The sequence below is a fragment of the Sphaerochaeta sp. PS genome, assembly GCF_032144095.1.
Lineage (GTDB): Bacteria > Spirochaetota > Spirochaetia > Sphaerochaetales > Sphaerochaetaceae > Sphaerochaeta.
Genome location: NZ_JAVSNJ010000001.1, coordinates 398,945 through 513,301, shown reverse-complemented (window position 1 = coordinate 513,301; position 114,357 = coordinate 398,945). Strand labels below are relative to the sequence as shown.

At 53.2% G+C, this 114,357-nt stretch carries 104 protein-coding genes, 3 tRNA genes and 2 pseudogenes (2 of these 109 only partly in view); 38 read left to right on the top strand and 71 right to left on the bottom strand.

Annotation, left to right across the window (positions count from 1 at the left end; translation table 11 throughout):
- The 3 genes from gcvPA to ROJ03_RS02450 form a co-directional block, all read right to left on the bottom strand.
- Positions 1 to 177: the beginning of an aminomethyl-transferring glycine dehydrogenase subunit GcvPA gene (gene gcvPA / locus ROJ03_RS02460; protein WP_313725400.1), read on the bottom strand. 1,179 nt of this gene lie to the left of the window's left edge; 177 of the gene's 1,356 nt are visible here — the first part of the coding sequence; its start codon is at positions 175 to 177; its stop codon lies beyond the left edge, outside the window.
- A gap of 63 nt (positions 178 to 240) precedes the next feature.
- A complete protein-coding gene (gcvH, locus tag ROJ03_RS02455) occupies positions 241 to 624 on the bottom strand; it encodes a glycine cleavage system protein GcvH (RefSeq protein WP_313725399.1) in 384 nt (127 codons plus the stop codon).
- Between the two features lie 37 nt (positions 625 to 661).
- Complete coding sequence (locus tag ROJ03_RS02450; protein WP_313725398.1) at positions 662 to 2,185, bottom strand: glycine hydroxymethyltransferase; 1,524 nt, start codon at positions 2,183 to 2,185, stop codon at positions 662 to 664.
- Positions 2,186 to 2,417: 232 nt separating this feature from the next.
- Here ROJ03_RS02450 and ROJ03_RS02445 point away from each other — a divergent pair, with 232 nt between their 5' ends.
- The gene (locus tag ROJ03_RS02445; RefSeq protein WP_313725397.1) at positions 2,418 to 3,800 is read left to right on the top strand and encodes a sodium-dependent transporter; all 1,383 of its coding nucleotides are present in this window, start codon (positions 2,418 to 2,420) and stop codon (positions 3,798 to 3,800) included.
- A gap of 70 nt (positions 3,801 to 3,870) precedes the next feature.
- A complete protein-coding gene (gene infA, locus ROJ03_RS02440; RefSeq protein WP_013607767.1) occupies positions 3,871 to 4,089 on the top strand; it encodes a translation initiation factor IF-1 in 219 nt (72 codons plus the stop codon).
- A 72-nt stretch (positions 4,090 to 4,161) separates the two neighbouring features.
- On the opposite strand, the gene ROJ03_RS02435 is transcribed toward infA, so the two are convergent.
- The 7 genes from ROJ03_RS02435 to ROJ03_RS02405 form a co-directional block, all read right to left on the bottom strand.
- Entirely contained in the window at positions 4,162 to 5,136 is a 975-nt protein-coding gene (locus ROJ03_RS02435) for a Smr/MutS family protein (protein ID WP_313725396.1), read from the bottom strand.
- Positions 5,137 to 5,781, bottom strand: a complete 645-nt coding sequence (locus ROJ03_RS02430) for a CBS domain-containing protein (protein ID WP_313725395.1) — start codon at positions 5,779 to 5,781, stop codon at positions 5,137 to 5,139.
- 61 nt (positions 5,782 to 5,842) lie between these two features.
- Entirely contained in the window at positions 5,843 to 6,598 is a 756-nt protein-coding gene (locus tag ROJ03_RS02425) for an ABC transporter ATP-binding protein (RefSeq protein ID WP_313725394.1), read from the bottom strand.
- Positions 6,595 to 7,374, bottom strand: a complete 780-nt coding sequence (locus ROJ03_RS02420) for an ABC transporter ATP-binding protein (RefSeq protein WP_313725393.1) — start codon at positions 7,372 to 7,374, stop codon at positions 6,595 to 6,597. The genes ROJ03_RS02425 and ROJ03_RS02420 overlap by 4 nt, the downstream gene beginning before the upstream one ends.
- Complete coding sequence (locus ROJ03_RS02415) at positions 7,371 to 8,285, bottom strand: branched-chain amino acid ABC transporter permease (RefSeq protein WP_313725392.1); 915 nt, start codon at positions 8,283 to 8,285, stop codon at positions 7,371 to 7,373. The genes ROJ03_RS02420 and ROJ03_RS02415 overlap by 4 nt, the downstream gene beginning before the upstream one ends.
- Position 8,286: 1 nt before the next feature.
- A complete protein-coding gene (locus tag ROJ03_RS02410; RefSeq protein ID WP_409530486.1) occupies positions 8,287 to 9,249 on the bottom strand; it encodes a branched-chain amino acid ABC transporter permease in 963 nt (320 codons plus the stop codon).
- A 60-nt stretch (positions 9,250 to 9,309) separates the two neighbouring features.
- Positions 9,310 to 10,491: an ABC transporter substrate-binding protein gene (locus ROJ03_RS02405; protein ID WP_313725391.1), complete on the bottom strand. Its 1,182-nt coding sequence runs from the start codon at positions 10,489 to 10,491 to the stop codon at positions 9,310 to 9,312.
- A 204-nt stretch (positions 10,492 to 10,695) separates the two neighbouring features.
- On the opposite strand from ROJ03_RS02405, the gene mscL reads away from it, so the two are divergent.
- Positions 10,696 to 11,148: a large-conductance mechanosensitive channel protein MscL gene (gene mscL, locus ROJ03_RS02400; RefSeq protein ID WP_313725390.1), complete on the top strand. Its 453-nt coding sequence runs from the start codon at positions 10,696 to 10,698 to the stop codon at positions 11,146 to 11,148.
- A 64-nt stretch (positions 11,149 to 11,212) separates the two neighbouring features.
- Positions 11,213 to 11,286: transfer RNA gene (locus tag ROJ03_RS02395), tRNA-Arg, on the top strand.
- A gap of 63 nt (positions 11,287 to 11,349) precedes the next feature.
- On the opposite strand, the gene ROJ03_RS02390 is transcribed toward ROJ03_RS02395, so the two are convergent.
- The 4 genes from ROJ03_RS02390 to ROJ03_RS02375 form a co-directional block, all read right to left on the bottom strand.
- Positions 11,350 to 13,455, bottom strand: coding sequence for a GIY-YIG nuclease family protein (locus ROJ03_RS02390; RefSeq protein ID WP_313725389.1), 2,106 nt, complete (start codon positions 13,453 to 13,455; stop codon positions 11,350 to 11,352).
- A gap of 293 nt (positions 13,456 to 13,748) precedes the next feature.
- On the bottom strand, positions 13,749 to 14,864 hold the full coding sequence (locus ROJ03_RS02385; RefSeq protein WP_313725388.1) for a hypothetical protein: 1,116 nt from the start codon (positions 14,862 to 14,864) through the stop codon (positions 13,749 to 13,751).
- A 5-nt stretch (positions 14,865 to 14,869) separates the two neighbouring features.
- Positions 14,870 to 17,425: a type I DNA topoisomerase gene (gene topA, locus ROJ03_RS02380; protein ID WP_313725387.1), complete on the bottom strand. Its 2,556-nt coding sequence runs from the start codon at positions 17,423 to 17,425 to the stop codon at positions 14,870 to 14,872.
- 75 nt (positions 17,426 to 17,500) lie between these two features.
- Positions 17,501 to 18,340 (bottom strand): hypothetical protein, encoded by an 840-nt coding sequence (locus tag ROJ03_RS02375; protein ID WP_313725386.1) that lies wholly within the window; start codon positions 18,338 to 18,340, stop codon positions 17,501 to 17,503.
- Here ROJ03_RS02375 and ROJ03_RS02370 point away from each other — a divergent pair.
- Complete coding sequence (locus tag ROJ03_RS02370; RefSeq protein ID WP_313725385.1) at positions 18,318 to 20,057, top strand: B12-binding domain-containing radical SAM protein; 1,740 nt, start codon at positions 18,318 to 18,320, stop codon at positions 20,055 to 20,057. The genes ROJ03_RS02375 and ROJ03_RS02370 overlap by 23 nt on opposite strands.
- Positions 20,058 to 20,121: 64 nt before the next feature.
- The gene (locus ROJ03_RS02365; protein ID WP_313725384.1) at positions 20,122 to 20,844 is read left to right on the top strand and encodes a hypothetical protein; all 723 of its coding nucleotides are present in this window, start codon (positions 20,122 to 20,124) and stop codon (positions 20,842 to 20,844) included.
- 152 nt (positions 20,845 to 20,996) lie between these two features.
- Here the strand turns inward: ROJ03_RS02365 and ychF are convergent, their stop codons facing one another.
- Entirely contained in the window at positions 20,997 to 22,103 is a 1,107-nt protein-coding gene (gene ychF, locus ROJ03_RS02360; RefSeq protein WP_313725383.1) for a redox-regulated ATPase YchF, read from the bottom strand.
- Between the two features lie 89 nt (positions 22,104 to 22,192).
- On the opposite strand from ychF, the gene hflX reads away from it, so the two are divergent.
- From hflX to ROJ03_RS02345, 3 genes are all read left to right on the top strand, one after another.
- Positions 22,193 to 23,521: a GTPase HflX gene (gene hflX, locus ROJ03_RS02355; protein ID WP_313725382.1), complete on the top strand. Its 1,329-nt coding sequence runs from the start codon at positions 22,193 to 22,195 to the stop codon at positions 23,519 to 23,521.
- A gap of 212 nt (positions 23,522 to 23,733) precedes the next feature.
- A complete protein-coding gene (locus ROJ03_RS02350) occupies positions 23,734 to 24,414 on the top strand; it encodes a SatD family protein (RefSeq protein WP_313725381.1) in 681 nt (226 codons plus the stop codon).
- Positions 24,407 to 25,135: a DUF3307 domain-containing protein gene (locus ROJ03_RS02345; RefSeq protein WP_313725380.1), complete on the top strand. Its 729-nt coding sequence runs from the start codon at positions 24,407 to 24,409 to the stop codon at positions 25,133 to 25,135. Before ROJ03_RS02350 ends, ROJ03_RS02345 begins: the two co-directional genes overlap by 8 nt.
- 96 nt (positions 25,136 to 25,231) lie before the next feature.
- Here ROJ03_RS02345 and ROJ03_RS02340 read toward each other — a convergent pair whose 3' ends face one another.
- Positions 25,232 to 25,705 (bottom strand): hypothetical protein, encoded by a 474-nt coding sequence (locus ROJ03_RS02340; RefSeq protein ID WP_313725379.1) that lies wholly within the window; start codon positions 25,703 to 25,705, stop codon positions 25,232 to 25,234.
- A gap of 234 nt (positions 25,706 to 25,939) precedes the next feature.
- Positions 25,940 to 26,440, bottom strand: coding sequence for a hypothetical protein (locus tag ROJ03_RS02335; protein ID WP_313725378.1), 501 nt, complete (start codon positions 26,438 to 26,440; stop codon positions 25,940 to 25,942).
- Positions 26,441 to 26,630: 190 nt separating this feature from the next.
- Between ROJ03_RS02335 and ROJ03_RS02330 the strand changes: the two genes are divergently transcribed.
- Positions 26,631 to 28,223 carry an OPT/YSL family transporter gene (locus ROJ03_RS02330; protein ID WP_313725377.1) on the top strand — a complete coding sequence of 531 codons (1,593 nt, stop codon included), beginning with the start codon at positions 26,631 to 26,633 and terminating at the stop codon, positions 28,221 to 28,223.
- Between the two features lie 13 nt (positions 28,224 to 28,236).
- A complete protein-coding gene (rlmN, locus tag ROJ03_RS02325; RefSeq protein ID WP_313725376.1) occupies positions 28,237 to 29,319 on the top strand; it encodes a 23S rRNA (adenine(2503)-C(2))-methyltransferase RlmN in 1,083 nt (360 codons plus the stop codon).
- A gap of 123 nt (positions 29,320 to 29,442) precedes the next feature.
- Here rlmN and ROJ03_RS02320 read toward each other — a convergent pair whose 3' ends face one another.
- From ROJ03_RS02320 to ROJ03_RS02275, 10 genes are all read right to left on the bottom strand, one after another.
- Positions 29,443 to 29,817, bottom strand: coding sequence for an iron chaperone (locus ROJ03_RS02320; protein WP_313725375.1), 375 nt, complete (start codon positions 29,815 to 29,817; stop codon positions 29,443 to 29,445).
- 20 nt (positions 29,818 to 29,837) lie between these two features.
- The gene (locus ROJ03_RS02315; RefSeq protein WP_313725374.1) at positions 29,838 to 30,224 is read right to left on the bottom strand and encodes an iron chaperone; all 387 of its coding nucleotides are present in this window, start codon (positions 30,222 to 30,224) and stop codon (positions 29,838 to 29,840) included.
- Between the two features lie 61 nt (positions 30,225 to 30,285).
- Positions 30,286 to 31,446, bottom strand: a complete 1,161-nt coding sequence (locus tag ROJ03_RS02310; RefSeq protein ID WP_313725373.1) for an MFS transporter — start codon at positions 31,444 to 31,446, stop codon at positions 30,286 to 30,288.
- Positions 31,447 to 31,628: 182 nt separating this feature from the next.
- Complete coding sequence (locus tag ROJ03_RS02305) at positions 31,629 to 33,422, bottom strand: alanine--tRNA ligase (protein ID WP_313725372.1); 1,794 nt, start codon at positions 33,420 to 33,422, stop codon at positions 31,629 to 31,631.
- 52 nt (positions 33,423 to 33,474) lie between these two features.
- Positions 33,475 to 34,419, bottom strand: coding sequence for a DNA-processing protein DprA (locus ROJ03_RS02300; protein ID WP_313725371.1), 945 nt, complete (start codon positions 34,417 to 34,419; stop codon positions 33,475 to 33,477).
- Between the two features lie 118 nt (positions 34,420 to 34,537).
- Complete coding sequence (locus ROJ03_RS02295; RefSeq protein ID WP_313725370.1) at positions 34,538 to 35,725, bottom strand: flavodoxin domain-containing protein; 1,188 nt, start codon at positions 35,723 to 35,725, stop codon at positions 34,538 to 34,540.
- Positions 35,722 to 36,408: a DUF542 domain-containing protein gene (locus ROJ03_RS02290; RefSeq protein ID WP_313725369.1), complete on the bottom strand. Its 687-nt coding sequence runs from the start codon at positions 36,406 to 36,408 to the stop codon at positions 35,722 to 35,724. The genes ROJ03_RS02295 and ROJ03_RS02290 overlap by 4 nt, the downstream gene beginning before the upstream one ends.
- A gap of 76 nt (positions 36,409 to 36,484) precedes the next feature.
- Positions 36,485 to 37,183 (bottom strand): Crp/Fnr family transcriptional regulator, encoded by a 699-nt coding sequence (locus tag ROJ03_RS02285; RefSeq protein WP_313725368.1) that lies wholly within the window; start codon positions 37,181 to 37,183, stop codon positions 36,485 to 36,487.
- A complete protein-coding gene (locus ROJ03_RS02280; protein WP_313725367.1) occupies positions 37,183 to 37,533 on the bottom strand; it encodes a hypothetical protein in 351 nt (116 codons plus the stop codon). The genes ROJ03_RS02285 and ROJ03_RS02280 overlap by 1 nt, the downstream gene beginning before the upstream one ends.
- 184 nt (positions 37,534 to 37,717) lie before the next feature.
- Positions 37,718 to 37,790: transfer RNA gene (locus ROJ03_RS02275), tRNA-Phe, on the bottom strand.
- Between the two features lie 117 nt (positions 37,791 to 37,907).
- On the opposite strand from ROJ03_RS02275, the gene ROJ03_RS02270 reads away from it, so the two are divergent.
- Genes ROJ03_RS02270 through ROJ03_RS02260 form a run of 3 tightly spaced genes read left to right on the top strand, consistent with a single transcriptional unit; the run spans position 37,908 to position 39,948 of the window.
- Entirely contained in the window at positions 37,908 to 38,669 is a 762-nt protein-coding gene (locus ROJ03_RS02270; RefSeq protein ID WP_313725366.1) for an ABC transporter ATP-binding protein, read from the top strand.
- Positions 38,654 to 39,367, top strand: a complete 714-nt coding sequence (locus tag ROJ03_RS02265; RefSeq protein WP_313725365.1) for an energy-coupling factor transporter transmembrane component T — start codon at positions 38,654 to 38,656, stop codon at positions 39,365 to 39,367. The genes ROJ03_RS02270 and ROJ03_RS02265 overlap by 16 nt, the downstream gene beginning before the upstream one ends.
- Positions 39,368 to 39,375: 8 nt before the next feature.
- A complete protein-coding gene (locus ROJ03_RS02260; RefSeq protein ID WP_313725364.1) occupies positions 39,376 to 39,948 on the top strand; it encodes a 5-formyltetrahydrofolate cyclo-ligase in 573 nt (190 codons plus the stop codon).
- On the opposite strand, the gene ROJ03_RS02255 is transcribed toward ROJ03_RS02260, so the two are convergent.
- From ROJ03_RS02255 to ROJ03_RS02245, 3 genes are all read right to left on the bottom strand, one after another.
- Positions 39,936 to 40,430, bottom strand: coding sequence for a PTS sugar transporter subunit IIA (locus ROJ03_RS02255; RefSeq protein WP_313725363.1), 495 nt, complete (start codon positions 40,428 to 40,430; stop codon positions 39,936 to 39,938). The genes ROJ03_RS02260 and ROJ03_RS02255 overlap by 13 nt on opposite strands.
- Positions 40,431 to 40,513: 83 nt before the next feature.
- Entirely contained in the window at positions 40,514 to 42,001 is a 1,488-nt protein-coding gene (gene gltA / locus ROJ03_RS02250; RefSeq protein ID WP_313725362.1) for an NADPH-dependent glutamate synthase, read from the bottom strand.
- A gap of 3 nt (positions 42,002 to 42,004) precedes the next feature.
- Positions 42,005 to 42,853, bottom strand: coding sequence for a sulfide/dihydroorotate dehydrogenase-like FAD/NAD-binding protein (locus tag ROJ03_RS02245; protein WP_313725361.1), 849 nt, complete (start codon positions 42,851 to 42,853; stop codon positions 42,005 to 42,007).
- A 242-nt stretch (positions 42,854 to 43,095) separates the two neighbouring features.
- Here ROJ03_RS02245 and ROJ03_RS02240 point away from each other — a divergent pair, with 242 nt between their 5' ends.
- Entirely contained in the window at positions 43,096 to 43,440 is a 345-nt protein-coding gene (locus ROJ03_RS02240) for a cupin domain-containing protein (RefSeq protein WP_313725360.1), read from the top strand.
- Between the two features lie 77 nt (positions 43,441 to 43,517).
- Here the strand turns inward: ROJ03_RS02240 and ROJ03_RS02235 are convergent, their stop codons facing one another.
- From ROJ03_RS02235 to ROJ03_RS02180, 12 genes are all read right to left on the bottom strand, one after another.
- A complete protein-coding gene (locus ROJ03_RS02235; RefSeq protein ID WP_313725359.1) occupies positions 43,518 to 43,949 on the bottom strand; it encodes an Hsp20/alpha crystallin family protein in 432 nt (143 codons plus the stop codon).
- A gap of 400 nt (positions 43,950 to 44,349) precedes the next feature.
- Complete coding sequence (locus ROJ03_RS02230; RefSeq protein ID WP_313725358.1) at positions 44,350 to 44,688, bottom strand: DsrE family protein; 339 nt, start codon at positions 44,686 to 44,688, stop codon at positions 44,350 to 44,352.
- Positions 44,689 to 44,795: 107 nt separating this feature from the next.
- Positions 44,796 to 48,467, bottom strand: a complete 3,672-nt coding sequence (locus tag ROJ03_RS02225; RefSeq protein WP_313725357.1) for a phosphoribosylformylglycinamidine synthase — start codon at positions 48,465 to 48,467, stop codon at positions 44,796 to 44,798.
- Positions 48,468 to 48,477: 10 nt separating this feature from the next.
- Positions 48,478 to 49,740 (bottom strand): phosphoribosylamine--glycine ligase, encoded by a 1,263-nt coding sequence (gene purD, locus ROJ03_RS02220; protein ID WP_313725356.1) that lies wholly within the window; start codon positions 49,738 to 49,740, stop codon positions 48,478 to 48,480.
- Positions 49,741 to 49,743: 3 nt separating this feature from the next.
- Positions 49,744 to 50,922, bottom strand: coding sequence for a phosphoribosylaminoimidazolecarboxamide formyltransferase (locus ROJ03_RS02215; RefSeq protein ID WP_313725355.1), 1,179 nt, complete (start codon positions 50,920 to 50,922; stop codon positions 49,744 to 49,746).
- Positions 50,923 to 50,924: 2 nt separating this feature from the next.
- Entirely contained in the window at positions 50,925 to 52,199 is a 1,275-nt protein-coding gene (gene purN, locus ROJ03_RS02210; protein ID WP_313725354.1) for a phosphoribosylglycinamide formyltransferase, read from the bottom strand.
- Complete coding sequence (gene purM / locus ROJ03_RS02205) at positions 52,196 to 53,230, bottom strand: phosphoribosylformylglycinamidine cyclo-ligase (RefSeq protein WP_313725353.1); 1,035 nt, start codon at positions 53,228 to 53,230, stop codon at positions 52,196 to 52,198. Before purM ends, purN begins: the two co-directional genes overlap by 4 nt.
- A gap of 13 nt (positions 53,231 to 53,243) precedes the next feature.
- The gene (gene purF, locus ROJ03_RS02200) at positions 53,244 to 54,671 is read right to left on the bottom strand and encodes an amidophosphoribosyltransferase (protein WP_313725352.1); all 1,428 of its coding nucleotides are present in this window, start codon (positions 54,669 to 54,671) and stop codon (positions 53,244 to 53,246) included.
- Entirely contained in the window at positions 54,671 to 55,384 is a 714-nt protein-coding gene (gene purC, locus ROJ03_RS02195) for a phosphoribosylaminoimidazolesuccinocarboxamide synthase (RefSeq protein WP_313725351.1), read from the bottom strand. Before purC ends, purF begins: the two co-directional genes overlap by 1 nt.
- 27 nt (positions 55,385 to 55,411) lie before the next feature.
- Positions 55,412 to 55,903: a 5-(carboxyamino)imidazole ribonucleotide mutase gene (gene purE / locus ROJ03_RS02190; RefSeq protein ID WP_313725350.1), complete on the bottom strand. Its 492-nt coding sequence runs from the start codon at positions 55,901 to 55,903 to the stop codon at positions 55,412 to 55,414.
- Between the two features lie 178 nt (positions 55,904 to 56,081).
- Positions 56,082 to 56,492 (bottom strand): C-GCAxxG-C-C family protein, encoded by a 411-nt coding sequence (locus ROJ03_RS02185; protein WP_313725349.1) that lies wholly within the window; start codon positions 56,490 to 56,492, stop codon positions 56,082 to 56,084.
- A gap of 14 nt (positions 56,493 to 56,506) precedes the next feature.
- Positions 56,507 to 58,117 (bottom strand): ABC-F family ATP-binding cassette domain-containing protein, encoded by a 1,611-nt coding sequence (locus ROJ03_RS02180; RefSeq protein WP_313725348.1) that lies wholly within the window; start codon positions 58,115 to 58,117, stop codon positions 56,507 to 56,509.
- 98 nt (positions 58,118 to 58,215) lie between these two features.
- Here ROJ03_RS02180 and ROJ03_RS02175 point away from each other — a divergent pair, with 98 nt between their 5' ends.
- The gene (locus ROJ03_RS02175; RefSeq protein ID WP_313725347.1) at positions 58,216 to 58,419 is read left to right on the top strand and encodes a YwbE family protein; all 204 of its coding nucleotides are present in this window, start codon (positions 58,216 to 58,218) and stop codon (positions 58,417 to 58,419) included.
- Here ROJ03_RS02175 and amrS read toward each other — a convergent pair.
- From amrS to amrB, 3 genes are read right to left on the bottom strand one after another with little or no spacing between them, the layout of a single operon-like run.
- Positions 58,401 to 59,360, bottom strand: a complete 960-nt coding sequence (gene amrS / locus ROJ03_RS02170) for an AmmeMemoRadiSam system radical SAM enzyme (protein WP_313725346.1) — start codon at positions 59,358 to 59,360, stop codon at positions 58,401 to 58,403. The two genes, ROJ03_RS02175 and amrS, sit on opposite strands and share 19 nt — an antisense overlap.
- Positions 59,357 to 59,929, bottom strand: a complete 573-nt coding sequence (gene amrA, locus ROJ03_RS02165) for an AmmeMemoRadiSam system protein A (protein ID WP_313725345.1) — start codon at positions 59,927 to 59,929, stop codon at positions 59,357 to 59,359. Before amrA ends, amrS begins: the two co-directional genes overlap by 4 nt.
- 2 nt (positions 59,930 to 59,931) lie before the next feature.
- A complete protein-coding gene (gene amrB, locus ROJ03_RS02160; protein WP_313725344.1) occupies positions 59,932 to 60,822 on the bottom strand; it encodes an AmmeMemoRadiSam system protein B in 891 nt (296 codons plus the stop codon).
- 161 nt (positions 60,823 to 60,983) lie between these two features.
- Between amrB and ROJ03_RS02155 the strand changes: the two genes are divergently transcribed.
- Positions 60,984 to 62,474 (top strand): hypothetical protein, encoded by a 1,491-nt coding sequence (locus tag ROJ03_RS02155; RefSeq protein WP_313725343.1) that lies wholly within the window; start codon positions 60,984 to 60,986, stop codon positions 62,472 to 62,474.
- Between the two features lie 43 nt (positions 62,475 to 62,517).
- Positions 62,518 to 63,810, top strand: coding sequence for an NAD(P)H-dependent oxidoreductase (locus tag ROJ03_RS02150; RefSeq protein WP_313725342.1), 1,293 nt, complete (start codon positions 62,518 to 62,520; stop codon positions 63,808 to 63,810).
- 145 nt (positions 63,811 to 63,955) lie between these two features.
- Here the strand turns inward: ROJ03_RS02150 and ROJ03_RS02145 are convergent.
- Positions 63,956 to 64,028: transfer RNA gene (locus ROJ03_RS02145), tRNA-Met, on the bottom strand.
- A gap of 264 nt (positions 64,029 to 64,292) precedes the next feature.
- On the opposite strand from ROJ03_RS02145, the gene trkA reads away from it, so the two are divergent.
- The 7 genes from trkA (at position 64,293) to trpB (ending at position 72,537) form a co-directional block, all read left to right on the top strand.
- Positions 64,293 to 65,636 carry a Trk system potassium transporter TrkA gene (gene trkA, locus ROJ03_RS02140; RefSeq protein WP_313725414.1) on the top strand — a complete coding sequence of 448 codons (1,344 nt, stop codon included), beginning with the start codon at positions 64,293 to 64,295 and terminating at the stop codon, positions 65,634 to 65,636.
- Positions 65,637 to 65,641: 5 nt separating this feature from the next.
- Complete coding sequence (locus ROJ03_RS02135; protein ID WP_313725341.1) at positions 65,642 to 67,099, top strand: potassium transporter TrkG; 1,458 nt, start codon at positions 65,642 to 65,644, stop codon at positions 67,097 to 67,099.
- Between the two features lie 71 nt (positions 67,100 to 67,170).
- Positions 67,171 to 68,547 (top strand): GntP family permease, encoded by a 1,377-nt coding sequence (locus tag ROJ03_RS02130; RefSeq protein WP_313725340.1) that lies wholly within the window; start codon positions 67,171 to 67,173, stop codon positions 68,545 to 68,547.
- A gap of 125 nt (positions 68,548 to 68,672) precedes the next feature.
- Positions 68,673 to 69,806 carry a glycerate kinase gene (locus ROJ03_RS02125; protein WP_313725339.1) on the top strand — a complete coding sequence of 378 codons (1,134 nt, stop codon included), beginning with the start codon at positions 68,673 to 68,675 and terminating at the stop codon, positions 69,804 to 69,806.
- Entirely contained in the window at positions 69,803 to 70,492 is a 690-nt protein-coding gene (locus tag ROJ03_RS02120) for a DNA alkylation repair protein (RefSeq protein WP_313725338.1), read from the top strand. Before ROJ03_RS02125 ends, ROJ03_RS02120 begins: the two co-directional genes overlap by 4 nt.
- Positions 70,493 to 70,759: 267 nt before the next feature.
- Positions 70,760 to 71,074 carry a thioredoxin gene (gene trxA / locus ROJ03_RS02115; RefSeq protein ID WP_313725337.1) on the top strand — a complete coding sequence of 105 codons (315 nt, stop codon included), beginning with the start codon at positions 70,760 to 70,762 and terminating at the stop codon, positions 71,072 to 71,074.
- A 179-nt stretch (positions 71,075 to 71,253) separates the two neighbouring features.
- Positions 71,254 to 72,537, top strand: a complete 1,284-nt coding sequence (gene trpB / locus ROJ03_RS02110; RefSeq protein ID WP_313725336.1) for a tryptophan synthase subunit beta — start codon at positions 71,254 to 71,256, stop codon at positions 72,535 to 72,537.
- 136 nt (positions 72,538 to 72,673) lie between these two features.
- On the opposite strand, the gene ROJ03_RS02105 is transcribed toward trpB, so the two are convergent.
- Entirely contained in the window at positions 72,674 to 73,768 is a 1,095-nt protein-coding gene (locus tag ROJ03_RS02105; RefSeq protein WP_313725335.1) for an HTH domain-containing protein, read from the bottom strand.
- Positions 73,769 to 74,229: 461 nt separating this feature from the next.
- On the opposite strand from ROJ03_RS02105, the gene ROJ03_RS02100 reads away from it, so the two are divergent.
- On the top strand, positions 74,230 to 74,850 hold the full coding sequence (locus ROJ03_RS02100) for a DUF2202 domain-containing protein (RefSeq protein WP_313725334.1): 621 nt from the start codon (positions 74,230 to 74,232) through the stop codon (positions 74,848 to 74,850).
- A gap of 72 nt (positions 74,851 to 74,922) precedes the next feature.
- Here ROJ03_RS02100 and ROJ03_RS02095 read toward each other — a convergent pair whose 3' ends face one another.
- The 7 genes from ROJ03_RS02095 to rimO form a co-directional block, all read right to left on the bottom strand.
- Positions 74,923 to 75,585, bottom strand: coding sequence for a phosphatase PAP2 family protein (locus ROJ03_RS02095; protein ID WP_313725333.1), 663 nt, complete (start codon positions 75,583 to 75,585; stop codon positions 74,923 to 74,925).
- Between the two features lie 44 nt (positions 75,586 to 75,629).
- Positions 75,630 to 76,226, bottom strand: coding sequence for a regulatory protein RecX (locus ROJ03_RS02090; RefSeq protein ID WP_313725332.1), 597 nt, complete (start codon positions 76,224 to 76,226; stop codon positions 75,630 to 75,632).
- 3 nt (positions 76,227 to 76,229) lie between these two features.
- A complete protein-coding gene (gene rpsI, locus ROJ03_RS02085) occupies positions 76,230 to 76,646 on the bottom strand; it encodes a 30S ribosomal protein S9 (RefSeq protein ID WP_313725331.1) in 417 nt (138 codons plus the stop codon).
- A 14-nt stretch (positions 76,647 to 76,660) separates the two neighbouring features.
- Positions 76,661 to 77,089 (bottom strand): 50S ribosomal protein L13, encoded by a 429-nt coding sequence (rplM, locus tag ROJ03_RS02080; RefSeq protein ID WP_313725330.1) that lies wholly within the window; start codon positions 77,087 to 77,089, stop codon positions 76,661 to 76,663.
- Between the two features lie 130 nt (positions 77,090 to 77,219).
- Positions 77,220 to 77,897 (bottom strand): glutamate-1-semialdehyde aminotransferase, encoded by a 678-nt coding sequence (locus tag ROJ03_RS02075; RefSeq protein ID WP_313725329.1) that lies wholly within the window; start codon positions 77,895 to 77,897, stop codon positions 77,220 to 77,222.
- Positions 77,898 to 78,060: 163 nt separating this feature from the next.
- Complete coding sequence (locus ROJ03_RS02070; RefSeq protein WP_313725328.1) at positions 78,061 to 80,337, bottom strand: UvrD-helicase domain-containing protein; 2,277 nt, start codon at positions 80,335 to 80,337, stop codon at positions 78,061 to 78,063.
- Positions 80,330 to 81,676, bottom strand: coding sequence for a 30S ribosomal protein S12 methylthiotransferase RimO (gene rimO, locus ROJ03_RS02065; RefSeq protein WP_313725327.1), 1,347 nt, complete (start codon positions 81,674 to 81,676; stop codon positions 80,330 to 80,332). Before rimO ends, ROJ03_RS02070 begins: the two co-directional genes overlap by 8 nt.
- A gap of 304 nt (positions 81,677 to 81,980) precedes the next feature.
- Here rimO and oppB point away from each other — a divergent pair, with 304 nt between their 5' ends.
- From oppB to ROJ03_RS02040, 5 genes and pseudogenes are all read left to right on the top strand, one after another.
- Entirely contained in the window at positions 81,981 to 82,910 is a 930-nt protein-coding gene (gene oppB / locus ROJ03_RS02060; RefSeq protein ID WP_313725326.1) for an oligopeptide ABC transporter permease OppB, read from the top strand.
- An 11-nt stretch (positions 82,911 to 82,921) separates the two neighbouring features.
- A pseudogene (locus tag ROJ03_RS02055) lies at positions 82,922 to 83,134 on the top strand (ABC transporter permease); the annotation flags it as partial.
- 669 nt (positions 83,135 to 83,803) lie between these two features.
- Positions 83,804 to 84,526, top strand: a pseudogene (locus ROJ03_RS02050) (ABC transporter permease); the annotation flags it as partial.
- An 11-nt stretch (positions 84,527 to 84,537) separates the two neighbouring features.
- Positions 84,538 to 85,584 carry an ABC transporter ATP-binding protein gene (locus ROJ03_RS02045; protein WP_313725325.1) on the top strand — a complete coding sequence of 349 codons (1,047 nt, stop codon included), beginning with the start codon at positions 84,538 to 84,540 and terminating at the stop codon, positions 85,582 to 85,584.
- Positions 85,584 to 86,669, top strand: coding sequence for an oligopeptide/dipeptide ABC transporter ATP-binding protein (locus tag ROJ03_RS02040; RefSeq protein ID WP_313725324.1), 1,086 nt, complete (start codon positions 85,584 to 85,586; stop codon positions 86,667 to 86,669). Before ROJ03_RS02045 ends, ROJ03_RS02040 begins: the two co-directional genes overlap by 1 nt.
- Positions 86,670 to 86,744: 75 nt before the next feature.
- On the opposite strand, the gene ROJ03_RS02035 is transcribed toward ROJ03_RS02040, so the two are convergent.
- On the bottom strand, positions 86,745 to 87,302 hold the full coding sequence (locus tag ROJ03_RS02035) for a hypothetical protein (protein WP_313725323.1): 558 nt from the start codon (positions 87,300 to 87,302) through the stop codon (positions 86,745 to 86,747).
- A 230-nt stretch (positions 87,303 to 87,532) separates the two neighbouring features.
- Here ROJ03_RS02035 and ROJ03_RS02030 point away from each other — a divergent pair, with 230 nt between their 5' ends.
- The 4 genes from ROJ03_RS02030 (at position 87,533) to ROJ03_RS02015 (ending at position 92,413) form a co-directional block, all read left to right on the top strand.
- A complete protein-coding gene (locus ROJ03_RS02030; RefSeq protein ID WP_313725322.1) occupies positions 87,533 to 89,242 on the top strand; it encodes a peptide ABC transporter substrate-binding protein in 1,710 nt (569 codons plus the stop codon).
- Positions 89,243 to 89,352: 110 nt separating this feature from the next.
- Positions 89,353 to 90,375 (top strand): GntG family PLP-dependent aldolase, encoded by a 1,023-nt coding sequence (locus ROJ03_RS02025; RefSeq protein ID WP_313725321.1) that lies wholly within the window; start codon positions 89,353 to 89,355, stop codon positions 90,373 to 90,375.
- Positions 90,375 to 91,160: an EFR1 family ferrodoxin gene (locus ROJ03_RS02020; protein ID WP_313725320.1), complete on the top strand. Its 786-nt coding sequence runs from the start codon at positions 90,375 to 90,377 to the stop codon at positions 91,158 to 91,160. The genes ROJ03_RS02025 and ROJ03_RS02020 overlap by 1 nt, the downstream gene beginning before the upstream one ends.
- The gene (locus ROJ03_RS02015) at positions 91,160 to 92,413 is read left to right on the top strand and encodes an aminotransferase class I/II-fold pyridoxal phosphate-dependent enzyme (RefSeq protein ID WP_313725319.1); all 1,254 of its coding nucleotides are present in this window, start codon (positions 91,160 to 91,162) and stop codon (positions 92,411 to 92,413) included. The genes ROJ03_RS02020 and ROJ03_RS02015 overlap by 1 nt, the downstream gene beginning before the upstream one ends.
- On the opposite strand, the gene ROJ03_RS02010 is transcribed toward ROJ03_RS02015, so the two are convergent.
- Positions 92,401 to 93,408, bottom strand: coding sequence for an SGNH/GDSL hydrolase family protein (locus tag ROJ03_RS02010; protein WP_313725318.1), 1,008 nt, complete (start codon positions 93,406 to 93,408; stop codon positions 92,401 to 92,403). The genes ROJ03_RS02015 and ROJ03_RS02010 overlap by 13 nt on opposite strands.
- 2 nt (positions 93,409 to 93,410) lie before the next feature.
- Positions 93,411 to 94,088, bottom strand: coding sequence for a fructose-6-phosphate aldolase (locus tag ROJ03_RS02005; protein WP_313725317.1), 678 nt, complete (start codon positions 94,086 to 94,088; stop codon positions 93,411 to 93,413).
- A gap of 389 nt (positions 94,089 to 94,477) precedes the next feature.
- Here ROJ03_RS02005 and ROJ03_RS02000 point away from each other — a divergent pair, with 389 nt between their 5' ends.
- A complete protein-coding gene (locus ROJ03_RS02000; protein WP_313725316.1) occupies positions 94,478 to 94,837 on the top strand; it encodes an Ig-like domain-containing protein in 360 nt (119 codons plus the stop codon).
- A 34-nt stretch (positions 94,838 to 94,871) separates the two neighbouring features.
- Here ROJ03_RS02000 and ROJ03_RS01995 read toward each other — a convergent pair whose 3' ends face one another.
- Positions 94,872 to 96,011: a DNA-binding transcriptional regulator gene (locus tag ROJ03_RS01995; RefSeq protein WP_313725315.1), complete on the bottom strand. Its 1,140-nt coding sequence runs from the start codon at positions 96,009 to 96,011 to the stop codon at positions 94,872 to 94,874.
- A gap of 109 nt (positions 96,012 to 96,120) precedes the next feature.
- Here ROJ03_RS01995 and ROJ03_RS01990 point away from each other — a divergent pair, with 109 nt between their 5' ends.
- Complete coding sequence (locus ROJ03_RS01990; RefSeq protein ID WP_313725314.1) at positions 96,121 to 97,122, top strand: aldo/keto reductase; 1,002 nt, start codon at positions 96,121 to 96,123, stop codon at positions 97,120 to 97,122.
- A gap of 18 nt (positions 97,123 to 97,140) precedes the next feature.
- The gene (locus ROJ03_RS01985) at positions 97,141 to 98,205 is read left to right on the top strand and encodes a zinc-binding dehydrogenase (protein ID WP_313725313.1); all 1,065 of its coding nucleotides are present in this window, start codon (positions 97,141 to 97,143) and stop codon (positions 98,203 to 98,205) included.
- Position 98,206: 1 nt separating this feature from the next.
- Here the strand turns inward: ROJ03_RS01985 and ROJ03_RS01980 are convergent, their stop codons facing one another.
- From ROJ03_RS01980 to ROJ03_RS01920, 13 genes are all read right to left on the bottom strand, one after another.
- Positions 98,207 to 99,292, bottom strand: a complete 1,086-nt coding sequence (locus ROJ03_RS01980; RefSeq protein ID WP_313725312.1) for a LacI family DNA-binding transcriptional regulator — start codon at positions 99,290 to 99,292, stop codon at positions 98,207 to 98,209.
- A gap of 219 nt (positions 99,293 to 99,511) precedes the next feature.
- On the bottom strand, positions 99,512 to 100,936 hold the full coding sequence (locus ROJ03_RS01975; protein ID WP_313725311.1) for a rhamnulokinase family protein: 1,425 nt from the start codon (positions 100,934 to 100,936) through the stop codon (positions 99,512 to 99,514).
- A gap of 2 nt (positions 100,937 to 100,938) precedes the next feature.
- The gene (locus tag ROJ03_RS01970) at positions 100,939 to 102,198 is read right to left on the bottom strand and encodes a zinc-binding dehydrogenase (protein WP_313725310.1); all 1,260 of its coding nucleotides are present in this window, start codon (positions 102,196 to 102,198) and stop codon (positions 100,939 to 100,941) included.
- 9 nt (positions 102,199 to 102,207) lie between these two features.
- Positions 102,208 to 103,368, bottom strand: a complete 1,161-nt coding sequence (locus tag ROJ03_RS01965; protein ID WP_313725309.1) for an SDR family NAD(P)-dependent oxidoreductase — start codon at positions 103,366 to 103,368, stop codon at positions 102,208 to 102,210.
- Between the two features lie 9 nt (positions 103,369 to 103,377).
- The gene (locus ROJ03_RS01960) at positions 103,378 to 104,697 is read right to left on the bottom strand and encodes a PHP domain-containing protein (RefSeq protein WP_313725308.1); all 1,320 of its coding nucleotides are present in this window, start codon (positions 104,695 to 104,697) and stop codon (positions 103,378 to 103,380) included.
- 20 nt (positions 104,698 to 104,717) lie between these two features.
- On the bottom strand, positions 104,718 to 107,174 hold the full coding sequence (locus tag ROJ03_RS01955) for a thiamine pyrophosphate-dependent enzyme (protein ID WP_313725307.1): 2,457 nt from the start codon (positions 107,172 to 107,174) through the stop codon (positions 104,718 to 104,720).
- A gap of 24 nt (positions 107,175 to 107,198) precedes the next feature.
- Positions 107,199 to 108,551 (bottom strand): dihydrolipoyl dehydrogenase, encoded by a 1,353-nt coding sequence (gene lpdA, locus ROJ03_RS01950; protein ID WP_313725306.1) that lies wholly within the window; start codon positions 108,549 to 108,551, stop codon positions 107,199 to 107,201.
- Positions 108,552 to 108,561: 10 nt separating this feature from the next.
- Entirely contained in the window at positions 108,562 to 109,887 is a 1,326-nt protein-coding gene (locus ROJ03_RS01945; RefSeq protein WP_313725305.1) for a dihydrolipoamide acetyltransferase family protein, read from the bottom strand.
- Between the two features lie 14 nt (positions 109,888 to 109,901).
- Positions 109,902 to 110,657: a DeoR/GlpR family DNA-binding transcription regulator gene (locus ROJ03_RS01940; RefSeq protein ID WP_313725304.1), complete on the bottom strand. Its 756-nt coding sequence runs from the start codon at positions 110,655 to 110,657 to the stop codon at positions 109,902 to 109,904.
- 90 nt (positions 110,658 to 110,747) lie between these two features.
- A complete protein-coding gene (rhaM, locus tag ROJ03_RS01935) occupies positions 110,748 to 111,065 on the bottom strand; it encodes an L-rhamnose mutarotase (protein ID WP_313725303.1) in 318 nt (105 codons plus the stop codon).
- A 1-nt stretch (position 111,066) separates the two neighbouring features.
- Complete coding sequence (locus tag ROJ03_RS01930) at positions 111,067 to 112,116, bottom strand: ABC transporter permease (protein WP_313725302.1); 1,050 nt, start codon at positions 112,114 to 112,116, stop codon at positions 111,067 to 111,069.
- Between the two features lie 4 nt (positions 112,117 to 112,120).
- A complete protein-coding gene (locus tag ROJ03_RS01925; RefSeq protein ID WP_313725301.1) occupies positions 112,121 to 113,122 on the bottom strand; it encodes an ABC transporter permease in 1,002 nt (333 codons plus the stop codon).
- On the bottom strand, positions 113,115 to 114,357 hold the 3' portion of the coding sequence (locus ROJ03_RS01920) for a sugar ABC transporter ATP-binding protein (RefSeq protein WP_313725300.1). Its footprint extends 272 nt past the window's final position; the window shows 1,243 of its 1,515 coding nt (coding positions 273-1,515); its start codon lies beyond the right edge, outside the window; the stop codon is at positions 113,115 to 113,117. The genes ROJ03_RS01925 and ROJ03_RS01920 overlap by 8 nt, the downstream gene beginning before the upstream one ends.

Genomic DNA, 114,357 nt, shown 5'->3' with positions numbered 1-114,357 from the left:
AGCGGTGATCATCCTCAGCACCTCATCCTCAGTTCTCCCATGGCTGATGGGCACCGAATCGCTGAGCAACAGGTCCTCAGTCAACGAGGAATACAACTCTTCAATCGAACTCACACCAATGGCTTCCAGCATCCTTCGCCGGTCTTCATCAGTATGAGGAATGTAGGGATAGACCATACTCGCCTCCTCTCTGTCTGGGCAAAACAACGCCGCCAATTCCTGGCGGCTTATTGAAACTTCTTACAGGCTCTCGAGAAACGCACCATATGCATTTGCATCCAGCAGCGACTCGAAATCACTTTGGGAAAAGGATCCAAGCACATACAGGTGATGCTTATAGCAGTCGGTATTCACCAGGTCTGGGGAATCGTCAAGGTCTTCATTGACTGCAACCACCTCCCCTTCGATCGGGTTGTAGATTGCCGATGCAGCTTTGACACTCTCGACGGTTGCAATCTCCTCGTCCTTGCCGAACCGCTCGCCAACAGGGGGAAGCTCCACAAACACGATCTCTCCAAGTTCCTCCTGCGCATGATCGGTAATGCCCACATAGGCCTTATCGCCATCAAGACGGACCCATTCGTGGTCCTTGCTATACTTCAAAACTTCAGGGATACTGCTCATTCCTTACCTCCAAACATCAGTAATGCTACCACCACTCTCAACCAATGTCGAGGGGAAAGAATTCCTGGAGAAATGCCAAGTCAAGCTCTGGATAGAGTTTGAATCGGGAAAGCAAGGTCGCAACCCGCTTTCTGGCCTCGTTGGCAGCATCCTCGCTTGTAACAGATTTTGCCTTGCTGACTTCACCAGTCTTGGCACCCTTGGTAATGATTGAAGGATGGGTGTTTTTCAGGACCAAGGCTATGATGGAGGCTATCTCCTGCATCTCCTTCTCTCCCATGCCAAGGGTTGTAACTGCAGGGGTGCCAATTCTCAGTCCGCTGGTGTACCAAGGGCCGTTGGGGTCAAAGGGAAGGGCATTGCGGTTGAGCGTCAGGCCACACTCGCGAAGGGCTGTCTCCGCCTGCCGGCCATTGAGGTCGAAGGCACGGACATCCAGGAGCATGAGGTGGTTGTCGCTTCCACCGGTGGCAACGGTGATGCCCTCATCCATGCATGCCTGGGCAAGGGCTTTGGAGTTTTCCACAATCTTCTGTGCGTACTGGAGGAAGGATGGGTCAAGAGCTTCCTTGAAGGCTACGGCCTTGGCAGCCATGACGTGAGGAAGAGGTCCCCCTATCACCAGTGGGCAGCCTTTGTCGACGCTATCGGCAAACTCACTCTTGCAGAGGATCATGCCACCGCGTGGGCCACGGAGGGTCTTGTGGGTGGTGGTGGTGACCACATCAGCCCAAGGGACGGGATCGAACTCCCCGGTAAAGACCTTTCCGGCGACAAGGCCGGCAAAGTGTGCCATGTCTACCATGAAGACAGCACCAACACCATGGGCAATCTCAGCCATGCGCTTGAAGTTGATCTTCCTCGGATAGGCACTATAGCCAGCAAGCAAGATCAGGGGCCTGATCTCCTTTGCCTGTCTCTCAATGCTGTCGTAATCGAGCAAGCCTGTCTTTTCGTCCACTGAGTAGCTGTGGGCATCGAACATCTGGGCTGACACGTTCTGGCGATAGCCATGGGTAAGGTGTCCACCACTGTAGTAGTCAAGGCCGAGGATCTTCTGGTTGCCCAGTCTTGCACGGACAGCATCCCACTGCTCGCGGCTCAGGTCGCTTGGGTTGGTGATGCCAAGCTCTTCCAGCATGGGTATTTGGAGTTTTGCATGAAGAATTGCCCAGTAGGCAACGAGGTTTGCATCTGCACCACTGTGGGGTTGTACATAGGCATGCTCTGCGCCAAACAGCTCACAGGCCTTCTGGGAAGCATAGGCCTCTATCGCATCCACATTGTCGCAGCCTGCATAGAAACGATGGTAGGCGAACCCTTCGCTATACTTGTCGGTAAGGAGGTTTCCCATTGCCAGTTGTGAGTTCAAGGAGGAGAAGTTCTCACTTGCAATCAGCTTCAGGTGGGTTCTCTGGTCATTGAGTTCCCCAACGATTCTTCCAGCAACCTCAGGAGCCACATCTGCAACTTTCTCCAAGGACGCTACATACGCTACCATGGCGGTATTAATGTTTCTAGTCCTTGCCAAATACGCTTCCAATGCTTTTTTTTCGGCCATTTTTTACCTCATGCTGTGGTTATCAATACTGCTATCTTGCCTTTCAACTTGAGCTCTGTCAACGCTCGGGAACAAATCACGGCGGGGAAATGCAACTTTACAGTTGATTTTTGCGCAGGGGGACCGTAAACTACATCGGTTGTCCCATATTCTTGCAACAAGTTCTTCTTATTGCAGAAAGGGCATATCATACCACAGGCTACCTGGTAGTCAAAAAAACAGGATACAACAAATGGAAAAGACGAACTCACGAGAAAAACTTGGAAGCCGCCTTGGCTTCATCTTCCTCTCAGCAGGGTGCGCTATCGGCTTGGGAAATGTCTGGCGATTTCCCTACATAACCGGACGATATGGTGGAGCGGCCTTTGTGCTATTCTATATCCTGTTCCTGGTCATCCTCGGCCTTCCTGTCATGGTGATGGAACTCTCCATCGGACGGGCCAGCAAGCAGAACATAGGCGTTACCTTCAAGACCCTGCAACCCAGGGGCACAAAATGGAACATCTTCGGTCCCATTGCCATACTGGGAAACTATGTGCTGATGTTCTTCTACACCACCATCTCCGGCTGGCTGCTGGCCTATTTCTTCCATACTGCCAAAGGCGACCTGGCGGGTCTCGATGCGGCAGGGGTCGGAGGTTTCTTCGGCAACATGCTGAACTCCCCCCTCATGATGATAATCTGGATGGTAATCGCCACAATCCTGGGCTTTATCCCTGTCGGAAGAGGCTTGCAGAACGGCGTAGAGAAAATCACCAAATTCATGATGATGGGACTCTTTGCCCTCATCATCGTCCTGGCCGCCAATAGCCTCACCCTCAAGGGTGGCAGCGAAGGGCTGAAGTTCTACCTCCTTCCTGATTTCGCAAGAATGCGGGAGATCGGCATGTTCGAGGCCATCTATGCTGCCATGGGTCAGGCTTTCTTTACCCTGAGCCTGGGTATCGGAAGCATCTCCATCTTCGGATCCTACATCGGCAAGGAACATGCCCTTACAGGGGAAGCGGTGAGGATCATCGGTCTGGACACCTTCATTGCCCTATCCAGCGGCCTGATCATCTTCCCAGCGGCCTTTGCCTTCGGAGTCAAGCCCGATGCAGGTCCCTCCCTGCTGTTCATCACGCTGCCGAACATCTTCAACCAGATGGGCGGAGGAAGAATCTGGGGAACCCTGTTCTTCCTGTTCATGAGCTTTGCAGCCCTGAGCACCCTCATCGCCGTGTTTGAGAACATCGTCAGCTACTGGATAGATGTGCACCAGGTCAGCAGGATAAAGGCAACTGTCATTAACTGCCTTGTCATTATCGTCCTCTCCCTGCCCTGCCTGCTCGGCTTCAACGTTCTTTCGCACATCCAGCCTATGGGTCCCGGTTCAGGCATTCTCGACCTCGAGGATTTCATCGTCAGTTCGACGTTGCTTCCTTTCGGGTCCCTGCTCATAACCCTTTTCTGTACTTCCAGATATGGCTGGGGATGGAACAAGTTCATTGGTGAGGCTGATACGGGAAAGGGTTTGAAATTTCCCAAGGCCCTCAAATTCTATTTCCAGTGGATTCTCCCAGCAATTGTTCTTGTTTTGTTCCTAAAAGGGTACTGGGATATCTTCTTTAAATAGGCTTCTGTTGACAGAAAATGCTGTTACGCCTATAATTGTTTAGCTTTTAAGCAGATATTTGGAGGGCTTTGTGGCCAAAGAAGAAGCGATTGAAGTGGAAGGCGTCGTACGCGAAGCACTTCCCAATACGATGTTCCGTGTGGAACTACAGAACCAGCATGTTATCCTCGCCCACCTTTCGGGCAAGATGCGAAAGCACTATATCAGGATTGTTCCTGGTGATACGGTGCGTGTAGCACTCTCACCATATGATCTTACCAAGGGTCGGATCATCTATCGCGAACGGTAATAGCAAACAAAAAGGCCGATTCTCCAAGAGAGTCGGCCATTTTTGTGTATCCTGCTGTTCGTCAAGTCCCTTCTATTTCTCTTTCAGTATTATCCAGATAGCACCACTGCCACCATGGACAGCCTTGGGACTAAAGGCCTCGCTTACAAGGCCACTAAGACGGATCTGAGAGAGCGCAGCTTCCTTCAAGAGTGAATACCCCTTCTCATTATGCAAGCCTTTTCCAGGAATGATGCAGACCTTCCTCAAACCCTTTTCCGCACACTCCTTGAGAAACGAGGCAGACGCAGCTTCCGCTTCCAGGACCTTCATGCCATGCAGGTCCAAGGTAGCCTGGGGCTCCATAGCACGCAAGGCCGATATGCTGGTGATAGCTGGCTTGGATTCCCGTTTCTCCTTCAGGGCCTTCTCGAGGGCAGCCTCTTCGTCGGAGAGCTCATTCCATTTGCGGTAGGTATCGGCAAACGACCAGGCGACATCACCTCTGGTCTGGGTATCCTGGTCAGCCTTGTCTTCCAACGCCTGTGCCATCTCCTTGGTAGGAGGGAGGATCTTCTCCTGACTTGGGGCGGGAACGGGCTGGGAGGAGGCCACACGGCGGTCCTTCTTGGGTGTCACTCCATCGTACTCATCAAGCAGAGCGCCAAAATCCTTTTTAGGGAGGTACTGCTGACTCTTCTTGATGGGTTCGGCTTTCTTGGTCTGTTCCTTGACCTTCTCACCATCCCACTGGGCAAGGATTTCAGCAAAGGACTTCTGAACCGTCACCTTGCTATGGCTCTTCATGCGGGCGGTGACGCCGTCCATCTCCCCCGTTGTCTCCCATGCCCTGAGGATGTCCCCAAAGTTCGCATTGGGGTCGTACCCTTTGATCAGGGGCTCCTTACGCTCAGTCGCAACTACGGCAACGGGTTTTGTTTTCTTCTCTATGTTTTTCGGAACGACCTTCTTGATAGCCTCAAAGGGTCGATACGAATCATCTTCAATAGGAAGACGGCTGTCACCAGCCGTCTCTTTCTGTATAACCACACGTTTCTTCTTGGCCATTTATACCTCTCGAACGTCCAACAACTGTGAGACGAACGGCTTAATGATCTCCACTACCTTACTGATGGGGGCGCCTTGTACCTTGATGGTACAGATGGCATTTGTCGGATCGGTTCCCATGAAGGTCCCGAAGGTGATGATATCGATACCCTGTTCGCTGAGGGCTTGGGATATCTTGGCAATGGTGCCAGGCTTGTCCTCCACCACAAAGGAGACTCTGATGCCAAAATGACGGGCACCAAACAGTTCCAGCAGGATCTTGAACATATCACTCTTGCTGACGATACCGATGAGCTTATCACCTTCCAGCACAGGGAGACAGGAGAGGTCCTGGTCGACCATCATGCGGGCTGCTTCCTCAACGGTGGTATCCTTGGTGATGGTAACCACATTCTTGCTCATCAGTTTCTTGACGGTCAGCTTGCTGAGCAGGTATGCCATCTCATGGATGGAAAGACTGCTTGCCGGGGAGGGAGAGGCGTAGAGGATATCCTTTTCAGTGATGAGTCCCACAAGCTTCTTATCCCGATCCAATACAGGAAGCCTATGGACCTTCTCCTGCTTCATAAGAGCAGAGGCTTCTGCAATTGACATGTCAGGAGTAGCTGTAACAGGGTTGCGAGTCATTCTTCGTTCGATAATCATATGATTCTCCTACCTACCATCTACCATTACTATAATTCAAGACAAAGGTAATATCCAGTCATTATTCACCGAGATATGCCGCCCTGACCTTTTCATTTTCCAGAAGGGATGCAGAGGCATCATGCAGGACAATCTTTCCGTTCTCCATGACATACCCCTCTGTTGATGCCTTGAGGGCCATCCTTGCGTTCTGTTCAACGAGGAAGACCGTTACATTGTCCTGCTTGTTGATGAGGTCAATCTTCTCAAAGATGTCGGCAATTACCAGCGGGGCAAGGCCCAAGCCAGGCTCATCGAGCAAGATCATGCGAGGACCGCTCATCAAGGCCCGGGCGATCGCCATCATCTGCTGTTCGCCTCCGGAGAGAGAACGGGTCTTCTGACGCCTACGGGCACCCAGGATGGGGAAGAAATCATACATCGCTTCCTTGCGTTCGTTGATGAGGGCCTTGTCCCGTACCATGAAGGCTCCCATGTCAAGGTTCTCCTCAACGGTCATCTGGGAGAATACCCTCCGGCCTTCAGGAACCAGGGCGATGCCCCTTGAGGCGATGATGTCGGTGGTCAGGATCTTGTGTTTCTTTCCCTTCCCATTCGCGCCACGGGTTTGGCAGATCTCCTCGCCATCAAACGTGATGCTTCCATTTACCAGAGGTTCCTGCCCCACAATGGCTTTCAGGAGGGTGCTTTTCCCGCTCCCGTTGGCCCCGATGAGACAGACAATGTCGCCCTGGTTCACGTGCATGCTTACATTCCGAAGCGCCTTGATGTTTCCATAGGTAACGGAGATATCGTCAATGGTAAGCAATTCACTCATTCTTCTTCCTTTCCGAGATAGGCCTCGATAACACTCGAATTGTGCTTGATCTCCCTGGGAGTTCCCTGTGCCAGCTTCTGTCCGTAGTTCAGGACTGTGATGGTATCGCAGATGTTCATGACCAGCTTCATGTCATGCTCGATAAGGACAACCGTTATCCCAAGGTCACGAATCTTCCGGATGATGGCCATGAGGTGTTCAGTCTCCTGGGGGTTCATGCCGGCAGCAGGTTCATCCAGGAACAACAGTTGCGGCTCCGTGGCAAGGGCCCTTGCAATCTCCAGTTCCCGCTGTTTCCCATAGGGAAGGTTCTTTGCAAGCTCATTCTTGAACTGGCCCATCTCAAAGAAATCCAACCAGCTGTCGGCCTTCTCGTAGATCTCCTGTTCCTCACGCTTCAGATAGACATAGCTTTTCAGCGCATTGACGAACCGACCTTTCGTTTCGTCCCTGCCTGTCTTGAAGTGACGGCCTATCATGACGTTCTCCACCACGGACAAATCCTTGAAGAGGCGAATGTTCTGGAAGGTACGGGCAATGCCCATGCGGCAGATCTTGTGGGCTGGAAACCCGGTTATATCCTTGTTATTGAAGAAGACACGCCCTTTGGAGGGGGTGTCCAGGCCTGTAATGTTGTTGAACAGGGTTGTCTTTCCTGCACCGTTAGGGCCAATGAGGCCGGTGATGAGTCCTGACTCAACCTGAAAATCCACTTTGTTGACGGCTACGACGCCGCCATATGCCCTGGTAAGGGCTTCGGTTTCCAAAAGGATCATCGCTTGCCTCCCTTACGTTCCGTGCTCCCGCCATAGGTTCTTTCTTCGCGACCAAGCAACCCCTGGGGTCTCCAGATCATCATCACAACCAGGATGAGTCCAAACAGGATCTGCTTGAACTGTGGGGGGATGACACTGCTCAGACCGGTAAGTTGCGGGAAGTAGCTGATGAGCTGGATGATGAAGGTTCCAAGGATTGCTGCCTTGAAGTTTCCCATCCCACCGAGTACGACCATGCAAAGGACCATGACCGACACCATGAAGGTGTAGGTTCCTGGGGTGACAGAGAGGGAGAATACTGCCTGCAAGGAGCCGGCGATACCTGCAACGGATGCGCCAAGGACGAAGGCATAGACCTTGTACTTGGTGATGTTGATCCCCATCGACTGGGCTGCGATCTCATCTTCACGGACTGCTGCAAGGGCCCTGCCCATCCGGGAGCGGGCAAGCCGCTGGAAGAGCAGATAGGCTATGACCACAAATAGGATAACCATGACCAGGAACGCATACTTACGGTAGGGATTGATGACAAAGCCAAACAGGTCTGGCATCGGGATCTTCTGGATTCCCATCGGACCATTGGTCAGGGAGTCCCAGTTGTTCAGTACGTTCCTTACGATCTCCCCGAAGCCCAGGGTTGCAATCGCAAGGTAGTCGCCCTTGAGCCTGAGGGTAGGAAGCCCGATAAGCAGGCCAAATAGGGCACTGAGGATGGCAGCCGCTGGAAGTGTCGCCCAGAAGGACCACCCAAGCTTGGTGGCCAGGATTGCCGTGGTGTAGCTTCCTATGGCAAAGAACCCTGCCTGACAGAGGGAGAGCATACCACCGTAGCCGGTGATGATGTTCTGCCCGATAGCCATCAGGGCATATATTCCTGAATAGATGAGTATCAAAAGAAAAAAGTTAATCATATTACACCTTCTCCTTTTCGACCTTGCCAAACAAGCCTTCAGGCTTGACCAGCAGGATGATGATGAGGACACCGAAGGCAATGGTGTCCTTCAGCCCGGTAGGGATTCCCAGTACGGCGACCCCGAATGTCTCTAGCAAGCCAAGCAGGATCCCTCCGAACATAGCCCCAGAGATGTTTCCGATACCTCCGACAACCGCCGCGACAAAGGCCTTGAGGCCTATCATGGTTCCCATGCTCGAATATACCTTGAAATCAAGGGCGATGAGGATGCCACCTACTGCAGCAAGGGCACTGCCAATGGCAAAGGTCATGCTTATGACCCTGTTTACATTGATTCCCATCAGCATGGCTGTATCCTGGTCCAGGCTGGTGGCACGCATGGCCTTCCCCATCCTGGTCTTATCGACAAAGATCTTCAGACTTATCATCATGACCAGGGAGACCACAAGGATGAGGATCTGGTGAGGGGTAATAACCACGCCCCCGATGTTGATGGATGTATTGTCGAACGGATAGTTGAACTTCCTCGACTGGGTTCCAAACATCCAGGCAGCACTATTGGAGAGGATGAAAGATACTCCGATGGCGCTCAAAAGAGGAGCCAGGCGGGTTGCCCTTCGCAAGGGCTTATAGGCGATGCGTTCGATGCCCATCCCCAGCAAGCCACAGCTTACCATGCTGACGAGCATGGCGATGAAGAATGAGATAAACGTCCAAGTACCCAGAGGGGAGTCCCCTCGTAGCATATCGAATACAAAGAGTCCAATGTAAGCGCCAATCATGAGAATATCACCATGGGCGAAGTTAATGAATTTGAGAATGCCATACACCATAGTGTACCCAAGGGCAATAAGGGCGTAGATGCCCCCTAATGTCAGGCCATTCATCAAATGTTGGAAAAATTCAGCTATTCCCACGATGCGGCTCTCCTTATCTACGATAACTGGATAGAACAATAACATGAAAAGACCGGTGTAAACAACACCGGTCTTTACAAATTCCCTTCGACCGGGAATAGAGCATTAGTCGATCTTGATCAGCTTGCCATCTACCACGGTAAAGGTCCCGAGATATTCGGGTGTGGTCTTGTTGACCTTGTATACGCCCTGATAGGCGACAAGGTCCCCGTTTTCGGCAAAGTTTACAGTCCCGCTTACACCAGCGTAATCCTTGGTAGCTGCAACTGCATCACGTACTGCCTTTCTGTCGAACTTACCGGTCTTCTTGTAGACGGAGTCCATGGCGTTGAGCAGGATGTTAGCACCATCAAAGGCGTTGGTTGCGAAAGAGTCGGGTCCAACACCATATTTCTTGGTATAGTCAGCTACAAACTTGGTGTAAGCTACGCTTTCCTTGACCTTTGCAGGACCGACATATACTACGCCATCGGTGAATCCACCGGCGAGCTTGTAGATGTCAGGGTTGGAGAAACCGTCACAGGAAACGAAAGGAATGTTGATTCCAAGCTGTTTTGCCTGCTCGAGCATCTGGGCCATCTCTGCAGTGTAGTTAGGGATGTAGATAGCATCGGGATTGGCTGTCCTGATCTTGGTCAGCTGGGTTTTGAAATCCTTGTCACCAACCTGACATGCCTCAGCGATGGTTACCTTACCACCAGCAGCAATAAAGCTTGCGCTCATGCCTTCATACAGGCCCTGGCTATAGTCATTCTTTGCATAGAGGACACCAATGGTGCGAAGTCCAAGCTGCTCGTAGAAATAATGGCCGGCAACTTCACCCTGAAGACCATCTGATACGACTGTGCGGAATACATAGTCTCCGATTGCTGTGATGTCCTTGTGGGTTGCAGAGGGGGAGATCATGACGATTCCCTCATTCTGTACGCGCTCGCCAACTGCGAAGGATACACCGGTGAATACAGGGCCTACAAGGCCGGTGATCTTATCTGCTGAGGAGAGCTTCTCAATTGCAGAAAGGCCTTTCTCAACGTTTCCTTCAGAGTCTTCGGTAACGAGTACTACAGGAAGTTTCCCGTTGAATCCGCCCTTGGCATTGAATTGTTCAACTGCAAGCATGACAGAGTTGTTGCTCAACACACCGTAGTTAGCGTTATCACCAGTCATAGGACCGATAAAACCGATTTTTGGGCTGGAAGCTTCTCCACCGCCTTGAGCAAACACAGGTGCAGCAACTAGCGCAAACAGAGCAACCAGGGCTACAAAAACATACAAGCTTTTTTTCATACTTGGGTACCTCCAAAATTTACAAGGGCAAGGATGCTAAACATCACTTCTGAGTATAAATTACTTTATACAATAAAGGGTATATTTATTCAACATTTAACCACACCAAAACCTAACAATAAAAAAAATCGCTAGATTTGCGTCCATATTGACCCACTAAATATTAGTGATATACTATCTCAATATCTATTATGGAGGATTCTAATGGCAAAGGAACGGAAAATTCTTGGAGAGTTTAAAGCATTTATTACTCGTGGAAATGTGATGGATCTGGCTGTAGGTATCATCATTGGTACCGCATTCACCGCAATCGTTGGCTCTCTGGTCAAAGATGTTCTGATGCCGATCATTGGCCTGATCATGGGTGGCGTCAGCTTTGTTGATCTGAAGATTGTCATAGCCGCAGCTACCGAGCAAACCGCTGAAGTTGCGATTAACTACGGCATGTTCATCCAGAAGATCATTGATTTCCTGGTCATTGCTCTTGTGGTTTTCTTAATCGTCAAGGGAATCAACACGATGAGAGACAAGCTTGATGCCAAGAAAAAGGCAGAAGAACCCAAGAAACCAGCTACACCAGCACCAGCTCCCGTGGTACCGGCAGATGTGGTTCTTCTTACTGAAATCAGGGATCTCTTGAAGAAACAGAAAGCGTAAGCAGTAATCTTTTCTCTTCCCCTTGAACACCCTACCCATTTCCGCTATTATCGAGAACGCATCCGCTCTGATAGCTCAGCTGGATAGAGCACTTCCCTCCTAAGGAAGGGGTCGGGCGTTCGAATCGCCCTCGGGGCACTAAGAATCTCTTGCAAGGAAATCTTGCAGGAGATTTTTTTTGTTTGCTGAATGCAAAATGCATCAGGCCAACTCCTCTTCTTGCTCGTTCTCCTCAGTATCACCATCTTCGTCCTCACCCTCTTCTTTCATAGGGATCACGGTATCCACCAGTGAGAGTGATTGCTTATAGTCTTCAGCAAGCATTGTTCTGTTGAATTCAGCTGTTGGGTTGATTTCAAGTACCAATTGTTCCAGCTCATCCAAGGAAACCGAGAAAAACTCCTTTCTGAGGTTTACCTTGTTCAGTCTCTTGCTATGCAGGCGGGTGTGGATTGCATTTTCCAGTCCCACAGCATCCTCAGAAAAAATAAAGCTATGCACGTCAAACTTGAAGGGGACACTTGCACTACCAAGCTCATCAACCCTTTCTTGAGGCTCCAGGCGCCGTGTCATTCCAATCTTGAATACATTGTCACCAAAGGAACCGAGGTTACTGATGATGTAGACATTTCCGGCCTTGCCATTCTGGAGCCGGGTGATTTCATCCTTCTTTTCCTCAACAAGGGCGAGTTGGCCATGCAATGCATCAACCCTTGTCTCCAGCTCGACTCTTCTAGGAGAATCGAGAGGTTCTTGGGCAAGGGCTTGCTGGACCTTCTCAATCTCTGCCTGATACTTTGATTCTTCCAGCGCAATCTGCTTTTCTTGCTCTTTCAGTCTCTTTCGTTCTTCAGCTTCCTCTCGCATCTGCTGCCTCAAGGCCAGCTGTTCCTCTCTTGCCTGTTCTCTCTTGATATAGTATTCGTACTCGATCTTGACAGAGTTCTCGAACAGATGCTCAAGCTCCCCAATGAACTTTCGCATGGTTCCGGCGATTTGCTGGTTGCCATCAGAGACAATGACCAGGTATTTGGCTATCAGGGTCCTTACCTGGAACAGAGCCGCATCGAGTTTTTCGAATTTTAGGTTATATAGGATGTTCTGCAATTCCGAACGAAGGGAAATGACCATGAGCTTGTAGATGGCTTGATTCGCTTTGGTAGTGTACCGTTCAGCATACCCTTCAAGAAGTTGATCAATCTGCTTTTGGTTGGCCCTGAACTCCTTCCTCAAATCTTGGTAATTCATGAGGTTCAGGCTAAGCATCACTGAGGGGGCTATGGAATCGAGATCAACAATCTCTTCCTCTGTCAAAGGCCGATAATATGCTGGGGGAATATCGGTGGTATGGAACCGGTCAACAGCATGCTGGATGGCAACATAGAGCTCCTTCGTCCTAGCAAGTTTCTGCTTCTGGTTCTCAAGCTTGGTATCCAGCTTTTGGTTTTCTTGCCTAAGCCTCCATTCATCACCCGTTAATGCACTTTTGGATGATTTCAGATCTTCTATTTCCTCTTCTACCTCCAAAATATCCTGGTGCAGGTCTTTGAGCTTGCGTAGTGCCGATTCAATGTCAGGTACCTGCAGGTCCCTGATACGCTTTTTTGCCTGCCCTACCTTCCTGACAAAAACAATAGAGAGGACGAGAGGAACGAAAAACAGGATCAAAATGAGAAGTGCACTATACATTGGAAACCTCTTGATTAAGGGAAGGTATGAAAAAGCTCTATATCCAACCGTTACCGGTGGCTCGGTCGTAAGGTCTATGCTTTGGAAGGGAAGCTCTACCGTTTCTGGGATTTCTTCACCCATTTCTATTGGTATAGGGTTGAACTGATTCTCTGAAACAGGGGCCTCAACAAGCAAAGGCTCTTCTTCGACAACTTGCTGTGCATTGTCATTGGATACACCACCTTGAGTTGCGTAAGGCTCAGGAAGTCCGAAATCTGTAGGGTTTTCAGGGGAGACCAACTGACCACTGGCCAGATCACCTTCATCCTCAAAGGATACAGAAGTGCTGACTAGGTTCTGAACTTCCAAATCACCCCCAACAGGGTTGTTCTCATCCGATGGTTTCTCTTCTGCAACGGGGAGTGGAAGGGGTGTATTGGCTATTTCCCCACTACCCTGCTCTGGCCCAGTGTCTGGAATCTCTCTTGCTGGTTCTTGAATTTCCGTTGCCGTGACATAATTTGGCTGATCTTGCTGCAGGATCGCACCATCGGTAGTTGAGCATCCCAAAAGGAGGAGGATGATCGCAAGAAGGACGAGATAGAGTTTTAGATTCTTATAGCTATGATTCTTCATTTCGTGAGTATGCTACCATAGTATTTAGGGTGAAGGTATTTAATTATCGAAATTAAAGCTGATCCTTCAATTGAGCCTTAGCAAAAGGCATATCCATGATTTCTACCAGAGCATTCGCTTCCCCACTGCATTTCCCCTGTTCTGAAATATTGCAGGAATGGTTGTATAGAAACAGTGGCCGCCACCCTTTTCTGTAGGTAGCGGCCACTAGATGTTTCATGCATTCCATTCGTACGTTCTCACACCCATCGCACAAAAAAGTCCTAAGCTTTCAGGGGTAAACGAAGCTTGGATCAGGGCCCTGTGAGGATAAAAACCTCAATGGTGATCAGGATGGCTATAACCACCAGAAGGCCTGAGACCAAGAAGAATTTCTTTCTCCTGCGCTCAAGTGCCTGGGCAACGGTAAAGACTGGCTTCTCCTGTTCTTTTGCCGAAGCCTCTTCACGAAGACGTTTCTGTCTCGCCTCTTCCTTCTTCAGCTCAAGCTCCTGCCGCACCTGGGTGGCTGCAACCTGCTTGGCTTCCTTTTCCTTCAGGTCCATGTAACAGCGGCTACAAAGCACGTACCCCTCGCAATCGATCAGGTCATCGTAGTAGCTTTCGATACACTCTGGGCAGATGTAGCAGCGTTTGAGCTTCCCATCCTCAATGAGCTTGCAGGCCACCATACGATGGGCAATGGGAGCGTTTGCCTCGGCACCGCCAAACAGTTTTTTCCACCAGGGAAGCTTGGGAGGGTTGCTTGGCTCACTTTCCAGTTTTTGTGCAAGTGCCACCACACGTTCGCTCAGGCCACGGTCCTGGGTGATAAGCATCAGGTTGTTGTTCTTGCCGATGCTCTCAAACAGTTCCACCAGATGGTCGTCCGCTATACCGGTGCTTCCAGTATCACCGATGCGGACGATACCCTTGCGAGCAAGGTACCGTAGAAGGTCAGGACGAATGGTCGAGCGAACCCGGACCTCCTTGTCCTTCTCCGGATTGTCCTTCAGACCATGGAGTTCCTCCATCGTCTTCTCAAGGACGATCAACTTCTTCTTGCGCCGTTTGAGGATGGGTTCTGCATTGGAAACAAGGTGCAAAAACCAATCCTCCTGGATAATGGGCGCAGTGTCCACGTAAATTTCATCAAAGGCGCGTAGCTGCTCATCCAACGTAGCCAAATAGGCCTCGTCATCACTCTTGAATCTGGAAAAGTCTCCTACCTTGCAGGCAATGACCTCACGATAGAGGTTCATCTCATCTGCTGAACTGGAAGACGTCAGATTGATTCCTACGCTCCTGAGAGTACTGAGCACCTTCTCCTTGCCCATGCGGAACTCGGTAGCGAGCACATCCACAGCATTCTCAGCTGTCATGCTCTCTACCTTTGGCTTGGGAGGGCCCTTTCTCAAAAGTCTAGCCATGTCTATCACTTATCCTTTTCACGCTTGGCGCGAATTATTTCTATGGCTTCATCCAGGGTAAGGGCATCTATCAGGGTCTGATCCTTCTTATACTTGGCAGGAAGGGGAATGTTGCTCTTGCCAACCTTCAGATAGAAGCCATACCGACCGTCAGCCACAGAGACGGTCTCTTTTTCAAACGCTCCAACCTCTCGTACAACAGAAGCAGAGCTCTTGGACCGTGCACTTCCCTTTTTCCCCGGTTTCGGCTTTTCCTCCGCCAATAGCGCGAGTGCCTCCTCCAAGGTAATGGAAAACAGTTGTGCATCATGATCTCTCTTGTTCAGGTTCCTATACTCACCGTTACACTCAATGAAAGGGCCAAACTTTCCTTTGGCAGCCACCACATCATTACCAAGTGCATCCTTACCCAAAATCCTGGGCAAGGAGAGATACCTGTTGGCTATCTCAAGCTCATGCTCCCGGCTGCTATCCGCAACCCACTTGGGAACACTGGCCCTCTTGGCATCCTTTCCACTGCCTTCCTGCCAGTATGGGCCAAACCGGCCATCCATCAGCTGTACAGCCTCCCCTTTCACCACTCCAATACCCAGTTCATCAGGTTCGGCCTTCACCTTCCCCTTGGCGATAAGGGCCTTTACATCCTCATCAGTGATGGAACCCGGCAACCATGTGTTGGGCAACGAGATGTACTGGCCCTTGCCATCGACCTCAGGACCCTGCACATAGGGGCCGTAGGGGCCGATCATGACCGGATTCTCCTCACTGATATGGCTAAGGCTCAACGTCTTCGAAGCCACCTTGTTGTCCTTCTCCATCTGCACCTTGTTCTGGTTCTCCAACCCTTGGTCGCCCAGGAAGAAATCCTTGAGGAAGGCTACTTTATCCAGCTCTCCTTCAGCAATCTGGTCCAGGGCATTCTCCATGTTGGAGGTAAAATCATAGTCGATGAACTGCTTGAAATGCATCTCAAGAAACTGGCAAACACCAAACCCGATGAAGGTTGGAGCCAAGGCAGACCCTTCCTTGACCACATACTTACGGTCCATGAGTGTCTTGAGTATTGTAGCATAGGTTGATGGCCTACCGATGCCCCTATTCTCAAGTTCCTGCACAAGAGAAGCCTCAGTGTATCTGGCAGGAGGTTTTGTCTGGTGCTCGAGGCTTGTCAAAGAGGCCAGGGGACAAATTTCCCCGACAGAGAGAGGAGGGAGCAGGGTTTCCTTATCCTCCAAAGCCGCATCAGGATCATCAGAACCTTCCACATAGGCCCTCAGGAAGCCCGGGAACACGATCTCGGTCCCCGTTGCGGTAAACAGGGCATCCTTGGCCTTGATGGAGACGCTGGTGGTGGCCTTCTTTGCATCAGCCATCTGGGAAGCGAGGGTACGCTTCCAGATTAGCTCATAGAGGGCAAGGTCCTTGCCTGAGAGGTTTGTCTCCGATGGGATGGCAAAGCTATCACCAGAGGGACGGATGGCCTCGTGGGCCTCCTGTGCCCCTGAATTCTTCTTCGCGGCAAAGTACCTCGCTGAAGGGGAGAGATAGTCATCCCCATACAGCCTCTTCACCAGGGCTCGTGCTGCCTGGGTCCCTTCCTGGCTGAGGGTGGGGCTGTCGGTACGCATGTAGGTGATATAGCCGCTTTCATAGAGCTTCTGGGCGATACGCATGGTATCAGAAGCACTGATGCGCAGTTTCTTGATGGCATCCTGCTGCAAGGTACTGGTGGTAAAGGGGATGCTGGGCCTGGTGACAAACGGTTTTCTCTGGATGTCGGCGATCTCGTAGCTTGCACCCTTCAGCTCTGCCACAATGGCATCAACCTTCTCCCTGTCCAGCAGCAATTTCTTCCCATTGCCCTTATAGGCACCGGTAATGGAATCGAAGTCCTTTCCCCCTGCTAGGCTCATCCCCTCGTAGGAGGTAAGCCTTGCCTCAAAGCCCTGCTTCGAGGAGGATAGCAGGTCAGCCTTGGCATCGAAATAGGTGCTCTGGGAAAAGTCGATCCTCTGCCTTTCACGCTCAACTGTCAGGCGCAACCCCACAGACTGCACCCTTCCTGCAGAGAGCTTCTTGTTAGCAAGCTTCTTCCACAAGGTAGGAGAGAGGGTATAGCCAAAGAGGCGGTCAACCACCCTACGTCCTTCCTGGGCATGCACCAGATTTTCATCGATGTCCCTACCGCTGGTAAGGGCCTTCTGGATGGCACTCTTGGTAATTTCATGAAACACCATTCTCTGGTAGGGAATTTTTGGCTTGAGAACCTCAGCCAGATGCCAGGAGATACTCTCCCCCTCGCGGTCCTCATCAGTTGCCAGTAGCAGCTTGTCAGCACCCTTGAGGCTTTTTTTGAGTTCCCTGATCAAAGACTCCTTGCCTTCAACCACCTGATATTCACACGCAAAGCCATTAGCAACATCAATTGCCATATGATTCTCCGGAAGATCGCGGATATGGCCCTTGCTTGCTACGACTGTATATGTCGAAGGAAGAAATTTTGTTATCGTCTTCGCCTTTGTCGGCGATTCTACGATGATGAGAACTTTAGAATCATCCATGCAGTTCACTCCTCAATGCCTCGAAACCTTGTAGCTTACAACTATATAATGCCGCAGAATGGTTTTGTCAACGCATTATTTTTTGGGAATGTCTGCCAAACTCCCCTTTTCCACAAAAACAAAGACCCCATCCTCTCCAGGATTGGGGGAGCGGAAAATTCCACTGGAAGCCAATCCGTCACCCGTATTATGAAATAATACCTTTTTTTCTCCCGTTTCAGAAACCATAAAGGACAACAACGATTCTGTCTTGAAGGAGAAGATTCCCACCTTGGTAGAAATTTTTGTCCGCAGGCTTGAATTTTTTTCCTCAAGTTCCAGAATCCTCCAACTCCGTGGCTGGATATTGGTGGAATTGAACACCTCGGCATTGGTCCTATAGGCGAGTTCCACCGGCCCTTGCCCATCATAGGAGTACTCAGGATATTCAGAGGAAAAGGGAACCAGGGGGAATATCAACAAGGGTCTATCAGGTTCCTTTGGAAAATGCCCGTACAACTCAAGCGAACCCTCGCTATCCCGAACCTCCAGATGCAGAAGCCTGCATTTTCCGTCGTTGTCATCCTCAGTGAGGTTTACCCAATAATAGTCCCCTGCCCAACTAGTTGTCCTAGCCGTAATCTCGGTAGCTGCCAGGGTCACATTCTTTGCATCCCGCGCAGCCACGAGGAGCTTGTACTCCCTATTGGACTGCAGACTCTCCTCATTTGACCCAAGCCTCTGGCTGTGCTGCGATGCCTTTACCCGCTTCATTGGCTTGCTATCGAGATAGAGGTCATACCACACAGCACCCTTGACACTGTCCCAGCCTACCTCCACCTGATTGGGAAAACTCCCAAGGATTCTAGCTTCCATGGAAGAAAGAGGAGACAAAAAGGCTATAAGAGAGAGCATGATGAGCACCAGGCGTTTCATAAACACTCCTGACAAACTCTATCACCGTTGCTATGTGCTTGCAAGAGAGAGGCGTAGCCGCTACTATCGTCTCATGAAAATTCAGATCGTATCATGCTGTCTCGAAGAGGGAAACCTCAGTTTCCCCCTAGGGGCGCTCACCATCCAGACAGCAATACAACACCATATACAACTCAAAGAGAGCCCTTGCTCCCTTGGGTCCTACTCCTTGGACGATGACCCTATCGCCTCCGCCTTGGAGAGTGCAAGAAGTGGTTTTACCCATGTGGGATGCTCAATCTATCTCTGGAACCGGTCCTGGTTTGACCAGTTTGCACAAACGCTCAAGAGGGCAAGGCCAGAGGCAATCCTCTTTGCAGGCGGCACGGAAGTTACCGCGAACCCCCTGAGCTTCGATTTTTCCCTCTATTCATTCCTCACCCTAGGGGAAGGAGAGGAGACAACCACCCTTGCCCTCTCCCAGCTTCTAGCAGGCAAGAAGCCGGAAGGACAGGGCATCCTTACCCAGGGAGGGGAGGTCACCTATGCCTACCCCCTTGACCTTTCGACCCTAGACTCCGTGCTGCTCTCAGGCTCGGCAAACTCCTTTGCAAAGCCCGGTTCTTCCCTCTTGTGGGAGATGACCCGCGGCTGCCCGTTCAGCTGTGCCTTCTGCTTTGAATCAAAAGGGATACGGTCGGTACGCCAGTTCAAGTATGAACGGGTCAGTGAGGAGCTGGACTACCTCCTGGAAAACCAGGTCGAAGAGGTGTTCATCCTCGACCCTACCTTCAATATGGACAAGAAACGGACAGTACAGATGCTCTCCCTCTTGGCCGAGAAAGCCCAGGCGATCCATTTCATCTTTGAGCTCAGGGCTGAACTGCTGGACAAGCAGCTGGCCGACCTGTTTTCCCGTCTCAAGTGCTCACTGCAGATAGGGTTGCAAAGCTCGGATGTCCAGGTACTCAAAGCCATCAACCGACGATTCGATCCCGTCCTCTTCAAGCAGAAGATAGACCTGCTCAACCAACGGGGAATCGTCTTTGGGCTGGACCTCATCATCGGACTTCCCCATGACTCCTACACCCTCTTCTGCAAAAGCCTCGACTACGCCGTCGGGTGCAAGCCAAGCAACATCGACATCTTTGCCCTGTCGCTGCTGCCGGGGACCCAGCTAGCCGATGATGCCCAAGAGCTGGGAACCCTCCATCAGGCCGAGGCTCCCTATACCGTCATATCGACACCCACCTACACGAGCGAGGAGATCGCAAAGGCCCTGAGGCTCAAGGATGCCTGCGACCTCTTCTATACCAAGGGTGAAGCAAGCATGTGGCTACACACCCTCTGTGAGGCAGCCCAATGCACGCCAAGCGCCCTGTTTACCCATGTTGCATCCTATACCGACTTCATCAAGGAGAAGCAGGGCTCCGGGCAGTTGGGGATGGAAATCTATGACCTGCAGGAACAGTTTGCCCGCTCACTGCTGAAAAAACTCAAACGGGAGAAGTATCTGCCACCACTACTCTCTTTCATGGAGCTCCATCAGGGTGTGGCATTTCTCCGTGAGACAGGGGAGAATCCTGTCATAACCATCGACTATGAGCTAGACGAACTGGCCCTGCTTGATACCATGCACATCGAGAAGTTCCTCGAAAAACATCCAAGACGATCACCACAGACCCTGGCAATTGTGGAGAATGAGGATGGCTCACTCTCGTTTGTCGAGCAAAAATAGTAGCAATGGCACTTGCTTGCCACAGAAAAATCACATACATTAAGGCAATAAGGATATACAGTTGGTGAAACACCTCTATAGAAACATTCTACTCGGGCTCTTTATTCTTGTCCTGCTTGTGCTACCAACCTCTTGCGTGGTCACCGATGAGCTTACCTTCAAAAAGAGTGGATACAGCAGCTCCGCATTCGATTTTACCGTCGAGGACTTTTTCATTGCGGTCCTTGAGGATTTCAGCGAATTCATCCCTGACAACAAGAACACCTCCCTCATGGATGCCGCCATCGGTGATTTTGAGAAGGCCCTGAGGTACAGCACGACGACCAATAGTGTTGCGATCAAGAAGCTCAATGACAATGCCTACAACGGATACTTCAATTTCATGAACCTGGACAAGCTCTTCTACGATCTTGGGGCAGGGAATGACCAGAGTCTTCTGAAACAGAAGGACAATACCCTGACCTTCTTCCTCTCGATGGACAACTACAACCAGCTTGTTCCAGTCATACCCTTCCTTGCAGACGAGAACTTCGAGGCTTTCGGGCCTGTCTACAACCAGGGCCTGAGTAAGAGCGACTACCTTGAGATGATCGGTTTCATGCTTGGCGAAGAGGGGCCACCGGCCATAGAGAAGTCGACCATAACCCTGAGGATAGCGACACCCGGACCCATCACAACCTTCACCAATGGCAAGAAGGTCGGCCCTAACCTCTATGAGTTCAGCTTCCCCCTCATCGACTTCCTGCTCCTGGCAAAACCCATCACCTTCTCGGTCAGCTGGACCTAGCCACAGACAGGGGATACCCAGAGCTTAGCCTGCCCATTACTCAATCATGGATGCAAGCATCCATGCATAGCAAAAAAACTGACACCATAAGGATCTCCAGAGGTGTCAGTTTTTTGTATTGGTTGCTACAAGTTCAGATACGGGGCAAACCCCTATACGTTGAAGCGGAAGTGCATGATGTCCCCATCCTTGACCACATACTCCTTGCCCTCGATGCGCAGCTTCCCTGCTTCCTTGACCTTCTGTTCGGTCTTGTAGAAGAAGAGGTCCTCGCAGTTGAACACTTCAGCCTTGATGAACCCTTTCTCGAAGTCAGAATGGATGACACCTGCAGCCTGGGGAGCCTTGAAGCCTGAGCGGAAGGTCCAGGCTCGGTTTTCATCGGAGCCAGCGGTAAAGAAGGTACGCATCCCCAAGGTGTGGTAAGCCAGGCGGACAAGGCCGTTCAGGGAGGACTCCTCCAGGCCGATAGCCTCCAGGAAATCCCGTTTGTCCGCTTCGGTCTCCAAGGCAGAGATCTCCGATTCAATCTTGCCGCAGATGACGATGACGTCTGAGTTTTCCTCCTCTGCGATCTTGCGCACTACCTTCACAAAACCATTTTCCTCGGTGATGCCATCCTCGTCGACGTTACACACATAGATGACAGGCTTGAGGGTTATGAGGTGCAGGTCGTAGACCACAGCCAACTCATCCTCATTGAGGTTGAGGCTCCTGGCAGGCTTGCCCACCTCAAGGCAGGTCTTCACCTTTTCCAGGACGGGAAGAACCTTCTCGTTCTCCTTCTGGGCTTCCTTGCTCAACCTGTTGAGCTTTGCCTGCTTGGCATAGCGGGTGCTTACCGTATCGAGGTCAGCAAGGGCAAGCTCGATGTTGATGGTCTCGATGTCGCTTGCTGGGTCGATCTTGTTGTTCACATGCACTATGTCTGTATCCTCGAAGCAACGTACCACGTGTGCTATGACACCCACCTCACGAATGGATGCAAGGAACCTGTTTCCCAGCCCTTCACCTTTGGAGGCTCCGGCTACCAGGCCTGCAATGTCGACAAACTCGAACGTTGCAGGAACGACCCTTTCGGTTGGGATAAGTTGGACTATCTTGTCCAACCGCTTATCGGGAACACTGACGATTCCTACGTTAGGATCGATCGTGCAAAACGGATAGTTCGCGACTTCGGCAGGGGCTGCCGTCAAAGCGGAGAAAATTGTCGATTTACCGACGTTGGGCAACCCAACAATACCGCAATTCAAACCCATATGTTAACCTCATTTACGCTCAGTGGAGCTCTAGGGGCCAGTGTATCATATATTGACTAGAGCGTTAACCATATCTATAGTTAAGCGCAATGGATATTGAACAGATTTCTGGAAATGACGATCCCACCATCAAGGGAAAACAGATACATGACATCGATACAGAACGGCAGAGAGCTATCCTGCTTGTTCTTGTTCCCTCAACAGAGGATAGGGTTCATGGAAAAAGCCGGGGCGAAGAGCTTGAGGCCCTGGTTGAGACCATGGGTGCCCGACCGGTATTCACCCTCGTCATCCCCCTGCGCGAGCCAAACAGTGCCACACTCATCGGAAGCGGCAAGGTTGCAGAGGTAAAAACCCTCATAGACACCCATGAGAGCGACCTCATCGTCTTCGACCGGACCATAAGCCCACGGGTACAGAGAAACCTTGAAAAAGAGCTGGAGTGCTGTGTCATCGACCGTGATGAGGTTATCCTGCAGATCTTTGCCGATAGGGCAGCTACCAAGGAAGCGGTCCTCCAGGTAGAGCTTGCCAGACTCGAATACTCGATGCCCCGACTCACCAGGATGTGGACAGGCCTCTCTCGCCAACAGGGAGGAGTGAAGGGAAACAAGGGTGAAGGCGAACAGCAGCTTGAACTAGACCGAAGACAGATCAAGGAGAAGCTTGTACTTCTCAAGGACCAGCTGAAGAAGGTCAAGCAGCAACGCACGGTCCAACGCTCACAGCGGGAGAACAGCAACATCCCTACTGGAGCCATCGTCGGGTACACCAACAGCGGCAAGTCCTCCCTGCTCAACGCCCTTTCACAAGCAGGGGTACTGGTGGAGAACAAGCTCTTCGCAACCCTTGACCCAACCACCAGGATGGTAAAGCTTCCTGGAGGTGTGGAGATTCTCCTTTCCGACACGGTAGGCTTCATCAGCGACCTTCCCCACGACCTGATCGAATCCTTCAAGAGCACCCTTGAGGAGGCAAAGTTCGCTGACTTTCTCATCATCGTCTGCGACGCTTCCCACCCTGACATGCTTGGCAGCTATGCCACAACGGTTGCAGTCCTGGAGGAACTTGGGTGTACAGGGAAACCTGCCATCGTGATGATCAACAAGATGGACGCCGTGCATGATGAATTTGCGGTTGCAAGGCTGAAAAGCATGTATAGCACAGTGGTCGAAACCTCGGTTCTACACGCCCAGGGCCTGGATGTGCTGTTGGACCAGATCAGCAAGACACTGCATGAACTCTGTCCAGTCTCCTTCTACCTCATCCCTAACTCCCGCTACGATCTGGTGGCACACATCAGGCGTTCAGGGCAGATTCTTACCATCGAGTACCTCGATGCGGGCATCAAGATCAGCGCAAGGATCCTTGAACGGTTCCAGAGTCCCCTGGTGAATTTCCGCCTAGAGGACGAGTAGATACAAGTGAGAAACTCTTACTTAAGCATCTACAGGTGAATATTTCTTACTTATGCATCTACAGGTGAATTTTATTATTTATGCATCTACAGGTGAATTTTATTATTTATGCATCTATAAGTGAATATTTTCTATTTATTCACCTAAGAATGAATTTTTATTAGACAAATACCAGGAAAGACACTATACTCATTTTTTGGAAGGAAAGAAAAATGAGTGAGAACAAAACTCTTTACCTAGCAATCATTGCAGACATAATAGACTCGAAAAGTATCGAAAAAAGAAACGAAGTTCAGGTCAATCTCAAAGAAATACTCAATAATATTAATGAAAAATATAAAGATGCTATTGCCTCAAATTTCACCATCACATTAGGTGATGAATTTCAAGGCGTCTTACACAAAGGATCCGATGTGATGACTATCCTAGAAACCATCCAAAAGGAAATGCATCCAATAGCTCTTCGTTTTGGAATTGGCCTAGGTACCATAAGCACGGCCCTTGATCCAAAACTTTCTCTTGGTGCAGATGGAAAAGCTTACCATCAAGCAAGAAAAATGATTATTGAAGTAAAAAATATAGAGAAACAGAAAATGAAACCAAAGACTAATATCCTCATTGGAATTGAAGGGAATGAAAGAATCGCGAAGCACCTGAACACAATTCTCAAGCTCAGTTGGGCAATACAAAGCACTTGGAGCAATCGACAGCGGGAAATTATCGCGGAGGTACAAAAAACGGGTGGAACACAAACCGACATTGCAAAAACCTTAGGAATAGTCCAATCAAGTGTGCAGAAAAGCCTTGCCAATAGCCAGTATTATACCTTCATTGAAGCAATGGAACATATCTCAGAATCCCTTGCAAAACTCATGGAGGAATCAAATGTTTAAAAATCTATTCATCCTCTTTTTGAGCATACATATAGTAGGAGATTTCTATTTGCAAACGGAATTTTTGGCCACCAAAAAAATCAGTGCCTATAGTATGGTCTTACTTCATTGCTTTATATATTTGCTTGGAGCAGTAGCTGTCTCTTTAGTTTTTTCTGGCAGAATTATCATGTATGCTTCCCTTTTGATGAGCTTTTTGCACTTTGCCATTGATACCGTCAAATTTTTCCTAACAGTGAAAAGGAAAAGCAAATCAGAAGGACTGATTTTTATAGTCGATCAAACGTTTCATTTACTCTCAATAGGTGTTGTAAGTATTATCCTTGTCAACTATTCAATTGCTATTCGCCCTACTATCCTTGGTCTTCTTCGCGTCATCAATAGTGACCCTTACCAGCCATTACGCTGGTTATCAATGATTGCTCTTGTTGCAAAACCAGCCAACACCTTCATCAAAAAGGCTCTCATTGTTTTTAAACCGCATGAAGAAGATCATACTATTCAAGGAGCTGGAGGATGGATTGGAACGCTTGAACGAACCCTCATGCTCATATTCCTGAGTATGGGGGAATTTGGGGCTATAGGATGGGTCCTTACTGCAAAATCTATAGTCAGATACTCCAAAATCAATGAAGAAAAACACTTCGCGGAATACTATCTGTGCGGGACATTATTAAGCATGGTCTATGTGATAGGAGTCTTTTGGCTTTCATTTTCTTAAACTAAATAATTCCATAGCAACCAAAGACAAACCAAAGAGGTTGCCATCGAAAGCAACGGCAACCTCTTTTTTCCTAGAAAGACCAATCTTCTGAACCTAAAAGCGGTACATCGCTCCAACATATGAGTAGACCCCAAGGAAATTTGTCTGATACCCCTTGAGTATCCTGAAAGCAGGTCCCAGACGGAAATAGATATCTACCGGGAAAACATCATCAGCAAGGCTGTAGGTTATTCCAACCGGGGCAACAAGGGAGAGTTCAACCTCATTGTTGTAGAGCCCAACTAAGGCACCGCCGCCGACAGTCAGGTCAAACGGCACATCACTGATGGCAAATTCCCAGACCTTGAAGTTGGCCGTCACATCCCCATAGAGGGCACCCCAATAGAATTCATACCCTATACCTGCAACGATATCCAACATATCGTTGACCCGATATTGGGTGGCGGCTTGGGCTGAGGTTCCCAAGTTTACCCCAACAGACCAAGAACCGTTTGAAAGGGGAGCTGCAACGACCGGTGCAAGGACCAGTACGACAAGCATCCCGATAAGAGCCATGCGTTTTTTCATTCTTTCCCTCTTTTTGGCTTAGTAGCCATATATGATACCAAAAGCATACCACAGGTTCTTTTGGTTTTCCAGAAACAAAATACAAGGGATACCAAGAGGGAAAATGGGGGAAACAACGAACAATGCAGGAGCGTCACACCCTTGGTGGCTGGACTTTCCTATCGAACCCTTTTCACGAAAAATGCCGCCCAACCAGTATAGGTCAAGCGGCAATTCAGGCGGGAAGAGTGTTGCTTAGTTAAAGCGCCACAGGGCTCCCAGATATCCACTGAATCCCAAACCAAGGCCGACGGTACCACCTTCAATGATCTTCAGGCCAGGAGCAATCCTGAGGTAGATATCCACGGGTGCTGACTCAAAATGGTAGACAACCCCGAACGGAACGAGGAGAGCAAAATCCACCTTTTCTCCATCCTTCAGAGGAATCCCAACATAGGCACCAAGGCCCATCGTTACATCAAAATCAGCCTTTTCAATGCTGAATTCACTGATCTTGTAGTTTGCAGCCACATCAAAGGAAAGGTGGGAAGTCCCAAAATTATTGAGCCCGAGGTTTCCGATGATATCAAAATCCCTATTGGCCCTATACTGGAAGCCAAGACCTGAGTTGGTTCCAAGATTGAGGCCTACTGCATATCTGCTCTGGGCAGCACTGGAAGTATTCAGCGAGGCTGCAGAGACAGGGACCAGAACAAGAACAATGAGAATCATTGCCATCAATACATTTTTTTTCATTCACATTTCTCCTATGGAAAAAATTTTTACGAGTAATTCTCTTAAATATAACATATATACAATATCTTTCCTACAGCGCCAAGCAGAGTCACCAAATCAGCGTTGAAAATTTCCAGCGGAAAAGCCACACGGTCTGGCTTTTTTTGGCAATCCTCGGTACCATACAAAATCAGAGGAAGTGTATAGAACCATGAACAAACACCTAACCATCAGAGGTCTGATCGTTGGCCTTTTGGGCCTTGTAGTAATTACCGCAAGTTCCATGTATGTCGCCCTTCGTATGGGAGCCCTCCCCTGGCCGACCATCTTCGTGACAGTAGTCAGCATGGCCGCCCTGAGCAAAGCCAAGAACTCCTCCCTGCAGGAGATCAACGTCACCCATACCATCATGAGCAGCGGCGCCATGGTCGCAGGCGGCCTTGCCTTCACCCTGCCCGGTCTTTGGATGATCGCCCCCGATGCATCCTTCTCCACCATCAAGCTCATTGTGCTCACTGTGGTAGGGGCAATCCTAGGCACACTCTTTTCTGCAATATTCAGGAAGAAGCTCATCGAAGAGGAGAAACTTCCCTTTCCGATGGGACGCGCTTCCTACAACACCCTCCAGGCCAGCGTAAAAGGCGGCCATGGGGCAAAGACGCTCTTCGCCTCCATGGGGGGCTCGGTGATCTTCACAGCCCTTCGTGACGGCTTTGGAAAGATCCCGGCACTGCTGACCATCTTCAAGGGGAGTGCCATCCTCCCAGCCTTCTCCATCTGGGTCTCCCCGATGGCCATGGGCATCGGAGCCATCATCGGCCCCCTCTTTGCCCTGGTGTGGTTCGGAGGAGCCATCCTTGGCTACTACCTGCTCATCCCCATCGGCTTGGCTAGCGGCCTCTTCTCCTCCATGGCAGAGGCTGACATCTTCCGTTCCAACCTCGGCATCGGGCTTATGATAGGAACTGGTCTGGGTGTATTCATCAAGGCCGTCATCTCCAAGGCCAAGGAGACAAAGAAGACCAAGGATTCCAAGAAGATGAATAGCAGGACCCAGAGTATGATTCTCCTTGTCCTGGTCCTTGCCATAATCCTACTCTCCTTGGGAACCGACATCAGCTTCTTTGAGGCCATCATCGTCATCGTCGGCATCTACCTTACCACCTATCTCTCAGGAATGCTCACAGGCCAGACGGGCATCAACCCGATGGAGATCTTCGGCATCCTGGTCCTGTTGGTGGTTCAGCTGGTTAGCCACCCCTCCCTTGTCGCATCCTTCAGCATCGCTGCGGTCACCGCAGTCGCTTGCGGCCTTACCGGTGATGTCATGAACGACCTGAAAAGCGGATACCTCCTGGGTACCGATACCAGGCAGCAGTTGCTTGGGGAAGGGATCGGAGGCGTCGTCGGGGCTGTGCTATCGGTCTTTGTCCTTTTGATAATGAAGGCTTCCTTCGGGGGCTTCGGCACCCTGGAGCTCCCTGCCCCACAGGCAGCAGCGGTGGCTGCAATGGTAGGTGGGCTCAGCAATGTCCCGGCCTTCCTCGCAGGATGCGCGATCGGGCTCGCACTCTATTTGAGCAACCTGCCATCTGCTACCCTGGGCCTGGGGGTCTACCTTCCCATATACATCTCCTCGATCATGGGTCTTGGGGCAGTCCTCTCCTCCCTTATCAAAAAAATCTTTGCCAAAAAATATAGCAAGGAGCGCCTTGGTGAGGAATCTGGGCTCGTTGCAAGCGGTTTGCTTGGTGGCGAAGGAATAACAGGGGTAGCCATCGCTATTCTTTCGATGCTCAAATAGGTATACTCACACCATGGAACAAGAGAATAAACTACCGCTGTCCCTCTACGGCCTCAATGCAGAGAATCTCAGCGAACTACTACAGCTACCCAAGGCTTTCTACGGAAGACAGATGTATGCTTGGCTCATCAAGGGAGCAACCTCCTTTGATGAGATGACCAACCTCCCCAAAGAGGAGCGCGCCCGCCTGAAGGAGATAATGCCCTCCTTCTGCTCATCAACGGTTGAAACCAGCGAGACGGACGAGAGCGGAGCCACCAAGATGGGCATCCGCCTCCATGATGGACTGGTTGTCGAGTGCGTATTGCTCATCGACAAGAAGGGCCGCCACACCGCCTGCCTCTCAAGCCAGGTTGGATGCGCGATGGGTTGTACCTTCTGCAGGACCGGTACGATGGGACTGCTCAGAAACCTTGCTACCGAGGAGATCATCGAACAGTTCATCCACCTTACCAGGGCAAGTACCCAACCCATCACCCACATAGTCTACATGGGCATGGGCGAGCCACTTGCCAACATTGCACCCGTCACACGGTCGATACGGTACTTCCACGAGGAACAAGGGTTCAACATCAGCTTCAGGAGGATAACGATCAGCACCTGTGGCATAGTCCCAGGCATTCTCAAGATTGCCGAACAGAAACTGCCGGTCAGGCTGGCCGTATCCTTGGTAAGTGCAGAAAACAGGATCCGTGACAGGGTCATGCCGGTTAACCAGAAATGGAATCTCAATGAACTGAAGAAGGCCCTCTTGCACTACCAGCGCCTTATAGGCAAGCGGTTCACCATCGAGTACTGCCTTTTGCACAACATAAACACCGACGAAGTCTCTGCACAGAAACTCGCCGACTATGTCAGGACCCTGGATGTGGTGGTAAACCTCATTCCCTGGAACCCTGCAGAGGACATGCCCTGGGAGACCCCTTCCGAAGAAGAGGTTGATCGCTTCACCCACTATCTTGACCGGCTCCACATCAAGTATACCCTCCGCCGATCACGGGGCAGGGAGATCAACGGTGCCTGTGGCCAGCTTGCAGTGCCCCTCAACAAGGGCATGGAGTACGATTTCCTTGATGACGAGGATGACGAGGAATAACTCGCGCTGCCGTACCATCATGAGCACCGTATACCCAGAAACCTTCTGCTTTTGCAGAAGGTTTCTTATGTTGGCAACATCTGGTGGAAACAAGGCTACTCGATTCCCATGAAAATGGTCCTGCTACAACTTCTTCCAGAACGTCTTGCAATCCTTCTTGTCATCGATGTTGAACTGGATGATCCTTTGCAGAAGGGCATAGTCGACCGCCTCAACCCACTTGATGCGAAACAGGTTAATGGTCTGCGTGTACCCAGCTCTCTCGATCTCCTCTGAGAATAGCTTCATCCCTGTCACATCTGGACTGACAGAAAGATGATGCTTTGCGACACTGAAGCTTATGATGAAGGTCCCATGGTCGGTGAACATGGGTTGGTTCCAGGCAATCTTGGGCACAAGGGACGGGAAGGTAGCATGGACCCAGGAGAAGACCTCCTCTGTCCGATTCCTGCTCCGTTGATCCTCTATCGTTGCCAGAAATGGTTCAAATACTTCCATGGTCCTCTCCTTTGGCCTGCCTAGTTGCAAAAGTCGTTCTGTCTCCAGAACGTGGTGCACGCCTTCTTCTCTTCCAAGTTGAACCGGATGATCTCTTCAAGCAACCCATAGTTGACCGGCTGCTCCCATTTGATGCGCATGAACTTTGCGCCATGGGTGTACCCTGCCTTGAGGATCGCCTCGGAGAAGTGGCGGATGCCCCCCCCTTCGGGAGCGAGTGCAAGATGGGGCTTGGCCACACTGAAGCCTATGATGAAGGTCCCATGATCGGTAAACATCGGCTGGCCCCAGGCAAACCGGGGAACAAGGGTGGGAAATGTTTTCTGAACCCAGGTGAGGACCTCTACACTCCTCCTCCTATGTTCCGGGTCTTCAATGGCTTCAAGAAATGTTGCAAACTCTTCCACGATGAGCTCCTTGGCTACAGGTCAGATATCCTTGAACTAAATCATAGCGAATCACTTGGTTTTATACTAGATTAGGAGTGCTCAACAGAGAGCGACTGCAGAACAGAAGGCCCAAGCCAAGGGCCAGTGCAATGGAGGCAACCCCCAATGCGAGTGAGAGGTTCCTTTCTGCCAGAAATCCCAGGCCCAAGGTCAGGAACAGCTCCATCAGCGACCCAATGAGCGAGTTCATGCTTAATGATGTAGCAAGATCGGGTCCTTCGCAAGCCTTCGCTGTTACGGCAAGATAGACAGGCTGCACCAGAGTTGCCCCAAGTCGGACCAAGACTGCTCCCAAGACCACAACCACTACCCCTTGCATCGACCAAAGAAGTGCTAGGCCAGAGAGGGAAAGCACGAAGGAGAACAACGTCAATGCCCTTCTTCCAAAGTATGAGGTCAAAGGAGAGGAGAGGTAGGAAACAGTTGATGAGGTTATGACCAGCAGCAGAAAAGGGAGCCCAAACGCCGAGAGGGGAAGTCCTACTTTTGTATAGCACAATTGCACAAGGAACACCGTCACCACCTGGTTTACCCCAAACAACAGGGTATTGCCGCTGACATAGAGCAACAAAAGCCTATCCCTGGCCAAACGTCCCAGGGTTTCCACAACCCCTGTGTAATGAGAGGAAAGAATATTTTGCACCACAGGCTCCCTCGGAAGGGCAAGGATGAAGAGCAAGGCGATGAGATGGCTGACTATGGTAAGAAAGGCACTCTGGACGAAAATCTCCGAGAAGAGGGGAAAGATCAAGGCAACCACCAACAGGCCCAGGAAGCTGCTGCCCTGGTAGTATCCAAACTCCTTTTGCCCTGCATTGCAGCGATGAAGATAGGCAATATCGACACCACTGAGGGCACTGAAGGCGATGGCGAGCAGGATCCGTTCCATCAGGAAGAGTGAAAATCCATGGGCTGCAAAAAAGACAATCTTGGAGATGAACAAAACCAGAAAGGAGAAGACCAAGGTACGTCTATACCCTATCCTATCGGCAACATACCCCCAAGGGATCTCAAGAGCCATCATCAAGGCCAGGCTAAGGGCCTCGATGAGGCTCATCTGCCATACGGAAATGCCTCTACTTTGGCGGTAGAGTGTTGCTACAGGGGCATAGAAGACCATGCCAGAGAAGAAGGCGCTGAGATTCATCAGAACCACAGCCTTATGGGTTGTATTTTGCATGGGAGGCTCCAACTATTTGACCGACAAAGATAGCCCAAGCAGAAAGCCTGGGAAGAAGGTACTCTTCGATCTGGTTAGCTGGGTACGTGCATACTCCTAAGGTATGGCAAAAAAAGCTGAAGGGCAAGACCGCAGCCCTGCCCTCCTATATGAATATCCATGAGTAGTAAGCTCTAGGTCACCTACTCAAGAATGGCCTTGATCCTTCTGATTCCAGCCGAGGAGGACTGTTCCTTGAGAATCTTGAAGTGGCCCATCGATGAGGTATTCTCCACATGGGGACCGCCACACACCTCCTTGGAGTAGTCTCCGATGGAGTAGACCTTCACCTGTTCGCCGTACTTGCTCTCAAAGAATGCAATGGCACCGGCCTCCTTGGCTTGCTCGAGGGTCATGCTCTCAACAGTAATGGGGAGGTTTCGTGCGATCTGCTCATTGACCATATCCTCAACCTGCTGGATCTCTTCCTTCGACATCGGAGAGGGGTGGGTAAAGTCAAACCGAAGGCGGTCAACAGTGATGTTTGAGCCCTTCTGTCCAACATGTTCGCCCAACACGGTCCTCAAAGCCTTGTGCAGCATGTGGGTTGCCGTATGCAAGGCAGTGGTCTTGTCGCTATGGTCAGCCAAGCCGCCCTTGAACTGGTGTTCGGCTCCGCTACGGCTAATTTCCTGATGTTTCTCAAAGGCTGCCTTGAAACCCTCTTCGTCAACGCTAAAGCCATGCTCATTGGCAAGCTCGCGTGTCAGCTCCACGGGGAAACCGTAGGTATCATACAACTTGAAGGCGGTCCTTCCGCTCAGCTGGCGGGAGGTTCCCTTCAGCAGGTTGGGAAGCATCTTCTCAAACTCCCGTTCGCCCTTCTGCAGGGTTTCGGAGAATTTGGTCTCTTCGGCGGCAAGTTCCTTGAAGATGAACTCCTTGTTCTCCTCAAGTTCAGGATAGGGCTGAGCATAGAGACCAAGCACGATGGTGGCAAGTTCGCCCAGGAAAGAGCCCTCGATGCCAAGTTTGTGTCCATGGCGGACAGCTCGCCTGATAAGCCTTCTGAGGATGTAGCCCTGCCCAACATTGGAAGGGGCCATCCCCTTGGGGTCCCCAAGGATGAAGACGCTGGTGCGCACATGGTCAGCAAGGATGCGGATGGAGATGTCAGTCTCCTCATCATTTCCATAGGTCTTTCCACTGAGCTTCTCGATACCGGCAATGACCGGGGTAAAGATCTCAGTCTCGTAGACAGACTTCTTTCCCTGGAGGATTGCGATGGTTCTTTCGATGCCCATGCCGGTATCGACACACTTTCTCTCCATCTCGGAGTAGGTGCCGTCGGCATTCTTCTTGTAGCCCATGAAGACATCATTCCAAATTTCAAAATACTTGCCACAGGAGCACCCTGGGCGGCAATCATCGCCACAGGCCTTTCGTCCTGTATCGATGAACATCTCGCTGTCCGGTCCACAGGGGCCGGTCTCGCCAGCAGGACCCCACCAGTTGTCCTCTCGGGGAAGGAAGTAGATCCTCTCCTGGGGAATGCCATGGCTCATCCAGGCTGAAGATGCAATCTCATCACGAGGGACCAGGTCATCCCCCTCAAAGACCGTGACGGAGAGCTGGCTTGGATCGATTTCCAAAACCTTGGTCAGAAACTCATAGCTGAACGCGATGGCTTCCTTTTTGAAGTAGTCCCCAAGGGACCAGTTGCCCAACATCTCAAAGAATGTGAGATGGTGGGGATCACCAACCGCCTCGATGTCACCGGTACGGATGCACTTCTGGTAGTTGGTCAGACGCTTGCCTGAAGGGTGGTCGGAGCCCAGGATGTAGGGTACAAGCGGATGCATACCGGCTGTGGTAAACAGGACAGTCGGATCATTTTCAGGGATCAGGGAAGCACCACTGATCTGGACGTGGTCCTTTGATACAAAGAAATCAATATATTTCTGTCGTAGTTGGTTAGCGGTTAGTTGGTTTTTCATATGTGAGATAGTAGTACCCCCAATGAATGCATGTCAAGGCAGATTGGAGTTACTAGAGGGAGAACAGGTCGAGTTGCACGCTCTTTTGGGTAACTTTCCCAACTTGCTCCTTGGTCTTCACAGCCTTCTCCAAGACCCGTGGGATATCGGTGGCGTGTTTTACTACAAAGACCCTGGGTTTGTTGGCGAACTGCTTTGGCCAAAGGAAACTATGGTTGTCCACGCTGCTCTGGTAGATGAAGAGGTACTTCTTCTGTTCCAAGGCAAAGGATGCCTGTCGTACAGCCCCTCCACCATCACGGTCCTCAACCACAACCGAGGCCATGGAAAGGGCACTCATCAGGCGGTTGCGAAGCAGGAAGAACCACTTCTGTGTTGCCGAGCAAGGGGCGAACCTGCTCACCAATGCACCACGCTTCGCGATCTCTTGCTGCAAGAGCGCATGCTCAGGAGGATAGCAACTGTTCAGGGGGGTACCGAGGACTGCAAAGGTGGGAAACCCATTGTCCAGGGCACTCTTGTGCGCTATGCCATCGATGCCAAGGGCGAGGCCGCTGGCAACTACATACGAACGGTTTCCTATCGCCATGGCAGAGAGTGAGGCAAGCTTCTTTCCTTCCAGGGAAGGACTTCTGGTACCTATGACTGCGATCGAGGGCTGGCAAAGCAGCGAAGCATTGCCTTGCACATAGAGGAATCGGGGACAGTAGGCAAAGTCATTGACCTGCTTAGGCCAGAGGGGATGCTCCCAGGTGAGCACCTGTACAGAACTGTCCATGGCTTCAAAGGCGGGCAGACAGTCATAATAGGCCTTGCTGAGAAGGCCCTGGTCGATGTTGAGCAGGGAGGCATACTCGCCAAGATGAAGTAGAAAGGGCTCGGTTGTATCGAGTAGGATGAGGGCCTTGGAAAAGGCTTCAAGAGCCTTGGCCTCGGAATTGTTGGCTACCTTGACCAACGTCTCATAGTTTAGTGCCTGATGCCATGTACGATCCATAGGTCCTCCGTCCGAATTCTATCACGAGGGCCTTGGGCTCTGCAATCGGCATTACGGAAAGAGCTGTCCCTTCCACCAGGAGAGGACAGCTCCATACACATCGGCGAACAGAAGGAATCTAGTTGCAGAGTGCTTCAGCGATTCCCTTCATTTCCTTGAGGTTCTCAGGCCTTGGATTCCAGTTGACCTTGACTTTCGGTCCTACGACCTCAAAGCCAGACTTGACCAGCAATTCATCCAATACCTGCACACCTTCACCGCTCCAGCCGTAACAGCCAAAGACAGCTGCCTTCTTTTTCTTGAGCTTCAGCTCGAAGAGGAAGTGCATCCAACCGGCTACGGAGGAGAGGATGCTCTGCCCTACTGTCGGGGACCCTACGGCTATCGCCTTGGAGATGAAGACCTGGGTCATGATATCGTTCTTGTCTGTCTGGGAGATGTTGAATATCTTGACCCTGGTCTCAGGGGCAAGGGCCTGGATCTCCTTGGCAAGAGCGTGGGCAAGTGTCTTGGTACCATCCCACATCGTATCGTAGACTATGGTGATCTGGTCTTCCTGATAGTCATCGGCCCACTGGGCGTACTTCTGTACGATCTGCAGGGGATTGTCTCTCCAGATGGCACCATGGCTTGGGGCGATGATGTCGATGGGCAGGTTCAGGCTCACGATCTCCTCGATCTTGCGCTTCACCAAAGGCGAGAAGGGGGCAAGGATGTTGGCATAATACTTGAGGGCTTCTTCCCAGAGCAGGCACTGGTCTGCCTTGTCATTGAAGAGCTCTTCAATGGCAAAGTGTTGTCCAAATGCATCGTTGGAGAAGAGGATGTTGTCCCCTGTCATGTAGGTAGCCATGCTGTCAGGCCAGTGCAACATTCTCATGTCGACAAAGACGAGGCTTTTGCCGTTTCCGATGTCTACGCTGTCACCGGTCTTCACCACCTTGAAGTTCCATTCGGGGTGGTGGTATTGGCCTACAAGGGACTTCACTGCGTTTGCCGTGCAGTAGATCGGGGTGTGGGGAATCTTCTCCATAAGGTAGGGAAGGGCCCCACTGTGGTCAACTTCACCATGGTTCATGACAATGAAGTCGATCTTGGAGAGGTCAATCTCACGTTCAAGGTTTTCCCTGAACTCCCTTTCATAGGGTTTCCAGATGGTGTCGATGAGTACGGTCTTCTCTTCCTGGATAAGATACGCATTTTGGCTAGAGCCATGGTTTACCGAGTAGTCATCCCCGTGGAATGTCTCGAGTTCCCAGTCAATTCTTCCAACCCAGGACACATTGTTCTTGATCGCTCGTTTCATAGATTCGCTCCTTTTTCATACTTGGGAAAGAGAATTGAGTTCTCTTTAAATATATGTAGAAATATATCCTCTACCAGTGACTTCATCAACGCATAGGTTGCCACATAGGTGGGGCATCCGTCTTTTGGTGGAGTAAAGTCACCAGTAGCCTTTTGCAGTTGCTTGATAAGGTTTCCTGCAGCCTCGTGGTCACCCTCCAGGGATTCCACCAGTGCAAGGGATTCTGCTGTTGCCTTCAGCTTCAGCAGAGGAAATACCTCTTCCTCTTCCTCTGCAAAGTGCTCCAGCAACTCTTTGCGAAGGTCACTGAACAGGGAGTGGACCAGCCGTAGCTCATCCTTATGGGCCTTGTAGTGGACACGCAATATGGTATTGAGTTTCTCATCGACCTGCTCGATCAAGAGCCTTTCTGCAATATGGTGGGTGGCTTCAATGTGGTCGATGAGTTCATCAATGCCCAGTTCATAGAGGGAGGGGTCAACTGTTGCCTGGTATTTGCTCGCTGCATCCTTGAGGAAATCCGAAAGCTCATCGGTGAAGGTCTTGCGGTCATAGTTCTTCTTGGCTATCTCTTCATAGAGCATGTGATCGCCACCACAGCAGTAGTCGATCTGCTTCTCGTTGAGGAATATGGTAGCAAAGGGATACTCCTTTACGAGCTGTGACAATTTCATGTTTTTCATCCGGTATCTCCTAGTATGGACAGCATACTTTGAAAAAACTAGCCCGACTATGATTTAAATCAACATACACCCTATTCTACTCTACGATTCCTTCGGAGAGAAGATGCAATGTGGGAATATCCAAAAGAATGATGCGTTTCTTCCCCGATACGGAGAGAAGGCCTCTCTCCTGCATCTGGGAGAGCTTGCGGTTGACCGTTTCCTTGGTAAGGTGGATCGAGTTGCCGATCTCCTCCTGGGAGAGGGGTACCACCTCCTCTTTTGTACGCCGAACCCACTCCAGAAGGAACATGGCAATGCGTTTCTCTACATTTTTTGTTGAGAGCATCTCCAGCTGGAGTCGATATTGGTCGAGCTTCCCGTTGAGATAGGTCATGACACTCAAGCCTATGTGGGGATCGCTGAGCATGAGGGTGCGTATGTCTTCGCTGGCTATGGTGCATATGCCAAGCTTCTCAGAGGCTATTCCTGTCTCGCGACAGTGGCTTTCACTGAAAAGCTGATCACCCCCATAGAAATCCCCAGCAAAGAGCGTATCAAGGAGGAGCTGTTCCCCTTCGCTGCCATAGCGAAGCAGCTTCAGCGATCCTTCCCGTATGATGATCAGACGGTTGGAGACCTCCCCTTCACGGAAGAGTACCTCACCATTTTCCAGGGTGCGTTGGCGTATGAGGCGCTGAACACGGACAAACTGCCCCTCATCGAGATGCTGGAAGATGGGGACATGGGAAAGGCAGAGGGAGGTTCCACTGGAACAACCAGAACATGCTACCATCAATCATCCTCATACAGTTCGTTGATGACATCCCAGGCTGAGGCAAGGCCCTTACGGAGGTTGCACAGCAGCAGATACTGGTTCAACAGGGTGGACAGGTGCTTTTCCTTGATCTCCTCAGGGTCTTTGATGGCAACAACACCCTTGAGTTCCTTGGAACCAGGGTCCAGAGCCACTACCCTATCGAACTCTGCTAGCATATCGGCCTTTCTCATTCTCTTATAATGGGGGACCTTCAACAGAAGGATTGGTGAGTAGGCTCGCCTTTCAAGGCTCTCTGCCGTCAGTTCAATCTGCATGGCAGGAGCATCTTCTGGGAGTTCTTCATATTTCTTTCGTAGTTCATTCATACGCAGCCAGTACCTCCAAAGATGATAGATAGTACTATCCTAGCATAGATTGGCTGATATGGAGAGAGGGGAATAAGGAGGTTAGGAAAAATGACTTCAAGAACTTGGGTTCTGTTGTTGAACCAAGCTATTGCACATTTTTTGCATAAAAAAACCTGCCACATCTCTGTAACAGGAAGTTGTCTGCCGCCTCTCGGAATTGAACCGAGGACACAAGGATTTTCAGTCCTTTGCTCTACCAACTGAGCTAAAGCGGCTTGACCTCCTCTTGTATACCCCAATTCCAGAATTCTTGTCAACACCTTTTGGAGACTTTCGCGCTGGAGGTGGATAATCTTGCTCAAAGAAGAACCATCTGGTACAGTCAAAAAAAGATGAAACGAGAAGAAGAACCTATCCTACAGCTTGAGGGGCTAAGTTTCGGCTTCGAAACAGCAAAACCCATACTCAAAGAGATCTCCTTTGCCATAGAGAGGGGGTCCCTAAGCCTCATCACAGGCCCGAATGGATCAGGAAAAAGCCTCTTGCTCAAATGCATCAAAGGCCTTCTCAAACCCACAGCAGGGACCATATTGTTGGAGGGAGAGGACCTGACCCACCATGGCAAGGCCCGCCTCAGGTCCATCGGTCTGGTATTCCAGGATTCCGAAACCCAGATAGTGGGACAGACAGTAGAGAGGGACATCCTCTTCGGCCTGGAGAACCTGCAACTTCCCCTACCGGTCCAACGACAACGCCTTGATGATGTTGTAGCCCTTCTTGACCTCACCAAACAACTGAAACAACGGCCAAGGGCCCTCAGCGGAGGAGAGAAGAGACGCCTCTCCATTGCCGGGGTCCTCGTCATGGAGCCCAAGCTGCTCATCATGGACGAGCCCTTTGCCAACCTCGACTACCCCTCGGTGGTGCAGGTACTGAAAACCCTTCTCAGGCTGAGAAACGAGGGACACACCATCATCCTGGTAAGCCATGAGGTTGAAAAAATCCTTGCATACATTGACAAGGTGATCATCCTGGAAGGCGGCACAGTAGCGGCCCAGGGCCCTCCCTCTCTCCTACGGCCCCTCTTCAAGGAGCATGGTGTCTACGTACCCGAAGAGTGTGCACTTGAGGATTTGACATGGCTGAAGCCCTAATCTTCCACTACCGAGAACAGAGGGCCTTCCTCAACAGATGCAATCCTCTTGCCAAGGTTGCCTCTGTCCTGATACTTCTCATACCCCTTGCCAGAGCACCATACAAATTAGCGCTCATTCTGCTTCTGCCTCTAGTAGTACTCTCCTTAACCCAACGCCTTCCTCTACGCAGATACGGCAAGGAGCTCACCTTCTTTTTCTTCATGGCAGTCATCATTGCCATCACCGAATACCTGGCAACAAGAAGCCCTCTGGGCACCCTTGCTGCCTGCCTCCGGTTCCTGGCCATCATCCTCTGCGGGATGCTGCTGGCCGACTCCACAGCCCCGGACGACCTTGCCCGCTCGTTGGGGAGCGTGCTAAGCAAGATTCCCTTTGTTGATGGCTGGGCAATAGCCAGCTCCATCGAGCTGACCATCTCCATGGTCCCTCTCATATTTGACGTCACCAACCAGGTGACCACAGCAAGAAAAGCGAGGATGGAGAGAAACCGCCATCCCATACGGAACCTCACCTCATTGGGAGAGAGCATCTTCACCCTGTTGCTCGACCGCGCAGAAGAGCTTGCCTGGGCCCTGGATGCGAGGAGCTTTGACCCCAGCAGGGCAAGAAGGGCCCTGCCCTACTCAGCACCAGATTTCTGGCTGACCATTGGAACAGTCTCTCTTGTCATCCTGACCCTGCCATTTGTGCTATAATGTTCAGCATGGAAAGCAAACAACAGCTCAGGGCAAAGCTCAAACAACTGGCAAAGGAGATACCTCCAAACAGGTTTGTGGTGGAGGATATGCAGAGTGTCGAAGCCTTGTTGCACAGCCCGCTCTACATGGGTTGCACTACCCTGTTTGCCTTCTCGCCCCTGCCCAGTGAAGTGGATATAACCCCTATCCTTAGAGACGCCCTACAGCATAAGAGGCTTGCCCTTCCAAGATGCATACAACAACCAGACGGCACCGATGGCCTGCAATTCCACCTGGTTCAAGGAGGGTGGGAAGAGGGCCTTGAACCTTCCCGCCTGGGCATCATGGAGCCAACAGGGGGAGAGATCGCCACCATTGACGAGCACTCCCTCATCCTGGTCCCTGCCATGGCCTACACACCCTCAGGAGAGCGGCTGGGAAGGGGAAAGGGATTCTACGACAGATACCTACAGCAATTCCCCTCCATTGCTACCATCGGGATATGCAGAGGCTACCAGATGGTACAAAGCATCCCAACCGAAAGCTGGGACCGTAAGGTGAAACAGGTACTTTGTGCAGGGCTCTTTTACCGTACCTGATTCTTTCCCAGCCAGACAAAATGCTGACTCTCCATCATGGAGAAGAACCTATGGCAGGCATCATCGATCTGGTGGTCCTGCAAGGAGAGCAGGTGCTCCCTCATCGCTTCACTGCGAACGCTACGAAGGATCGCACTGAGGGAACGCAGGTATTCCAGCTGGATGGAAGGAGAACTGGCAATGACAAACAGCAGATGGACAGGCATGCCATCTTCCGAACCATAGTCGATGCCATCCCGGCTGAGGCCCAAGGCAATATGCACTTCATGCAGGCCCAGGATCTTGCCGTGGGCGATAGCCACCCCATGGCCAATTCCTGTACTTTGTATGCGTTCACGACGAAGCACACCTCGTTTGAAGCGTTCAACATCAGGTAAGGTGTCAAATATTGAGCAAGAATCTATCACCTCAAGAAGCGCCTTCGTTTTTTCGGTCGCCTGGAGCTGACAGATTACCGATCGGCAATCATTGAGTATATCCACTGCTGTACTATACACAATGGAAAGAACTGTTTCAAGGCACGGTATCTGCAGCAGAAACTGCAGATACCTAAGCTACTAAATTGTTATTTTGTCAACAAATATTGGTTCATGGCCTTGGCCGCTTTGCGACCTTGTCCCATGGCCAATATTACCGTCGCTGCACCAAGGACAATATCGCCCCCAGCATAGACACCCTTGAGGGTGGTTTCACAGGTTTCTTCATTGACGATGAAATTTCCCCGACGATTTACTTCGATCTCGTCTGTGGTTGCCTTGATGAGTGGGTTGCTGGCATTACCGATGGCAACGATGACCGTATCGAAATCAAACATCTTTTCGCTGCCGGGGATCTCTACGGGGGAACGGCGGCCAGAGGCATCAGGTTCACCCAGCTCACACTGGATAAGCTCAACACCATTGACCCTTCCCTTCTCGTTGGCTGTGATCTTCAGGGGGGCATGGAGGTAGAGGAACCTCACTCCCTCTTCCTTGGCATGGGCCACCTCTTCCCTACGGGCAGGCATCTCGACCTCGGTACGGCGATAGATGATGCTCACCTCTTCTGACCCCAGGCGCTTGGCCGTCCTGGCAGCATCCATGGCGACGTTTCCACCACCAAAGACAGCAACCTTTTTCGAGTCGAAGAGAGGGGTAAGGGCTTCACCGACGGCATAGGCCTTCATGAGGTTGCTACGGGTCAGGTATTCGTTTGCAGAGAAGACCCCTACATAGTTTTCGCCCTCGATGCCCATGAACTTGGGTAGACCTGCACCTGAGCCGACAAAGACAGCATCAAAACCGTCCTTACCCATAAGGTCCGCGATCTTGCGGGTCTTTCCGACCAGGTAGTTCCGTCTGATGGTCACCCCCATGTCCTTGAGGTTCTGCAGTTCGTGTTCCACAATCTTCTTGGGAAGACGGAATTCAGGGATCCCATATACCAGTACCCCACCAGCCTTGTGCAGGGCCTCGAACATCACCACCTCATGGCCCTCCCTTCGGAGGTCCATGGCAGCAGAGATGCTTGCAGGTCCGGTACCGACAACAGCTACCTTCTTGCCTGTCTCAGGGGCTACGGTCGGGATGGTCTCACACTCATGCTCGCGGGCAAAGTCGGCGACATAGCGTTCGATCCTACCGATGGAAACCGACTGCTCCACATCCTTGAGGACCTTGCCAACCGTACAATAGAGCTGGCACTGGCTCTCCTGGGGACAGACCCTTCCACAGATGGCGGGCAGGGAACTGCTCTCCTTGATGATGGAAAGGGCCTTTGCGTGCTCACCCTTTGCAGCCTCTGCAATGAAGGCCGGGATGTCGATCGAGACAGGGCAGCCCTTGATGCAGGGCTTGTTCTTGCACTGCAGGCAGCGCAGGGCCTCGGCTCTCACCTGGTTCTCGGTATATCCGATGGAAACCTCCTGCATATTCTTGACACGGACCCCAGGGTCCTGGGTTGGCATCTCCTGGAGGGGAATCTGAGCCCTCTCCTTGGGGGTGAGCGTTGCCCCTTCATAGGTCTCTAGGACAGCCTTGGCCTTCTTATCGAGTTCTTCTAGTGAAACATGCATGGTCTACGCCTCTCCCTCTTTGATTTCCAGGCCGATATGGCAGCGATGATGAGCTTCCTCTTCCTTGTTCCTATAGGTTCCCAGACGGAGAAGCATATTGTCCCAGTCAACCAGGTGGCCATCGAACTCAGGCCCGTCAACACAGACGAACTTGGTCGTACCCCCAATGTTGACCCTGCAGCCCCCACACATACCTGTTCCGTCTATCATGATGGTGTTCAGCGAAACGATGGTGTGGATCCCGTAGGGCTTGGTGGTAAGGGCAGAAAACTTCATCATGACGGGAGGACCGATGATGACAACGCAATCGGGTTTCCACTCTTCACAAAGCTCCTTTAGGGGAACGGTCACCAGAGCTTTCCGGCCGTAGGAGCCATCATCGGTTACGACGATGACCTCATCGGCGGTATTCTTCATCTCCTCTTCCATGATGAGCAGACTCTTGTTACGCGCACCCATGATGACCTTCACTTCATTACCGGCCTGCTTCATGGCTTGCACGATGGGAAAAAGCGGGGCCACCCCGATGCCTCCACCTACGCAGACTACCTTTCCATATTTCCTAATGTCGGTGGGCTTACCCAACGGACCAAGCAAATTCTCTATTGAATCACCGATTTCCAGGGTTGCAAGGCGGTGAGTAGTCTCTCCAACAGCCTGGAAAATGAGGGTTATGGAGCCCTCTTCCACATTTGCATCGGCAATGGTAAGAGGGATCCTCTCGCCAAAATCACCACCCATCTGCAAGATGATGAACTGCCCAGGTTTTCTTGCTTCCGCTATCTCTGGAGCATGAATGCTCACTCTGAAAACTTCCTGGGAGAGCCTCTGCTTCGATAGAATATTGTTCATGCGTAACTCCTCGGTCAAATCTCTGCATAACCGTACCGTATGATAGCCGATAATCGTAGCATTGAAAACCTTTCCAAGAGTTTTGGAGCCCATGAATTGGCAGCATGCACGAAAACAGTGTTGGTTCTAATGAGAGCAGTATTTCCCCATTGACCTGCTGTGTCAACAATCATCTGCAAACGGAGCAAGGCTCTTGTCCAAACAGGTCCCTCTAAGGCAAACTAGTGACGAAGGAGTCAAAAATGATCAGAAAATTCAATGAGATGCCCATAACGACAAAAGAGCACCTGCGCGGTGGAACGGGTTCAACCCAATTCAGGGCCCTTGCCGAGGAAGGAAGCGTACAGCACTGCCGCCTGTTCAGTGAGATAACCCTGGAAAAGGGATGCTCCATCGGGGTGCATGACCATGTCAACGAGACCGAATACTACTGGATCACAGAGGGAAAGGGCATCGTAACGGAAGCTGATGGCGAGAAGCTGGTGACCAAAGGGGACCTCGTCGTTACCGGTGGTGGGGCAAGCCATGCCATCCGCAATGAAGAGAAGGAGCCTTTGAAGCTCATGGCCCTCATCATCCTGGACTGATCCCTACACTACAAGACAGCCTGGATCTCTCCAGGCTGTCTGTGTGCAAGCTGCAAACGGTACGAATCGGTTGGTTGTCAGTTTCCCTTGATCTTCACTTCAATGCTCTTGGGCTGAACCTCGGGCTTCTTGGGCAGGGTGATGGTCAACACCCCATTGGCGAACTCCCCTTCGATCTGGTCTTCGGCAATGTCCTCAGGCAGACTGAAGGACCGTTCAAAGGCCCTATAGTAGCGCTCACGAACCAGGGACTTCTTGTTCTCGTCAACATCCTTCAGGTTCTCCTTGGAGGAGCTGATCTTCAAAACGTGCTTGTCGACATTCACCTGCACTTCTTCCTGGGTATATCCGGCAAGCTCAGCCTCGATAACATACGCCTTGTCAGTCTCGACAATATCAACCGGGGGGATCTTGCTGGCAGTAGCGCTCAGATCGGACCATAGGTCATCAAACAGGGAGCGATAGCTCGATACCGGATTGTTGCGATTGTATGTTACGTAATATTTCATGTTGACACCTCCATGTGTGCATTGTGGTATATGCAGGCCTCTAGGCTTGTACAAACAGTAATGCAAGGAGCATGCCAACTTTACCGGAGCGAGAACTCCAAGAGAGGAAAGAATATAATCAATACATGTAATACCTTGTATTATATGTATTTATCGTAATAACATCACCAATGAGCAATCTCATGACAAACAACTGCACTACCCCATTGGCACCCTGTTCTAGCACAGAAGGTCCCACATTCCTATTGCACGATTCATTTTTGGATCATTTTGACACACAGCTGTAAGAATGGGAGAAGAAACCGAGCAAAACTGGCACAAGCCCAACCAGATCTTGTTGGAGAACGACCAAAAACGAAGCCTCCCACCTGGGAGGCAACGATGTTCGTCTGCTTCATGCCTAGAGCGTAATGACCTGATAACCCTTCTCGATGTAGGAGAGGAACGAAGGGTGGTTGCTCATATCACCACCGACAGGCAGGCCCGACTGCTCGTTGTACTCGAGGACTCCCAAGGTAGCCGAGCAGGCCCTGCAGACCGAGTCGATGAGCTTGAGCTCCACCACCTTCCTGAAAAGAGGGTTCTTTGCCTCGGTCATGGCCTTCACCAACTTCACTGCCTCACCTTCCAGCACAACCTTCACATCCTTACCCTTGGCATGCATATCGAGTGCATTCAACAGGACATGCACGAAACAGGTGGGGTTACCCTGAAATGCGAAAATAACAAACTTGTCCATACAGTCCATCCTTTCTTCTGTGATGCTTGCCCCCATCATACCACAGATAGTGGAGGAGAGGAGGAGCCAAAGTTCTCACCCCCTTTGTGCAACGGTTGACGTAGCTATCAGGAGAAGTAGGCCACAGCACCGACAAAAAGCCCATCATCAGGCCTGTACGGGGTGTTCCTGTAGAGATTGCCCGTTGCCCTCTCGCTATGGGCCATCCTTCCGAACACCCTGCCGTCGGCAGAGGATAGGGCTTCCAAGGCATAGGCCGAACCGTTGGGGTTGAACGGCAAGGCCATGGTGGCCTTCCCCTCCAGGTCCACATACTGGCTCGCTACCTGGCCGTTGGCCACCAACAGGTCCATGACCTCGGGCTTGCAGATGAACCGTCCCTCCCCATGGGAGATGGGGACCAGGGAGATATCCCCCACCCTATGGCTGCCCATCCAAGGGGAGAGGGTCGAGGCGACCCTGGTGCGTACCAGCATCGACTGGTGTCGTGCTAGCAGGTTGAAGCTCAAGGTAGGGTCATCTTCGGTAGGGAGAAGCATCTTCCCATACGGCAACAACCCCAGCTTTACCAGAGCCTGGAATCCATTGCAGATGCCACCGACCAGGCCATCCCTTTGCCCCAGCAAGAGCTCTATCTCTTCGGCAATGAGGGGGTTGCGGAGGAAGGCTGCGATGAACTTGCCCGATCCATCAGGCTCATCCCCTCCAGAAAAACCCCCTGGTAGAAAGAGGATTTGGGCCGATGAGAGGGCCTTGGCAAACCGGACGACACTCTCCCGCACCCCTTGGGGTGAGAGGTTGTTGATGACAAAGGTCTCACAAGAGGCGCCTGCATCATAGAGGGCATGCTCCAGGTCATACTCACAATTGGTACCGGGAAACACAGGTATAAGGACTTTGGGAGAGGCTTTGGGATAGCTTGACCTGACCCTTCCCCTCCTATCCCAAGCTAGGTTTGGAATTGCGATCTCCTCCGTTTCCGCTCGTTTCCTCGGGTATACCCGTTCGAGGGGCTCCTCATAGGCAGCCTGAAGCGTGGCCAAGGGGAGGCTGCACCGTTCTGCCAGGAATACCTGGGCTTCTGTCGTGTATCCAAGCAGGGTACCCAGGGCCAAAGGCTCGGTCAGCTCCAACACAAACGAGCCGTACCGCTTGGAGAACAGGTCGAGAGAGGCCTGCAGGGAGAAGCCAATCCGGTTTCCCAAACACATCTTCACCAATGCCTCGGCTATGCCCCCGAATCCGGTAGCATAGCAGGCTGCCACCTTCCCCTCCCCAATGAGGGAGGAGACCTGGCCAAAGAGAGCGGGTATATCTTCCTCCCGCTCTACCTCAAGCAAGACCACCTGGTGGCCTGCGCCCTTGAACTCACAGCTTATCAGGCCCTGGGCAGGAGAAGCGCTTACCGCAAAGCTGACCAATGTCGGGGGAACATCAAGCGATCCAAAGGACCCGCTCATGGAATCCTTGCCCCCAATCGCCGCCTTTTCGAGCAACATCTGGGCCTTGAAGGCCCCAAGCAAGGCTGCAAAGGGAAGACCCCACCGCAGTGGATCATCCCCGACCTTGCCGAAATACTCCTGAAAGGAGAGGTAGGTCTGGCCCAGGTCGGCCCCAGAGGCTACCAGCTTTGCAACCGAATGGACCACAGCAGAGAACGCCCCACCGAAAGGATCCTCCTCCATCAGGAAGGGATCATAGCCCCATGCCATGACAGAGGCGGTATTGGTCCTGCTGTTCCCCACAGGAAACAGGGCAGCCATCACCTGGGAGGGCGTCACCTGATAGGTGCCCCCGTATGGCATAAACAAGGAACCACTTCCTATGGTGGAGTCAAAACGCTCTCCAAGGCCCTGCTGGGAACAGACATTCAAATCCCCCATCAGGTCGAGCAGGCGTTGCTCCACATTAGGATCGGACGCCACCTTCCTGGAAGGCTCTCTTTTGGGGATCACCACCGTGGCATGCTTCTCAGACCCATGGCTATCAAGGAAGGATCGCCTGATCTCCACAATCTTCTCTCCCTGGTGGAACATCACCAAGGCAGGTTCCTCGGTGACCCGTGCTACGACCGAACTTTCCAGGTTCTCTTCCCTGGCAAAATTTTGAAAAGCTTCGACATTCTCGGCCTGGAGGACCACCGCCATCCTCTCCTGGGATTCACTGATGGCAAGCTCAGTCCCTCCCAGCCCCTCATACTTGGTAAGCACGGCATCAAGGTCTATGCTCAGGCCATCGGCAAGCTCACCTATGGCAACGCATACCCCGCCGGCCCCAAAGTCATTGCACCTCTTGATGAGCCTGGAAGCTTCAGGGCGCCTCATCAGGCGTTGGAGCTTCCTCTCCTCAGGGGCGTTTCCCTTCTGGACCTCAGAGCCACAGCTGGCAAGAGAGTCCATGGTGTGGCTCTTGGACGACCCTGTAGCCCCACCACACCCATCACGGCCGGTCCTTCCCCCCACCAGCACCACCAGATCCCCCGGTTGGGGGACCTCGCGCACGACCTGCCCTGCGGGGACTGCGCCGACAACAGCACCCAGTTCCATATGCTTTGCGACAAAACCCGGGTGGTAGATCTCCTGGACGAGGCCGGTTGCCAGCCCAATCTGGTTGCCATAGGAACTGTTTCCGTTTGCCGCGGTCACCACCAGTTTCTTCTGGGCTATCTTTCCTGCAAGCGTCTCCCCGACAGGGCCCAACGGGCTTGCAGCCCCACTGATCCTCATCGCCTGGAATACGTAGGCCCTTCCCGAAAGGGGGTCGCGTATAGCCCCGCCTATGCAGGTGGCTGCCCCACCGAAAGGCTCTATCTCCGTTGGGTGGTTGTGTGTCTCATTCTTGAACAGCAACAACCAGGGCTCCTCTTTGCCGTCCCGGTCGACATCGACCTTCACCGAACAGGCGTTGATCTCCTCAGACTCGTCCAACCTGGGTAGTTTTCCCGCCTTCTTGAGAGCCTTGGCTCCGATGGTGGCAAGGTCCATCAGGGATTCTGGCTTGCAGACTCCCAAGGCCTTGCGGTGAAAGCGGTAGCGTTCATACCACGTGCAGATCTCCTCATCCTCAATCTGCACCCTATCCAAGGTGGTAAGGAAGGTCGTATGGCGGCAATGGTCGGACCAGTAGGTATCGAGGACCTTCAGCTCGGTATGGGTAGGATCCCGTCCGGTTTCGGCAAAATAGGAACGCACCAGCTTCAGGTCCTCTTCATCCATGGCAAGCCCCTCCTCACGGGAGAACCTACCAAGCCTCTCGTCATCGAAGAGGGTGAAACCTGTGAGGGTCTCGACAGGAGGAGCATCCCTTATGGTGGGAGAGAGCTCCTCTGGCAGTTCCATCCTTGATTCGCAAGAGTCCACAGGGTTTATCAGGTATCCCCTGATGGCCAGCTTCTCCTCTTCCGAGAAAGAGCCTTCCAGCAGATAGATCCTGGCACTACGGACAAAGGGCCGTTCAGAGCCGCTGATAAGCTGTATGCACTGTGCAGCCGAATCAGAGCGCTGGTCATATTGGCCAGGCAGATACTCAACACCAAGGATGAAACACGGGCTAGCGACCTCTGGGAGGGTATCGCTGATGGTATCAACCTGGATTTCGGAAAACACCGTATGCTTGCACCTTTCCAGAAGCGAGGTATCGATACCCTGGATGTCATAGCGGTTGACCAGGCGCACACCCTTCAGGCTACTGATGCCGAGATAGAGCTGCAAATCCTCGAACAGGGCCGCTTCAGAGACCCTGAAACCCTCTTTCTTCTCCACAAACAATCGATGGACCATACTCCCCCCCCTACGCCTCAAGGGCGAGTTTTCCAATGTCCTTGCGATAGTGCATCCCTGCAAACGAGACCGAACCGACCGCACCGTAGGCCTTGGCCACGGCTTCGGCCAGGGTATCGGCAGTTGCGACTAGGTTCAGCACACGACCGCCGTTGGTGACCAGGCCCCCAGGGACAAGCCTTGTGCCCGCATGCAGGCAGGTGACCCCTTGCCCAAGCTCACCGATGGTTACTGCCTTGCCGGTCTCATAGCTTGCGGGATACCCCCCGCTAGCCAGGACCACACAACAGCTTGCTCCCTGGGAGAAGGTGACATCGATGTCTGCAAGCCGCCCCTGGGAGACGGCCAGCATGGTCGAGAGCAGGTCACTGTCCAATAGGGGGAGGATCGCCTGCAGTTCGGGGTCGCCGAACCTGCAGTTGTACTCAATGACCTTCGGCCCGCCGGAGGTGAGCATAAGCCCGAAATAGAGGCACCCCTTGAAGGGCCTTCCCTCCTCTTGCATCGCACGCAGGGTCGGCAGGAAGATTGTCTGCATGCAGAGCCCCTCCATCTCCTGACTGTAGTAGGGGTTGGGGGCGATGACACCCATCCCCCCGGTATTCGGCCCCAGATCTCCGTCAAAGGCCCTCTTGTGGTCCATCGACGAGAGCATGGGGACCAGCGTCTTGCCGTCGGTGAAGGAGAGAACCGAGACCTCTATGCCACTGAGAAACTCCTCGATGACAATGCTCTCCCCGCTGGTGCCAAAGACCCTGTCCACCATCATCGACCTGATGGCGCCTACCAGAGCCTCCCTTGTCGTTGCGATGACAACGCCCTTGCCCAGGGCCAGGCCATCGGCCTTGACCACGGCAGGCAGGGGGCAGGTCTCTGCATAGGAGAGGGCCTGGCCCACCTCGCTGAAAGCCTCGTACGCAGCTGAGGGAATCCCATGGCGTTTCATAAGGCCCTTGGAGAATATCTTGCTACCCTCAATGATGGCAGCGCGCCTGTTGGGCCCGAAGCAGGCGATTCCCTCTGCCTCGAGCATGTCGACCAACCCAAGCACCAGAGGGTCGTCAGGACCAACTACCACAAACGCCACCTTTACCAGCTTGGCGAACTGGACGATCCTGTCCAGTTCCTTGACCCCTATGGGGACTAGGGTGGCAAGGCCTGCCATCCCACCATTGCCGGGAAGTGCGTACAGCCTGCCTACACGGGGACTCTTTCTGAGCCCGACAAGAATGGCATGTTCCCTGCCCCCTGAGCCTATTACCAGAATATCCATGGCTTAGTGGTGGAACAGTCGGATGGAGTTGCACGCCATCACGATGCCGTATTGGTTGCAGGCCTCGACAACCAAATCATCACGTACCGAGCCACCTGGCTGCACGATATACTCCACCCCGCTGCGGGAGGCCCTATCGATATTGTCCCTGAAGGGGAAGAAGGCATCACTGGCCAGTGAAACCCCTCCAAGGGTCTTCAGGTAGGCGCGTTTCTCCTCAGCCGTATAGGGTGGGGGGCACTCGGTAAAGTAACGTCTCCACCCCTCCCCTTCGGACAGGGAGAGCTCGGGCTCATCGGTAAGGAACTGCTCGATGGCATTGTCCTTCTCGTTTCGGCTCAAATTTGGCAGGAATGGAAGCGAGAGGGTCCTCTCGCTCTGCCTCAGATGCCAAAGGTCGGCCTTGTCCCCAGCCAGGCGGGTACAGTGGATGCGTGACTGCTGGCCCGCTCCCACCCCGATGGTCTGCCCGCGCTTTGCATAGCAGACCGAGTTTGACTGGGTATACTTCAGGGCGATGAGGGCGACAACCAGGTCAATTTTGGCCTCTTCAGGGAGCTGGGACTTTTCGGTGACGATAGGCTCAAGCACCTTCTGGTCAAGCTGGATGGCATTCCTTCCCTGCTCGAACCGGATGCCAAAGACCGTCCGCTGTTCCAGCTCCATCGGCTCATAGGAGGCATCGATCTCGATCACCGTGAAGGTACCGTTTCGCTTTGCCTTCAACAAGGCAAGGGCCTCCTCGGTATATCCGGGGGCTATGACGCCATCACTGACCTCGGCCTTGATGCAGCGGGCGGTGCTCAGGTCACACACCCGGCTGAGGCTGACAAAGTCCCCAAAGGATGACATGCGGTCACTGCCCCGTGCCCGGGTGTAGGCAGTTGCAAGGGGGGAGAGATCCCTATTCTCTGATACAAAGTACATCGCCCGCTCCGCTTCGTTGAGGGGAAGACCCACAGCTGCCCCAGCAGGGCTTACATGCTTGAAGGATGCCGCTGCAGGCAGGTCCAGGGCCTTGTCCAGGGAGGAGACGAGCTGCCACCCGTTGAGGGCATCCAACAGGTTGATGTACCCCGCTTTCCCATTGAGGATGGTAATGGGAAGCTTGCCCTCCTCGGTGAAAATTCTGGCAGGCCTCTGGTTGGGATTGCACCCATACTTGAGTTGAATACTGTCCATGCTTACCTCGTATGCTTGTTGATGAGTCGCTCTTCGATCTTGCCCTGGGCCAGGTCGGTATACCTGACATAGAGGGAGATCCTGTTTTCCTCATCCAGGCTCTCCCAGATCCTCTGGGAGAACGTCTGGATATCCTGGTCGATCGTAACTTCTTTGGGTTCCCCCTCAAAGGAAGGCAGGGGGTTTCCATCTGATGCGTAGGTATGGATCAGGTTTCCCCGCCCCTTCCGTGGCTTCGGATAGGGAAAGAAATACCGCCTGCACTCACCCTCCTCCCTCTTGAGGATCGAGAGGGTGTAGGAGGGGGGATCGGCCTGCTCGAAGATGCCGCTGATCCTGGGCGTATAGTTTGGCCCATCAGGCTCGTAGAGCCGTGTCTCGAGCGCCTCTTTAAAGCTTTTCCCCTCCGAGAGGAAGGAGGCAATGGTATCGCTCTGGTCCCCGTTGGTTACTATCAGGGTCGAGCCAACCTGCCGCAGGGGGTGGTAGATGATGAGGGAGGGGTCCTCCATTGCCGAGGCGTCGAAGGCCTCGGTCCTCACCGACTGCCCATCAAGGGCCAAGACCCGGTTGCGGCTGTTGTTGCTGCGTCCCATGAGAAAGTAGGCTACCACAGAGGCTCCCTCGGGCGAGAGCCCCATGAGGATGCCTCGACCAGGGTACCGGTTTGTACCCAACAGCTGTTCTATTTCCATCTCTTCCTCCAATCTTCGGCAGACCTCTCCGGTACAGCGTGGAAGCAGTACCCACTCGGCCTCCTCCATGATTCGCTTCTGTAGCGACTGTGGGGTATCGCCTGGCAGCACTGGTACAGCCTGCTGGGCAACTATTTCCCCACCATCGGGTACCTCGTTGACATAGTGCACCGTTGCCCCGCTAATCGTCACCCCCCGTTCGAGGGCTGCCTGATGTATCTTCAACCCATAGTACCCCTTGCCACAGAAACTGGGTATAAGGGATGGATGGATATTGAGGATCCTGCTGGGGTATTTCCTCACAAAATCTGCCGAGAGGAGGGAGAGGAAGCCTGCCAGGACGATCAGGTCGATGTCGTTCGCACGCAAAAGCTGTTGCAGCTCCTCTTCAAAAAGGGTGGCATCGCCCTTCCTACGGGGTACGACAGAGGTCGGGATGCCTGCCGCCTCGGCACGGCTGAGGGCATAGGCCCCCCTCCTGTCAGAAACTACCAGGACAATGCGCCCACCCCTGGCCTGGCTATACAGCAGGGCCTGCAGGTTTGTCCCCCCTCCACTTACCAGCACGGCGATGCGGATCATAGCAGGACCACGCCCCCCTCGCCTTGGGCAACCGTGCCCAGCACGTAGCTGCCCTCGATCTCGGAGAGGGCAACCCTGGCACTATCCCCATCGAGGACAAGCACCATGCCCACCCCCATGTTGAAGGTGTTGTACATGTCATGGAGGGGGATGGATCCCTTCTGCTGGATCAGGGTGAAGAGGGGCAGAACCCGCACATCATCGAGGTAGATCTTGGCATGCATGTCCTTGGGCAGGCAGCGGGGAATGTTCTCATAGAACCCTCCCCCCGTTATGTGGGCAGCCGCCTTGACCGTGACCTTCTTTGCAAGATCGAGTAGGGGCCTGACATAGATGGTGGTAGGTTCAAGCAAGGCCTCACCGAGGGTCCGACCCAGTGAAGGTTCGAATCTTAAGAGGCACGAAAAGTCATGGTCGAGGCCAAAGACCTTGCGGACCAGGGAGAACCCGTTGGAGTGGACACCGGAAGATGGGAGGGCCACCAGCAGGTCGCCTTCGACGATGGCCGTGTTGTCAAACAACCCTGTCTTATCCACCACCCCGACGGTAAAACCGGCGAGGTCATACTCATCAATGGGATAGAAGCCCGGCATCTCGGCTGTCTCCCCTCCGATGAGGGCACAGCCAGCCTCAATGCACCCTGCAGCAACACCCTTGACGATGGCCTCCACCTTTTCAGGGACCAGCTTTCCCAAGGCGATGTAGTCGAGGAATACCTGGGGTTCGGCACCACAGCAGATGACATCATTGACACACATGGCTACACAGTCGATGCCCACCGTATCATGCCTGTCCATCAGGAATGCAAGCTTGAGCTTGGTACCGACCCCATCGGTACCACAGACCAGGATGGGATGGGGTGTCTTGGTTACATCGAGCTCGAACAGCCCTCCGAAGCCGCCGATGTCCGACCGGACACCTGAGGTGAAGGTCCTGGCCACATGGCTTTTCATCAGGGAAACAGCGCGATAGCCACTTTCTATATCGACGCCGCTACTCCGGTAACTCTCATTCTGGGTCTCTTCTGTCATTGCAAAGTTCTCCTTATATGGGATGGGCATACTTGTCCTTGCCCTTACAGGCAGGTGCGGGACTGGGATACAAGCCGGTAAAACAGGCTGTACAGAAGCCGATGCTCGGGTGGTCGGAGAGTTTTGTGACATTCTCCTTGCTGAGGAACCCCAGGGAGTCGACATCCAGCAACTTGAGCATGGCCGCATCATCGTGCTTGTAGGCAAACAGGTCCTCCGAGGAGTCTATGTCCGTACCGAAATAGCAGGGATAGAGGAACTTGGGGGCTGCGGAGCGGAGATGGACCTCCTTGGCCCCAGCCTCCCGCAAGAGGTGCACGATGCGTTTGCTGGTGGTTCCCCTGACGATGGAGTCATCGATGAGGACCACCCGCTTGCCCTTCACCGTCGAGGCTATGGGGTTGAGCTTGATGCGCACGGTGTTCTCCCTGGAACTCTGCCCTGGCTGGATGAAGGTACGGCCGATATATTTGTTCTTGATGAAGCCGATGCCATAGGGGATGCCCGACTGGCGGGAGTAGCCGATGGCCGCATCAATGCCGCTATCGGGAACCCCTATGACCACATCCGCCTGGGCGGGGTGCTCCAGGGCAAGGAACGAGCCTGCCCTCAGGCGGGCCTGGTGGATCGAGATGGTGTCGATGACACTGTCCGGCCGGGCAAAATAGATCAGCTCAAACACACAGAGCGCTGGGCTCTGGCTCTTGCAGAAGGTCCTGATGCTGAGCAGTGATGGCTCCCCTTCCTTCTTGGAATCGACAACCACAATCTCCCCAGGTTCCACATCCCTGACAAACTGGGCACCGACAGCGTCGAGGGCACAGCTTTCCGAGGCAAACACATACCCATCGCCGATCTTGCCGATGCACAGGGGCCTGAAACCCCAGGGGTCACGCACTGCTATGAGCTTGGTAGGAGACATGACCAGAAGGGAGTAGGCTCCCTTGATCTCCCCCATCGTCTTTTCGATGGCACTTTCGATGCTGGGACAGCAGAGCCTGTTGTGGGTGATGATGTAGGCAATGACCTCCGTATCGCTGGTGGTATGGAAGATGGATCCGGAAAGCTCCAAATCCTGGCGTAGCTCGGCATCATTGGTGAGGTTCCCGTTGTGGGCAAGGGCCATGCTGCCCTTCTGGTGGGTGATGACCAAGGGCTGGATGTTTGCCCGGGAATCCAGGCCTGTAGTCCCATAACGGACATGGGCAATGGCCATGCGACAGGCATCTCGGGAAGGGAGTGTTTCGGGCTTGAATACGTCGCTGACCAAACCCTTGTCCTTGAAAGAGGTGATGCATCCCTTCTCATTCATCGCGATACCGCACCCCTGCTGGCCCCGATGCTGCAAGGCATAGAGGGCGAGGTAGGAGAGGGAAGCAACATCCTCCACCTCCTGGGAGAAGACGCCGAAGATGCCACACTCCTCATGGAGGCCACCCATCAGAGGCCTCCCATCAGGCGAAAGAGGATCTCCTTGTAGGCATCCTCCACCCCTCCAAGGTCCCTTCTGAAACGGTCCTTGTCGAGCTTTTCCTTGGTCTTGGTATCCCAGAACCTGCAGGTATCGGGGGAGATCTCATCAGCGAGGATGAGATTTCCCTCCTGGGTCTTGCCAAACTCCAGCTTGAAGTCCACAAGCTCTATGCCCAGGGGAAGCAGGTACGATCCAAGGATGGCGTTAATCTTCAGGCTATAGGCGGAGATCTGGGCCAGGTCCTCGTCGCTTGCGAGCCCTAGGGCCCTGATGTGGTAGTCGTTGACCAGGGGGTCGCCTAGGTCATCCCGTTTGTAGCAGAACTCCAGGACGGTGGATGGAAGTTTCCATCCTTCCTCCAGGCCCAGGCGTTTGGCGAGGGAACCGGCAGCGATGTTGCGCACGATCACCTCAAGGGGGACAATCTGGACAGCCTTAACCACAGTCTCGCGATCATTGAGCTCTTCTACCAGGTGGGTGGGGAGCCCCTCCTTCTCCAGCAGGCCCATCAAATGGTTGCTTACCCGGTTGTTTATGGCTCCCTTACCGGTGATGGTACCTTTTTTCAGGCCATTGAAGGCTGTTGCGTCATCTTTGTAGGAGACGATATACAACCCCTTCTCATCAGTTGCATAGACCTTTTTTGCCTTACCCTCATAGAGCTGAACCCTCTTTTCCATGGTGCCTCCCGTACAATAAAAAAAGCCTTACGACGTAAAGCTTCTGTAGATTCTCTCATTGGTCTCTATTGCAAGTTTCTCGCCTTCCTGCCGCCTCTGTGCAAGCCTCTGGCTGAGCCCTTCATCTCCTAGGGCAACTATCTGGGCTGCAAGCAGGGCTGCATTGGCACTTCCGTCGATGGCAACGGTTGCAACTGGGATGCCTGGGGGCATCTGGACGGAGGCAAGAAGTGCGTCCATCCCCCCAAGGGAAGCGGAAAGGGGAACTGCTATGACGGGAAGCAGGGTATGGGAGGCAAGGACTCCCGCCAGATGTGCAGCCATGCCCGCCCCTGCGATGAGCACGCCGTACCCATTTGCCTCTGCACTGCGGGCAAAATCGGCTGTCTGTGTGGGTGTCCTATGTGCTGAGAGCACATGGACGGTGAATGGGATGGACAACTCACCGAGAACCGTACAGGCCTTCTCCATTACGGGAAGGTCACGCTCGCTACCCATCAGCACGGCTACTCGTTTCATGAGAAAGTCCCCTTTTGCGTGGTTTGCACAGGGGAACAGTACAGAAAACAACCATAAAATACAACAGTTTATTGCAACAAAGTGCATATTTGTTGCATAAAAAAAACCAATCAATCTTTACTGCAACAATAAATCTATACTAGTGGTTACTTGTATATAAAATACAACAGATTTGTTGCTATTTGAGATTCAGGACAGATTCAGCAAGGCGAACCGCATCCTCAATGCACAATTCGCAGTCGCGCAGGACCACCCCGTTCTCCTTTCCCAACAGGGTCTTGCATACAAGGCTCTGGTTCTGTCCAAGGAAGGAGGAGACCATCGAGGAGGCAAGGGCATAGGTGGCAGCCTTGGTTCCCGAAGCCACATCACCTTTGCTGGAAAGTAGGGAGGCGATGGCAACAGCACCACTTACAGCCCCACAGGTGGCATCCTTTCCTCCCATGCCCCCACCAAAGCCTTCCATGATGGCAAAGAGGGTCTTTTCGTCTACGGGTACCTCGTCAATGAAGGCACAGGCAACAGCCTGTGCACAGTTGTAGCCCTTTGCACGCAAGGCCCTCGCATTCAGTACATACTTGCTTTCCATAGATACTCCTTCTCTTACGCTTCCCTACCTGTCTTCTGCAGGTAGTAGTGGTAATCCCCTTCAAAGACCTGCATCTGGCCGTGGTCGATCTCAAAGACCCTGTTGGCAAGATGCTTCAGGAAGTAACGGTCGTGGCTTACCACGATGAGGGTCCCCTCAAAGCGGGTAAGGGCATCAAGAAGCACCTCCCTGCTCTGGATATCCAGGTGGTTTGTCGGTTCGTCCAGGATGAGGAAGTTGACAGGAAGGGCGAGCATGCAGGCAAGCATGACACGGCTCTTCTCCCCTCCGCTGAGCACGGAGATCTTCTTGTCGGCATCGGTGCCGGAAAACTGGAAGGCTCCCAACAGGCTCTTGATGCTTCCGATCGAGGAGAGGGGTGTCCTTTCGGAGACCTCCTCAAAGATCGTCCTCTCGGCATTGAGTACATCGGATGAGTACTGGCTGAAGTAGCCTAGGTTCACACTCGAGCCCAGGGTGACCTCCCCGCTTGTCGGTTCCGTCAGGCCGGCTATCACCTTCAGGAAGGTCGATTTTCCCGCCCCGTTTACCCCGGTAAGGGCTATCCTGTTGCCCCGCATGATCGCCCCGGTAAGGCCGGAGAAGACGGGATGGTCCTCCCCGTTGGCCTTCTTCCAGCTTTTGGCGAGATTATTCATGACCACGACCTGGTCCCCACTTCTGGGGCTGGGGGAGAACTGTACCTGCATGATCTTCGTTTCAGGAGGGATGGTAATCCTCTCGACCTTCTCCAATGCCTTGATCCTCGACTGGACCAGGGAGGCGTGGGAGGCCCTTGCCGCAAAACGGGCTATGAACTCCTCGTCCTTGGCAAAGCGGGCTTGCTGGCGGTTGAAGGTAGCCAAAAGCTGCTCGCGCCTGATCTCCCGCTCTCGCAGATAGAAGTCATAGTCGCCACTGTAGGTGGTGACAGCTCCGTTGGCTACCTCGATGGTGCGGGTGCAGAGGCGGGTCATGAACTCCCTGTCGTGGCTTGTCATGACCAGGTCCCCTTTGTAGGAGTTAAGCCAGGCTTCCAGCCAGACGATGGACTCCACATCCAGGTGGTTGGTCGGTTCGTCCATGAGCAGGACATCGGGGTTGAGTACGAGAATCTGGGCAAGGGCTATGCGCATCTTCCAACCACCGGAGAAGTTCTCCACCGGTTCATGGAACCTGTCCGGTCCTATGCCAAGGCCGGTGAGCACCTGCTCGGCACGGTTGGAAAGGTCGTAGCCATCACGGGCGATAAACTCAGTCTGCAACTCCCCATAGAGGTTCATCTCGGCATCGGAGAGGCCTGTGGCCATCTTGTGCTCGAGTTCGGTGAGCTTCTCGCCGATCTCATAGACCGAGCCTGCCCCACGCAACACCTCTTCCAAGGCGGTTCGCCCGCTCATTTCGCCTACATTCTGGGAAAAGTAGCCGATGACGGTACCGCTATCGATACTCAACGTACCCTCATCAGGCTTTTCCTCGCCTGCTATCACTTTCAGCAACGTTGATTTTCCTGCTCCGTTGGGACCGACCAGACCGATCCTGTCTGCAGGACGGATGAGCACATCCGCCTTATCCAAAAGGACACGTTGCCCGTAGGCAACCGTGACCGCCGTTAATTTGACCACAAAAGACTCCTAGGGAGCCGAGTGTACCAGAATAGAGGCAGTTTGTCATGACTGGCCCCCTTCACGGAAAAAGCCTATACTCCTTGCAGGAGGCAAGCATGGAAGGCAAGGTACGTAGCGAGATATATTCAGGATTGAAGGTGGCGGTCATCCTCAAGGAGGACCAGCGAAGCGGCAAGCTCACCGATGGCATTGTGAAGGACATCCTCACCAACTCCCCTTCCCATCCCCATGGGATCAAGGTCAGGCTTGAGTCGGGCCAGGTTGGAAGGGTCGCCAAGATCTACTCGAACACCCCGTAGACAGAGGTCCCACATCGTTTGCACCGCCCGCCCTCGATGGCGAGTATCCTGTTCTGCCCATCTATGAGATGTTCGTTACAGGAGGGGCAATAGGTAGACCGCTCTGACTCACTGTTGCCACTGTATATATAGGGTATCCCGGACAGGGCTGCACGGACAACCATCTTGCTGAGGTATGCCTCGCTGGTAGGCTTCAGGTGGGCCATCCTGTATCGTGGGAAAAACCTGCTCAGATGCCATACCTGGACACCCCGTTCATGCAGGAGCTTGCCAAGATTTGCAATATCCTCCTCAGTATGCATCGACTCAATGACCATGGTGGTCACTTCCAGGTGGGCACCGCTTTGTGCTATCGCTTCTATGCCATCCAGGACAGCCTGTTCATCAGCCTTGCAGACATCCCGATAGAAACTCTCGTTTCCCTTGATGTCCACATTGAAGGCATCGATGAGGGGAAGGATCCTCAGCAGGGCCTCTTGGGAGAATGAGCCGTTTGTTACCATGATGTTCTGCATCCCGGCCTCCCTAGCCAGGCTTGCCACATCCAGCATGTAGTCTTGCCACACCATAGGTTCACTGTAGGTATAGCTTATGCTGTGGCAGTCGTTCTTTCTTGCAAGGGCGACAATCTGGGCAGGGGCCACCCGTTCACCGGCGGCATGCGTATCGCCCTTTCCCTGGCTGAGGGAGTAATTCTGGCAGAAATCGCAAAAATAGTTGCATCCGATCAGGGCAAAGGAGAAGGTAGTGCTTCCAGGATAGTAGTGGTAGAGAGGCTTCTTCTCGATGGGATCGACTGCCATAGCCTCCACATGGGCATAGACCGTCGTCACCACCTTGCCCTGCTCGTGCCTGCGCACCCGGCAGACCCCGCTCTGTCCTTCAGCGAGGCGGCACCGCCTCCAGCAAAAATCACAGACTAGGTAGGTGGGATCTGTCATGGAGTATCCTCCGAGAATACCTCCGCCTGGAATACTTCCAACTCACATCCAGGATCCTTCCATGCATTGGGGGGCAGGCCTGCCTTCATGCAGAGGTTTTCCAACATCTCCTCCACACCCCACCCCTGCTCGGTCGCTACCTGGGGAAGGAATACCGCCCGGTTGTACCCCAGGGTCAGGATAACACCATCGCTTCCCACCTTGATCTCCTCAAACGAGGCAATCTTCCTGGGTTTGGTAAGGACGGAAATCTCAATGGACAGGTTGGAGAGTTCATCAAGTCGGACAGCAGGAAAACGTGGATCGTGGAAGGCGGCTTCACGCGCAAGTTCCATGATACTCTTATGCAAGGGAGAGAGTCCGTACAGGTTTCCTATGCAGCCTCTCAGGGCGTGTGAATCTTCCCCTCCGAGGGTTCTCAAAGTCACGAATACCCCCCGTTTTTCCATGAATACAGGTGCAGGATCCTGGGATATCAGGGTAAAGGCATCGTTTGAGACCAGGCCAAGAGAGCTTGAGATGGACTCTCTAGCCAAAGCCAACAGTAAGGTGTGTTCTCGTTTTCGCATGGTCAACTCCACAATATGGTCGAATAGGCGACAAACGCATCATCGCCTGAGGGGGCGATGTCGTATGAGGTATAGTAAGAGGCAAGCCTTCCTGTATAGTGGAGGCGAAGAGCCAGGGCCGAGACTATGAGAGAGGGGGCAAAGCCACAGACCGTTGGCTTTCTCCCAGCAAAAAAGGCCAGGGCCTCTTCCGTTTTGCCTTCTGCAAACAAGAGTGAAAGGGTGCGGTCATCCTCCTTGACCCGGCTACGTTGCTCATCCAAAGCTAGGTGGCTGTAGGGGGCATAGGAAAACCGCCTCCCATAATGGGTAAAGTCACTGCTCGCCACCACCACCGTCCTTCCATCCAGCAACGACTCCTCACCAAGGTCTGCCATCAAGGCACTGCAGAGATGGTCCAGGGCCTTTCCATCGGTGATCTGGGAGATGAGGGCAGAGCTGAAGGAGAGGGGCCTCTTCCGTTGCTTGTTGACGTAGGAGAGAAAGGGCATCACCATCTCCACCGCATGCTCGCTCTCTACCTCCTGGGCAAAGCCGTTGGCAATGGAGGGCAAGGAGAATCCTTCAAGCTTGCCCAGCGGGGTCTCATAGGAGGAGAAATCACCTCCGACCAGACGGTCAGGTTTCAGGTATGTGGTGTGGGAAGGGGCCAGGACCAACAGCCGTTCAGCCTGGGAAGGGAGATTGCAGAAGAAGGGGGCGATTCCCTGGGCCGAAAAGAACAGCCCTGCATGGGGAAGGACGGCCAGATGGGCCGGGGTTTGCGGCGGTTCGCAAGCTTGTGCTAAGGCTTTCCCTATGAGAATCTGAAGCTGTTCTGGCTCATCAGGATACCAGGAGCCCGCATAGGTTGCGTGTCGAATTGGGTGAGAACTGTCTTTTGCATGGCGCATACAGCCTCCAATCCAGGAGGGTCGGCTCCTAGGCCTCCTATAATACTGCATGGAGGCGAAAATGCAAGAGACATTTGGTTAGGAGAAGTGCAGGCTGCAGTAGAGCAGAAAAGATAATCTTTTATTTCCAAAACAATTATCACCCGTGGTATGATGCTAGCATGAAAGCCAAAGTTGGCCATGTCAGCTTGCTTGGAGTAGGTATCCTCATCCTTCTTTTGGCATCTTCCTGCATAAGCCCTCCAGAGCCAATGTTCGACAGGCCTCACTACCCACCTGAACACTTCTATATCGGCAGCGGAACGGGCAGGAGTGCTGACAGGGGAACAGCACGGCAAACTGCCAAGATGCTTGCGATCTCCGACCTGGCTTCCCAGATCCAGACGACAATCTTTTCCAAGAAATCGGCCTCAACCATGGATGATGGCAACAAGCAGGCTTCAACCTTTGAGGAGCTCATTGAGGAGACACTCCACCAGGAGTTCGAAAACATCATCTTCATAGAGGAAGCCTACACCTCAAAAAAAGTGCAGACCACCTATGCAATCCTCAGTAGGGCGGAATGGGAAGGCCAGAAGGCAAGAAAGATCCTCAAGGAAAAAATCATCGTCGAATCCCTTCTTTCACCACGCTACCCCGACATGTCACCCATACAGGAAATCAGCATCCTCAATGAGGCGACCTCTTCCTTGCAAGCAACCATGTGGGGATCGATGGTCGAGGGCAAATTTGATGGTTCCTATGGATTTCTCCTACCCATGGTCAAGGCAAGAAGGGACCTCCTGTTCTCCAGAATCATCCATTCGACCCTTTTCCAAATCAGTGAAGGCCTTTCATCCACCAACCAGAAACAGGCCAGGGAACAAGCCCTGCAGCAATTCCAGCTTTTCCTGACCGACAACCTCTTCAAGGAGTATGAGCCTATCAGGGTCCTGGTCTCCTCCACCATGTCCTCATCCGCCCTCAGGGCTGAAATTTCTCGATACGTGCCGATTTTCCTGGCCCAACATCAAAACCTTCTGGAATATTTCGATAGCCCTGAAGCCACAGCAGAAACCTACCATGTCATGCTCGCAGTTTCTAAAACAGCTTGGGAGGCAGAGATCCAACAAGAGATGGATCTGCTCTACCAACAGGTGAACAGCCTGGTGGAGTATTACGAACCTGAATCGTCCGTTACTGACCAATTACAGGTCCTTGACAAAATCGAGGACCTGATCGGCACTTCGTTCTTTGGGTTGGCTGTCGAAAAGCTTCTTTTCCCTCACCAGGGATCCATCCAATCCCTCAAGAACGACATTGTGAGCTCGGTCAGGCTAACCTTGACGGGCCCCAAATCGATCGAGGAAGGGCAGAGTGCCATCCTCTCCCTCTCTGTTTCCAATTCCCAAGGCGTGCAGACACAGATCCCTGTCATTTGCAATGTCCGGGACAACAAGGGAGAAGAGAGGTATGCAAAGACCGTGACCCTCCGTCCAGGACAGCCCGAGATCCTGGAGTTGGCCATCCCTGCGAGGGAGAGTGCAACATCCCTACAGGTCAGCTGCCATTGGGATGGGTATCCCCAGTGTAGGGCAGAAGCTACTCTCCCCATCACCAAGATCCCACTCTTTACGAGATTCAAGAATTGGATAGGAATAGGAAAACCATAAAAGGAAAGGCTCCTCCTGTATTGCAGGCAGGAGATGTGGGAGAATGGAGATGAAGATTTCCCTGTTCGATGGCTCGTCACCAAACGATCCTATGGCCTCTCGGATCCTACAACTGCTCTCCACCCGTCAGGCAGAACACTTTGTCCTCAGCAAGATGGCGATAGCTCCCTGTGCAGGGGAGTTCCGTTGCTGGACCAGAACCCCAGGCATCTGCAAGAACAACGATGACAACCTGCTTCTTGCCAGGGCAATGGTCCAAAGCGACCTGCTGGTACTGCTGACCCCTCTCACCTTTGGCGGCTACTCTTCCCACCTCAAGCAGGGGCTGGACCATCTGATCCAGGACTTCTCCCCCTTCTTTTGCAAAGTCCAGGGGGAGACGCACCACAAGAGGCGGTACAAGAGCTATCCCAACCTCTGCGTATTTGGGTGGGCAGAAAAAGAAGACCCACAGGCCGAGCAAATCTTCAGGCATCTGGTTGGAAGGAATGCGATCAACTTCAATGCAAGGAGGGCATGTTGTTACCTGTTCTATCCTACCCAGAGTGACGAGGAGATCGGCAACTCGATCGATCGGGCATTGGGGGGATCGAGAGCAGAACCCCTGCCAAACCACCTAGAGAGACGGAAATCCTTCGATGCTTCCACAGGAGCGGAAACCCCTGCAAAGACCCTGCTCCTGGTAGGCAGCCCAAGGAAGAGCCAAAGCACCTCCTTTTGCCTGGGAACCTATCTCTGCTCAAGGCTGAACCAAGAAGCCATACGGACTAAAACGGTCCAACTCTATGGAAGGCCAAAGGGTGAGGAGGCAGAGAGGCTGCTGTTCTCGACCATCGCTGAGGTCGATCTCGTGGTCCTGGCCTTCCCTCTCTATATCGATACCCTTCCAGCCCCGGTCATAGATTTTCTAGAGAGGCTTTCCAGCCATCGAAAAACGCATCCAGACACCAAGGCTCCCCACCTGGTGGCCCTGGTCAATTGCGGGTTCCCCGAGGCCTCACAGATGGACAATGTGTTGGCACTCCTTTCCCAATTCTGCAAGGAGGCGGGCTTTGTGTGGGGCGGTGGGATGGCTCTTGGGGGAAGGCATGGGTTGGGGGACAAACCACTTGCAAAGTGGGGAAGCTCCACCCTGGCCATCAGGGCGGCATTGGACCTTGCTTCTGAAGCATTGAGCCACGGGCAGGCAATCCCCCAACAGGCTGTCGAATTGCTGGCCAAGCCACAGTATCCCTCAGCTTTGTTTCGGTTTGGGGCCCAGTTCTTCTGGAAGAAGGAGGGGGCGAACCATGGCATCAGGAAGGCTTTCCATGCCAGGCCGTATGTTGAAAATTGAACGATTGCCCCATACAAAAGAGAAAGGCAACCCGCCGTGCGACCATTGTCGCCTCAACAAGTTGCCAGAACTTGGTAGAATCAGGAATCGCCGTCCTATCGTGTACCTTTGTACAATCGATAGTCCATTCATCAGACCAACTGTTTAGCAGGGGTAGGACTCGGACCTACGACCTTCGGGTTATGAGCCCGACGAGCTGCCAACTGCTCCACCCTGCGTCGAATTTCTTACCAAGAATAGGGCAATACCAAACTCTTGTCAACAGGGTTGAAAAAATTAGGTGCAATTAGCCTAATATATTGTCAGTAGGACAAATATGTTGCAATGCATGCAGCAAAGCCCTCCCACTTTCGCAAACCTTTTCTTTCTGGTATGCTTGGTATTTGTGAAAACACGCGCATTTGCCTCAGGGTTTGGGAAATGGGATTTCTCCCGTCTGAGGGCAAGGCACGGGATGTGAGGAGCAGTATACGAGCAGGAAAATTGTCATCCTTGGTGCAGGTAGGCGAGGCCTTAGCCTAGCCAAACTTCTTATAGAAGAGCAAAAGGACGTAGTCATCATAGACAGTTCCCACGAGCGTGTAGCCACCGCAGTGGCAAAACTCGATTGCCTGGGCATCATGGGAAACGGGACGGACATCGCAAAGCTTATCGAGGCCGGTTGCGAGAATGCAGAGGCTTTCATAGCAGTGACCAATAGCGATGAGATCAACCTGGTCTCCTGCGGGATTGTCTCCTCCACCTTCAAGAACACCAAGACAGTTGCAGCCATCAGAAGCCTCATCTATACCGGGGCCGACGGACTCAAGGAGGGCTTGCTGGGCATCGACTACATCGTCAATCCCAATGCAGAGGCCGCCCGCTACATATTCAACACCATCGAGCAAGGGGTATACAGCAACGTCCTGGGCTTCAGCAATACCAAGTTGTTGCTCTACAACTTCTATGTCGAGCCCTTCTCCCCCTATATCGGGGCCTCGGTGATGGACATGCGAAACAAGCTCAAGGCAGACTTCGTCATTGCTGCGATCAACCGCGGCGGGAAAGTCCTTGTCCCTTCCGGCTCCACCTCCATCGAACCCAAGGATACCCTCTCCATCGTAGCGGACTCGGAGGAGGTCACCGACATACTCAAGACGGTAGGCAAGCTCCAGAAGAAACCTACTAAGATCGTATTGGTGGGGGCTAGCAACATAACCCGCGCCCTGCTCAACCGCATGACGGTGGCGATGAGGTCGAAGGTAACCGTGGTCGACCAGAACGAAGATACCTGCAACCAGTTTTCCGAACGATTTCCTGAACTGCTGGTGATCAAGGCCGACATCACCGATGAGGACATCATGCAGGAAGAGCAGCTGGGCAGCTATGACCTGCTCATTGCGCTCACAGACAATGACGAGCTGAACATCATCACAGCCTCCTATGCAAAACGGATCGGCATCTCCCGTTCGATGGCCTTGATCAGGCAAAACAACAACTATACCCGCCTCGCATCCTACCTGGATATCGATGTGGTCATCTCCATAACCGATACGACCGTTGAATCGTTGCTACGCTTTTTGCGGGGTACCAATGTGGCAAGCCTGCATAGCCTGTTCAACGGCCAGCTGGAAATCTTTGAATTCTCCATAAACGGTACCTGTGCAGTGTGCAAAAAGAAGTTGAGTGAGATAAACATGAAGAAAAAAGCCATTGTGGCCGGCCTTACCGACAAGAACGGCAAAAGTGTTATCCCGACAGGCCACTCAGTCCTTCACGAAGGCGACACGGTAATCGTTGCTGGGACGCGCGACTCTACAGACTTCATACAGAAGCTTTTTGGTTAGCCGCTATGATAAACTGGAAACAAGACTTCAGGCTTCTTGCCGTCATACAGCTGGTTCTCGGATTCTTCATGGCTTTTCCCACCATCATTGCCCTCTACCTCCATGAGACGGCTGCCCTGCAGGGCTTCCTTGTCGCATATGCGGTGATGGCCATCTTCTGCGGCTCAATCCTTTTCCTTACCAGGAACATCGATTCCCACAAGCTTGCTGCACGGGACGGGTATCTGTTTGTAACCTTCACCTGGATACTTGGAACTGCCATCTGTGCCATCCCTCTGGTAGCAAGTGGAGCCTACATAAACTACAGCAGTGCCTACTTTGAGATCATGAGTGGATTCACCACCACGGGGGCAACTGTGCTTACCGAGATCGAGGGCCTGCCCAAATCGATCCTTTTCTGGCGTTCTGAAACCAACTGGCTGGGAGGGATGGGCATCGTGGTGCTCTTCGTGGCCTTGCTTCCTGCCCTTGGGGTGAGCGGAACCCTGCTGGTAGGGGCCGAGTCAGTAGGACCGACCAAGGACAAGCTCACTCCGAAGATCAAGACCACAGCAGCCATCCTTTGGCTGATCTACCTGCTGTTCTCCCTGCTGGAGACCGTGTTGCTCCTCTTTGGGGGACTCACCCTCTATGATGCGATCACCGTCACCTTCTCCACTATGGCAGCGGCAGGATTTTGTGTAAAGAACTCCTCCATAGGAACCTTCAGCAGTGCATATGTCGACATCGTGGTGACAGTTTTCATGATGATCGCAGGGGCCAACTTCGCCCTCTACTACAAGGCATTCGCCGGAAAGCTCAAATCGGTCTGGAAGGATGGGGAGCTACGGGTCTACCTGGGGATATGGACAGGGGTCTCACTGCTGTCGGCCATCACCCTCAGCAGGGCAAACACCTACGGGGGATTCTGGCAATCCCTGCGCTTCAGCGCTTTCCAGAGCGCCTCGATCATCACCACCACCGGGTTCGCTACGGCAAACTATGTCAACTGGCCCGCATTCTCCCAGATGCTATTGCTGCTGCTCTTCTTTGTAGGGGGGTGTGCAGGCTCGGCCGGAGGAGGCATCAAGGTGGTACGCGTTGCAACCCTGTTCAAGATGGCAAAGGCAAACATCAGCCAGAGGATCCATCCCAAGGGTATTTTCCAGATCAGGGTTGGCTTGGACACGATGAGGCCGGAGCTCCTGCTCTCGATCTCCACCTTCTTCGGTGTCTACATTGCTACCGGTGTCCTGGGGTCAGTACTCATTTCCCTCAGCGGTGTCGATATGCTCACCAGCTTTGCCGCCTCATTCCTCTGCCTGGGAAACATCGGCATCGGGTTTGGGCAGGTCGGACCCACAGGAAACTTCAGCATCTTCCCCTCCTCCATTCAATGGGTCTGTTCCTTTTTGATGCTGGTAGGAAGGCTGGAGCTGTTTACTGTCTACGCACTCTTCACCAAAGCGTTCTGGAGACGCTAACTGGTTATAACTTTACCCCCAATGCTGCTTTCCCCGTGATATACTACTCAAAAATTCATTAGGAGGAATGTATGTCTGGAATAGCATTGATCATTACGTTCATCATTGCAATCGCAATCATGATCGTGGCAATTTCCAAGTGGAATGTGAACCCCTTCCTGGCTCTGATGGGGGTCTCACTCGTTCTGGCCATTGTAGTAGGTATCCCGCTTAAGGATATCCCCACTACCATTGGCTCTGGTTTTAGTGGCATCTTCAGCAGCATCGGTATTGTCATCATCCTCGGGGCCCTCATCGGGACCATCCTGGAGAAGACAGGGGCCGCCCTGAAGCTCGCCGAGATGGTTGTCCGGCTCGTCGGGCAGAAACGACCTCAGCTTGCCATGGAAATCATGGGTTGGGTAGTATCCATCCCCGTGTTCTGTGACAGTGGCTTTGTCATTCTGGACCCAATCAGAAAGGCTTTGAGAAAGAAAACCCAGTTTTCTTCTGTCGCCATGACAGTTGCCCTCTCCGCCGGCCTGTACACCTCCCATGTATTCATACCTCCTACCCCAGGGCCCATTGCAGCTGCTGGCACCCTTGGCATAGGGGATAACCTATTCATGGTAATCGTCCTTGGTGCAGTTGTCTCAATTCCCTCCCTGATCATCGCCTACTTCTATGCAAACTACATTGGCAAGCGTGTCCGTAGCGCCGAAGATGAGACCCAAGACCTGGATGGACAGGACTATGATTCATTGCTGAAAAGCTTTGGCAAGCTCCCCAATGGATTTTTGGCCCTTGCCCCGATCCTTATCCCTATCCTCTGCATGGCTCTTGGCTCCCTTGCTGCCGCCCTCGGCTGGACAGGAAACGTCGCTGCCCTGAGCAAGTTCATCGGCAGCCCCATCATAGCACTGACCGTCGGATTGCTTTTCGGCGTCATCCTGCTTATGCATAGCGGCAAGATCCGTGACTTCAATTCGATGACAACCGATACCATGAAAGTGGTCGGCCCGATCCTCTTCATCACCGCAGCCGGTGGTGTCCTGGGAAAGGTAATCGCAAGTGCAGGGTTTGTGGGATACATGAATGAACATGCTGCAGCGTTGAGCATGGTGGGAATCTTCTTCCCCTTCCTTATCTCAGCAATCCTCAAGTCAGCCCAAGGTTCCTCAACTGTTGCCATCACGACAACGGCAGGCATCATGGGAAGCTTCCTGGAAGGTGGTTCCATGATGGCGGCCCTTGGCCTGAGCACTCCTTTGGCAGCAGTACTCACCGTTATGGCAATTGGCGCCGGAGCCATGACTGTCTCCCATGCCAATGACAGCTATTTCTGGGTGGTAACCAACTTTGGAGGGATGAAACCTGAGGATGGATACAAGACACAGACCATGGTAACCCTGTTAATGGGTATTGCTTCTATGATTTTCATCTGGATTCTTTCCCTATTTTTGCTGTAAGATTGACAGAAGTGCCGGAAGTGCAAATTTCCGGCACCTTTCCAGAAACGTATCTGGATTTTTTTACAATGCACTACATTGGCAGCTCCTGATACAGGGCTGCTGATATTTTATAGGAGCCGAAGATGAAAAACATCCTCTTGATCCCCGATTCATTCAAGGGAACCATGAGTTCCGAAGAGATCTGTAGCATCATGGACAGAGCCATCAAGATCCACTATCCCGATGCAATGGTAAAGCAGATTCCCGTCGCAGATGGTGGGGAGGGAAGTGTCGACGCATTCCTCCAAGCCCTCGGTGGCGAGAAAAAATACCTGACCGTGCAAGGTCCTTTTGGCAAGAACATGGAAGGCTTCTATGGGGTGGTGAAAAAAACTACCGCCGTCATCGAGATGGCAGCCTGCGCAGGGCTTCCCCTGGTAGGAGATGAGCTCTACCCTGACAAGACAACCACCTATGGTGTAGGCGAATTGATCCTCGACGCGGCAAGAAGTGGCTGCAAGGAGATCATCGTAGGGCTCGGAGGAAGTGCAACCAACGACGGGGGCTGTGGAGCCGCCGCCGCTTGTGGTGTCATCTTCAGGGACGAGACAGGAAAGTCCTTCATCCCAACAGGGGGAACCCTGAATGCCGTTGCCTCGATCGACTGCTCTGGCCTCGACAAGGCCCTGGAGCATGTCTCAATCACCACCATGTGTGACATCGACAACCCCTTCTACGGGAAAACCGGCGCTGCCTATATTTTCGGGCCCCAGAAGGGAGCAAACCCCGAGATGGTCCAAATCCTCAACGCAAACCTGGAAAGCCTAGCCAAAGTTATCAAGCGCGACTGCAAGATCGACGTGCAGGCTATAGCAGGTTCCGGTGCCGCCGGTGGTATGGGAGGAGGCATGGCCGCCTTCTTCGGTTCCCATCTGCAGATGGGCATCGAGACAGTCCTCGATACCGTGAATTTCGCCAACCTTCTCAAGAGCGCTGACCTGGTACTTACCGGCGAGGGAAAGATCGACAGCCAGTCCCTTCGTGGCAAGGTTGTCATCGGTGTCGCAAGAAGGGCAAAGAAGGCCAATGTTCCCGTTGTAGCCGTAGTTGGGGATATCTCCGACGACGTCGAGGGAGCCTACGAAGAGGGTGTCAGTGCCATCTTCTCCATCAACCGCCTCGCGGTGGACTTCAAGATTGCCAAGACCCGTGCCCACCAGGATATGGAGAAGACCGTAGACAACCTGATGCGCTTTCTCAAGCGCATGGGACTATGAACCAAGCGATCCTGCTTGGAAGGCTTGCCCCGCTGGAGGAGCCTTCCAATGCCCGGTTCTCCCTCAAGCTGAAGATCAGCGAACGGGAGATCCTGGGCGTCAGGACCCCTCACCTCACCCGCCTGGCAAAGGAGTTTGCCAAGCAGGAGGACCTGGCTTTCCTTGATGATTTTCTTCTCTACCCTTCCGTCTGCTATGAGGAGGTCATCCTTGCCTTCAAGGTGTTTGGCCTCCTGAAGCTCGACAGATCTACTACCCTGGCGTATCTGGAAAAACTGCTGCCCTACAACGACAGCTGGGCCACCAATGACGCACTCAGCTCCAGTTTTGTCGCACCCAAAAAGGATCTGGATGGCTACTGGCCCTCCATCATCCGGTATCTGGACTCCCCAAACCCCTGGGACATCCGGTTTGCAACCATCACCCTGATGTGCTGCTACCTCACCGACCTATATACCCCGAAGGTATTGAGCCTGCTTTCAGCCATCAAGAGCGACCACTACTATGTCAACATGGGTATTGCCTGGGTGTTTGCAACCGCCATGGCAAAGCAGAGGGACCTTACCCTAGGGTACCTCAAGAAGGGGATACTCCCTGAAGAGGTGAGAAAAAAGGCTATACAGAAAAGCATCGAGTCCTTTAGGGTCAGCGACGGGGACAAGGCAGTGTTGCGCTCCATGCGCTGAGCCTCCCCAGCTTCAGGAGTTTGGCACACCGACGGCCCAACCGATGCATCAAAGATAGCACAGGACAGCCCTTCCTTAGCCTAGCAAACCCATAAAGGGTTCCAGTCTGGGATTCTTTTTGCAAGCCATAAGGGGATGCCACAAAAAGAGGCGGGAGTTGGAATAGCTATTTTGCCCTGAAAGTAGTTGCCATTATCAAATAAAAGTATTACTTTTACTGTACGACATGAGAAATTGTTTGTATAGTATAGATAGTAGGAGATGAAAATGATTAAACACGTAACACAGAAGACATATGAAGCAGAGGTCCTGAAGAGCACCGTTCCCGTAGTAGTGGATTTCTGGGCAAGCTGGTGTGGTCCTTGCAAGATGCAGGGTACCATCCTCGAGAAGCTCGACAAGGAAATTTCCGAGACCCAGGCCAAGATTTGCAAGGTCAACGTTGACGAAGAGGGCGAACTCGCCGCAACATTCGGCGTCCAGTCCATCCCTACCCTCCTTTTCTACAAGGACGGCAAGGTAGTAAACAAGGCTGTCGGCGTCCGTGATGCTGATGCCCTGAAGAAAGCACTCGGGATCTAATCTGTCCAACGATCAAGTGCAAAGAGCCTGCTATGGGAGACCATTGCAGGCTCCTGTTTTTTAAAATCTTACAATATAAAAAGCTACACAACCAGAAAAAAAAATATATAATTTTATGAGGTTTTGCTTGACATAGTGTTTCTATATACAGTAACATAGCCAACCATAAGGAGCCTATCATGCAAAACGCAATTACCAAAGAGATCAACACTACCAATCTTCCTGACAAGGATGGCAACTTCGGAGAGTTCGGAGGTTCGTTCATCCCCCCACAGCTCCAGAAGGTAATGGATGACGTCACCAAGGCGTATGAAGAGATCGTAACTGACCCTGCATTCCTCGAGGAATTGAGCTACCTGCAGATACACTACATTGGACGACCTTCCCCTGTCTACTTTGCCAAACGCCTTACCGAGAGCGTAGGAGGGGCACAGATCTACCTCAAGAGAGAGGACCTGAACCATACCGGGGCCCATAAGATCAACCACTGTATCGGAGAGGTGCTCCTTGCCAAGAAGATGGGAAAGAAAAAGGTAATTGCAGAGACCGGTGCAGGCCAGCATGGGGTGGCCCTTGCCACTGCAGCAGCACTACTGGGACTTGAATGTGACATCTACATGGGAGCGGTCGACATCAAGAAAGAGGCCCCGAACGTAAGCCGGATGAAGGTCCTGGGTGCCAGGGTCGTTGAGGTGACGCGTGGGACACAGACACTCAAGGATGCAGTGGATGCTGCCTTCGAAGCCTACCTGGAAGACCCCATCGACCAGATCTACTGCATTGGCTCCGTAGTCGGTCCCCACCCCTTCCCCATGATGGTCCGTGATTTCCAGTCCATCGTTGGTGTTGAGGCCAAGAAACAGTTCAAGGAGATGACTGGAACCCTCCCTGATGCCATCGTCGCCTGTGTAGGTGGTGGTTCCAATGCCATGGGCATCTTCAGTGCCTTCCTTGATGACAAGCAGGTAAAGCTCTACGGTGTCGAACCTGCCGGAAAGGGCCTCGATACCCCCTTCCATGCGGCAACCCTTACCAAGGGCAGCGTCGGTATCCTCCATGGGTTCAAGAGCTACCTCCTGCAGGATGAGAAGGGTGAAGCCCTTCCCGTCTACTCCATCGCCAGCGGCTTGGACTACCCCGGGGTAGGACCACAGCACAGCTTTCTGAAGACCATCGGACGGGTCGACTACCAGAGCGCCACCGACCGTGAGGCTGTCGAAGCCTTCTATGGGCTGAGCCGCATGGAGGGCATCATCCCGGCCCTGGAGTCCTCACACGCTGTCGCCTATGCGATCAAGCTGGCCCAAACCATGCCAAAGGAGAGCAAGATCCTGGTCAATCTCTCAGGCCGTGGTGACAAGGACATCGACTTTGTGATGGAGAACTACCCTCTTGTGGATTATGAGCCAGAAGAACAGGCAACAGGATTTGACGAGTTCCTGAGCCACATCAAAAGCAAATGAGCGTGCAAATAGCGTAAAATCCGATATTCCATCATGGATATGCAGGCTCCCGAAAGGGAGCCTGTTCCTTGCCCTCCCTAGATTTCATCCCGTACAGCCACCATGGAGGGAGAGTAAGGATGGTACCCAATCTCTATTACCATGCAACTTTCTCCTTCACTACCTGTAGTGCCTGTTCAGTTCTTTCGTCTAACTCTTGGGTGAAACTCAAAATCAAAGATATATCATCAACAGTCTTACCACTTGAAAGTAATGCTGGATCATATCTCCAGATCTCAATAGGAAAGCCACCAAAGTCAAGGAAATCCATTTCGCTAATCTCATCAGACTCTAGCTCCCTTGCCTGGCTCATCGATACAACATACCAGCCGTCCTTTTGCGTTGCTGACAGCATAGTCTGACTGCTCAAAGCCAAGAGACCTCCAAGAAGCGCCTTTTGTGGTTCTTTTGAAAGATAGATTGTTTTATGTGCTGGCGATTGCAAATAAGGCTTTGCAGCCTCTAAAAGCTCACGCTTTGATGCAATGGATAGGGTAAGTAGCTTTTTAGTACCTTCTACCCTGATTGATAGCAGCTCAAGTTGCTCAAGAGCACTGATAGCTCTTGTAATCGTTGCCTTTGAGAGCTTCAGCTCCATTGCCAGCTCCGAGGCAGTTACTGCATAACTGGATTTTCTATAGTAAAGATAGAGAAAAACAAGTTGAGTTCCCGGTGCCATAGCTTCTGGTAACCTTAGCATGTTCGATTTCTTTTCAGTGAATGCACACCCTACGAATGGGAGGTATAATTGCGCATCTGGCACCACAAAAGGAACCTTTTGCGATAGCAGAGCGCTGCGTTGGTTTGAGCGAAGAGATGGAACGACTAAAGCAGAGCTAAGACCTGATAGCTGAGAAGTTTTGGCAAGATGCTTGACCAGTGTAGGCAACCTATACCCGTTTGTTGTTGGTTCCATTGTAATGAAACTATTACCCTGTATGCTTGCCGTTTGGAAACGATATCCCTCTTCTAAATATAGTGGAATATTGCCTGGAAATGTATAGTCTCGGACTTTTACATCCTTGCCAAAAAGAGATTTCAAGTATTGCACCATTTTTGCATTTTTTTGTTTCATACTAGTTGTAAAGTACCATAGGTAATGAAACTTGTCAAATATAATGAAACTTACAACAAAAAAACATTGAGGATGAGGATTTTCTACCAACCCTCCTTTGGGAGCAATTGTAGCCATTGAATCCCCCTTGGCTAACGGCAAAGAGGGTATTGAGGATGCAAGGGAACATCAGCACGGGTAGGCTGATTTCGATGGAGGAAAAAGAAGTTGTCACAGAAAAGGAATGCATCCACCCAAGGAAGCACACTCCCCTATCCGAGCATGCCAGATAGGCGGGATGACAATTTTGTATGGATACTGGGCCAATGTTACCCAACCAGTCCAAAAGCAATTTTTTATCACAAGAGAATGGCTACAAGGGTGATGCTCCTCTTTCCTGTTGCATTGTGTGTATTTCCTTTGTTCGGAAACCAGCAACTTTACCCAATCTTTATCCTACGACCAGGCCCATTCCATGGTAGCCCACTATGCTTGGGCCATAGAGCCTGCCAGCTCAAGGCGTTGGCAGGGATTGGTCAAGTGACCATATCGAACAGAATGCACGGCTAGCCAGGCTGGCCATAGCAAAGGGACAGATCATGAAAACGTTTCAAAAAATTGTATTGCTCGTCGCCGTACTGGGCATGGGTGCTTTAGGAATTCTGGGTGCAGAGCCCATCAGTGAAGTGCAGAATCTTCCAGCGGCTGTGGAGCCAACCCTTGGCCTCCCTTCCGATTCTGCAGGAATCCTCTACATGAGGGAAGAGGAGAAACTCGCCCGCGATGTCTATCTTGCCCTGTATGAGATATGGGGGATCAGGACTTTCTCCAATATTGCAAGAAGTGAGCAGATGCACATGGACGCCATCGCTCTCCTGATCGAAGCCAACCAACTCGTGGACCCGGCCATTGGTGCTAAACCTGGTGAGTTCCAAAATACCGACCTGGCCTCGCTCTATACCTCATTGGTAGCACAAGGATCAAGATCCCCCCAGGATGGACTTATCGTCGGCTCCATCATTGAGGATCTAGACATCCATGATCTGGAAACCTATCTTTCCCAGACCACTGACCCAGGGGCCATAGCCGTCTATACAAATCTCTTGAGAGGGTCAGAAAACCACATGCGTTCGTTCTCTAGACAGCTTGCCAGGTACAGGATTGCCTATAGTCCGAACTATATTTCACAAGAGCGGTTGGATTCCATCCTGTACCGGTAAGAGAGAGGACATGGATAGGGGCTGCCTACTGGCAGCCCCTCCCTATTTGTCCCTTGTACCGGAACTATCTGGCTACAGGCGTATCTGCATACCCACCGTAGGGCCGATGAAAAGGGTGGGAGAACCCTCCTTGTCCTTGAACAGCAAATGGGAGAGATAGGGGCCGGAAAAGCCCATGACCGAGCCTATTGCGGCTCCTGCCAGGACATCGGTGATAAAGTGGTTGCCACTAGCCACCCGCAGAACTGCAGTGGTTGCAGCCAAAGCCCAGGTGGTTGCCGTAACCACGCCCTTGTAGGGGGAGTCGGGATAGTAGAGGGAGAAGACCGTCTGGGTATAGGCAGCTGAACTGAAGGCCAGCAAGGTATGGCCGGAAGGGAATGAATGGCCGAAGTCCGTGGTATCCTCAGGTTGGAGAGTATCGTTTCCTGGAAGCTGGTATGGCCTCTCCCGGGTTATGGAACCCTTGAGCAGGGTCCTCATCCCATAGGAAGCAAGATAGGTAGGGGCGTAGGTCAGGCCTATCCCTACCCAGTCGGAGGCAGGAGCGGCAAAGGCAAAGGCTGCCGGGGAGATTGCCGTCAAGGCTGAGGTGATATCACTGGCAAGGGAGAGGTTCTTGTCATAGGGAAAGATAGCCTGGCTATCGAGCCAGTTGGTTGCAAAGAGGGGGGTCACAAACCCAAGGGACATGACCAACACCATAAGCATCGTAATCGTTTTGGCCTTCTTCATCTGCATTGCTCCCCCATGTAGGAATCAGTGTAGCCAGGATAGGGCTACTCGTCCATCCTTTCCAAGGCAAACCGAATCTCCGAGAGGGTAAAGCCCCGTTTCTGCAGTTTCTGTCTGGCCACTTCAGCATCATCCTTGCGTAGGGCCACCTCATATGCCTTCCCCACAGCCTCAATGAGGAGCTCTTCGGTGAAGGCTTCCTGGAGGGCACGCTCGGCATCCTCACGGTTCACCCCTTTTGCAAGGAGCCTCTGGCGCAGGAGGACCTTCCCTTCAGGATTCTTCCTCTGTCTGCTGAGAATGTACGATTGGGCGAACCGGTATTCGCTGAGCAGGTTCTGTTGGGACAGAAGGTCGAGTGTTTGGGTGATCTGTCGTTCTGCATAGTTTTTCTTCAGCAGTTTCTGCCTAAGCTCAAGGCCGGTATGTTCCCTTCTGGCCAGATAGGCCAAGGCCTGTTCACGGCAATTGAGGGATTGCTGTTCATCACGCAGAGAGTCGGCCATCTCGTCTGAGATCTTCTGGCCAACTTCCAGATGGCTGGAAAGAAATAGGTGTGTGGTGATAAAAAAAGGGGAAAGCCCCTCTTGAAGGATAAAATATCCTTCTCCGGAGGCCTTCCTCTCGATAGTAGCAGACACAGTCTAACGCTTGGAGAACTGGAACTTGCGGCGAGCACCGGGCTGGCCATACTTCTTGCGTTCAACCATGCGGGAGTCACGAGTCATGAATCCACTGGTATGCAGTACTGGGCGATAGGCTTCATCATGGGCAACCAGGGCTCTGGAGATACCATGACGGCAAGCACCAGCCTGGCCGGATGGGCCACCACCAACAACGTTGATCAGCATGTCGTACTTGGTAACAGTATCAGTAGCCACCAGAGGCTGCTTGACGATGAAGGTCAACATCGGGTTCCCGAAGTATGAATCGACATCTCTACCGTTAATTACGATCTTGCCATCACCTTCTCTGAGGTAGACACGGGCGATGGCGGTCTTTCTGCGTCCAACGCCATGACCAAGATCAACAACTTTCTTATCTTCTTTTTTCTTTGCCATATTCCGCTCCTACCTTAAATTTCAACCGTAATTGGCTGTTGAGCAGTCTGCTGGTGGTTTGCACCGGCATACACTCTCATGTTGGTGAACAACTTGCGACCGAGCGGCCCGCGGGGAAGCATTCCCTTGACGGCATGTTCCATGGGGAACACTGGTTTGCGCTTGATCATATCTGCATAGCTGGTCTGCTTAAGGCCACCTGGGAAGTTGGAGTGGTGATAGTACATCTTGTCCTGGTACTTGTTGCCGGTGAGGGCAGCCTTCTCAGCATTGATGATAATCACAAAGTCACCCATATCCTGGTGAGGAACGTACTCGGGCTTGTTCTTCCCGCGGAGGATGCGTGCTGCGGCAACAGCTACTCTGCCGAGCTCCTTTCCCTCTGCATCTATCAGATACCATTTCTTCTGAACTGTCAGCGGTTTCACAAAAATAGTTTTCATCTATTCATCCTGTTCTGCAAGGCATCAGCCTTACGTAGTGTTTTGGTTTATGGACAGCAAAAGACATAATTCCATACGCACAGAATGCTGTCAAGCAGTCCGTGCAGCAACTAGCCATGCCGCCATCTGTCTATCCATTGGTTGTTACAAACTGCTCTGCCAACTTCAGGAATAGGGCTATATCTCCCTTGGAGTACTCTCCGGGGGTGATAAGCGGTATATCCGCTGAAGGAGGGAGGACCACCTTAAGGCTCAAGGCCTCTTGGGCGAACTCCCTGTAGCGCGAAGGCGGGAGGTGCGTCATTCCGTACGGACCTCGCGTCTCAAACAAACCCTCAAGGGGATTGTCCTTGCGCTTGGCAACTGCTTCATCCGACTGGAGGTTGTGCATCAGGGCCGAAACACTCTTGATGAGCAAATCAAGAAGCAACGGTGAAACACAGTCCGAAGGCGGCAAATCTGCTGCTAGTGTTGGATCCTTTACGCATACGACCTGAGGTATGAAACTCCCTGGGAAAGGTAGGATAGGGAAGAGCAACACGGAGTCTGCCCCGCCGACCTCTAGGTACGGACGCCAATAGGACACTAGGCAACGATCTGTTGGAGGTGAACATGCTGGGTCGTAGATTGGATCTTGCGACACCATCATAGCCACCTGTCGGGCAACCTGGGCATCAGCATAGAGCCGAAAATCCGAGTAGCCAGGAAACAGTTTAGCCAGTAGTTTTTCGAGCCTTCCCTCAAATACCGAAGGGTATTCGCTGATCAGACCCCGGCTCACAGTGGACTTTATGGAACGCTGCAGCATATCGGGACGATGACCAAGGAGGGCTCTGCCATGGTTTTGGAAAAAATCGAGATATCTCACGCCGTATCGATCATACAAGTAGAACGACCGTGCGCGGACAACGATAGGCATTGTATATCTTTCGGACGCAACATGTCTAGTATCTTTCACACCAGCATGCATATCATTCACCTCCAATTTTCTCAAGCTGGGCAAATTTGCTGATAAAGGTGGCTTTTCTCCCCCCCACAAAACAGACGTCAATGACCTCCCGGTCCCCACTGGTCTTCAGGCTTACCACCTCACCCTCCCCATACTGGTCGCTGTAGACCTTCTGCCCGAGTGGATAGAGGCTCTCCCCCTCCTTCTCGGAATGGTTGGCAGCCATGGTGAAGCTCTTGGCCTTTGCGCCAAACCCCTGCTGGATGAGTGCCCCGCCTGAGTTACCCCAGCCATCGCTTCGTTCCTTGGTTGCATGGGTCCGTTTCTCGCCAAGGCTACCGAGTCCACGATAGGCTCCCCCTTCTCCAAGGGCATCAAGGGTACCTGGACGGATTCCTTGCACCGCTATCTGTGAGGAGGCTATCTCATCGATGAACCGGCTGGGATGCTGGAAACTGGTCTTTCCCCAGATCTTCCTGGCTTTTGCACAGAGCATGTAGAGCTCCTTCCTTGCCCGGGTAACTGCGACATAGAAGATTCTTCGCTCTTCCTCGATGTCATCGTCACTCTCCTTTGCCCGACCTGGGAAAAGCTCCTCCTCAAGGCCGGCTATGAACACCCGGTCAAACTCAAGGCCCTTGGTGTTGTGCATCGTAATGAGGGTAACCCCTGCCTTGTCCCGGGGATCTTCCTTCCCAAGGGTGGTCGGGTCGAGGCAGAGCTGCTCCAGGAAGAGCAACAGGCCGTCACGGGACGAGTCGTAGGAGGCCAAAGCGTTGACCAGTGCCTCAAGGTTGTCGACCTTACCGGTACTGTTCTGGTTGTCGATCTTCTGGTAGTGGCCAAGCAGGCCGGAATCCCTGATGAGGAAGTTCACACAGTCAACCAGCTCTTCGCTGTCGACCATGCGGTTTGCATGCTGGTACATCTCCATAAATTGGGTTGCCCCACTCTTTGCCTTGGAGGAGAGGTTGCCCGATCGAATGGCAAGTTCCAGCATGGAGAAGACATCCCCCTCTGCCTGGGGGGAATAGGAGAGGATGGTCTCCATCGCACTTTCGCCGATTCCCCTGGGAGGCTTGTTGACCATGCGCCTGAAATTTACCTCGTCCTTGCTGTTGGTCAGCAAAAACAGGAGGGCCAGGGCATCCTTGACCTCTTCACGGTCGTAGAACTGCAGGGCACCCACCACCTTGTAGGGAATGCGCATCCGCTTGAGGGTAGTCTCGAATGCGACCGACTGGGCATTGGTCCTATAGAGGACTGCACTGCCGTCATAATTCTTGTCCTGCAGCAGGATATTGCCCACCCGAAGGGCTTCGTCGGCCTCGTCCTGCACATAGAGCAGGGTCGGCTTCGAGCCTTTGGTATTGGCTGTCCACAGGCGCTTTGCATGACGGCCCTTGTTGTTGGCTATCACCGTATTGGCGATGTCCAGGATATTCTGGGTTGAACGGTAGTTTTGTTCAAGCTTGACCGTCTTCGCCCCTGGATAGATCTCGGGAAAGGAGAGGATGTTCTGGACCTCCGCCCCACGGAAGCGGTAGATGCTCTGGTCGTCATCACCCACAACACAGATAAAGCAATTGGGCCCCACTAGGCGGCGCAGCAGCTCGAACTGGGCGATGTTGGAGTCCTGGTACTCATCCACCAGGATGACCTGGAAGCGGTTGTGTATCCAGGAGAGGACATCAGGGGATGCATCAAGCAGCTCGATGCTGCGTCCGATCAGGTCGGCAAAGTCAACATTGCCGACCTTCCTCATCTTTGTCTCGTAGGATTCAAACATCCTGGGAAAGGTTGCATCGGCCTTCAGGCTGGTAAGGTTGTCATTGTAGCCCAGGCCCCGGTCCTTGGCGTAGGAGATCTTGCGCATGACTGGGTCGAGTTCGCGCTTCTTGTGGTTGGGATAGCAGGAGGCCAGCAACGAGAGCGAATCGTCATCATCATAGATGGTGAAGTTGGATCCCAAGCCTATGGCGGATCCAAATCGCCTCAAAAACCAGGCCCCGAAGGAGTGAAAGGTACGGATGGTGACATCCTCAGCCCTTGGGTCACGGCCGAGCAGCAGCTCAACCCGTTCGCGCATCTCCTTTGCGGCCTTGTTGGTAAAGGTGACTGCAAGGATCTTGTAGGCGGGGATGCCCAGCTCCTCGATGCAATAGGCAATCTTGGTGGTAATGACCCGGGTCTTGCCCGATCCTGCACCTGCGAGCACCAAAAGCGGAGAGCTGTTTTCCAGCACTGCCTCCTTCTGGTCCGAATTCAACTGGGAAAGCAAAGCATCAATATTAGCCATCAACACGCTCCAAAACTACGGCCTCAAGGTCCAGGCCCTTTACCGCACGTATTCCACATCTCACGACAGAGCCTGGGACAAGGTCCCTACCCATCACCACAGTCAGGCCATCGACCTCAGGGGCCTGGGAGTAGATCCTTCCTATTGCCAGATCCTCTTCCTGGATCTTCTCTTCAATAAGGACATCGTACTCCTTGCCGACAAACTGCTCCAGGCGGCTGACGGTGATCGGCTGCTGCAAGGCCTCCAATTTTTTCTGGTATTTGGCGGCTACCGTATGGGCCTTGTCGTGATCCTTCTCCCCTCTCAGCCCAAAGGCCTTGGTCCCCTCTTCCCTACTGTAGAGGAAGGAGCCCATCCAATCGAGCTGGGCCTTCTTGAGGAAATCCTGCAGCTCTGCAAAGGCTTGGGCATCCTCCCCTGGATAGCCAAGCAGGATGGTCGAGCGGATGACCGCACCGGGGACTGTTGAGCGAATGGACTCGATGAGGGCCAGATAGCTCTCCTTCGTCCCTGTCCTTCCCATGCTTCTCAGCACCGATGTTGCCGCATGCTGGAACGGGATGTCAAAATAGGGGAGCACTTTCGGGTTCTCCACTATGAACTGGGGCAGTTCGGGGGGAAATGCATCAGGATGGATATAGAGAAGACGAAGGACAAAATTTCCCTCCAATGCCACAAGACGCTTCAGCAGCTCCATGAACTGGCTTGAGCCATCGCCGGTATCGGTACCAAAGGCGGCCAGGTCCTGGGCTATGAGATTCAGTTCCCTGATGCCCCTGTCCAGAAGCCTCCGTGCGTCCTCAAGGATCATCTCCATCGGACGGGAACGCAGGGAGCCACGGATGAGCGGGATTGCACAATAGGAACAGCGATGGTTGCACCCTTCGCTGATCTTCAGGTATGCACTGCCGGGAAACGAGAGCAGCTCGTTGCGCTCATAGACCTCCTCCTTGACCGGGGGATAGGCATAGGTTTCCACCACCCTCTCCCCGTTGACCACCCTGTCGACGACCTCCCGTATCTTGGAAAGGTCGCGGTTGCCAAAGATAGCCGAGGCCTCCAGCAGTTCCTCGCTCAGGTCCTGTGCATAGCGCTGGGCCATGCAACCGGTAAGCAATATCTTTGCCTGGGGATTGGTTTCGTGAAGTGAAAAGAAAGACTCGATCGACTGCTCGCGCGCGCTTTCAATGAAACCACAGGTATTCACAAGCATGACATCCGCTTCTGTCGGGTCGTCCGTTCGTATATAGTCATCTTCTGCAAGAAGGTTCAGCATGGTCTCAGCATCAACCTGATTCTTCGAGCAGCCAAGGTTCTCCAGATAGAGTTTTTTCATAATTTCTTTCTCCTGCGATATAGGGCCGAACACTTACAGTAGCATAGAACAGGCGGGAAATAATACACCTGTATCTCCATTGGATTATAGTGACACAATTACAAAATCCGTATAGAAAAACACCAAGTTAAACTAATTTAACTATATATCATGATTGCTTTTATCTTTATACTTTTGCTTTTCATTTTGCATGCTGTTGATGATTCTTGCATAAATAAAGAAGTTGGTATAGTATCAGAAATGCTGTGTGACAAATGGCAAACGGCCCATTCTCCATGCAATCCAGTCTCTCAAGAGGAAGCGAATGACCAAATATATCGTGAATCGTCTTTTAGGGATAATCCCTACGTTATTGATCATCATCACCCTAAGCTTCTTTATTGTCCGTGTTGCCCCAGGAGGTCCATTCGCTACCGAAAGGAACCTCCCAGAAGTGGTAAAACGCAATATTGAAGCAAAGTATCATATGAACGAGCCGCTTGTTCAGCAGTATGGAAGGTACATGTTCGACATCCTTCGTGGCGACCTTGGCCCCTCCTTCAAGTACAAGGATTATGATGTAAACTACTACATCTTCAACAGCCTTCCCAAATCCATAGTACTGGGTTTGTGCGCCATGTTCCTGGCCCTCTCGTTCGGCATATCGGCAGGAATCATCGCCGCCGTCAGGCAAAATACCTGGGTCGACTACCTCAGTATGGGTGTAGCGGTCATAGGGATATCCATACCCCTGTTTGTCATAGCCCCGGTTCTCCAGCTCATCTTTGCGATGAAGCTGAAATGGTTGCCTACCAGTGGGTGGTACACTACAGGCGAAGGATACCTTACCATCATCCTGCCTGCGGTCTCCCTCTCCTTTGAATACTTTGCAAATATTGCAAGGCTGACCCGATCCTCCATGCTCGACACCCTGCGAAGCGACTACATCCGCACGGCAAAGGCCAAGGGGATGAAGAACTCCTCCATCATCTTCAAGCATGCCATGAAGGGTGCGATGCTGCCGATCGTCAGCTATCTTGGACCAGCCTTTGCGGGAATCATCACCGGCTCCATCGTGGTCGAACAGATATTCCGTGTTCCGGGCTTGGGAAAATTCTTCGTACAGAGTTCCTTCAACAGGGACTATACCCTGATCGTCGGTGTCGTCATCGTCTACTCGCTTATCCTGGTGGTAATGAACTTTATCGTAGACGTCGTATACGCCCAGCTCGACCCCCGAATCACCTACAAATAGGAGTGACCCTCATGATAGCACTAAAGAAAAAGAAAGAGGCACCCCTCAATGAATTCGACCAGGTGGTTGTTGGAAACAGCCTGGGCAAGGATGCCTGGAGACGGCTGAAGAAAAACAAGATGGCAGTTATCGGCATGGTCATTGTCATCGTCTACTCCTTGCTTGCGACCTTTGCAGCCTTCCTTCCCATCTACCCCTATGACCAGATCATCCTCGACCACCAGCACCTCAGACCTACCTTGAACAAGACGGCAGGGGAGCTGATGATGGAGGCCAGGCTGCAGGACCTCTATTTCAAGGCCTGGAGAGGCGGCAGCCTTGTAATGACTGAAGCAGAGTCGGCCCAGATAAAGCAGTGGATCAAGGACAACGAGAACAATAAGGTCTGGACCTTCTGCCTGCTTGAAGGCGAGAGACAGAAAAACGCCGGAACCTTTACATTCAGCGCTGCAGATACACGTACCATCGAGAAATTACAGGACCGCATCGATACCGAGTTCATCGTCACCGTAGATAAGACCTATTGGAAAGACCCCGCAACCGGAAAGACCCAGAACCTTGCCAAACTCTCCTACCAGGAGATCCTCCCTGTCTACGCTGCCATCGTAGGGCTGGATATCCCGACCATCGAAAATCAGGTCATCCAGGATATGCGGGCCCAGGTAATGAACACCATCAAGGGAACCAGCCCCGGTTTGACAGAAGAGGAGTACCAGTCGTCCCTAGAGATGGAGATGCTCTCCCAAGGGGAAAAAGGACTTGCCTCCACCGGCAAGGCCAACCTGTTGGGCAAGATCAAGACATCCATCACCAAGAATGCCGAAAAGACACTCAAGCAGGATATCAAGGACGGCACCGTAGCCTTCCCCATAAAGACGAAGATCACCCTCTCCGAAAACCTTACAGCTGATATTGCTGCGACCAAGAAGCATAGCCGCCACTACCTGCTGGGAACGGATTACAGTGGAAGGGATATGCTCAGCCGCATCATCTATGGCGGGCAGGTCTCCATCGCCATCGGCCTTGTGGGAACTATTACCAGCGTGCTCATCGGCATCGTGTTCGGCGCCCTTGCCGGATACCTGGGGGGAAAGATCGACTTTATCCTGATGCGTATCGTAGACATCATGTACGGCCTTCCCTATATGTTGCTGGTCATCATATTCATGGCTATATTCGGCAGGAACATCATGAACCTCTTCGTTGCCCTGGCCATGGTCAGCTGGCTAACCGTAGCCCGTATGGTCCGAGGCCAGATCATGAGCCTGAAGAACAGCGAGTTCGTAGAAGCGGCAAAGAGCATGGGAGCCTCGACAGGAAGGATCATCTTCCGCCACATGGTGCCCAACTCCCTCTCCGTCATCATTGTCTACTCGACCCTCAGGGTCCCTGCCTTCATCATGCAGGAGTCGTTCCTCTCCTTCCTGGGATTGGGAGTTCAGGCACCCTATGCATCCTGGGGTTCTCTGGTAGGCGATGCGGTGAACGGCATGACGCTCTATCCCTGGAAGCTGGTATTCCCAGCCATCGCAATGACCATTTTCCTCTTTGCCATGAACTTCTTTGGTGATGGCCTGAGAGATGCTTTCGATCCGCAAAGCAAGAACCAACTTTAGGAGGACGAAGAATGAGTTTGAAACCCAATGCAAAACCGGTCCTCGAAGTCAAGGACCTGCAGACCTATTTCAAGACAGACGCCGGCATCGTAAAGGCTGTCGACGGAGTTTCCTTTACCATCCATGAAGGGGAGACCCTGGGGATCGTAGGGGAGTCAGGTAGCGGCAAGAGCGTCACCAACCTCTCCATCATGCGCCTCATCCCCTCCCCTCCAGGCAAGATTGTCGGCGGGCAGGTGCTCTTTGAAGGAGAGGATATCCTCAAGCTGAGCGAAGCCGAGATGCGCAACATCCGGGGGGACAAGATATCCATGATCTTCCAGGACCCCATGACCAGCCTCAACCCGTTTTTGAGGATCTCGACACAGATGATCGAGACCATCAGGCTGCACAATCCAGGGGTAACCAAGAAAGAGGCCCTTGAGCGCTCCATCGAGATGCTCAAGCTTGTAGGCATCCCTTCCCCAGAGAGAAGGATCAACAGCTATCCCCACCAGTTCTCAGGCGGGATGCGCCAGCGTGTCATGATCGCCCAGGCCCTTTCCTGCGATGCCCAGGTCTTGCTCGCCGATGAGCCAACCACTGCTCTGGACGTAACCATCCAGGCCCAGATCCTCGAACTCATTGCAAAACTGAATGCACAGATGGGAACCGCAGTCATCCTGGTAACCCACGACCTTGGCGTGGTTGCCGGCATGTGTGACAAGGTATGTGTCATGTATGCAGGACGCATTGTCGAGACGGCCTCAACCGAGGAACTCTATGCAAAGCCCTCCCACCCTTACACCGAGGGGCTCATCAAGAGTGTTCCCCGGATGGATACGGCAAAAAAGAATGAGCGACTCTTCTCCATTGAAGGACAGCCACCTAACGTCATCGACCTACCTCCCTGCTGCCCGTTCCACCCAAGATGCCAAAAGGCCATGGAGGTATGCCGTCATGCCTATCCACCGGTAAAAGACCTGGGCAATGCCCATGAGGTATCTTGTTGGCTCTACCTTGATGAGAAAACCAAGGAACAGGCATTGCAGGATGCCACACTACAGGAGAAGGCATAATGGCAACAACAGACAAGCCCCTTTTGGAAGTAAGGGATCTCAAGCAGCACTTCCCCATCAAGACCGGCACACTGTTCAACAGACAGGTTGGAGCGATTCGTGCAGTCGATGGGATTTCCTTTGACATATATCCCGGGGAGACATTGGGGATCGTGGGAGAATCAGGCTGTGGAAAATCCACAACTGTCCGATCGATTGCCCAGCTCTACAAGCCAACCAGCGGAAGCGTCATATTCAACGGCATTGACCTCGTAGAGGCCGACAGCCGAACCATGCTCAAGGCAAGGAAGGAGATGCAGCTGATATTCCAGGATCCCTATGCCTCTCTCGACCCCAGGATGACAGTACGCTCCATCATTGCTGAACCGATGGTCATCTACAACAACAGAAAGCTTCTGGACAAGCCCATGACCTCCCAGGAGATGGAAATTCGGGTCGAGGACCTCATGGAGCGTGTAGGGCTGAACAAGGCGTTCAAGAACCGGTATCCCCACGAATTCAGCGGGGGACAGCGGCAGAGGATCGGCATCGCCCGAGCTTTGGCACTCAACCCCAAGATCATCCTGGCAGATGAGCCGGTATCAGCTCTTGACGTCTCGATCCAGGCACAGATATTGAACCTGCTGGGTGATTTGCAGAAAGAGTTCGGCCTCACCTACCTCTTCATCGCCCACGACCTGGCGGTAATCCAGCATATCAGCACACGCATCGCAGTCATGTATTTGGGCAAGATCGTTGAGATTTCAGAGGCAACCCAGCTCTATGACTCACCAAAGCACCCCTATACTGTCGCCTTGCTCTCTGCTGCCCCGATCCCTGACCCCAAGGTGGAGCGTGAACGGAAGAGGATCATCCTCACCGGCGATGTCCCGTCCCCAGACAGGGAACGTGCAGGCTGCTACTTCTATGACCGTTGTCCCAAGAAAATGCCCTGGTGTTCGTGCCACCTGCCACCGATGTTCGACATCAGCGACAAGCACAAGGTTGCCTGCTGGCTCTACACCAAGCAGGATGTCAGCAAGATCAGCATGGAAGATGCCCTTGCAGATGCGGCAAAACTGAAGGCACAGCAGCCCACCACATAATCCTACAGAAATAGGGCAAACGTACAGGAAGGACACTCGTCAGACGGGTGTCCTTCTTCATGCATGGGCTCTCCCCTATTGGGGATCTCGCAGGCCAACAAGCAGGTCCATGTCCCGGGGTCGGTCAATCTGCATGGAAAGCCCGCTGACGACCGAGATTGCCTGGATGGCAGCCTCGGTCCTGCCAGCGGAACTCTTCTCTGCGATGATCTCAATGTCTCGACTCTCCTCGTTTTTGAGCTTCAGGGTGAACACTATCATCGCCTTGAACCTACGCTTGGTAGGTTTCGCATCCTTGTCCGTCGAGCCACGCACAAAGTGGGTAAGCTCAAGGTGGGAGATTTCACTGAAGGGGAAGGTCTCCTCTTTGCCAACAAAACCAACACCGTAGAACGAGTGGACCTCATTGCTTTCACAATCGAATGTCCAGGTATCCCTAAAGAGAGTGCCGCACAGGGTAAAAAAGAAGAGCAGGACCAGGTGCCACATCGATAGCAGGGAGACACCTTCCTTGACATTAAGGCCCAGGCCCCAGAAAAGGAAGAGGGTAAAGACCAGACAGGAGAGGGTAAAGCCAAGGCTTACCGAGTATGAGATGCCCTTTTTTGTCTTTCGTATCGTGTGCCGAACCATCTGAACCCCCTTGCAGCTAGTTTCAAATATACATATTTTTCCAAAAGAGGACACCAAAAGAGTGCATATCCAGTGTATGAAAATTCATCCATCAGGGCAAAACCGCCAAATTTGGGCTTTTAGTAACGATTTGCGGAATGAACACATTTGCCTTTTCTCTTGATTCGTGGTTTAATGTAGTTTATCCTAAGTTGAATGTATACACTTAGAATTTACAAGGAGATATGTCTATGAAGAAATTTCTGGCTATCATGCTTTGCGTAGTACTTGTCAGCGCTGTTTTCATTTCATGTGGAAAGAAAGAAGCGCCCAAGCCTGCTGCAACTGCTGCCCCTGCAGCTCCTGTTGCTGCTCCCGCTCCTGTAGCTGCTGCACCTGCCCCAGCTGCCCCCGCTCCTGTAGCTGCTGCACCTGCCCCAGCTGCCAAGGATGAAATCGTGTTCCGCATCTCCAACGGTGCAGAGCCAGAATCTTTGGATCCAGCCCTCATCCAGGGTGTGCCTGAGCACAGAATCTATGAGGCCCTCTTCGAAGGTCTTGTAGCTTCAGATCCCGTAACTGCACTCGCCGTTCCTGGCGTTGCCGAAAGCTGGACCATCAGTGATGACATGACACAGTACACATTCAAGCTTCGCAAGAATGCTGTATGGTCTGATGGAGTTCCCATCACAGCCAACGATGTTGTCTACTCCTGGTTGAGAATCCTCGATCCAGCAACTGCAGGTCCCTATGCATGGTTCCCTTGCATGTTCCTCGCTGGTGCTGAAGGCTTCAACGCTGGTACTGCCGGTCCTGAGACTGTTGGAATTCGTGCCCTTGACGACCAGACCTTCCAGATGGACCTCATCGGCCCCCTGCCGTACACCCTTGATGCCCTTTCCCACTACTCGTTTGCCATCGTTCCCAAGCACGCCATCGAGAAATTTGGCGCTGCATGGACCGATCCCAAGAACTTTGTAGGAAATGGCCCATACGTGTTGAGCGAACGCGTTGCTCAGACCTCCATCACTGCAACGAAGAACCAGAAATACTGGGACAAGGACAATGTAAAACTTGACAAGGTCATCTTCTACTCTTCCGACAGTGATACCACCAACTACAACATGTACCTCAATGGTGAGATTGACTGGGCAACCAACGTCCCACCGAACCAGATCAAAGCTGCTTCCATGCGTGACGATTTCCAGATCTCCCCACAGCTGGCAACATACTACTATGTATTCCAGAACGTGAAGGCTCCCATCAACAACGTACTGGTCAGAAAGGCCCTTGCCCTTGCAATCGACCGCACGGCCCTTGTTGAAGGTGTGACCAAGGCTGGACAGATCCCAGCTTGGGGCATTGTCTCTCCGATGGCTGGCTATGAAGCCCTTGAGTTCCCCTATGACGATCAGGACAAAGCCATTGCAGCAGCCCAGAAATTGCTTTCTGACGCTGGCTATCCCAATGGAATTGGGTTCCCGACCATCAGTATCCTGTACAACACCAATGAAGCTCACAAGCAGATTGCAGAGTTCATTCAGCAGGAATGGAAGAACAACCTTGGCATCAACGTAACACTTGAGAACCAGGAGTGGCAGACATACCTCTCGAACAGAAACCAGGGTGACTTCTTAGTTGCTCGTGCTGGTTGGGTAGGCGACTACACCGATCCAAACACCTTCCTGGATATGTTCCTTACCGGAAGCGGCATGAATGGTGGAAAGTACTCCAATGAAGTATTTGACCTTCTGATCAACGAAGCAGCAAGAATGGATGCAGGCCCAGACCGCATGGGTGTCCTCCGAACTGCTGAAGACCTCCTGATCAATGAAGACCAGGGCATCCTTCCCTTGTACTACTATGTAACCATGAACATGGTGAACACAGACAAGTGGGGTGGCTGGCACACAAACACCATGGATTACCATCCAACCAAGAACATCTACCTCAAGAAGTAGTGTTCCTGTCCTAGACAACATGGTCCCCGAGAGTTCTCGGGGGCCTTTTTTTGCTGGACTGAAATGCATAACTTAGCTATAGTTGACTGGATATCATACAGGAGCAACCAATGAAACGATACGACCTCAGAAGCGATACCATCACCAAACCGACCGAAGAGATGCGTAAGGCAATGTACCAGGCTGAAGTGGGCGATGACGTCTATCGGGAAGACCCCACCACCACCAAACTTGAGGAGCTTGCAGCCCATATCTCTGGAAAACAGAAGGCACTCTTTGTCTCCTCAGGCTCCATGGGGAACCTCATCTCACTCTACATCAATGGAGGGAGGTCCAACGAAGTCCTTACGGCTTCCAACAGCCATATCATCCAACACGAGATCGGGTCGGTAGCCGCAATCGCTGGAGTGCTTCCCATTGGTATCCAGGCTCCCAGAGGAATCCTGACAGCCTCGGACCTTCAGGGCAAGGTAAAGAGCGGCTCCTATGACATGGCAACCACTACCCTGGTCGAAGTGGAGAACACCATTGGAGGATACTGCTACCCCCTACAGGCCCTGGAGGGAATCAAGGACTTTGCAGACACCCACAACCTTAAGGTGCACATGGACGGGGCAAGGATCTTCAACGCCCAGGAGGCCATGGGTATTCCGGTAAAGACCTATGCAAAATATGCCGACACCCTCACCTTCTGCCTCTCCAAAGGGCTGGGATGCCCCATCGGAAGCATGCTCTGTGGCGACGAGCAGTTCATCAACCAGGCCCTGACCGTCCGCAAGCTCCTGGGAGGAGGGATGCGACAGACCGGTATCCTCGCCGCAGCCGGGCTCTATGCCCTTGAGCACCATGTCCACCGCCTCAAGGATGACCACCAGAGGGCCAAGACCATAGCCTTGGCCCTCCAGGAGAGCGGATGGGCAGATGTCGATATGGAAGGGGTCCAGACCAATGTGATATTCTTCACCGTCCCGGGCTTCTCGGCTGGTGATGTCATTGCCCAGCTTGCCCAGAAGGGAATCCTGGCAAACAACGAAGGGCCGGTCGTCCGTCTGGTCACCAACCTTGATATCAGCGCCCAGGATACCGAAGAGATCTGCTCCATTCTTTCATCCTTCAAGCCAAGGAAAAGCTGATGAAAACCACCATATTCTGCTTTTCGGGAACTGGGAACAGTTATTATGTCGCCACTGCAATCGGCACTCTTCTTGGCGACTCTTCGGTACGTATGATCCCGACCCTGTTCAATGGCGAGAGCATAGAGATGACCGAACGGGTGGGGTTTGTATTCCCCACCTACAAGGGCTTCCCCCCCAACCAGATGAAGGATTTCATCCAGGAGGTATTCTCCAAACAGGACCTGTCACCCATCAAGTATCTCTTCATGCTCACCACCCACTACAAGTTCCAGGCCTACAGCATGGTGGCGATGGAGGTCCTGCTCCGTGAAGCCGGCTCGGTCTATAGCTACGCCAACCATATCGTAATGCCCGATGGCTATGTACCCCTGCTCGCTGCCCCGACCGAGAAGAAAGAAGCAGAGCTCTATGCAAGGGCCGATGAACGCATCCGCTCCATCGCCAGGGACATTGAGGAAGGGACCATCAAGCTGGCAGGGAAAAGACCCTTCAGTCGCTTGGCGCTGAACTATCTCATGGGGTATGTGCATGGTTCAAGCAAGAAATTTGCCCGGCAATTTGCCGTCAGTGACGAGTGCACCTCCTGCAGGATCTGCTACAGGATGTGCCCATCTGCGAACATCACCATGCTCGATGGCAAACCTCTCTTTGGCGACAACTGCGAAGGCTGCCTTGGCTGCTACCACCGCTGCCCTGTCGATGCTATCTACCTGACAACAAAAGCCCATGAAGGGCGTTACAGGAACAAGCGTTCAGGATACGACGTGGAGTACAGGAAATAATGCAAAAAGACTATTTTTCTCAAGAAGTGAACCGGAGGGGAACCCTATCGGTAAAATGGAACCCCAAAACCATACAAGGGATTGCAGCAACAGGAGAGGCTGAGCCATTCTGGGTTGCTGACATGGATTTCCTCGCCCCCCCTGAGGTCATCGAGACTGCTGTGGCTACAGCAAGAAGTGGTGTGTACGGCTACCCCCATGTAGATACCAAGGAGCAGTTGTTCTGCTCATGGGCAAAGAAACGGCACAACTGGATCGTCGACCCAAAGCGCGTGGTCACCTGTTCAGGCATGCTTACCAGCATAGCCTTGCTTACCGAGATGCTCACAAAAAAGGGTGATGGGGTGATGGTACCGGTTCCGGCCTACCAGCCATTTCTCAGGATAGTCAGGAACCTCGAACGGACCCTTGTTGCATGGCCGCTGCTCTATGATGAAGAGAGCCATAGATTCTCCCTCGACTGGGACAAGTTTGCAGAGCTCTGCAAACAGGCCAAGCTCCTGATCTTCTGCTCCCCCCACAACCCCAGTGGCCTGGTATTCTCTGAAGAGGACCTGACAAAGCTCACCCGCATAGCAAAGGAACACGGGGTAGTCATCATCAGCGACGAGATCCACGCGGATTTGAGCTTCAAGGCCCACCACTCCCTCCTGCCGATAGCCCAGGCGCAAGGGTGCACCGCAGTGACCTGCATGGCACCTTCTAAGACCTTCAACATTGCGGGCGAGCACTACTCGGTAGCCATCTTTGCTGACAGAAAACTCCAGACCCAGTTTGAGAGACGGCTCGAACAGCTCTTTCTTACCGAAAACTCCTTCTTCTCCACCACCATCGCCCTTTCGGCATATGAGAAGGGAGAACCCTGGCTGGAGGAGCTTTTGGTCTATCTACAGCAGAACATCAGCCTCATGGAGACATTTTTCAGAAAGAATCTCCCCTCCCTCTCCTTCATCAAGCCCGGAGCCTCCTTCATTGCCTTCATCGACTGTTCGAAGATCATCGCTCTGGTTGAGCAGGATGCCCTGGCAAACCCCCAGCTCTACGACAGCAAGAACAGCCCTAATGGGGGCCTGCTCTCCCGTTTCTTCGGCCTCAGGGCTGAGGTTGCACTCAATGATGGGACATGGTTCGGAGGTGAGCAGTACCGCTCGTTTGTCAGGTTCAACTTCGGGACCCAGAGCCAGCACATCGAACAGGCACTGATACGGATGCAGAAGGCCATCCAATTCCTGGAGGAAACTTACAGCAGATAAGGTTCCAAAGCGTGGGCAAAGAGGGCAAAGCCCTCCTTGTTTGGGTGGAGGTGCCCGTCGGCAAACACCCGTTTAGAGTGTTCGATGCAGGTGCGGCAATCGATATAGGTGACCAAGGGAAAGAGCCTGGCCACCCTTTCGATGGCCGCACTCATCTCTGAGAAGCTACCCATGGGTCTTGCCAGTTCCCAATCCCCCCGCCACAGTGGGGAGAGCAACAGGATCCCGGCTGTCGGGTAGAGCTGAAAGAGCCGTTGCAGAAGGTCTTCTACAACCGTTTCGAGCTCAACAAGGGTGGGGCGCAGGATCCAATCATTGGTACCATACCCCACAATGACCTTGGAGACCCTCCTGCCATCGCCCAGGGGCTCTACAACCTCAGGATTGAACAGGGACCCCATAAGTCCCTGGTTGATCACCTCAAGGCCAGAGAGCGACGCCAGGCGTGGTGTCAGAGCCTGTGAGGGGGTCTCGGCCCCCACTCCCTGGACAATGGAATCCCCAAGTACCAGCATGGAGGTGTGGGACCTTGCAACCTCAACCATGGCAGCGTTGCAAGCCAGGTCCTTGACCCCCACCTGATGGCCCAGGGGAAAGAACAGCTGGACATCCTGCATCAGCCCTTCCTTGTTCAACCAGGAGGTTTCAATGAAACCGGTCCGGAGAGGGATGGATTCAACCAGGTTCCCATCGATGACAAGGTCAAAGAAATCGCGCATCTGCAGATTTCCCCCATAGAGCTTGGGAAAATCATATCCGAGGTCTCCACTCTTATGCAGCAAGGACTGGTTGAACCGCTTGGCCCGGAAGGAGAGGCTATTTCCACGGGTCCTGAACCGAAGAGAACAACCTGAGGAGGTCTTGCCCATCGCCCGATAGAGGGCATGGGTACCCAGGCTCATCCGTTGTTGTTTGGTAAATCTGACGAGACGGCTAAAGCCATCACCCTCCTGTTCAATGCCGAGGGCATTATGGACAAAGGGGAGCAGGTCCATCGCTACAGGTCCAGGATGGTCTTCTCACCATAGACCTGGGACCAGCTGGTGTGGAAATCCCTGACAGCCTTCGCAATCGAGGGCATCTCAAGACCGGTGGTGAGGAGGTTGAGAGGAACCGTACAGCAGCTTGCCCCCTGGGCATAGGCTGTGGTTATCTCGCTGATGTTCTTGAAGCTCGCGGCAAGGACCTGGCAGTTGCCTGCATTGGCCCAGAGCAAGCCGCTCAGCTCCTTGATGACCTTCGGTGCATCGATATCTATGTTGAGCATCCTGTTGTAGTAGACGGCGATGTAGCGGGCCCCGCTGAGCATGGCCAGAATCCCCTGCAGCGTTGTGTAGACCGCAGTGGCAGTGACGCTCACCCCTCGCTTTGAGAGGATCCTGATCGCCTTCAGCCCTTCCTCAGTCACGGGGATCTTGATGAAGGTCTCATCTCCCAGGATGGAGAGGATTTTCTCAGCCTCAGCTATGATGTGGTCGCACTCCTCGGCCACTACCTGTACATGCAGGCTTCTTTCATGACCGATCAAGAGCCTGATCGCATGCATATGGGCAAAGAAATCGGCAGCAGCCTCTTCCTTGATGATAGACGGGTTGGTGGTGACCCCACTGATGGGATAGGTGGAAATTCCTTTGGCTATCTCTTCTAGGTTAGCAGTATCAAGCATCAGTTCCATAATAATTCTCCCACTCCATAATGTCACAGATAGAGCAGTTGTGGAAGGTCTGTTGCAGAAGGTCAGCCCTTGAGGCAGAGGTGTAGGGTTGTCCAAGGCCTTATTAAGGATGAGGGAGAGAAACCCTTACAGTACAAGGGATACACAGGTCTTGGTCACTCATACCTGAAGTCATAAAAACCCAATAATTCGTACTATTTCACTATCATTTTTAACTACATGTAATATAAAGTTTTATACTAAAAAAATCCTATTTTTACTATAAACCCATATATATCGTTGCGAACAGGGTTGGCCATTCATTGCGTAATCCCTACTTCAATGCTTTGCTTTACCTAGGTCTTTGTCACTAACGAATATGAAAGCAGTTGCTTGCTATTGGAGTACCCATGCTCACCAATCGAAAAGTCTTGGTCTCTCTTGTGCTCACCGTCATCGCCTCATTTTTTGTCGTCGGATGTGGCGAATACGACCTGCCTGCTGTTGCAGTTACCGCTGTCGCCATCGACCAAGGTAACCAGACTCTCGCCAAAGGGAATACCGTTCAGCTGACTGCAACGGTAACTCCTTCGCACGCCTCCGACAAGAGTGTCACCTGGTCTTCAGGGAACACGGCAGTTGCTACGGTAAGCGGCATAGGCCGTGTCACCGGAGAGACAGCAGGGTCTTCTACTACCATCACGGTAGCAACAACTGACGGGGGCAAGACAGATACGATTGAGGTTACGGTGACTGGAGATGCACTATAAGACTAAATACCCTATCTATGGGACTCAGTTCTTTTCAATTCCTTGCCTGCTTCTGCTTTCGCCAAAGGCTGGGGGTGGTTCCATATGTGCGCTTGAACAGGGTGTAGAACCTGTGGACAGAGCCAAAGCCACACTCCTTGGCGATGTCTGCAATCGTGGAGCGTCCATGCCGTAGCGCTACGGTGGCCAACAGGAGACGTTGGCCACAGATCTCTTCCCAGACCGTCTTTCCCCGTGCCTTCTTGAACCTCATCTCAAGGTTCCTTCTGCAGACAGATGAGCACTGCACAACATCGGCGACGCTGATGCCTTGGCTTGCCCGCTCCCCTATGGTCTGCAAGGCCTGGGCGACAACAGGGTCCTCCTCCCTGATGAGGGAGGTGCTCTCCCGTTCGGTTACCGGTCCGCAGGCGATACGCTGTATCCTGATACTCTTCTCAGAGCTTGAAAGCAGGGAATCCAACATCTGTGCAGCCCTAAAGCCTATCATCTCACAGTTGGGCTGGATGCTGGAGATCGAGGGGGTGGCAAGCTCACACAATAGGGTCTCGTTGTCGACACCCAGGACGGTTACCTCGGTGGGAATATGGATATCCAGACGCTGGCACGCTATCTCGACCTTCATCGCCGAGAGGTCGTTGCTGCAGAAGAGGGATATCGGTTTGGGCAGGACTGAAAGCCAGCTGTCCAGCTCTTCTGAGGGTTCGTAGAGCTGGCGCCACCAGGCAAGGGGTCTGGAGAACCGCCCTATCTGGTCAACAGGCTTTCCGATCGCCGAACAGAAGCCTACAAACCTCTCCCGTGCCCAGTGCACAGAGTCCACACCGCACCAGCCGAAATTCTTTCTTCCCAACGAGTGCAGGTATTTTCCTGCACTCACCCCTGTCTCGTAATCGTCATTGCGTACCTGGCTGAAAAGCTTCAGGGAGGATGCCCCAGCAATGTCGACGACAGGGATGCCAAGGGATGCGCAAAAGAGAGCCTCCTCATCGTTCTCAATGCGGGCGATGAGGGCATCACACTTGGAGAGGGAGTCGCTGTCCAGGGAGAAAAACCAGGGCCCTTGCCCCCTCAGCTGCCAGCCGGTCTTGCTTTTTGCATACCTCACTACCCCATTGGCAACCGCCATGTCGTAGCCATCCTGGAAGCGGAGCTTCAGCCCAATCTGTATCATGCAGGAAGTCTACCACCTCTTTGCGCAAAACGCTACAGTTTATACGCATATTGAGCATTGCTGGCTAGCTAAGGGCAGGGTATACTCTATACAGGATAAGGAGAATGCTATGAACATACCCTATGTTACCATTGCAGCGACAGGAGCGAAAATGCCTGCCATTGGGGTTGGCACCTTCGGCAGTGACCATGTGAGCAGCTTTGATATGGCACAGTCGGTAAAGCTTGCCCTCAAGCTTGGCTACAGGAACATCGACTGTGCCCGGGTCTACGGCAACGAGAAGGAGATCGGGGAGGTGCTCAAAGCCTCTGCAATCCCCCGCGAAGAGCTGTGGATCACCAGCAAACTCTGGAACGACATGCACGGCAAGAAAAATGTCGGCCTCTCGGTGAGGGCGACCCTGAAGGACCTGCAGCTCGACTACCTCGACCTCTTCCTGGTGCACTGGCCGTTTCCCAACTACCATCCACCAAAGTGCGACGTCACCAGCCGCAATCCCAATGCAAGGCCCTACATCCATGAAGAGTACATGGAGACCTGGCATGCCATGGAGGAGCTGGTAGGCCAAGGCCTGGTCAGGCATATAGGGACAAGCAACATGACCAAGGCAAAGCTGGGCCTCCTGCTCGACTCCTGCACGATCCGCCCGGTGGCCAACGAGATGGAACTGCACCCCTGCTTCCAGCAACCTGAACTGCTTGGCTATGTGAAGAAAGAGGGTATCATCCCCATTGGGTTCTCACCCCTGGGCTCACCCAACAGACCAGAAAGGGATACTACGGAGACCGACGTGGTGGATATGGAACACCCGGTTGTAGTGGCCATTGCCAAGGCACACAACTGCCATCCAGCTTCCATCTGCCTCAAGTGGGCACACGCGGTGGGCATCGTCCCCATCCCCCAGTCAACCAAGGAGAGAAACCTCAGGAGCAACCTGCAAAGCATCCTCAGCGACCCCCTCACAGAGGAGGAGGTCACCATGCTCAAGAAGGCCGACTGCAACAACCGCCTGATAAAGGGCCAGGTATTCCTTTGGGAAGAAGCGAAGGACTGGACCGAGCTCTGGGATGAAGACGGGATCATTCGCGCACCGGAACACTATAGGAACTAACCTTTCAAGGAGGGTACCATGGAAAAGAAGAACATGTTGGGAGCAAAGCTTCCAGGCAACAGCACCGTGACCTTTGGGCAATTCGACATACCAAAGCCAGGGTATGGGCAAGTGCTTCTGAGGACCAAATGCTCCACCATCTGTGGCAGCGACATCAGGGCAATCTACCGTGAACATCTGGGAAAGGGTCCTGAAGGGTATCAGGGCGTCATTGCAGGCCATGAGCCCTGTGGCCAGATCGTCGAGGAAGGGCCCGGACTGAAACGGTTCAAGAAAGGCGACCGGGTCATCGTCTACCACATCAGTGGCTGTGGCGTCTGCCATGAGTGCCGCCAAGGCTTCATGATCAGCTGCACCAGCGACAAGCGTGCAGCCTATGGCTGGCAGCGGGACGGTGGCATGGCCGAATACATGCTCTGTGACGAGAAGGACCTGGTGCAGCTTCCCGATGAGCTCTCCTATGCCGACGGAGCCCAGGTAGCCTGTGGCTTCGGAACTGTCTATGAGGCGATCGAAAAGGTTGGGGTCAGCGGCAATGATGCTGTGCTTGTTGTAGGGCTGGGACCTGTGGGCCTGGCTGCCCTCATGCTTGCAAAGGCGATGGGAGCCACCAAGCTTTTCGGTATCGAAAGGGAACCTGCGAGGATCGAGCTGGCAAAGAAGCTCGGCCTGGTTGACTACGCCTTTACCCCCAGTGAAGAGAACGTCGAGCAGATCAGGGCCCTTACCGGTGGCCATGGGGTCGAGCGCGCCTTCGACTGCAGTGCAAGCGACCCAGGACGGGCCACTGCCATCAGGGCAACGAGGAAATGGGGAAAGATCGCATTTGTCGGTGAAGGGGGAAGCGTACACTTCAACCCAAGCCCTGACATGCTCCACGACCAGAAGACCATCTATGGAAGCTGGGTCACCAGCATCTGGAAGATGGAGGACCTGGTGGAACACCTGGTCAGGTGGAATATCCACCCCGAGGACCTGATAACCCACCGCTTCCCTCTGGAAAAGGCAGACGAGGCCTACGCCTTGATGGCCAACGGGATTTCGGGCAAGGTGGCTGTCTGTTTCGATGAAGAGCTGAAATAGGTCAGCTGAATACCCTTGTGTAGGAACGGGTGGCGTTGTAACTGGACTCCTTGGCCTTGCTATCAGTTACGATGCCCCCGTTCTCTGTCAGGACATGGATGGTCGGTTCCAGCACTACCTTGCAGGGAAAATCAGCCATATCGCCTGCCATCCTCCTGATGAGGATCTGGGCAGCCTCCTGGCCGATCCTTTCCAGCGGTTGTGCCGCAGCATAGTGGCAGAACCTGAGTAGCGGGGCATAGAAGAGGTAGTCGAAGGTCGAGAAGACCATCTTCGAGCAGATCTCCTTGCTGGCCTGTGAAATGAGGTAGCTCGTTGCCCCTATATGCACCATGTCATTGACCAAAAAGAATGCACTCGGACAGCCCTCCTTGGTGAGGGCTTCCTGCATGAGGGCATAGCCTGCCTTCTGGCTCATTCCCCCCAGCATGACAAAAGCCGGGTCTACGGGAAGGTCGTAGTGCTTCATGGCATCGAGGAAGCCTTGCAGGCGTTCCACGGAGGTATGCACATGGACATCCCCTCCCAAAAACCCAATCCTGGTGTGTCCTTCCCTGATGAGGGCGCAGGTAACGTCGTAGGACCCCAGACGGTTGTCCACCAGGACCATGTCACAATCGAGACCCTGTATTTTTCTGTCGAGCACGACCATCGGGGTGGACTGGAGTGCAGGAAGCGAAAAATGGGAGCCTACATCGCTTGCGGGGATAACCACCAGGGCATCCACATTCCTCTCCAGAAGCAGGGTGAGTTTTCGTTTCTCCTCTTCCACACTATTCTCGGATGAGCAAAAGAGCAGGGCATACCCCAAAGGACCAAGCAGATGCTCAAGCTGCTCCACGATCTCGGAGAAGAAGGTATTGGAGATCTCCGGCACAATGATGCCGATGCTCTTGGTCCTGTTCATCTTCAGCGACCGGGCAACGGCATTGCGCTGGTAGTGAAGGGCTTTGACAGCGGAGAGGACCTGCCGTTCAGTCTCCTTGTTCACTACCCCAAGGTTGTTCAGGACCCTGCTTACCGTGGCAATGGAGACCCCTGCCAGTTTTGCAACATCCTTGATCGTAGCCTGACCTGCCGTTTTCATCTTTTTCCCTTTGTGTAGCCAACATGGCTGAGAGCATCTGCGTACTGCTTCTGAGTTGCAGAGAGAGGGCTACAGGGAAACTTTGTACCAATAGATGGCAGGCGAAGTCAACTCCCAAGGCTCAAGCCCATGCCTGCCATCACTATCTTTCAGCTCACTATACAGTCTGGGCCCACCACAGTCTCCCATGGCGGGCCCAGAACCAGAACAGTGCGGTATCTATGGATGGAAGACCTTCACCTTCTGCTCTCTCCTCAAAAGGTCCCTCCCCTCCTGCAAGGAAGAGATTTCCCCTGTTGCATACATCTGCACCAGGATATTTCCCAAGGCAGTGGCCTCAACAGGCCCGGCATAGACGGTCAGCCCTGTCTCTGTGGCAGTCCACTGGTCGAGGATCTCGTTCTTGCACCCTCCTCCAATGATGTAGAGGGAGGTGAACTCTTTCCCGGTTATGGCCTGCAGCTGCCCAATCGAAAGGGCGTACGCCTTGGCAAGGCCGCGGTAGATCGCAACCATGTACTCCCCTTTTGAGGCAGGGGGAGTCTGTCCATGCTCCTCACACCAGAGCCTGATGCGGTCCACCATGAGGTTGTCATAGCTGTTTGGCTTGAGGAACCGTTGGTCAGCAGGATCGACATAGCCCAGGTAGGAGGCAGAGGCGAGGGTCTCCCTGTCCAGCTCTTTCCAGGAGATGGCATCGCCTTGGCTCTCCCAATAGCGGACACACTCCTGCTGGATCCACATCCCCATGATGTTCTTCAGAAAGCGGATGTTCCCGCTGGCAGCGATCTCATTGGTGAACCCACTCTCGAGGGCAAGGCGGTTGATGATGGGCTGTGCAAGCTCCACCCCCAACAAGGACCAGGTGCCGCTTGAGATATAGAGGGGCACTTCGTCCCTGGCGACAGGGACAGCGGCAACAGCACTTGCCGTGTCATGGGCAGCGCTTGCGATGACCACCACCGACTGGGGGGCTCCTACCTCATGGGCAACAGAGGCGGTAAGAGGTCCCAAGGGTGTACCGCTATCGACAATCTCGCCAAAGAGCTCCTTCTCAAAGCCCATACCAGCGATCAGGGACCAGGCCCAGCTCTTGGCTTTGGGGTCATAGAGCTGGGTGGTAGAGGCATGGCTCCTCTCATTCTTCATGACACCTGTCAACCAATAGGCAAGCAGGTCAGGCACCGATAGGTAGTGGCGTGCAGCAGAGAGGGTACCGGGACGGTCCCTCTTCATTGCCGCCATCTGGTAGAGGGTGTTGAAGGGCTGGAAGGCGATACCGGTCTTTTCAAAGACCTCCATCTTGCCTCCCAATCGATTCGAGACCTCCTCGACAAGGCCATCGGTACGGTTGTCCCGATAGTGATAGCACATCGAAACTAGGGAGCCCCTCTCGTCCGTGAGGACAAAGTCGACCCCCCAGGTATCGATGCCGATCGAGCCGATCTGAGAGCCATACTGGGCAAAGGCTTTCTTCAACCCGACCTTGATCTCAGAAAAGAGTCCAAGCAAATTCCAGTAAAACTCCCCCAACACCTGGTCGTTGTGCGTCACAAACCGATGGACAACCTCAAAATCCTTGAGGTCTCCCACTATGACCCTACCATTGGAGGCACCCAGGTCTACTGCGATATGCTTTTTCATGACTACTCCTTGCAGTTGGCCAAGAGATATGCTTCAGCCTCGGCTGACCACAGTCCGTTGTGCTTCTTCACCAGCTTGTCAAGCTCGGCAAACAAGGGCTTGGTCTTTCCCACCTCTGCAAAATCATCGATCGCAGTCAAGGGGAAGTCAAAGTGGGTAAAGATCATCTTCTTTCCTCCAGGGATGGAGGGGAGGTTGATGACAGTCTCGCCCACCGCCCCAAGGCCACCGATGTGGGTAACCAAGGCTGCTGGGTTGAGAAGGCCCTTGCTCATCATCTCCAACGACTCACGCATGTCGTCGGTATTGCCACCGCTGGTTCCCACGATGTGGGTCGAGGCATAGTGGACATTGTAGAAGTTGAGGGTGGCAGAGAAGTCAGTGCGTCCAGGGCCGGCAAAGAAGTTCAGGCACCCATCCTTGGCAAGGATGGCATCGGCCTGCTCGACCAGGGCCTTCACAGGTGCCATGACCAACACATCGTCATACCCCTTCCCTCCGGTAAGCTCCATAAGGGTCGCCAGGGGGTCCGCTACACCCTTGGTGTTCAGATAGACCAGGTTCACCCCGTTCTTCTTTGCATCCTCGACCGTATAGAGGTCGGCAGCACGCTTGAGCCGTGCATCATCGATATCGGTGACCACCAACAACCCGGGCTTCCGGTCACAATGCACAGCATAGTCAATGGCACAGAGGCCCATCGGTCCGACTCCAGCGAGGATGGCGAGGTTCCCTCCCTCGACAATACCCATGTGGTGGTCGTAGGAACCGCCTTTGGTGTGGTACATCGCATGGAAGGTCCCCACCACACAGGAAACAGGCTCGGCAAGGCCACCCAGGAAATAGGCGTCCCCGTCGTAGGTCAGCAGGCAGTCCATATCCATCACCTGGTGGGGGATGATGATGTGGGTGGCATTGCCACCGATATAGGGAAACGAGTAGCCGGGTGCATCGAGGGTGCCCTTGTAGTTGAGGGCCGGCTGGATGGTGAACTTGGAGCCGACCTTGAACTTGGCCTGCCACTTCTTGCCGACTTCCAGGATCTCGCCACAGAACTCATGGCCGAGAATGATGGGATTGGTTGCAACATCCTTGGGAACGCGCTTGTGCGAGGCCCCTTGGTCTGCCGCCTTGTGGTCGCTCATGCAGATGCTGTTGGTGATAACCCGGGCAAGTATCTCGTCATCCTTGATCTTGGGAAGGGTAAACTCTTCGACTCGAATATCATTGACTCCATAAAGTCTTGCTGCACGTGTTTTCATGGCATTCTCCTAGTTGAGCATGACCTGGCCACCGGTAACCGGCACAGCCTGGCCTGTCTCATATTTTTGTTCGACTATGTAACAGATGGCCCTCACCACATCCTCGGTCTTGCAACCGCGGTTCATGGGAACCTTTGATTCATAGAAACGACGCACATCCTCGACGCTCTTGGCTCCGGGCACTTTGCCGGTATGCAGGTACTGCACAAACAACCCCTTTTCAGGGTCCGACCAGAGGGGACCGTCGAGGAAGTTGCCAGGGCAGATGGCATTGACCTTGATGTTGTCCTCTATCAGTTCGAGGGCAAAGCTCTGCGTCAGGCCAATGGTTCCGAACTTTGCCCCTGCATAGGCCCCGTTCTTGTTGGAACCCTCCAGGCCAGACTTGCTGCTGATGGCAATGAGATCGGTAAAGTACGCCTCGGAAGGGATGTTCTGCAAGGCCATCACGATGGAGGCATGCTTGCTGCAGAGAAAGAAGCCGGTGTAGTCGACACTGGTGACAAACTGGAAGTCCTTGAGACTCATGCTCTTGACCGAACCCGCCCTAAGGACACCCGCATTGCTGACAAACAGGTCAAGGCCCCCGGTCTCCTTGACCACCTGGGCCATCATCGCCTCAACCGATGCTTCATCGGTCACATTCACATAGAGGGCCTTGGCAACGGTGATGCAGGCCACATAGTTCAGGCTGGCGGCAAGGTCCTCAGCCCCTTTCAGGTTCATGTCTGCGATGTAGACGAAGGCTCCCAGTTCGGAAAGGGAGCGGACCATGCCCTCCCCAAAGCCCTGGGCACCGCCGGTGACCAGAACTATCTTGTCCCTGACCACATCATCGCGCTTCTGGGAGGGTGGCAAGGATGCAATGCAGGAAACCCCTTCAGACCGGACTGCCTCGTCGTAGTTGGTGCCAAGGCCAAACTGGATGGAGCGGCCCTCTATGCCGATGACCGCAGGGTAGAGGTCCTTCTTGCTGCAGTATGTAGAGAGCTCGGCCTTCCACCGTTTGGAGGTGGCATGCACGTCATCACCTTCTTCGACAGAGGAGAGCGTCAGAAAGGCCTGCTTTCCCTCCGTGGTGTGGACAAAGAGGCCCTTTTCTCCATCAAAGGTGAGCCCCCTGATGACCGCAGGAAGTTCCTGCAGGATTTTTTCAGTAAAACAGACCATACCTTACTCCTATTCGAATAGTTTGATGATGTCCAACGGATGACGGCTATCCATCCTCCTACCCAGGTCAGCATAGCGGGCGAGCCTGGTTTCCAGACTCTGCTGTGCATAGGGGTTTGCAGGATTGAAGAGCCCCAGAGAGGGGTCGACGGTAGATAGCTTCTCATGGGCTACCAGAGCCCAGGCCGAATCGACAAGGTGGCGGCAGGTCGGTTGGAGCAGTTCAGGGCAGTTCATGCTCTGCCTCGAGCTGTTGATGTCCACCCCGCTGATCTCCATCAGGTTACGCTCCCGGGCCAGGCGTTGCAGCCTCTCCATCTGGGCGACAGTGTTTCTTGGTGGCATGTAGGTAACCGCCGGGTAGCCGATCGTTACCAGCAGGTCCATCAGCTCGACAAGGAACCCATCCTCGAACCTCTCCGCCTTCTTGTCCCCGGTCACACTCTGCTCGATATCACCCAGATAGGCGTAGGCAGGGATGGCTCCGATGCTGTTGCCAAAGGCCACGACATCGTAGACAGAGGGACACTCATCCTTGCCAGGCTGGATAAAGAAGCGGGGAAGGAAGTTGCTCTTGAAGATTCCCAAAAGGTCATAGGCATAATGGGGGTTGCCAGGGTCAAGGAGCAGCGCCTGCACCTTGGCAGAAAGCGCGATGTGCAGCTCCTTCTCAAGGAACCTGACAAGCCTCTCCCCTTTGCCAAACATGGTGATGCACTGTCTGGCCATCGCATAGAGGATATGGCGCTCGGTAATGGATCCCCCCTCGGAAAAACGGGAGAGAGGGACGACATCACGATCAAAGTCCAGGTCAAAGCCGTACTGGCCTACCAAGGCTTGCAGATCCTTCACCTGGGCCCTGTTGCGCAGGTTCCGTACCTCCTGCACCGGCTTGAGAAACCTCTCAACCTCTGCAATCTTCTGATGGGGTACCCCATGGACGCACATGTAGACGATCCCCGGCGAATCGGGGTTGTTGATCTTCCGGTCGGCCAAGGGGGTGTCGAGGAAGCTCACCCTCAACTCAAAGCCGACAGTGCTGGCAAGTCCCAGGTTCTGTGATGCCTCAAGCAGCTCTGGGGCCGCCCCGATGCTGTCATGATCGATGCTTCCGACTATCCCCAAGCCTGCCTTCCAGGCGGCATAGGCTGCCCCACTCGGCTCATAGGGGCTGAACGACCAGGTGGTATGCACATGGTTGTTCACCTCTTCAAGCCTCGTGCGCTTCAGCTCTCCGCTTTCGATCAGGGCTCCGAGGGACCGACTCGCCTGGAGGCGAATCGGCTTGTCGGCACTATTGATGGCACATTCCAGTTCTTGTAGGTCCATGGACACCTCGTCAGTTTGTATTATACACCTTCACGGCTTGTGCGATAGAACTCGCCATCGGTGTAGTTATAGACAGGAACATAGGAAGGAAGGGGCAGCACCTGCTCATGGATGGCATCCAGCACAGAGGAGGCCTGGGCAAAGTAGTACTCCTCCATCTCGGCAGGAGGGGTGATCCAGTTGCGTGAGCCAACCACCACGATCGGGGCATCGAGATGCTCAAAGGCAAGGCGGGTGAGGTTGGAGGCTACCGTGTGAAGGTAGCTTCCGCGCTCTGCGCTGTCGGTGACCATCACACAACGGCCGGTCTTCTTCACGGAGGCGATGAGGGTCTCGTACTTGAGGGGGTTGATCCACCTCAGGTCGATGACCTCTGCCTTCATGCCAAACTCCTTCTCCAGTCGCTTTGCAGCTTCCAGGGCCGTGTAGAGGGAGGGTCCTAAGGTCACCAGGGTTATTGCATCACCTTCGACCTTGATGGCGGGCTCCCCTTCAGGGATCTCGTAGTAGCCTTCAGGAACACCTTCCTTGACAAACATCTCGCCGATCCCATAGAGTTTCTGGCTTTCGAAGAAGACCACAGGGTCTGTTCCCCGCAAGGCGTAGTTGAGCATGCCCTTCACATCATAGGGGGTTGCAGGATACATAGCCTTCAGCCCAGGGACGGATGCTACCATGCTTGTCCACTCCTGGGAGTGCTGGGCCCCGTACTTGTTCCCGACCGAGACCCTGAGGACCAGGGGCATCTTCAGCACCCCTGCACTCATGGCCTGCCACTTGGGCATCTGGTTGAACACCTCGTCCCCTGCACAGCCAAGGAAGTCGCAGTACATCAGCTCGACCACTGCCCTTCCTCCTGCCATTGCATAGCCGACACCACTGCCGACGATGGCAGACTCTGCTATCGGGGAGTTGAAGAACCGTGAGGGAGGAAGCAACTCGGTAAGGCCACGGTAACAGGCGAAGGCACCGCCCCAGTCGCGATGGTCCTCACCGTAGGCGATCATGGTCGGGTCGATGGAGAAGCGATGGACCATCGCCTCAAAGACCGCATCACGGTACTGGTATTGACGGGCTGCAGGGTACTCCTTGCCAGTCTCGTCATAGGCATAGCGGTTACGCTTGGCTATCTGCTGGGATCTCAGGTTGTCCTCAACCTTCTCCAGCAGGACAGGCTCACGATCATCCAGCTTCTCGACGCTCTGGTTGGAGAACATCACCGACTCGACAAAGGAGGCATCAACCATCGGGCTGAGGACCGGGTCGACGGTGATCTCCATCGTCTTCCTCATCTTCTCTTCCAGGATGGCGTCAAAGCCGTCAAGGTCCTTCTGGGTCACCAGCTTGTTCTCGATGAGATAGGCACCATAGGCCTCGATGGGATCCTGGGAGCGGAACGCATCCAGCTCCTCCTTGCTGCGGTAGGTCATTGCATCCGATGGGCTGTGACCGCTGTAGCGGTAGGTAAGGGTATCCATGAAGGCAGGGCCCTCGCCCTTGAGCAGGAGGGCCTTCTTGCGCGCTGTTGCATCAGCAACAGCCAGGGGGTTGAAGCCATCGACCCGCTCGGTATGCATCGAGAATTCGTTTATCCCTGCCCCCATCCTGGCGGCTATTCCATAGCCCATGGTCTCGCCCACTGGCTGGCCGCCCATGGCATAGAGGTTGTCAAAACAGTTGAGCATGAAGGGCGGGTAGCCGGGATTGTCTTCCCAGAGGGTCTTGTACTGGTCCATCGAGGAGAGTACCAGCCCTTCCCAGACAGGGCCGCGGGCAAGGGAGCCATCACCGACGTTGGCGATGACAATACCCTTCTTGCGGTTGATCTTCTTGTAGAGGGCGGCCCCAACCGCTATGGTGCAGGACCCCCCGACTATGGCGTTGTTGGGCATGCTTCCAAAGGGCTTGAAGAAGGTGTGCATCGAGCCGCCGAGACCTGCGGAGAAACCGGTCTTCTTTGCGTAGATCTCTGCCAAGGCACCGTAGAGGACAAAGTTTTCGGCAAGGTCACGGGTATCCTTTCCTGCAAAATGCTGCTTGACAACCTTGTAGGTACCCCCGTCCATGAACTCTTCCATGATGGTGAGCAGCTCCTTCTCCTCCATCTTCCAGATGGCAGAGAGGCTCTTGGCCAGGATCTCCCCATGGCTGCGGTGGGAACCGAAGATCTGGTCCTCGGGTCCAAGCACCATCGCCTGGCCTACAGCGGCACTCTCCTGGCCTGCAGAGAGGTGGGCCGGGCCCTTGTGGTTGTACTTGATGCCCTGGTAGACACCCTCTTTCTTGATGGTATCCAGCATCGTCTCGAACTTGCGGATCAGCAGCATGTCGTAGTATGCGCGAACCAGACGATCCTTGCCGTACAGTTTGAGTTCCTTCTTGAAATCACTCTGGTATTGGTTGACCGGTATGGAAGGAAGTGTGATGGTCTGTTTCTCCCTCAGTTGTTTGGGGTCGAAAGGTAGTGTTCTGGACATAGGGTAAACTCCTTATAGTTGTTCCTACAGCGTATGGTCGAGGGCGAAGCAAGCATCCTTGATCAGCTCTGACACACTTGGGTGAGGGAATACAATCTCTTTGACATCCTGGATTCGCAGTTCAGCCTCGATGAGTGCTGCCGCTCCCCAGATCATCTCGCTGCTGTAGGGTCCCAGCAGGTGGACGCCCAAAATGACGTTCGTCGTTGCATCGGCGATGACCTTGACCAAACCCCCGGCGCGCTTACCCTGCTCGGCAAGGAACCTGCCGTTGGAACGCATCTGCACCGTCTGGCTCTTTACTGCAATGCCTCGCTTTGCCGCCTCGGTCTCGGTAAGGCCACAGCCGGCACCCTCAGGGAGGGAGTAGACAGCCCAGGGGATGGCGTTGTAGCGCATCCTCTGCCTGGTGGTACCAAAGATGTTGGAGATCGCGACCTCTGCCATCCTCGAGGCACTGTGGGCAAGCAGGGACTTGCCGTTGACATCCCCAATTGCATAGACATTGGCTATGTTGGTCTGCAGGCGGTCATTGACAGCGATCCCTGTCCTTGCAATTTCCAGCTTCAGGTTCTCTAGCCCGGCAACATTGGGGCGTCGGCCGACACTCATGAGAACCAATTCAGAAGCAATGGTCTGCCTGACGCCCTTTGCATCGGTGTAGACCACCCCTTCAGGGGTAATCTCCTCAACCTTGCAGCCAAGCTTGAAATCCACGCCCTTCATCTCGCGCCGCATCAGCTTGGCGAACTCACCGTCCATCATGGGCAGGATCTCGTCCATCATCTCTATGACCGTAACCTTCGTCCCGACCATGGAGAAATAGGAGGCAAACTCAACGCCGATGACTCCGCCACCGATAATGGCAAGGGTTTCAGGTATCTTCTCGACCGAGAGAATCTCATCGCTGGTAAGCACATGCGCAAGCTTGCTGCCCTCTATGGGAGGGACAAAGGGAGAGGAGCCTGTGGCCACGATCAAAAAATCCGTTGCATAGACGGTATCGCCCACCTTGACGTGGTGGGGGTCGATGAATTGGGCCTCACCGAAGAGGGTCTCGACCTTGTTCGACTTCATCAGGAAGCCGATGCCGCTGCGCAGTGTTTCCACCGTATCCTGTTTCCAGGCCATCGCCTTGGTCAGGTTATAGCTTAAGCCCTTGGCCTCCAGGCCATACTGCTCCCCTTCGAGGGTGTGCCGGTACTGCTTGGCACTATGGAGCAGGCTCTTGGTCGGGATGCAGCCCCAGTTGGTGCAGACACCGCCAAGATATCCCTTCTCAATGAGAAGGACCCTCTTGCCAAGCGATCCGGCACGTTCGGCAGCCACATAGCCGCCAGGGCCTGAGCCCACTACGATAAGGTCATACGTTTCCATCAAGGGCCTCCTACAAAGCCAACAACAGGTCGATCGAAGCGATATTGTCCATCAGGGCCTTCAGGAAGCGTGCTGCATCAGCACCGTCGACAGCCTGGTGGTCCATGGTAAGGGAAAGCCCGATATGCGGTATGAAGGAGACTGTTCCATCCTTGGCCTCGTTAGGCTTGAGGACAATGGTCCCCACTCCCAGGATCGCGACTTCAGGCACATTGAGCACCGGAGTAAAGGCCTCGATGCCAAAGGATCCTACATTGCTTACGGTAAAGGTACTGCCCGAGAGCTCTTCAGGGGTGGCACTGCCTTCCTTGCATTTGGCGACCAGGCGCTTTACCTCAAGGGAGATCGCCTTCAGGCTCATATTCTGGCTATTGCGGATGACAGGGACTAGCAGGCCCCGCTCGGTATCGGTGGCCATTCCCAGGTGAACCGAAGAGAACCGCAGCATCTTGTCCCCAAGGAAGTGGGCATTGAAGGCTGGGAAATCCACAAGGGTCCTGGAGACTGCAAAGAGGACCAGGTCGTTGAGGGTGACATCGGTAAGGCCCAACTCGCTCTTGCTCGCCTTGAACCCTGCACGGAGGCTCTTCAGGGCCCTGGCATCGGCAAAGGCATGGAGGGTAAGCTGGCAGGTTCCATGGATGGAGGCCATCATCCTTCGTGCGGTGACCTTTCTCACACCCTTTACAGGGATTTCGGTGACGGGGCCTTCAGCAGTTGGGGAAGAGGGCAAAGAAGGGGCGGCTGGGGCAACAACAGGGGAGACGAGGTCGGATGCAAGCACCCTCCCTCCGATACCGCTACCGGCAACAGGGGCGGCGAGGCCTTGCTTCAGGGCAGCTTCCCTGGCAGCAGGGGTAAGAGGCTGGCTTGCTGCATTGAGTACATCCCGCTCGATTACCCTCCCCTTTGGCCCGGTTGCATAGAGTGAGGAGAGGGGGATGCCCAGGGAGGACGCAAGGGCCCTTGCCCTTGGACTTGAGCCTGTACTTTCCTGGGAGGGGGTGACAGACAAGGGAGCGACAACCATCTCTTCCAGGTTGCCGACCTCTTTTTCCTGTTCGGCCGGAGCTGCAGAGGCAACCTCCACCTTCTCACCGGGTTCCCCTACTACGGCTATGGGTACCATGACAGGTACCTCATCGCCTTCCTTGTAGAGCAGAGCGAGGACACTCCCTTCGGCTGTCGACTCGACATCGATGGTTGACTTGTCGGTCTCGGCAGAGCAGAGTACGTCCCCGATGGCGACCTTGTCCCCGACCTTCACATTCCATTCGACAATGATACAAGACTCTACTGAATTTCCTTGCTTGGGCATCACAACCTGTTGTGCCATCTCTCTGTTCTCCTCTATTGGGCAATGATGACTTCAACCCCCAGCTCTTCCAGCTGGGTGATCAAGTCCTGGGGAAAACCACTGTCTGTGACAATGGTGTCTATCTCTGTTACTGGCATGATCCTGACAAAGCCCCTGTTTCCGACCTTCGAGGAGTCGACACAGAGCACCCTGCGTGTTGCCTGGGCACACATGCGCTGCAATACCTGGGCATTCTCTATCAGGGAGGTGGTGAGCCCGTGCTCCAAGGTGATGCCGTCGGTTCCGAAAAAGGCAGTCGACACGTGGTAGTTCTCTATCTGGGAAATGGCAACAGGCCCTACCAGGGCTTCTGCCTGAGGACGGTACTCCCCTCCTACCAGGGTTATATCCAACAGGGGATTGGCCCGTCCGTAGGGGAGCAGGAGGGTGGAATTGGTCACCACCTTGATGCTCTTCAGCCCGAAAAGGTATCGGGCAATGAGCGAGCAGGTCGATCCGTTGGAGATCATGATGAAAGCACCGTCGTTGACCAACGATGCGGCAGCCTTGGCGATAAGCTCTTTCTGAGGGGTGTTTGAGGGATCGCGCAACGAGGACTGGGGGGAAGAGGCTGCCATCACCCGACCATGGGAACGGACCACGAGGCCCTTTGAATCCAGGTCACGTAGGTCTCCCCGAATGGTGACCGCAGAAACACCAAGCTCTTCGCTGAGTCGGGTTACCGGGTACTCCTCACCGCTACGCAGCAATTCAAGAATTTTAGCTTCTCGGGAAGATATTCCCACCATTTCTATCGCTCCTCTTTCATTACACTTTCATATCACTTTCGATTGTATTATTAATCCAGAGCAAAATCAAGTGAAAATGAAAGAATCTGTTCAATCCATATGGAACACCTCTTCCAGCGGGATGGAGACCGGTGAGTTGTCCTCATGGGTCTCCATGAGGTCAGCCATATAGGCCCACCACCTCTGTACAAGGGGATCGTCGCCCAGGTTCTGGGAACCCGAACCACCCCTTGTCCTCTGGAATGCAAAGAGCAGGTTTGTCTCTTCATCGAAGTAAATCGAGTAGTCGTAGACCCCGTTGGAAGAGAGCAGGGCCTTCAGGGCCGGCCATATCTCAGCGTGTCTTCTCTTGTACTCTTCCTTACAGCCTTGCTTCAGCTTCATGACAAACGCCTGTCGCATATCCATTCTAGAGTCCTCCTGGCCGTGCATGCTGCATTTTGAGCTTGCGGTTGGCCTTGTAGATGTCCAGCAACCTGGGCAGCAGTACCGCAGTGATGAGCAGCGAACCGATGACGATGGTCATCACCGTACCGGAGAACTTGAGCAGCCCCATGCCAAACTTCAGGTACCCTACCAGCAAGGAGCCGATGAAGACCCCAAAGACAGAGCCCCGGCCCCCGGTGATGGCAACCCCGCCAAGAACTACCAGGGTGATGATCTCAAGGTCCCATCCAGTGGCAATGTTGGAACGTACCGAAAGGATCCTGCTTGCAAGCAGTACTGCGGTGAATCCGCAGAAAAGGCCGGTGAGGGTGTAGTTGATCACCCTGGTCCTCTTTACGTTGATGCCGGAGAACCTCGCAGCCTCGGCACTGTTTCCAATCGCATAGAGGCGCCTGCCATAGGATGTCTTGTGCAGGACAAAGGCGAAGATGAGCATCAGACCAAGGTAGAGTACCAACTCAAAGGGGATGGTGGTCCCACTGATGAACTCCTGGCCGAAGAATCCAAAGCCCTCGGGATATTTTGTACAGGCGTGCTCGCCCAACATCCCGGTGGCAATGCCCCGGTAGATGCTCTGCGTCGCTAGCGTTACCGCGATGGCAGGCATTTCCAGGCCTGTGATGAGCAACCCGTTGATGAGGCCGGCTATGGTACCCACGATCAGGGAGACTACGATTAGGGAGGGGATGTTTGCCCCGGCCTCTGCCGAAATCCCGATGACATAGGCACAGAGGGCTATGATCGAGGCTATGGAGATGTCAATGTCCCCGCACATGATGATGAAGATCATCGGGAGGGCCATGATCGCCTTCTCCGAGAACTGGAAGGAGGCATTCATCAGATTGTACCAATCAAGGAAGTAGGGGGTCATGTTGGAGAAGAAGACGAACACCAAAACAAAGAGGAAGGAGAGGATCACCTCCCATTTGGTAACAAGCTCAATGATCCGGTTTTTCAGGGAAAGCTCGTCGATCAGACGGCTCTGTGCCACGAATTGTTTCTTTTCACTCATGGGGTTATCCTCTCCTCTGCGCTAGCAGTTTTCTGGTTTTTCTCTGGTCGCTGATGGTGTTCAAGGCCAAGGCAATCAGGACGATCAGGCCCTGTACAAAAGTTTGCCAGAAAACCGAGAGATAGATAACAGGGAGGGCGTTGGTCACCACACCCAGAAAGAGGGTACCCAAGGCCACCCCTATGATGCCCCCAGCACCACCTGAGAAGTTCACCCCGCCGAGCACGCAGGCAGCAACAGCCTGCATCTCAAAGCCGGTGGCCATCTCATTTACCGCGGAGGCATACCGTGCAGTCCAGAGGGCTCCGGCAAGGCCACACAGGGTTCCTGAGACAAGGAACACTACCAGCCGTACCCTGCTCTCATTGACTCCCACGTACTTTGCAGCGGTGGGGTTTCCCCCGATTGCATAGATCTCACGTCCAGTGCGGGTATATCTGCTGAAATAGTAGAAGAGCGCTATCACCAGCAAGGCTATCCAGAGCAGATAGGAGAGCCCCAGGAAGGTGGTACGCGGCAGGGCTATGTACCCTGGGCTCATCTCGTGGGCAGTTACCCAGGTCCCCTTGCTCAACAGGAAGGTCATCCCCCTGAAGATGCTCATGGTACCAAGGGTGGTGATGATGGGAGGGATCTTCCCGTACGCCACCAAAACCCCATTGATCAGGCCCAACAGGGCCCCTACTGCGAGGCCGACGAGCAACAACAATCCTGCAGGAACCTGGGGGTAGCTCTCGTTGATCATCCCGCAGGCCATGCCGCTGAAGGCGATGATGGAGCCGACCGAGAGGTCGATGCCATTGGAGAGGATAACATAGAACTCCCCTATCGCCACAATGACGAGGATCGCCATGTCATTGAGGATGGTATTGATGTTGTTTGGGGAGAGGAATTGCGGGGAGCGGATGCTGATCGGGACCAGCAGGACCACAAGCAGCAGCATCAGCGTTGCCTCACGTCGGGCAAGGGTCCGTTTTACAAATTGGGAAAAACTGGTGTCAGCCATGGATAACCTCCTCTACCTCTTTGATAGCATAGCGCATCACCAGGGAGGCACTGAGATCCTTTCGGTCTATGAATCCTGTCTGGATGCCTTCGTGCATCACCATGACCCTGTCGGCCATCCCGATCACCTCAGGCAGTTCCGATGATATGAGGATAACGGCTACCCCACGGCTGGCCATCTCAAAGACAAACTCATGGACAGCGGCCTTGGTCGCCACATCGATGCCCTTGGTAGGTTCATCGAGTATCAGGATCTTTGGGTCGGTCCCTATCCACTTGGCGAGGACCACCTTCTGCTGGTTGCCTCCCGAGAGGGTCTCTGCATCGACATGGTAGCCCGCTGCCTTGATCTCCATCTCATCGCCGTGCTTGCGGACATAGCTCGCCTCGCCCTTGGCTTTGGTAACCAGGCCCTTCCAGCAGAGCTTGGCAAGGACAGGCAAGGAGATGTTGTGCGTCAGGGACATACGGAGTACCAGACCCTGTTTCTGGCGGTCTTCAGGAACCAGGGCAAGACCCATGCGCATGGCATCCTGGGGGCTTCTGGGCTTGTAGGGCTTGCCATCTATGGTCATCGTCCCGCCATCAGCCTTGTCAATGCCGAAGATGGTGCGGACGACCTCCGTCCGTCCAGCACCCACCAGGCCAAAGAGGCCCAGGATCTCTCCCCGGTGTAGGTCAAAGCTGATGTCCTTGAATGCCCCAAGCTGGGAAAGTCCTCTCACTGAAAGGACCTTCTCCCCGGTACGGGTGGTGTGGTCGGGGTACAACTGGTCGACACTTCGGCCGATCATCATGTTGATGATGGCATCCTCGTCGCTCTCCCCTACCTTCCCTTCCCCTATATACTGACCGTCACGAAGGACCGTATAGTAGTCACAGATCTCAAATATCTCGGCAAACTTGTGGGAGATGAAGAGGATGGCTTTGCCCCGCTGCTTCAGGTCCCGTACAATTCTGAACAGGTCCTCCACCTCCCTGCCTGTCAGGGCAGAGGTGGGTTCATCCATGATGACAAGCTTGGCATCCAGCGAGAGGGCCTTGGTAATCTCTACCATGTGCCGCTTGGCTACGCTGAGGTTTTTTACCAAGGTATCAGGATCGATATCAAGTTGCATCTGGGCAAGGAGGAGTCGGGTATTCTCGGTCATCGCCTTCCAGTCGAGCTTGCGGGTCCTCCCATTACGGATATGGTGCCCCATGTAGATGTTTTCCGTGACACTGAGTTCGGGAAAC

What these genes read in the sequence shown, in the direction of transcription:
- ROJ03_RS01970 (WP_313725310.1), bottom strand. Translation starts at nt 102,198, where the DNA reads ATGAAAACACGTGCAGCAAGACTTTATGGAGTCAATGATATTCGAGTC.
- ROJ03_RS02425 (WP_313725394.1), bottom strand. Translation starts at nt 6,598, where the DNA reads ATGAGTGAATTGCTTACCATTGACGATATCTCCGTTACCTATGGAAAC.
- ROJ03_RS02435 (WP_313725396.1), bottom strand. Translation starts at nt 5,136, where the DNA reads ATGGCCAAGAAGAAACGTGTGGTTATACAGAAAGAGACGGCTGGTGAC.
- ROJ03_RS02295 (WP_313725370.1), bottom strand. Translation starts at nt 35,725, where the DNA reads ATGAAACGAGCGATCAAGAACAATGTGTCCTGGGTTGGAAGAATTGAC.
- ROJ03_RS02320 (WP_313725375.1), bottom strand. Translation starts at nt 29,817, where the DNA reads ATGGAAGTATTTGAACCATTTCTGGCAACGATAGAGGATCAACGGAGC.
- ROJ03_RS02240 (WP_313725360.1), top strand. Translation starts at nt 43,096, where the DNA reads ATGATCAGAAAATTCAATGAGATGCCCATAACGACAAAAGAGCACCTG.
- rplM (WP_313725330.1), bottom strand. Translation starts at nt 77,089, where the DNA reads ATGAAAACTATTTTTGTGAAACCGCTGACAGTTCAGAAGAAATGGTAT.
- ROJ03_RS02000 (WP_313725316.1), top strand. Translation starts at nt 94,478, where the DNA reads ATGCTCACCAATCGAAAAGTCTTGGTCTCTCTTGTGCTCACCGTCATC.
- ROJ03_RS01930 (WP_313725302.1), bottom strand. Translation starts at nt 112,116, where the DNA reads ATGAGTGAAAAGAAACAATTCGTGGCACAGAGCCGTCTGATCGACGAG.
- trpB (WP_313725336.1), top strand. Translation starts at nt 71,254, where the DNA reads ATGCAAAACGCAATTACCAAAGAGATCAACACTACCAATCTTCCTGAC.
- ROJ03_RS02350 (WP_313725381.1), top strand. Translation starts at nt 23,734, where the DNA reads ATGAGTGAGAACAAAACTCTTTACCTAGCAATCATTGCAGACATAATA.
- ROJ03_RS02335 (WP_313725378.1), bottom strand. Translation starts at nt 26,440, where the DNA reads ATGAAAAAAAATGTATTGATGGCAATGATTCTCATTGTTCTTGTTCTG.
- ROJ03_RS02410 (WP_409530486.1), bottom strand. Translation starts at nt 9,249, where the DNA reads ATGTTATTGTTCTATCCAGTTATCGTAGATAAGGAGAGCCGCATCGTG.
- ROJ03_RS01940 (WP_313725304.1), bottom strand. Translation starts at nt 110,657, where the DNA reads ATGGTGGGAATATCTTCCCGAGAAGCTAAAATTCTTGAATTGCTGCGT.
- ychF (WP_313725383.1), bottom strand. Translation starts at nt 22,103, where the DNA reads ATGGGTTTGAATTGCGGTATTGTTGGGTTGCCCAACGTCGGTAAATCG.
- ROJ03_RS02125 (WP_313725339.1), top strand. Translation starts at nt 68,673, where the DNA reads ATGAAAAACATCCTCTTGATCCCCGATTCATTCAAGGGAACCATGAGT.
- ROJ03_RS01995 (WP_313725315.1), bottom strand. Translation starts at nt 96,011, where the DNA reads ATGATACAGATTGGGCTGAAGCTCCGCTTCCAGGATGGCTACGACATG.
- ROJ03_RS02445 (WP_313725397.1), top strand. Translation starts at nt 2,418, where the DNA reads ATGGAAAAGACGAACTCACGAGAAAAACTTGGAAGCCGCCTTGGCTTC.
- ROJ03_RS02430 (WP_313725395.1), bottom strand. Translation starts at nt 5,781, where the DNA reads ATGATTATCGAACGAAGAATGACTCGCAACCCTGTTACAGCTACTCCT.
- ROJ03_RS02235 (WP_313725359.1), bottom strand. Translation starts at nt 43,949, where the DNA reads ATGAAATATTACGTAACATACAATCGCAACAATCCGGTATCGAGCTAT.
- ROJ03_RS02025 (WP_313725321.1), top strand. Translation starts at nt 89,353, where the DNA reads ATGAAACGATACGACCTCAGAAGCGATACCATCACCAAACCGACCGAA.
- purE (WP_313725350.1), bottom strand. Translation starts at nt 55,903, where the DNA reads ATGAAACGAGTAGCCGTGCTGATGGGTAGCGAGCGTGACCTTCCCGTA.
- amrA (WP_313725345.1), bottom strand. Translation starts at nt 59,929, where the DNA reads ATGCGAAAACGAGAACACACCTTACTGTTGGCTTTGGCTAGAGAGTCC.
- ROJ03_RS01990 (WP_313725314.1), top strand. Translation starts at nt 96,121, where the DNA reads ATGAACATACCCTATGTTACCATTGCAGCGACAGGAGCGAAAATGCCT.
- ROJ03_RS01980 (WP_313725312.1), bottom strand. Translation starts at nt 99,292, where the DNA reads ATGAAAACGGCAGGTCAGGCTACGATCAAGGATGTTGCAAAACTGGCA.
- gcvH (WP_313725399.1), bottom strand. Translation starts at nt 624, where the DNA reads ATGAGCAGTATCCCTGAAGTTTTGAAGTATAGCAAGGACCACGAATGG.
- ROJ03_RS02185 (WP_313725349.1), bottom strand. Translation starts at nt 56,492, where the DNA reads ATGGAAAGCAAGTATGTACTGAATGCGAGGGCCTTGCGTGCAAAGGGC.
- ROJ03_RS02420 (WP_313725393.1), bottom strand. Translation starts at nt 7,374, where the DNA reads ATGATCCTTTTGGAAACCGAAGCCCTTACCAGGGCATATGGCGGCGTC.
- ROJ03_RS02370 (WP_313725385.1), top strand. Translation starts at nt 18,318, where the DNA reads ATGATGAGCACCAGGCGTTTCATAAACACTCCTGACAAACTCTATCAC.
- ROJ03_RS02260 (WP_313725364.1), top strand. Translation starts at nt 39,376, where the DNA reads ATGGAAAGCAAACAACAGCTCAGGGCAAAGCTCAAACAACTGGCAAAG.
- purC (WP_313725351.1), bottom strand. Translation starts at nt 55,384, where the DNA reads ATGGAAAAGAGGGTTCAGCTCTATGAGGGTAAGGCAAAAAAGGTCTAT.
- ROJ03_RS02215 (WP_313725355.1), bottom strand. Translation starts at nt 50,922, where the DNA reads ATGGACAGTATTCAACTCAAGTATGGGTGCAATCCCAACCAGAGGCCT.
- ROJ03_RS01975 (WP_313725311.1), bottom strand. Translation starts at nt 100,936, where the DNA reads ATGAAAAAGCATATCGCAGTAGACCTGGGTGCCTCCAATGGTAGGGTC.
- ROJ03_RS02405 (WP_313725391.1), bottom strand. Translation starts at nt 10,491, where the DNA reads ATGAAAAAAAGCTTGTATGTTTTTGTAGCCCTGGTTGCTCTGTTTGCG.
- ROJ03_RS02385 (WP_313725388.1), bottom strand. Translation starts at nt 14,864, where the DNA reads ATGGCTAGACTTTTGAGAAAGGGCCCTCCCAAGCCAAAGGTAGAGAGC.
- rpsI (WP_313725331.1), bottom strand. Translation starts at nt 76,646, where the DNA reads ATGGCAAAGAAAAAAGAAGATAAGAAAGTTGTTGATCTTGGTCATGGC.
- ROJ03_RS02390 (WP_313725389.1), bottom strand. Translation starts at nt 13,455, where the DNA reads ATGAAGAATCATAGCTATAAGAATCTAAAACTCTATCTCGTCCTTCTT.
- ROJ03_RS02450 (WP_313725398.1), bottom strand. Translation starts at nt 2,185, where the DNA reads ATGGCCGAAAAAAAAGCATTGGAAGCGTATTTGGCAAGGACTAGAAAC.
- ROJ03_RS02225 (WP_313725357.1), bottom strand. Translation starts at nt 48,467, where the DNA reads ATGGTCCATCGATTGTTTGTGGAGAAGAAAGAGGGTTTCAGGGTCTCT.
- ROJ03_RS02270 (WP_313725366.1), top strand. Translation starts at nt 37,908, where the DNA reads ATGAAACGAGAAGAAGAACCTATCCTACAGCTTGAGGGGCTAAGTTTC.
- trxA (WP_313725337.1), top strand. Translation starts at nt 70,760, where the DNA reads ATGATTAAACACGTAACACAGAAGACATATGAAGCAGAGGTCCTGAAG.
- ROJ03_RS02120 (WP_313725338.1), top strand. Translation starts at nt 69,803, where the DNA reads ATGAACCAAGCGATCCTGCTTGGAAGGCTTGCCCCGCTGGAGGAGCCT.
- purN (WP_313725354.1), bottom strand. Translation starts at nt 52,199, where the DNA reads ATGATCCGCATCGCCGTGCTGGTAAGTGGAGGGGGGACAAACCTGCAG.
- oppB (WP_313725326.1), top strand. Translation starts at nt 81,981, where the DNA reads ATGACCAAATATATCGTGAATCGTCTTTTAGGGATAATCCCTACGTTA.
- amrS (WP_313725346.1), bottom strand. Translation starts at nt 59,360, where the DNA reads ATGACAGATCCCACCTACCTAGTCTGTGATTTTTGCTGGAGGCGGTGC.
- ROJ03_RS02175 (WP_313725347.1), top strand. Translation starts at nt 58,216, where the DNA reads ATGGAAGGCAAGGTACGTAGCGAGATATATTCAGGATTGAAGGTGGCG.
- ROJ03_RS02375 (WP_313725386.1), bottom strand. Translation starts at nt 18,340, where the DNA reads ATGAAACGCCTGGTGCTCATCATGCTCTCTCTTATAGCCTTTTTGTCT.
- ROJ03_RS02030 (WP_313725322.1), top strand. Translation starts at nt 87,533, where the DNA reads ATGAAGAAATTTCTGGCTATCATGCTTTGCGTAGTACTTGTCAGCGCT.
- ROJ03_RS02230 (WP_313725358.1), bottom strand. Translation starts at nt 44,688, where the DNA reads ATGGACAAGTTTGTTATTTTCGCATTTCAGGGTAACCCCACCTGTTTC.
- ROJ03_RS02015 (WP_313725319.1), top strand. Translation starts at nt 91,160, where the DNA reads ATGCAAAAAGACTATTTTTCTCAAGAAGTGAACCGGAGGGGAACCCTA.
- ROJ03_RS02020 (WP_313725320.1), top strand. Translation starts at nt 90,375, where the DNA reads ATGAAAACCACCATATTCTGCTTTTCGGGAACTGGGAACAGTTATTAT.
- ROJ03_RS02280 (WP_313725367.1), bottom strand. Translation starts at nt 37,533, where the DNA reads ATGAATGAACTACGAAAGAAATATGAAGAACTCCCAGAAGATGCTCCT.
- ROJ03_RS02135 (WP_313725341.1), top strand. Translation starts at nt 65,642, where the DNA reads ATGATAAACTGGAAACAAGACTTCAGGCTTCTTGCCGTCATACAGCTG.
- ROJ03_RS02415 (WP_313725392.1), bottom strand. Translation starts at nt 8,285, where the DNA reads ATGATTAACTTTTTTCTTTTGATACTCATCTATTCAGGAATATATGCC.
- ROJ03_RS02340 (WP_313725379.1), bottom strand. Translation starts at nt 25,705, where the DNA reads ATGAAAAAACGCATGGCTCTTATCGGGATGCTTGTCGTACTGGTCCTT.
- ROJ03_RS02040 (WP_313725324.1), top strand. Translation starts at nt 85,584, where the DNA reads ATGGCAACAACAGACAAGCCCCTTTTGGAAGTAAGGGATCTCAAGCAG.
- ROJ03_RS02310 (WP_313725373.1), bottom strand. Translation starts at nt 31,446, where the DNA reads ATGCAAAATACAACCCATAAGGCTGTGGTTCTGATGAATCTCAGCGCC.
- amrB (WP_313725344.1), bottom strand. Translation starts at nt 60,822, where the DNA reads ATGCGCCATGCAAAAGACAGTTCTCACCCAATTCGACACGCAACCTAT.
- ROJ03_RS02010 (WP_313725318.1), bottom strand. Translation starts at nt 93,408, where the DNA reads ATGGACCTGCTCCCCTTTGTCCATAATGCCCTCGGCATTGAACAGGAG.
- purF (WP_313725352.1), bottom strand. Translation starts at nt 54,671, where the DNA reads ATGGGTGGCCTCCATGAGGAGTGTGGCATCTTCGGCGTCTTCTCCCAG.
- ROJ03_RS02330 (WP_313725377.1), top strand. Translation starts at nt 26,631, where the DNA reads ATGAACAAACACCTAACCATCAGAGGTCTGATCGTTGGCCTTTTGGGC.
- rlmN (WP_313725376.1), top strand. Translation starts at nt 28,237, where the DNA reads ATGGAACAAGAGAATAAACTACCGCTGTCCCTCTACGGCCTCAATGCA.
- ROJ03_RS02305 (WP_313725372.1), bottom strand. Translation starts at nt 33,422, where the DNA reads ATGAAAAACCAACTAACCGCTAACCAACTACGACAGAAATATATTGAT.
- ROJ03_RS02150 (WP_313725342.1), top strand. Translation starts at nt 62,518, where the DNA reads ATGGAGATGAAGATTTCCCTGTTCGATGGCTCGTCACCAAACGATCCT.
- ROJ03_RS02045 (WP_313725325.1), top strand. Translation starts at nt 84,538, where the DNA reads ATGAGTTTGAAACCCAATGCAAAACCGGTCCTCGAAGTCAAGGACCTG.
- purM (WP_313725353.1), bottom strand. Translation starts at nt 53,230, where the DNA reads ATGACAGAAGAGACCCAGAATGAGAGTTACCGGAGTAGCGGCGTCGAT.
- ROJ03_RS01945 (WP_313725305.1), bottom strand. Translation starts at nt 109,887, where the DNA reads ATGGCACAACAGGTTGTGATGCCCAAGCAAGGAAATTCAGTAGAGTCT.
- ROJ03_RS02285 (WP_313725368.1), bottom strand. Translation starts at nt 37,183, where the DNA reads ATGGTAGCATGTTCTGGTTGTTCCAGTGGAACCTCCCTCTGCCTTTCC.
- ROJ03_RS02130 (WP_313725340.1), top strand. Translation starts at nt 67,171, where the DNA reads ATGTCTGGAATAGCATTGATCATTACGTTCATCATTGCAATCGCAATC.
- ROJ03_RS02005 (WP_313725317.1), bottom strand. Translation starts at nt 94,088, where the DNA reads ATGGAACTGATGCTTGATACTGCTAACCTAGAAGAGATAGCCAAAGGA.
- ROJ03_RS02035 (WP_313725323.1), bottom strand. Translation starts at nt 87,302, where the DNA reads ATGGTTCGGCACACGATACGAAAGACAAAAAAGGGCATCTCATACTCG.
- ROJ03_RS02265 (WP_313725365.1), top strand. Translation starts at nt 38,654, where the DNA reads ATGGCTGAAGCCCTAATCTTCCACTACCGAGAACAGAGGGCCTTCCTC.
- ROJ03_RS02290 (WP_313725369.1), bottom strand. Translation starts at nt 36,408, where the DNA reads ATGAAAAACATGAAATTGTCACAGCTCGTAAAGGAGTATCCCTTTGCT.
- ROJ03_RS01960 (WP_313725308.1), bottom strand. Translation starts at nt 104,697, where the DNA reads ATGGACCTACAAGAACTGGAATGTGCCATCAATAGTGCCGACAAGCCG.
- purD (WP_313725356.1), bottom strand. Translation starts at nt 49,740, where the DNA reads ATGGATATTCTGGTAATAGGCTCAGGGGGCAGGGAACATGCCATTCTT.
- ROJ03_RS01955 (WP_313725307.1), bottom strand. Translation starts at nt 107,174, where the DNA reads ATGTCCAGAACACTACCTTTCGACCCCAAACAACTGAGGGAGAAACAG.
- ROJ03_RS02345 (WP_313725380.1), top strand. Translation starts at nt 24,407, where the DNA reads ATGTTTAAAAATCTATTCATCCTCTTTTTGAGCATACATATAGTAGGA.
- ROJ03_RS02300 (WP_313725371.1), bottom strand. Translation starts at nt 34,419, where the DNA reads ATGGATCGTACATGGCATCAGGCACTAAACTATGAGACGTTGGTCAAG.
- ROJ03_RS02075 (WP_313725329.1), bottom strand. Translation starts at nt 77,897, where the DNA reads ATGCTGCAGCGTTCCATAAAGTCCACTGTGAGCCGGGGTCTGATCAGC.
- ROJ03_RS02070 (WP_313725328.1), bottom strand. Translation starts at nt 80,337, where the DNA reads ATGGCTAATATTGATGCTTTGCTTTCCCAGTTGAATTCGGACCAGAAG.
- ROJ03_RS01925 (WP_313725301.1), bottom strand. Translation starts at nt 113,122, where the DNA reads ATGGCTGACACCAGTTTTTCCCAATTTGTAAAACGGACCCTTGCCCGA.
- rimO (WP_313725327.1), bottom strand. Translation starts at nt 81,676, where the DNA reads ATGAAAAAACTCTATCTGGAGAACCTTGGCTGCTCGAAGAATCAGGTT.
- ROJ03_RS02095 (WP_313725333.1), bottom strand. Translation starts at nt 75,585, where the DNA reads ATGAAGAAGGCCAAAACGATTACGATGCTTATGGTGTTGGTCATGTCC.
- ROJ03_RS02155 (WP_313725343.1), top strand. Translation starts at nt 60,984, where the DNA reads ATGAAAGCCAAAGTTGGCCATGTCAGCTTGCTTGGAGTAGGTATCCTC.
- mscL (WP_313725390.1), top strand. Translation starts at nt 10,696, where the DNA reads ATGGCAAAGGAACGGAAAATTCTTGGAGAGTTTAAAGCATTTATTACT.
- ROJ03_RS01985 (WP_313725313.1), top strand. Translation starts at nt 97,141, where the DNA reads ATGGAAAAGAAGAACATGTTGGGAGCAAAGCTTCCAGGCAACAGCACC.
- hflX (WP_313725382.1), top strand. Translation starts at nt 22,193, where the DNA reads ATGGATATTGAACAGATTTCTGGAAATGACGATCCCACCATCAAGGGA.
- ROJ03_RS02245 (WP_313725361.1), bottom strand. Translation starts at nt 42,853, where the DNA reads ATGAACAATATTCTATCGAAGCAGAGGCTCTCCCAGGAAGTTTTCAGA.
- ROJ03_RS01965 (WP_313725309.1), bottom strand. Translation starts at nt 103,368, where the DNA reads ATGGTCTGTTTTACTGAAAAAATCCTGCAGGAACTTCCTGCGGTCATC.
- gltA (WP_313725362.1), bottom strand. Translation starts at nt 42,001, where the DNA reads ATGCATGTTTCACTAGAAGAACTCGATAAGAAGGCCAAGGCTGTCCTA.
- topA (WP_313725387.1), bottom strand. Translation starts at nt 17,425, where the DNA reads ATGGATGATTCTAAAGTTCTCATCATCGTAGAATCGCCGACAAAGGCG.
- ROJ03_RS02105 (WP_313725335.1), bottom strand. Translation starts at nt 73,768, where the DNA reads ATGGCTACAATTGCTCCCAAAGGAGGGTTGGTAGAAAATCCTCATCCT.
- lpdA (WP_313725306.1), bottom strand. Translation starts at nt 108,551, where the DNA reads ATGGAAACGTATGACCTTATCGTAGTGGGCTCAGGCCCTGGCGGCTAT.
- rhaM (WP_313725303.1), bottom strand. Translation starts at nt 111,065, where the DNA reads ATGGATATGCGACAGGCGTTTGTCATGAAGCTGAAGCAAGGCTGTAAG.
- ROJ03_RS02100 (WP_313725334.1), top strand. Translation starts at nt 74,230, where the DNA reads ATGAAAACGTTTCAAAAAATTGTATTGCTCGTCGCCGTACTGGGCATG.